Below are 115343 nucleotides of genomic sequence, written 5' to 3' on the forward strand. Positions count from 1 at the left end.
ACCTCGGCGATCAAGCCTGCCCGTTCCACCTCACGTTGCGTCATCCCCACCTCCACGGTCACCCCCTCGACGGAAAAGGGGACACTTGTAACTTGCAGGAAGGGGACACTACTAACTGGCAGCTACACCGCCCTGCCACGTGTTTGCCGTCACACCGCAATGCGGTTACCTTCTGCACATCCGCGCCGCGGCTGACCTGGGGAAGGCGTCGCTCCTGGATTCACGGGGGGAAAAGCGCGGGTATCTGATGCCACTCAGCGAGAGATCATGGATACCCGAATCACACTCGAGGCGCGCGCGCGCGCGGGGGGGGCCGTCCGGCCCGTTACGCTGGTTGCGGTCGCCGTCATCGTCGTGCTGGCCATCGCCTCATGGTTTCTGATCATCCGGCCGCATGAGGAACTGGTGCTGTCGGACGCCGGCGGCCACCCCTCGACGCCGGTGACGCCCGGCACGGTCGCCGCACCGCCGCCTGCCAACGTCGAGGCTATGGGCACCGACCAGCTGCTGAGCGAAGCGCGCAAGGCGATGAACGAGCAGCGCTACCTGGCCCCGGCCGGCAACAACGCCTTCGAGTTCTATCTGAAGGCGCTCGAGCGCCAGCCCGGCAACGCGGTGGCGACCGACGCCCTGCGCGAGACGTTCCCGTTCGCCGCCGATGCGGCCGAACAGGCGATCAATGCGCGCAACTTCAACGAGGCGCAGCGCGAGATCGACCTGCTGGCGAAAGCCGATCCGACCAACTTCACGCTGACCATCCTGCGCTCCAAACTCGACGCGCAGCGCAAGCTGCAGGACAAGGAGCAGCAGCAGGCGACGGAGCAGGAGCGCCAGCAGCAGCTCGCGGCGCAGAAAGCCGCCGAAGAGAAGGCGGCCGCGGAGAAGGCGGCCGAGGCGCAGCAGGCATCCACCACGACGCCCAGGAGTTCCGCTGCCGGTTCGACGCGCAACACGGCGTCCAGTCAGGGCGCGGAGACGCCGGTCGCGCCGGCTGCGGCTCCGGCCGCGCCGGTCCTCACTCCGGCCGTGCTGATCCGCAGCGTCAATCCGCGTTATCCGACCCAGGCGCAGCGCTCCCGCACCGAAGGTTATGTGGTGCTGAGTTTCACCGTCACGGCGGAGGGGCGCACCTCCAACATCAAGGTGACCAACTCGCAGCCCCGGCACGTGTTCGACCGGGCCGCCATCGACGCGGTGCAGCGCTGGGAGTTCAAGCCCGCCACCCGCAACGGTGAGCCGGTGGAGGTCACGCTCACCAACCGGATCAACTTCATCCTCGGCCAGTAGTCCTGAAACGGACCGGTCCGGCATCGGAGACGGCTGGCCCGACGGCCGGCCGTTTTTTCCGGGCGTCTGCGTCGCCGCGCGGAGTCACGCCGATCGACGGTTCACCGATGGCGGCGATGCCCTGTGCGCAGCCGCTGCTTGCGGATTGGCCGGACGGTACGCGGCGGGCTTTCCAGTCCGGCCCAGTCCACATGGGGCAGCGCGAGCAGGCGGTCGAACATCATCGGCATCAGGCCTGAAGGCGTGGCGCCGGCCGAGTTCCACATGGTCACGATGCCGGTGTGGTACTTCGGCAGGAAGCCGATCATGGTGCGATAACCCTCCACCGCGCCGGCGTGGAAGATCATCGTCTCGCCGCCGTAGGTGAACACGCGCCAGCCCAGTGCGTAGTGCGCCGCGGTGATTCGCGCGCGGCGCCAGGGCGTGGAATGCATCTCGACCGGCGTGGCGATGCCGGGGGCGTGCAGCACGGCGAGCAGTTCGGCGGGCAGCACGTCGGGTCGTCCACCCATCTGCGCGATCAGCCACTGCTCCATGTCACGCAGGCTGGCGTTGACGCCGGCGGCCGGAGCGACGCGGTAGTAGGCCTCGTTGGGTTCGAACGGCCGCCACTTGCCGTGGCCGATGGCGCGGTGCGGATGCGCCCAGCTCGGGCTTGCCTCCAGCGCTGCGCGGCCGTAGCTGGCGGTCTTCATGCCCAGCGGATAGAACAGCCGCTTGTCGACCAGACGGTAGAAGAAGTCCCCGGTCCTGGCATAGATCACGTCGCCGATCAGGCTGAAGGCCACGTTCTGGTAGCCGTAGCACTGGCCGACGTCGCAGGCCATGTCGATCGCGTCGAGCTTGCGCACCAGCTCTTCGTAGGGGACGTCGTCCTCGAGCATGTTGTCGTAGGTATTGCGGGGCAGGCCCACACGCTGGCCGAGAATGTCGCCGACGGTCACCTGCTCGGCCGCCTGCATGTCCTTGAGCTTGAAGAACGGCAGCACATCGACCAGGCGCGTGTCCCAGCCCAGCTTGCCGTCGCGCACCAGCAGCGCGGTGAGGCCGGTGGCGAAGGCCTTGGACAGCGACGCCAGCCGGAACACGGTCCCGGGCCGGATCGGCTCTCCGGTGGTGGCGTTGGCATAGCCCAGGGTGTATTCGAACGCCACCTTGTCGTTCACCACCACCGCGGTGGCCAGACCGGCGACCGAACGGCGGCGCGCGAGTTCGTCCAGCCAGTGGCGGTAGTCGGTCAGGGCCTGTTTCACCCGCGCGGGCGGCAATTGCGCCGAGGGCGTGTTCGAAACCACCTTGGTCGGTGTGGTCTGGTGGGGCATGGCGTGGCCGGGCGCGGCCGCGAAGACGAGGGCGCTGGCGAGCGCGAGGGACAGTGGACGGAACGGCATGCTGCTCTGGAATGCGCTCGGCGTGACGCGGCCGAAGAATGGGGGAATGCCGGCAGGCCGGTCATGCTTCTTGACGTTCGATTGTGGTCGACTTCGCCCGCCGCGACAACGAGCCGGTCATGCCGCGGCACCGCAACGTCCTGAACGTCCTGGTGCGATCGGACCGCGCGCGGCACGGCCGGTTCCGCGTCGCTTGCGGCTCAGTCCGGCAGGCCCTGCAGCAGCGCGCTGGCCCGCTCGGCGATCATGATCGTGGGCGCGTTGGTATTGCCGGTGGGCAGGCTGGGCATCACCGAGGCATCGATCACCCGCAGCCCCTCGATGCCGTGCACGCGCAGCTCGCCGTCCACCACCGCGCCGGCGTCCCGACCCATGCGGCAGGTGCCGACCGGGTGATAGATCGACTCGGCCTTGCGCCGGATGAAGGCCTCGAACTCGGCATCGCTGTGCAGCTCGCGCTCCGGGAACACCGGCTTGCCGCGATACGGGTCGAACGCGCCCTGCGCCAGGATTTCGCGCGACAGCCGGGCCGCCTCGACCATCCGCGCCATGTCGTGGCCCTCGCCGTCACCCAGGTAGTTGGCGTGGATGGCGATCGGCCGCGCCGGGTCGGCCGACTGCAGCCGCAGGCGCCCGCGGCTGTGTGGATGCAGGTAGCACGCGTGCAGGGTGTAGCCGTCGCCGGGCAGGCGGTGGCGGCCGTGGTCGTCGAGCAGGGCGGGCACGAAGTGGAACTGCAGGTCGCAGCGCTCGTCGGTGGCCAGCCGGCTGCGCACGAAGCCGCCGGCCTCGGCGATGTTCGAGGTGCCCGGCCCCTGCCGCCGGGTGAGGTAGCGCCAGCCGACGGCCAGCTCGTTGAGGTGGTCGTAGGTGATCTTCCGCGTGCTGCCGACCAGGGTGCAGATGTCCAGGTGATCCTGCAGGTTGGCGCCGACGCCGGGAAGGTCCTGCGCGACGGGGATGTCGTGCGCGCGCAGCTGTTCGGCCGGGCCGATGCCCGAAAGCATCAGCAGTTGCGGCGAGTTGATCGCGCCGGCGGCCAGCAGCACCCGGCTCGCCTCGATGCGTTCGCTGCCGTGCCCGCGACGCAGCTGCACGCCGACCGCGCGGTGGCCGTCGATCAGCACGCGCTCCACCAGCACGCCGGTGCGCACGTGCAGGTTGGGCCGATCGTGCACCGGCCGCAGGAAGCCCGTCGCGGTGGAGCAGCGCGCGCCGTCGCGCTGGGTCACCTGGTACAGGCCGAAGCCTTGCTGCGCGACGCCGTTGAAATCCTCGTTGCGCGCGAAACCGGCGCCGCTGGCGGCGTCGATCAGCGTGTCCGACAGCACGTTGTGGTAGCGCAGGTCGGACACGCCCAGCGGGCCGCCGGCGCCGTGCAGGGCGCTGGCGCCGCGGCTGTTGTCCTCGCTGTGCACGAACCAGGGCAGCACGTGCTCCCAGCGCCAGCGCTGGTCGCCGCACGCCTCGGCCCAGCGGTCGTAGTCGCCGGCCACGCCGCGGATGTAGCACATCGCATTGATCGAGCTGGAGCCACCCAGCGTCCTGCCGCGCGGCCACCACAGGCGCCGGCCGAGCAGCTGCGGTTCCGGCTCGGTGTCGTAGTTCCAGTTCACGCTGCGCAGCTTCACCAGCCGGGCCAGCCCGGCCGGCATGTGGATCAGCGGATGCCAGTCGCGCGGGCCGGCCTCCAGCAGCAGCACGCGCGTGTGCGGATTCGCGCTCAGCCGGTGGGCCAGTACGCAGCCGGCCGAGCCGGCACCCACGATGACGCAGTCGTAGTTCATCCCCATCCCCCGGCACCGGAAGGCACCCGCACGGTGCATGCTAGTCTTTGCCGGACCCACGCTGGAACATCCCGGTGACTGCATCCCCCAAGGCCACCGCGAGCGAGCGCCGCGCCGCGGCACTGTCGGCCGTCGCCTTTTTCTTCGTGCTGTCCTCGTACTACATCATGCGGCCGGTGCGCGACCAGTTGAGCGGGGCGGTCGGCTCGGCGCAGTTGCCGTTGTTCTACCTCGGCACGTTCGTCGCGATGCTGGTGCTGACCCCGGTGTTCGGCGCCATGGTGGCGCGCTTTCCCCGCCGCCGCCTGCTCGGCTGGAGCTACTGCTTCTTCATCGCCTGCCTGATCGCCTTCGTGCCGGCCTTCCTGGCGCAGGCGCGGATCGGCGTGCGCGAGCTGGGCGTGGTGTTCTTCATCTGGGTCAGCGTGTTCAACCTGTTCGTGGTGTCGCTGTTCTGGAGCTTCATGGCCGACATCTTCGACAGCGTGCAGGCGCGGCGCTCGTTTCCGCTGATCGCGCTGGGCGGCATGGCCGGTGCGGTGTTCGGCCCCGTGGTCACCAGCCTGTTGGTGGGATGGCTGGGCGTGGCGCCCTTGCTGGTGGTGTCGGCGCTGATGCTGGCCGTGGCGCTGGCCCTGCTGCTGCGCCTGTCCACCCACGATGCCGCGGGGCGTGCCTCGCGCGTCGATGCGGCCATCGGCGGGTCGCTGTGGGCCGGCGTGCGCGAGCTGTGGTCGCGACCGTTCCTGCGCTACATGGCGATCCTGATGCTGCTGGGCGACGGCATCGGCACGCTGGCCTATGCGCTGGTGGCCGACTACGCGAAGTCGCATTTCGTGGACAGCGCGGCGCGCACCGCGTTCTACGCGCATCAGGATCTGGCGGTGAACGGGCTCGGCGCCCTGCTGCAACTGACCGCGACGCGCTGGCTGCTCACGCGCTGGGGCGCCGGCTGGGGCCTGGTGCTGCCGGCGCTGGTGAACCTGGTGCTGCTGGTGATGGTGATGATCGGCGGCCACGGCAGTGTGGCGGTGCTCGGCGTGTCACTGCCGCTGGTGGCGGTGATGCAGGTGGTGACCCGCGGCGTCGGCTACGGCATGACCAAGCCGGCGGCGGACGCGCTGTACACCCGGGTGCCGCGCGAGACGCGCTACAAGGGCAAGAATTTCATCGAGACCACGGTGTGGCGCTTCGGCGATCTGGTGGTTACCAGCGGCGTCAGCGTGCTGGGCACCGCGGGCATCGGGGTGGGCGGCATGGCCTTCGTCGGGGTGGTGGTGTCGGCCGCCGCCACCTGGGTGGCGCGTCGCGTGGGCCGTTCGCCGGATCTGCTGCCGGAGTCGCCGGCTGTCGTGCCGGAACAACCGGCCGATGCGCCGCCGAGGTGAACCCGCGCGGCCGGCTCAGCTGGTGATGTACCGCTGCAGCTGCTCGATCTGCTCGGCCTGCTCGTCGATCACCGCCTTCACCAGGTCGCCGATCGAGATCACGCCTACCACGGTGTTGCCTTCGAGCACCGGCAGGTGGCGGATGCGGCTGTGCGTGCACAGGCGCATGCATTCGAGCACCTCGGTGTCCGGCCCCACAGTGACCGGCGGCGCGCTCATGATCTCGCTGACCGTGGTGTCCGCCGAGGATCGCCCCTGCAGGATCACCTTGCGCGCGTAGTCGCGCTCCGAAACGATGCCCACCAGCTGCTCGCCGCGCATCACCAGCAGCGCGCCGACGCGGCGTTCGGCCATCAGGCGGATGGCGTCCAGCACGGCGGCGTCGGGCGCCACCGCGTGCACCGTCCTGCCCTTGATCTCCAGCAGATGCTTGACCTGACTCATAGCGGCCTCCGGCACGTGGACTGGGCCAGAGTCTAGCAGCCTGTCGGACTTTGCTCGGCCGGGCTGCGAATCCGTCTGTGCGGTCCCTATTTCCGCCGCTTCTTGACCCATAGAACCACTATGGGCCGGCGAAGCGGCGAAAATCTGTCCTCGCACAGCCGAATTCTCGCCTCGACCAGCAAAGCCCGACAGGCTGCTAGCGCCGCGGCCTGCCCGTGGATGTTGCAGTGCCGTGAACCGCTGCGACTCAGATGAGACACTCAAATTCAGCACCATCCGTAACTGTAGGAGCGCACCCCGTGCGCGAATGCTCTTCGTGACGTCGCCAAGAGCAGTCGCGCACGGGTGCGCTCCTACATGTTTCGATAGTTCTGTGTCGCCGCACTAGCGATCAGCGCGGCGGCGTTCGGCCACGAAGTACAGCGGCCGCCGCTTGCTCTCGGCGTAGTTGCGGCCCAGGTACTCGCCGATCACGCCCAGCGCCAGCAGCTGCACGCCGCCGAGGAACAGGATCACCACCATCAGCGTCGGGTAGCCGCGCACCGGATCGCCCCACAGCAGCGCCTTGGCCAGCACCCACAGGCTGTAGACGAAGGCGAATGCCGCCGTGCCCAGGCCCACCCAGGTGGCCAGCCGCAGCGGTGCGGTGGAGAACGAGGTGATGCCTTCGATCGCCAGATGGGTCAGTCGCCAGTAGTTCCACTTGGTGTCGCCGGCGAGGCGCGGGTCGCGTTCGTAGCGGATCGCGGTCTGCCGGTAGCCGATCCAGGCGAACAGCCCCTTCATGAAGCGCTGGCGTTCGCGCAGCTGGCCGAGCGCGTCGAGCGCGCGGCGCGAGAGCAGGCGGAAGTCGCCGGTGTCGCGCGGCAGCGGCGTGTCGGACAGCCGCTCCATCACGCGGTAGAACGCCGCCGCGGTGAGGCGCTTGAGCGTGCTCTCGCCGGAGCGCGCGCTGCGCGTGGCGTAGACCACGTCGTAGCCGGCCCGCCACGGCTCGATCAGCGCGGGGATCAGCTCGGGCGGGTCCTGCAGGTCGGCATCGATCACCACCGCCGCGCCTTCGCCCACCGCGTCGAGCCCGGCGGTGAGCGCGGCCTCCTTGCCGAAGTTGCGCGACAGCCGCAGGCCGCCCACGCGCGCGTCGCTGCAGTAGCCGCCGATCCGTGTCCAGGTGTCGTCCTGGCTGCCGTCGTCGACGTAGAGCACGTCGGTGGCCACGGCCAGGCCGTCGACCACGACCATGAGCCGCGCATGGAAGGCATCGAGCACGCGCGATTCGTTGTAGGCGGGAACGACGATGGTCAGCTCGGGCATGGCGTTCGGCCGTGGTGTCGGGAGGGAAACTGCGTGGGGCAAGGATGCCGGATCTTGCTGACGGGGAACTTTCATCGCAGCCCGGTACTCGCCGGCGGCCTGTCGCTGTCGAGATAGGCCGGCCCGCCGAGCCGCGCCATCTGGCGCTGGATCCAGTCCGCGCGGCGCATCACGTAGGCGCTGGGCCGGTCGGCGTGCAGCCGCCGCGGGCTGGGCAGCACGGCGGCCAGTCGGGCCGCCTGCGCCGGACCGAGGCGGGCCGGTGGCGCGTGGAAGTAGGCATCGCTGGCCGCGCCCACGCCGTAGATGCCGTCGCCCAGCTCGGCGATGTTCATGTACACCTCCAGGATGCGCCGCTTCGGCCAGGTGATCTCCAGCAGCACGGTGAAATACGCCTCCAGCCCCTTGCGCACGAAGCTGCGGCCGTTCCACAGGAACAGGTTCTTCGCCGTCTGCTGGCTGATCGTGCTGGCGCCGCGCAGGCGCCTGCCCTCGTCGGCGGCGTCCAGCGCATCCTGGATCTGGTCGAAATCGAAGCCGTGGTGGAACGGGAATTTCTGGTCCTCGCCGGCTACCATCGCCAGCGGTACCCACGGCGACACCCGCGACCACGGCACCCAGCGGTGGCGCAGTTCGAAACCCTTCTCGCCGTGCACCCAGGCGCCGACCTGGCGCTCCATCATCACCGCCGAGGTCCACGGCGGCACGAAGCGCAGCACCAGCACGAGGAGCCAGCTCAGCGCGATCCAGCTCAGGGCGAGCAGTCCGGTCCAGCGCAGCAGGCGGCGGGCGAGTCGGGGGCGCAGGTGCATGGCCAGGCGGCGGCAGAATCCCAAGTATAGAGAACCTCGAAAAACTCGGAACAAGGAGCGGTTTTTCGAGGTTCCCTGCAGCGATGCGCGGCGGCGCCGTTGCGCGGCGTGTCCGCCGCCCCCACATCGCGTGGCTGTCCTGTTCGCGAGGTTGTCCGTGGAAACCACCCTGGTCGAAGACGTGTTGCACCGCTTCGTGCTCGAACGCGCCGGCGTGCGCGGCGTGCTGGTGCGCCTGGGCGCGGCGTGGCGCGAGGTGGCCGGTCGCGCCGGCTACCCGCCGCCGCTGCGCGACCTGCTCGGCCAGTCGCTGGCGGCCAGCGCGCTGCTGACCGGCAACATCAAGTTCGACGGCGCGCTGTCGATCGAACTCAAGAGCGCCGGTGCGCTGCGCCTGCTGTTCACCGAATGCACCGACCGCGGCCGCCTGCGCGGGCTGGCGCGCTGGAGCGATCCGCTGCCCGCGCCGCTGGCGCTGTCCGAGCTGCCTGGCGCGGTGATGGCGATCACCATCGGTCAGGCCGAACGCGGCCAGCGCTACCAGGGTCTGGTCGACCTGCGGCATGCCGGTCTCGCCGCGGCGCTGGAAAACTATTTCGCGCAGTCCGAGCAGCTGCCGGCGCGCATCCTGCTGGCGGCCGATGGCGGGCACGTGGTCGGCCTGATGCTGCAGCAGCTGCCCGGCGAGGGCGGCCACGACGCGGTGAAGGACGACGACGCGTGGACGCGCATCGAGCATCTCACCGCCACGCTCGGCGCGGCGGAAATGCTGGCCACCGCGCCCGAGCAGTTGCTGTTCCGGCTGTACCACGAGGAGCAGGTGCGGCTGTTCGAGCCGCGTCCGCTGGCGTTCGGCTGCAGCTGCACGCGCGAGCGGGTGTCGACCATGCTGCGCGCGCTGGGACGCGAGGAAGTGGAGGCCGCGCTGGTCGCCCGCGACGGCGAGATCGAGGTGATCTGCGAGTTCTGCGCGCAGCGCTATACCTTCGATCCGATCGATGCCGAGCATCTGCTGCGCGACACCGGCAGCACCGACGCGCCCACCACTGCGCAGTGATCGGGCGGGCCGCTCAGCCGATCGCCGGCAGCAGGTGCGTGGGCGCGTGCGGCCCCAGCCATTCGGCCGTCGGTCGCGCGGTGGAGAACAGGAAGCCCTGCGCGTAGCGCGTGCCGATGCGCAGCAGCGCCTGGCGCTGGTACTCCTCCTCGATGCCTTCGGCGATCACCTGCATGCGCAGCGAGTCGGCCAGCACCTGGATCCCGCGCACCACCGCCAGCCCCTGGTTGCTGTCCAGCTCGGCCAGGTCCGACGGCAGCTCGGTGATGAAGGAGCGGTCGATCTTCAGCGTCTGGATCGGGTACTGGTGCAGATAGCTGAGCGAGGAGTAGCCGGTGCCGAAATCGTCCAGCGAGATCAGGATGCCGCGCCGGCGCAGGTTCTCCAGCATGCGCTTCACCTGCGGCGGGTTCTCCAGCAGGGCGCGCTCGGTCACCTCGATGCGGATGCTTTGGGCGGCCACGCCGTGGCGCTCCATCGCGGCGAGCAGGCGCTCGTCCAGATCCGTCAGGCGGAAGTGGCGGCCGGACACGTTGATGCTGACGAAGCCCTCGCCGCGGGTCAGCGCGGTAGTCTGCGCGAACACCTGCTCGAAGATCTGCCAGTCGATGGATTCCGAGCAGCCGCTTTCCTCGGCCACGATTAGGAAATCGCCCGGCATCAGCACGCCGCGCTCGGGATGGTTCCAGCGCAGCAGCGCCTCGAAGCCGACGATGCGGCCGTCCTCGATCGCCACCACCGGCTGGTAGTACGGCACGAATTCGTTGCGCGACAGCGCGCGGCGCAGGTCGCCCTCCATCTCCAGCAGGGACAGCGCCTCGTGGCGCAGCCGGTCGTCGAACAGCGCGGCGCGGTGGCGGCCGTCGTCCTTGGCGCTGTACATCGCCGCGTCGGCGTCGCGCAGCAGTTCTTCGGGCTGCTGGTAGTGCATGGAGGGCAGCGCGATGCCGATCGAGGCGGAGGTGAAGATCTCCTTGATGCCGAGCCGGAACGGCACCTGCAGTTCAGCGATGATGCGCTCGGCGATCTGCAGCGGCATGTCGCTATCGGTGATGCCGTCCAGCAGCACGGCGAACTCGTCGCCGCCCAGGCGCGCCACCAGGTCGCGCGTCTTCAGGCAGGCGCGGATGCGCCCGCCCACCTGGAACAGCAGGTCGTCGCCGACCAGGTGGCCGACCGAGTCGTTGATCACCTTGAAGCGGTCCAGGTCGATGAACAGCACCGCGAACAGCCGCTGCGGATCGGCCTTGTACTGGTTCAGCGCGTGGTCCAGGCGCTGCAGCAGCAGGGTGCGGTTGGGCAGGCCGGTGAGCGAGTCGTGCAGGGTTTCGTACTTGAGCCGGCGTTCGACGCGCTCGCGCTCGGCGATCTGCTCGCGCAGGTCGCGGTTGGCCAGGGCCAGCGCGCGGGTGCGCTCGTCCACGCGCCGTTCCAGGCTGGCGTAGGCCTGTTTCAGCGACTCGTTGGTGTGCTTGCGCTGCAGCGCGTTGGCGATGTGGTAGCTGACGAAGGTGAGCAGTTCCTGGTCGCGCTCGGTGTAGGTGTGCTCGGGCGTGTAGCTCTGCACCGCCAGCACGCCCATCACCCGCTCGTTCCACACCAGCGGCACGCCGAGCCAGCACACCGAGCGCGCGCCGAACTGGTGGATCTCGCCCAGTGCCACCAGCCGGTCGATCTCGTCCGGATCGGCCAGCAGCGGCTTGCCGTGGCGCAGCACGTACTCGGTGGCGCCGCGGCCGTGGCTGCGCGGCGGGCGCACGCTGTCGACCTCGTCCACCGAGTAGGGAAAGGTGATCTGCTTGCCGTCGTCGTCGAGCAGCGCGATGTAGAAATTGCGGGCGTAGATCAGGCCGCTGATGATGCGGTGGACCGCCGCATAGAAACCCTCGAGGCTTTCCGGCGCGCTGGCCATTTCGGCGATGCGGAACAGCGCCGCCTGCAGGCGTTCGCCGCGCTGGCGCTGCAGCACCTGCTGGCGCAGCACGCGGTTGGCTTCGCGCAGCGCCGCGGTGCGGTCGGTGACGCGGCGTTCCAGCTCGGCGTGGGCCACGCGGCGCTCGATCGCGGTCTGTACGTGCTGCGCCACGTAGCTGAGCAGTTCGCGGTCGTTCTGCGTGTAGCGCGTGTCGTCGCGATAGCTCTGCATCACGATACCGCCGACCACGTGGCCGTCGCGCATCAGCGGCACGCCCAGCCAGTGCTCGCAGCGGGGACCGATCGGCACCAGCCGCTCCTGCAGGATCTTCGAGACCTCCTCGATCGAGCCCATGATCGGCTGGCCGGCCTTGAGCAGGTTCCACGTCAGGCTGTACTCCATGTCCTTCAGCGGCACGCTCTCGTCGGGCGAGGGCGGTTCGCGGTCCACCGTGTCGACGTAATAGGGGAAGCGCACGCTGTCGGTGGCCGCGTCGTAGAGCGCGATGTAGAAATTTTCGGCGTACATCAGGCTGCCGACGATGCCGTGCAGGGCGCGCATCATGTCCGGCATGTCGTGGTCGGTGCCGGCCTGTTCGGCGATCGCATACAGCGCGCGCTGCAGGCGCTCGGCCTGTGCCAGCCGCGAAATGGCTTCGTACAGTCGCGACGTCTCGGCGAGCTGGCGCAGGCGCGAGCCGATGATGCGCCCCAGCCATGCCAGCTCGGCTTCCGCCGTGGCCGACATCGGTGCGACCGGGCATTCCAGGGTTAGCGTGCGCAGCCCCTGCGGATCGTCGGCCAGATCGAGCTGGCGCAGGCCCGGATCGGGCGTCCAGACATCGCCGTGCAGGCGCCAGCGCAGGCGCCCCGGGATGCCCAGGCCGGTGACCAGCAGACGCTCGCCGATCTCCATCACGCTGGCGGCATCGGTGGCGGCGAACAAGTGCTCGATGGCGCCATGCAGCGCGATGGCCCGGGTGCCGCTTCGGTCGGTTCCGGACCCGCTCTGGGTGGACGCAAAGCTCATCGAGATGGGTGAATCCGGCATGAAGAAACTACGAGCGGCCTTTATATCGTGCCGGTAACGCTTTGTCGCTGGCTGTTGGCGGCATGCGGACCCGGAACCCGGCGCCCGCGGAATGGTCCAAGGCCGCGTCCCGCCCGCACGATTTTGTGCGCCAGGCCAGTTTTGCGGGCTGTTAGCAAAACGTAAAGCGGGCTATAATCCCGCCACGTTTCGACCTCCGGATCGCCTTTTCACCGCCATGCGTCGCCTGCTTGCCGTTGCCGTCACCATCCTCCTGCCGCTCTCCGCGGCCGCGCAGGCATGGCCGGGCGACGCCCATGACATGGCCATGCGCCTGCTCGCACAGCCGCCTGATCGGATGGCCGAAGTGCAGCCCGGGGTGGCGGTGCCGCTGTGGCGCGGGGCCGATGGACGCACGCTGATGCTGCGGACAGACGAGCGTCCTGCGGGCAGCCTTGCCGCCGATGCGCCGCTGACCTTCAGCGCGGTCGATGCGGGCAAGGTGCAGTCCAGCACACTGCAGTACACGCTCGCTCCTTCATTGCAGGCGCATGCCGGCGTGGTGGAGCATGCCTGGGGCAATACCCCCTACCGCGTGCTCGGCAGTGAGGTCGGCGCCACCTACAGCACCGGTCGCTACAGTCTGGACTTGAGTGTGGGCGCGGACACCGCCAACGGGGCGGTGCGCCTGCCCCGTGTGTTGCCGGGCGCACTACCTGGCGTGAACGGGCTGTCCTCGTTCGGCAGCAGCGCGCAGGTCAGCGCGCGCGGCCGCGTGGCGCTGGACGGTCGCAGCGGCATCGATCTGGGCGCCAGCATGGGCCGCATCCACCTGCTGCCGGGCAACCTGCTCGGCGTGGACATGCTCGACCAGAAGGCGCTGAGCTTCGGCGTGGACCGCGGTCCGCTGAGCGGCAGCCTGGTGGGCCGGGTGATGCGGCCGTCAGCCGGCCTTCCCGGTGCCTACGGCCCGGATCGCCGCTGGAGCAGCATCGATTTCGGCGTGACCTGGAAGCTGCCGTGGCAGGGCCAGCTGAGCGTGGGCGCGCAGAACCTATGGTCGTCGGGGGGCTCGACCAACACGCCCGCCGGTCCGGAGCCGGACCAGTCGCGCACGCCGTACGTGCAGTACCACCAGGATCTCTGATTCCCGCGTCGCGGCATGCGGCGGGCCGCCCAACGGAAAACGCCGTCGCCATCGCGACGGCGTTTTCGTATGCGCCAGGGTAGGACCTCAGTCGCCCTGGCGGCGGATCCGCACGTCGCCGCTGAAGCTCTCGATGCCGACGCGGGCGCTGCCGCCGCCCTGCCGCACGCGGAGCTCGCTGCCCGGACCGTGTTCCCTGTGCTCGGCCTTGCCGAAGGCGCTGCGCAGGTCGCCGCTGAAGCTGCTGGCGTGGATGGTGGCCGAGACATCGGCCGGCAGGGTCAGTTGCACGTCGCCGCTCATGCTGTCGATGTCCATGCGTCCGCTGGCGGCCACGCCCCCTGCGACATCCGCATCGCCGGATACCGTGCTCAGCGTGAAGCTGCGCCACGGACCGCCACGCGCCTGCACCCGGCCGGATACCGTTTGCAGCCTGGCCCGGTCGCCCAGCGCGGGCGCGAGGATGTCGCCGCTGACGGTCTGCAGTTCGGCGTGGTCGGCCCGTCCGGACTGCTCGATGCTGCCGCTCACGCTGTCGACCTGCAGCGTGGGCGTGCGGGCGTGGATGCGCACCCTGCCGCTGACCGAGTCGACCTCGATCGCGCCGCCGTCGATGCCATCGACGCTCAGCGGCGCACTGACCACCTGCACGTCCAGCGAGGCGCCGCGCGGCACCTGCACGGCGAGCGTGGTCGGACCCATGGCGTTGTCGCTGCCCCAGCTGAACAGGCCGCTCGTGCCACGTGCCCGCACCTTGATCTGCAGGTCGCTGTCCGACCCGCTGATCGCCAGCGGCTGGGCGCCGTCGCCCAGGCTGCCGCCGACGTGCACCTCGTTGCGGTCCCAGGCGGTGACGGTGACCTCGCCCTTGATGTTGCCGATAGTGACGTGGACCGTTGGCGTGGCCGGATGCGAGAGATCCAGCGGTGTGTCGGCGCAGGCGAGGCCGGCGTACAGCAGCGTGGCGAGGGGGAGGTGGCGCAGTGCGGTTCGCATGGTGTTCTCCATCGCGTCAGCCGGCGTCGCGGCCGAGCTGGCGCAGTCGTGATTCTTGCTGTTCGGTGCGCTCGAGCAGGCGCTGCAGCGCCGCCGAATCCGGGGATTGCTGCAGTGCCTGGCGCAGCTCGTATTGGGCGGCGGTGAGTTCGATCGCCGCGCCGGCCAGGCGCGGATCGTCGGGCTTCCATGCCGGCACGGCGGCCAGGTCGGCCCAGACCGGCGCGGTCGCCGGGGGCAGCCGGGTCAGGCCGACGGCCAGTACCGTGACGGCGGCCAGGCCCACCGCGAACAGCCAGGCCGTGCGCGACGATGCGGCGATGCGCGCGTGCGGGCCGGATGCCGGCACAGGGTGCTCAAGCGCGCGCTCGATGTCCGCCCACAGGTCGCGGCGCGGCGCCCGCGGCTGGCGCAGCTCGCGCAGCTGGCGGCGCCATTCGAAGTCGTTCATGCGGTTTCTCCCAGCAGCTTGCGCAGCAGCGCGCGGGCGCGGTGCAGTTGCGCCTTGGAGGTGCCGACGGCCATGTCCAGTTCCCGGCCGATGTCCTCGTGTTTCCAGCCTTCGATGTCGTGCAGTACCAGCACCGCCCGCGCGCGCGGCGGCAGCGTGGCGATGGCGCGTTCCAGCTCGTCGCGCGCGGCGGCGCAGAACGGCGTGTCGCCGGGTTCGGGCAGCGACTCGTCGCCCATGAGGCCGACCGGATCGGCGTGGCGCGCGCGGATGTCCATCAGTGCCACGTTCACCGCCAGCCGGTACAGCCAGGTGCCGAAGGCGCTGTCGTGGCGAAATCCGGCGAGCTTCTGCCAGGCCCGCACGAAGGCATCCTGGGTGAGGTCTTCGGCCCGCGCGTGGTCGTAGCCGGCCAGCCGCAGCACGGCGCCGTGGATGCGCCCGACATGGCGGCGATACAGCCGCTGGAACGCGGCGCGATCCCCCCCGGCGGCGGCGCGCGCGTCCTCCGTGTCGGCAGTCGCCGGTGCGGTCGACGCAGGCGTCATCGGGTATCCGGTGGCGAGGCAGGCGGTGGGCATCTTGCCAGCTCAGATGCGCCGCCGCGCGAAAAGGTTTGCAGCGGGCGTGCCGGCGGCGGCGCCGGCACGCCGGAGGATCAGGCCGAGACCACGTTGCGGCTCGGCGCGCGTGCGGCCAGCATCCGCGCCACGCGCTGCTGCTCGCGGGCCAGCGCCGCGGGCAGACGCGGCTCGAATTCGCCGAGGTAGGCGCCGATCGCGTCCAGCTCGTCCTGCCAGGCGGCCTCGTCGACGTGCAGCAGTTCGTCGAGGTGGGCGGCCGACAGGTTCAGGCCGTCCAGCCGCAGTTCCGTCGGCTGCGGCAGGATGCCCACCGGCGTGGTCGTGCCGCGGGCACGACCTTCGACGCGCTCGATCATCCATTCCAGCACGCGCAGGTTGTCGCCGAAGCCCGGCCACAGGAAGCGGCCGTCGGCACCCTTGCGGAACCAGTTGACGTGGAAGATCGCCGGCAGCCTCGCGCCGGGCCGGTCGAACGACAGCCAGTGCGCGAAGTAGTCGCCGTAGTGGTAGCCGCAGAATGGCTTCATCGCCATCGAGTCGCGGCGCAGCACGCCGACCGCGCCGGTGGCCGCGGCGGTGGTTTCCGAGCCCATCGCCGCGCCCATCAGCACGCCGTGGGTCCAGTCGCGCGCCTGCATCACCAGCGGCAGCAGCGACGGCCGGCGGCCGCCGAACACGATGGCGCTGATCGGCACGCCCCGGGCGTCCTCGGCCTTCTCCGACCAGGTGGGGCACTGCCGCGCGCCGACGGTGAAGCGCGCATTCGGATGCGCGGCCGGGCCGTTGGCCGGGTCGTACGGGCGGCCCTGCCAGTCGGTGGCGGGTTCGCCGGGCAGGCCCTCCCACCACGGCTGGTTGTCGGCGGTGACGGCGACATTGGTGAAGATGGTGTCGCGGGCGATGCTGGCCAGCGCGTTCGGGTTGCTGTTCGCGCTGGTGCCGGGGGCGACGCCGAAGAAGCCGGCTTCCGGGTTGATCGCGTAGAGGCGACCGTCCTCGCCCGGGCGCATCCAGCAGATGTCGTCGCCCACCGTCCACACCTTCCAGCCCTCGCGGCGATAGCCCGCGGGCGGGATCAGCATGGCGAGGTTGGTCTTGCCGCAGGCGGACGGGAAGGCGGCGGCGATGTAGTGGGTGTCGCCGGCCGGATTCTCGATGCCGACGATCAGCATGTGCTCGGCCAGCCAGCCCTCGCGGCGGGCCTGGTGGCTGGCGATGCGCAGCGCGTGGCACTTCTTGCCGAGCAGGGCGTTGCCGCCGTAGCCCGAGCCGTACGACTTGATCGTCAGCTCGTCGGGGAAATGCATGATGAAGCGCCGCTCCGGGTCCAGCTCGCCGGTGGAGTGCAGTCCCCTCACAAAGCTCCCTTCGCGCTCGATGCGCGCCTGCGCGGCGGCGCCCATGCGGGTCATCGTGCGCATGTTGATCACCACGTAGGGGCTGTCGGTGATCTCCACCCCGCAGCGCGACAGCGGCGAGTCGATCGGCCCCATGCAGTAGGGCACCACGTACATGGTGCGGCCTTCCATGCAGCCGTCGAACAGCGCATCCATCTTCGCGTGGGCCTCGGCCGGGTCCATCCAGTGGTTGTTCGGGCCGGCGTCCTCGCGCTCGGGCGTGCAGACGAAGGTGAGGTGCTCCACGCGCGCCACGTCCGAGGGGCTCGAACGGTGCAGGTAGCAGCCCGGATGGGTCTGCTGGTTCAGTTCGACCAGGTCGCCGCTGGCCAGCATCTGCCGCACGAGGGCGGCGTATTCGGCCTCGGAGCCGTCGCACCAGTGGATGCGCGCCGGGCGTGTGCGCGCTGCCGTGTGGTTGACCCAGCTCTCCAATGCCTGCAGTGAACCTGCCATGTGATCCTCATCGTGGTCTTGCCAGAAAAAGAAGCGCGCACGGTAGTTTGCGTGCACTGGCATTGCAAGGAAGTGCGCAACAAAAACGGCGCCCGCAGGCGCCATCGGGAGCCGTGCGGACGGGGAACTATGCCGGGATCAGCGTGGCGATCATGTGTTCGACGTAGGCGTCGAATTCCTCGTGGCTGATCCGCGGCAGGCCCAGCGTGAAGTTCAGCTGCAGAAAGCCGACGTAGGCGGCGTAGGTGAGGCGGGCACGGTTGATCGCCTCGGTCGGCGCCATGCCGGCCTCGCGGTAGGCGGTATGCAGGAACTCCATCCGGCGCTGCGACACCCGCGCCATCACCGGCACCACCTGCGGGTGGTCCAGCGCCTTGAGCAGGGCGGCGTAGACGCGGTGCGGCTGCAGTTCGTGCGCCACCCGACGGAACAGCTCGGGCAGGCGCACGCGCGGGTCGGGAATGGCCTCGATCTGGCTGATGATCTCGCGCTCGGCGTACAGCTCCCAGCGTTCCAGCGCCGCCTGCACCAGCGCCTCACGGGTGCGGAAGTGCCAGTAGAAGCTGCCCTTGGTCACGCCCAACTGGCGGGCCAGCGCCTCGACGGCGACCGCGTTGACGCCCTGTTCGGCGATCAGCTGCAGCGCAGCTTCTTCCCAGTCCTCGGCGCTGAGGCGGGTCCGTTCGGGTTTGGCGTTTGCATTCATCGGCGTATGGTAGCCGGCGGTTCCCTCATTGCAATGTGCAGCGCGCCACGCTGCAGCGCGCCACGCGCGGCATGCTGCGGCGCGGGTTGACGCCGGCCGCCGGATCAACCCATACTCGTGCGTATGGTCAATTACTCCCACGAGATTTCGCGCCTGCCCGGCGCCGACGGCCTTGCGCTGTCGGTGGAGACGCGTCATGCGGCGGGCGACCCGGTGCTGCTGTTCGCGCACGGCTTCGGCCAGACCCGGGGTGCCTGGGCCGGCAGCGCGCAGGCGCTTGCCGATATCGGCTGCCGCTGCGTGAGCTTCGACTGCCGTGGCCATGGCGAGAGCGATCGGCTGCCCGGCGGCGACTACCACATGGACCAGTTCGCCGCCGACCTGGCGCTCGTCGCGCGCGCGCAGCCACGGCCGCCGATACTCGTGGGCGCCTCGATGGGCGGCCTGCTCGGCCTGGTGGTGGCCGGCGAGATGCGTCCGTCGCCGTTTCGCGCGCTGGTGCTGGTCGACATCACGCCGCGCTGGGAGACGGCCGGGGTGGAGCGCATTCTCGCCTTCATGCAGGCGCATCCGGACGGCTTTGCCGATTACGCGCACGCCGCCGAGGCGATTGCCGCCTACCTGCCGCAGCGCCGCGAGCGCAAGACCGAGAACCAGCTGCGCCCGCTGCTGCGCGAAGGCGCCGACGGTCGCCTGCGCTGGCACTGGGACCCGGCGCTGCTGGCCGGCGTGGTCAGCGAGAGCGAGCGCTACCAGCCGCGCCTGATGGCGGCCGCGGCGAAGGTCGACGTGCCGGTACTGCTGCTGTCCGGTGGGCGCAGCGACGTGGTGTCGCGCGACACGGTGAACGAATTCCTGCAGCTGGTGCCGCACGCGCGGCATGTCGAGCTGCCGGCGGCCACGCACATGCTGGCGGGCGATGCGAACGACGCGTTCACGCGCGAGATCGCAGCGTTCGTCGGCGCACTGGATCGCCATGACGCCCGCACCGGCGCCGTGGCGGATTGAACCCCAACGTAAACCTGCAACGAGGGTGTCGAGATGTCCGTGATACTGACCCTGCTGGCGGCGCTGATCGCCTCCGGCGCCTGCGCCTACCATCGCACCGGCCTGCGCACCTGGGCGATCGCCACGGGTGTCGCCACCCTGGTGGTCGGCCTGCTGGCCGGCGCGCCCGTCACCACGGTGATCCTGTTGATCATCGAGACGGCGGTCGCCGTGCCGCTGCTGCTGCCGGCGTTCCGCCGCCACCAGATCAGCGCACCGCTGCTGAAGATCTTCGCCAAGGTCACGCCCAAGCTGTCCGACACCGAGCAGACCGCGCTGGAAGCGGGCACGGTCGGCTTCGAGGGCGAGCTGTTCTCGGGCAAGCCGGACTGGCACCAGTTGCTCAGCCAGCCCAGGCCGGAGCTGAGCGTGGAGGAGCAGGCCTTCCTCGACGGGCCGGTCGAGGAGTTGTGCAGCATGATCGACGACTGGCAGATCACCCACGAGCTGGGCGACCTGCCGCCGCCGGTGTGGGATTACCTGAAGAAGCACAAGTTCTTCGGCATGATCATTCCCAGGCAGTACGGCGGCCTGCAGTTCTCCGCGCTGGCGCACTCGGCGGTGCTGCAGAAGCTGGCGACGATGTCGGCGACGGTGGCCTCGACCGTGGCGGTACCCAACTCGCTCGGTCCGGCCGAGTTGCTGCTGCACTACGGCAGCGAGGAGCAGAAGAACCACTACCTGCCGCGCCTGGCCGTGGGCGAGGAGATTCCGTGCTTCGCGCTCACCGGCCCGTACGCCGGCTCGGACGCCACCTCGCTGACCGACTACGGCATTGTCTGCAAGCAGGTGGTCGACGGCGTCGAGACGCTGGGTGTGAAACTCACCTTCGACAAGCGCTACATCACGCTGGCGCCGATCGCCACCGTGGTCGGCCTGGCCTTCCGCATGTACGACCCGGAGCATCTGCTGGGCGACAAGGAAGACCTCGGCATCACGCTGGCGCTGCTGCCGCGCTCCACGCCGGGGCTGCAGATCGGTCGTCGCCACTTCCCGCTCAACATCCCGTTCCAGAACGGTCCGGTGCACGGCAAGGACGTGTTCGCGCCGCTCACCACGCTGATCGGCGGTCCGCACATGGCCGGCCACGGCTGGCGCATGCTGGTGGAATGCCTGTCGGTGGGCCGGGCGATCTCGCTGCCGTCCAACGCCACCGGCGGCGTGCGCATGGCGGTGGCCGCCACCGGCGCCTATGCCCGCATGCGCAAGCAGTTCGGCCTGTCGATCGCCCGCTTCGAGGGCGTGGAAGAAGCGCTGGCGCGCATCGGCGGCCTGACCTACGCCACCGCGGCGCTGTCGCGCGCCACGGCCGCGGCGGTGGATCGCGGCGAGAAGCCCGCGGTGCCCTCGGCAATCGCCAAGTACCACGCCACCGAGTGGGGCCGCATCGTGGCCGGCGACGCGATGGACGTGCACGGCGGCAAGGGCGTGCAGCTCGGCCCGAAGAACTACGCCGGCCGCGCCTGGCAGGGCGTGCCGATCGCCATCACGGTGGAAGGCGCGAACATCATGACGCGCAGCCTGATGATCTTCGGCCAGGGTGCGATCCGCTGCCATCCCTACGTGCTGAAGGAAATGCAGTCGCTGTCGATTCCCGACTACGGCGACCGCCTCAAGGCATTCGACCGCGCGCTGTTCGGGCATATCGGCTTCGGCCTCTCCAACGCCGTGCGCGCGTTCACGCTGGGCATCACCGGCTCGGCCATCGGCGAGGCCGCGGGCGATGCCTACACGCGCCGCTACTACCGCAAGCTCAACCGCTATTCGGCGGCGCTGGCGCTGTGCGCGGACGTGTTCATGGGCGTGCTCGGCGGCAAGCTGAAGTTCAAGGAAAAGCTCTCCGCGCGCCTGGGCGACGTGCTCAGCTACCTGTACATCGCCAGCGCCATGCTCAAGCGCTACGAGGACACCGGCCGGCCCGAAGCGGATCGTCCGCTGCTGGCCTGGGCCTTCCACGAGTGCGTGTGGCGCATGCAGATGGCGCTGGACGGCGCGATCCGCAACTTTCCGGTGCGCCCGGTCGGCTGGCTGCTGCGCGTGCTGGTGTTCCCGTTCGGCCGCCGCGAGGTGCCGCCGTCCGACCGGCTGGGCCGCCGCGTGGCGGCGCTCATCACCGCGCCGGGCGAGGCGCGCGATCGCCTCACCGAGTGGGCCTACCTCACGCCCACGGCCAACAACACGGTGGGCCGCCTGTGCGCGCTGCTGCCGGACGTGATTGCGGCCGAGCCGGTGGAGCGCAAGTTCCAGAAGGCGCAGAAGGCCGGCCAGTTCGTCTCGCACGAGTACGACGCGCAGCTGCTGGAAGCGGTGAAGGCCGGCGCCATCACCGAGGGCGAGGCGGCGCTGCTCAAGCGCGTGCGCGATGCCAGCCATGAGTTCATCTCGGTCGACGACTTCGATCCGAAGGAGCTGCGCGCCGCCGTGGTGCGCGGCGAGCCGGCCGCCAGGGGTCTGGCCGACGCGGCCTGAGCGTTGCCATTGCAGTGATCGAACAGCGGCCTTCCGGCCGCTGTTCCTTTATCCGGGGACCGCCATGTTCTCCCACGAGCTTGCGCGCGGTACCGCCGGATCGCCCGCTGACCGCTCGGCCGCTGGCTGTCTGCGCGGGCGGTGTGCCCGAAGGCGCCGTATTTCGCCACCATCGCACCGCGCTTGCGCGGCTGACGGCTCAGCTTTCGGCGTACCCCAGTACGCAGCGGTTCTTGCCGGCCGCCTTGGCCTGGTAGAGCGCGCGGTCGGCGACCTGGATCAGCTGCTCGTCGCGCTGTGCGTCGCCGGCGCGCAGCGCGATGCCGATGCTCGCGCTCACGTTCGCCACGAAGTCGCCGTCGCACCCCTGCAGCGGATACGGCTGCGCGAGCAGCCGGCCGACCTGGTCGCAGCGCTCGAGCAGGGTCGCGTCGTCGCCGATGTCCTCCAGGATCAGTGCGAACTCGTCGCCGCCCAGGCGGGCCACCGTGTCGTTCTGGCGCACCTCGCCGGCGAGGCGCGCGGCGATCGCCTTGAGCAGGGCATCGCCGGCCGGATGGCCATGGGTGTCGTTCACCGCCTTGAAGCCGTCGATGTCCAGCAGCGCCAGCGCGAAGCGTCCGTCGCTGGCGCGGGCGCCGCGCATCGCCGAATTCAGGCGCTCATGGAACAGCGCCCGGTTGGGCAGTCCGGTGAGCACGTCGTGGGTGGCCTGGTGGCGTACCAGCGCCTCGGCGCGCTGGCGCTCGGCCACTTCGACCTGCAGCTGGCGGTTGCGCTCGGACAGCTCGGCCAGCGCCGCGCGCAGTTCCATCCGTGCGTTGTACAGCTCCAGGAACACGCGCACCTTCGACTGCAGGATCACGTCGTTGATCGGCTTGGCGATGTAGTCGACGGCGCCGGAGCGGTAGCCCTTGAGCTTGTTGAGGTCGTCGGCGTAGGCGGCGGTGACGAAGATGATCGGCGTGTCGCGCATCTCCTCGGTCTCGCCGAGCAGCGCGGCGACCTCGAAGCCGTCCATGTCGGGCATGTTCACGTCGAGCAGGATCAGCGCGAACTCGTGGTCCAGGCACAGCGCCAGCGCCTCGTTGCCGTTGCGCGCCTCGTGCAGCTCGGCGCCGCAGCGGGCGAGCAGGTGGCGCATGGCCACGAGGTTGGCGTAGGTGTCGTCGACCACCAGGATTTTCGGCTGCATCGTGTTTCACCCAAGGCAAAGGCGGTTGAGCAGGGCGGGGATCGCGTCCAGCGCCAGACAGTGCTCGGCTCCGGCGCGATCCAGTGCTGCCTGCGGCATCTGCGCCGCCTCGGCCGTGGCCGGATCCTGCACGACCGCCGTGGCTCCACGCTGGCGCATCCGGCGCAGTCCCTCGGCGCCGTCGGCATTCGCTCCGGTGAGCACCACGCCGACCGCGTGCGCTCCGTAGACCTCGGCGGCGCAGTCGAACAGCACGTCGATCGAGGGGCGGGCGAAGCTCACCGGCGGATCGACGCTGAGCGCGAAATGGCGGTCGCGCTCCAGCAGCAGATGATAGCCGCCCGGCGCCACGTGCACCGTACCGCCGAGGATGGGCGCGCGCTCGCGCGCGGCGGTCACCGGCAGGGTGCAGTGCGTGCCCAGCAGCTGGGCGAACAAGGCGGCATCGCTGTCGGCGGCGATGTGGCAGCACACGATCACCGCCGCGGGCAGCCGCGCATCCAGCCCCTCCAGCAGCCGCTGCAGCGCGCTGAAGCCGCCGGCGGAGCCGCCGATCACGATGGCCTGCACGGCGCTCATGCGTCGGCGGTCGATTCGCCGCGCGCGCGGCGATACAGCCGCAGGGCCGGATCGACCGGCATGAAGTCCGCCGCGACGGGCGCGAAGTCGAGGTTCTCGCGCATGCCCAGGCAGAGAAAGCCGTCGCGCACCAGGCTGTCGCGGAACAGGGCCAGCGTGCGGTTCTGCAGCGCGTTGGAAAAATAGATCAGCACGTTGCGGCACAGCACCAGGTGCGCCTCGCAGAACACGCTGTCGGCCACCAGATTGTGCTGGGCGAAGGTGACGTTGCGGCGCAGCCGGTCGTCGAGCTTGATGTACTGGTAGCGCGCGCTGGTGTAGTCGGTGAGCGAGCGCAGGCCGCCGGCGGCCTGGTAGTTGCGCGACCACTGCGGCGCCTCGCTGGCCGCATAGATGCCATCGCGGGCCTGCTCCAGCGCCTGCTCGTTGAAATCGGTGGCGTAGATCTGGCAGCGGTCGTACAGGCCGGCCTCCTCCAGCAGGATCGCCAGCGAATACACCTCCTGCCCATGCGCGCAGCCGGCCTGCCAGATGTTGATGCGCGGGTAGGAGGCGAGCACCGGCAGCACGCGGTCGCGCAGCGCGCGGAACACCGGCGGGTCGCGGAACATCTCCGACACCGGCACCGACAGCCCCTGCAGCACCTGCGGCAGGAACTCCGGTTCGTGCAGCAGCCGGCCGGTGAGCGCGCTCACCGTGTCGGTGCGATGGTCGCGCACCAGCTGGCGCACGCGGCGCGCCAGCGAGGCCGGCGCGTAGCCGGCGAAGTCGTAGCCGTAGCGCTCGCGCAGGGCCTGCACGAACAGGCTCAGTTCGATGCGCTCGATGTCGTCGGCGGCAGCGGGGGTGTCGGCCATCGGTCAGTCGTGCAACCAGACGTGCAGCATCGAGGCGAGCCGGTCGATGTCGATGGGTTTGGAGAGGTAGTCGCTGGCGCCGGCGTCCAGGCACTTCTCGCGATCGCCGCGCATCGCCTTGGCGGTGAGCGCGATGATCGGCAGGTTGGCGAACGCCTGCCGGGCGCGGATCGCGCGCATGGTGTCGTAGCCGTCCATGCCCGGCATCATGATGTCCATCAGCACCAGCTCCAGCGCGGGGTCGTCCTCCAGCGCCTTGAGCGCCTTGTGGCCGTCCTGCGCCATCGTCACCGCCAGGCCCCAGCCGCGCAGCACCTTGGACAGTGCGAACAGGTTGCGCATGTCGTCGTCCACCAGCAGCACCTTGCGGCCCTTCAGCTCGCCGCCCCTGTCCGCCTCGCGCAGGGTGCGCCTGGGCGCGTGGCGGATCGAGTGCAGGAACAGGCTCACCTCGTCGAGCAGCCGCTCGGGCGAGCGCACGCCCTTCACCACGATGGCGTCGGTGTACTGGCGCAGCTTGAGGTTCTCCTCGCGGCTCAGGTCGCGCCCGGAATAGATCACCACCGGCGGCACGCCGCCCTCGGCGCCGGCCAGCTGTTCCAGCAGCTCCAGCCCGGACATGCCGGGCAGGCCCAGATCCAGCACGATGCAGTCGAAGCGCGTCTCGCGGGTGAGCGCGAACGCCTCCTCCGCCGAGCCGGCTTCGGCGATCTGCACGTTGTCGCCGCGCAGCATGCTGCGCACCGCGGCGCGCGAGGAGGCATCGTCGTCCACGATCAGCAGCTGGCGCGTGGCGCCTTCGGCAAAGTGCAGCAGCCGGTCGAACGCCGCGGTGATCGCCTCGCGGCTGACCGGCTTGGTGAGAAAGCCCACCGCGCCCAGCTCGCGTCCGCGCGAGGCCTCGTCGGTGGCCGAGATGAAGTGCACCGGGATCTGCCGCGTCGCCTCGTCGGCCTTCAGCCGCTCGATCACGCTCCAGCCGTCCATGCCCGGCAGGCCGACGTCGAGCAGGATGCCGGTGGGCCGGTACCGGCGTGCCAGCTGCAGGCCGGATTCGCCGTCGCCGGCGGCCAGCACGCGGTGGCCCTTGCGCCGGATCATCTCGGCCAGGATGCGCGCGAACGAGGCGTCGTCCTCGATCACCAGGATCACCGTGTCGCCGGCGACGATCGCGTCGCGGTCGTCCGGGATGCTCTGCGGCAGCAGCGCGGCACTGGCCGCTGCCGGTGCCTCGCGCGGCGCGGCGGCAGGTCGCGCGGACGCATCGTGGTCGACGCTCGCCCCGGCGGTCGCCGGGGCATGGATCGCCTCGGGCAGCCACAATGTGAAGGTGCTGCCTTCGCCGGCCACGCTGGCCAGGGTGAGGTCGCCGCCCAGCAGCTCGGCCATGCGCCGCGAGATCGCCAGGCCCAGCCCGGTGCCGCCGTACTGCCGGCTGGTGCCGGCGTCCACCTGCTCGAACGCGGCGAACACGCGGTGCAGCTTGTCCGCGGGAATGCCGATGCCCGTGTCGCGCACGGCGATGGCGATCGCCGGCCGGCCGCGCAACGCCTCGGGCACCGCGCCCGGATCGGTCGGCCGGCCGATCGCCACGCTCACGCCGCCCCTGGCAGTGAACTTGAACGCGTTGCTGAGCAGGTTGTTGATCACCTGCTCCAGCCGCGCGCCATCGGTGCGGATCGCCGGCGGCAGGTCGGGCGCCAGCGTGATCTCGAACGACAGCCCACGCTGCTGCGCCACGTGGTTGAAGGTGCGCTTGAGGATCTGCTCCAGCTTGGCCAGCGGCAGCTCGTCGACCATCAGCTCCATCTTGCCGGCCTCGATCTTGGACAGGTCGAGGATGTCGTTGATCAGCCGCAGCAGGTTGGAGCCGGCATCGTGGATGATCCGCGCCGATTCCACCTGCTCCTCGTCGAGGTTGCCGCTCTCGTTGTCGGCCAGGCTGCGCGAGAGGATCAGCAGGCTGTTCAGCGGCGTGCGCAGCTCGTGCGACATGTTGGCCAGGAAGTCGCTCTTGTACTGGCTGGCGCGGGCCAGATCCTCGGCCTTCTGCTCGGTGTCGCGCTGCAGGTCTTCCAGCACCTCGCGCTGGCGGTTGAGGTGCTCGGTTTTCTCGCGCAGCTCCTCGTTGCTGGCCTGCAGCTCCTCGGCCTGCACGCGCAGCTCCTCCTCCGAGGCGATGAGGCGCTGCGACTGCTCCTCCAGCTCCACGGTCTTGGCCTGCAGCGCCTCGTTGCTGTCGCGCAGGGCCTGCTTCTGGCGGCGCAGTTCCTCGGCGGAGGCGCGCAGTTCCTCGGCCTGCTGCTGCGTGTGCTCCAGCAGGTCCTGCGTGCCGATGGCGCGGTTGAGGTTTTCCAGCGTGAGCGCCACCAGCGGCAGCACCTCGTCCAGCAGTTGGGTCTGCAGCGCGTCGAGCGGCGCGAAGCTGGCCAGCTCCAGCACGCCGACCAGGGTGTGGCGGGCCATCACCGGGCGGATCACCACGTGCCGCGGCGGCGCCGCGCCGGTGGCCGAATCGATCTGCACATAGTCCTCGGGCACCTGGTCCATCACGATCGGCCGGCGCTCCAGCGCGCACTGGCCGGCCAGCCCCTCGCCCGGCACGAAACGGTCGCTGGGCCGCGCGCCCAGCCGCAGGCCGTAGCTGCCGAGCAGGTCGAGCCGCTGGCGGCCTTCGTCGAAGGCGTAGAACATCGCCACGCCCGCGCCCACCAGCGGCGCCAGCTGGCTGGTGAGCTGCGCGGCGAACGTGCGATGGTCGCCCGCCTCCTGCAGCCGCTGCGACAGCTCGGCAAGCTGGGACTTGAGCCGGGTCTGCGCGGCGGTGTCGATCGCCATCTGCTTGAACACGTGCAGCGCGTTGGCGATCTGGCCGATCTCGTCGCGGCGCTCGACCTGGCGCACCTCGATGGTGTGGTCGTGGTTGGCCAGCCGCGTCATCAGCTCGGTCATGCGGCGCAGTGGGCGGGTGACCATGCGCGAGGTGAGGTTGAGCACGGTCAGGCCCAGCAGCAGACCGAGCAGGGCCGAACCGACCTCGATCGCTCGCGTGGTCTGCAGCACGTGCTGCAGGGTCTGTTCGTGCTGCGACAACCGCTGCCGTTCGGTCTCGGCCATCTGCCCGATGGCGTCGATCAGATCCTCCATCCGCACCGTTTGGTGGCTCATGTAGTCGTTCTGCGCCTGCACGCGCGCCAGCGCGCGCTCGCCGGGGTCGCGGGACTTCAGCTTCTCAAGCGGCTGCAGCACCCAGGTATCGATCTGGGCCTGCCAGCGCTGCACCATGACCAGCAGCCGGTCCAGCCGGTTTTGCTGCAGTGCGCTATCCGCGGTGAGCTCACGCAGCGCGGCGAGGCTCCTGGCAGCATCACGTTCGGCATCGAGGTGCCTCTGCAGTTCGGCGGGGGTGCCGTTGATCAGGTAGCCGCTGGCGCCGATCTGGCTCTGCTGCAGCTCCTGCTGCGTCCGGTCGAGGGTGAGCAGCACGGCGTAGGAGTGCGCGGCCAATCCCCGCGTGGCGTCCTGCCGGCGCAGCGAGTAGAGGCCGGCCAGGTTGGCGATCACGAACAGGGCCAGCATCAGCGAGATGGCGAGCAGCATCTTGCGCTGGATCGGCTGGTGGGCCAGCCACGAATAGCGGCGGGGTTGCACTTGTGCGGTCATGACGGTCCGGGAGGTCGCCGGGCGCCGCGCGGGCACCCTGCCGTCGCCCGTCCGGACGATCCGGTGGGTCGGTGGCGATGCCCAGAGTAGCGGCGGCCCGCCTGCCGCGGTAGGCGGGTCGGGCCGGCTGCGGGTACCGCCGCCGGCCGGCGATCAGAGCTCGACCGAGGCCGCGTGCTCGCGCGTGGCCGAGAAGCGCACCTGCGGCCAGCGCTCCTGCGCCAGCTGCAGGTTGACCCGCGTCGGCGCGATGTAGACCAGCTCGCCGGCAGCGTCGAGCGCGAGGTTCATCGCGTTCTTCTCGCGGAACTCGGCCAGCTTCTTCTCGTCGTCGCAGTGCACCCAGCGCGCGGTGGCCACGCCCACCGGCTCGAAGCTGGCGTCGACGTTGTATTCGTCCTTGAGCCGGTAGGCCACCACGTCGAACTGCAGCACGCCGACCGCGCCCAGGATCAGGTCGTTGGACATCAGCGGGCGGAAGAACTGCGTGGCGCCCTCCTCGGACAGCTGCGCCAGACCCTTCTGCAGCGCCTTCATCTTCAGCGGGTCGCGCAGGCGCGCGCGGCGGAACAGCTCCGGGGCGAAGTTCGGGATGCCGGTGAAGCTCACCGGCTCGCCCTCGGTGAAGGTGTCGCCGATGGTGATGGTGCCGTGGTTGTGCAGGCCGATCACGTCGCCGGGCCAGGCGGTTTCCACGATCTCGCGGTCACTCGCCATGAAGGTCAGCGCGTTGGCGATGCGCACCTCCTTGCCGGTGCGCGTCTGCAGCATCTTCATGCCGGCGGTGTAGGTACCCGAGCACACGCGCATGAACGCCACGCGGTCGCGATGGGCCGGGTCCATGTTCGCCTGGATCTTGAACACGAAGCCGGTGAGCTTCTCCTCTTCCGGTTGCACCGTGCGGGTCAGCGTGCCGCGCGGGCGCGGCGAGGGCGCGTGCTCGACGAAGAAATCCAGCAGCAGCTGCACGCCGAAGTTGTTCACTGCCGAGCCGAAGAACACCGGGGTGAGCTTGCCGGCGAGGTAGTCGTCCAGATCGAACGACGGCGCGGCGCCCTGCACCAGTTCCAGTTCCTCGCGCAGTTCGGCCAGCGCCTCGGCGCCCACGGCCGCTTCCAGGCCCGGTGCATCCAGGCCCTTGAAGATGGTCGAGTCCTGCCGGGTGAAGTTCTTGCCCGGCTCGAACACGTGCACCTCGTCCAGCACCAGGTGGTACACGCCCTTCAGCCGCTTGCCCATGCCGATCGGCCAGGTCACCGGGGCGCAGCCGATGCCCAGCACCGACTCCACCTCGTCCATCAGCTCGATCGGCGAGCGGCCCTCGCGGTCGAGCTTGTTGATGAAGGTCATGATCGGCGTGTCGCGCAGGCGGCACACCTCCATCAGCTTGATCGTGCGCTCCTCCACGCCCTTGGCGCAGTCGATCACCATCAGCGCCGAGTCCACCGCGGTGAGCACGCGGTAGGTGTCCTCGGAGAAGTCCGCGTGGCCCGGGGTGTCGAGCAGGTTGATGATCTTGCCCTCGTACGGGAACTGCATCACCGACGAGGTCACCGAGATGCCGCGCTCCTTCTCCAGCGCCATCCAGTCGGACGTGGCATGCCGCGCCGCCTTGCGCCCCTTCACCGAGCCGGCCATCTGGATCGCGCCGCCGAACAGCAGCAGCTTCTCGGTCAGCGTGGTCTTGCCCGCGTCAGGATGGCTGACGATGGCGAACGTGCGGCGGCGGCGGGTTTCGTCGAGGTGGGTGGACATGGGGAGCGGGTCGGCTTGAGCGCGAACCGGTCATTGTAGCGTGGATGGGGATTTGGGCTCCGCCCCCGCTCTCGCTCCCTCTCCTCCCTTGCCTCTGCCCATCACTCTCCCTCAGCCTGCTTTTTCTCCCTCTCCCCCGGCAGCGCCGGGGGAGAGGGTCGGGGTGAGGGGGCTGCTCTTATGCTTGTTGCATCTTGCTTGAAGAGCGAAGAGCTTTCGTGCGCCTGGCGGCGCCCGAGTCACTTTTCTCTTGCGTGGCCAAGAGAAAAGTAACCAAAAGAGAAGGCCACCCCGCTTGGCGCTTGCCGCCCATCCATGGGCGGCAAGTCCGTGAGCCGGGGCCGGGCTTTTCGAACGGGCATCCTGCCCGTGCGAAAAGGAGTCGACGTCCTGTCGACTCCCGCTACGCGGCCTGTCGTCCCCGCCTCACCGCCGCACAGGGGCCCCTGGTAGAGCAGCGCTCCATCCTGGCGCGTCCTCGGTCCTCCACCGCTCCTCGGTGGCGGAAAAGCTGTATGCCAAACCGGTTCCCATGCTCCGATTATCCCGCGCTACAGCGTCCGATCATTCCCACATGAAAACGGGGGAGCCTCGTCTGCTGCCCACCGTGTTCCAGCTTTCTCGCTTCAGTTCTTTAAAACATGAGGCTCTCTCTCGATCCGTGTGGTTGACCTTCACCCCGCAGTCTGCTGAGCAGCATGTGTCCAAAGGGTTCTTCGGCAGGTGCTTGAGGTTGGCGCAGATCAGGTAGCTCATGGCGATGAGGTGTCGGTCGGTGCCATAACCTCGGGCGCGTGCCTTGGCCAGAGTCGCCCGATGGCTGTTTTCATGGACGATGTCGAGCCAACCCTTGATCTCGACATCGAGTGTTTCCCGCGGTTCGCGCAGTACGTCTGCAATGCGCCGATTGAAGCTGTCCTCGTCGGCCACTTCCGTCCCCCTGTTTGGCTATCTGACTAGAGATAGAGTTTCTTCGCCGGCCACAAGTATGGGGTCGGGCTCGGTTAATGAGGGATGGAAACCCGGGTCAGAATGAATTTTCGAGTGTTCGCTGCGATCGGGCGTAGGTGTTACGACAGCCCAGGCCGCACCTCACTTAGCCAACTGCATCAGCACCCGATGCCAGAACTCCAGCCCGGCACCCACTTCCGAGGCCGGCAGCTTTTGTTGAGGCCGCGGGCGAAGGTGTCGTCGGGTTTGGTGAAGGCGGCATCGACGCCGTAGCTGGGCACGCCGGCGTTGCGGAAGTACATGCTGTCGGACGTGCCGGCGGACATGCCTGGGGCGATCTCCACTCCGGGGAAGCACACCTGCTCGGCGCCGGTGAAGGCCGCGATGACGTCTTGGCACCAATTGAAGGATTCAAGTTCATTTGAATCGTCCGCCTCACGCCGCCTGAATCACGAATTCGCTGGCCGTGGCGACGGGCTGCACGTTGCGCACCGTGCGGCGCAGCTCGACCAGTCCGTAGCGCTCCATCGTCTTGAGCGTCCGCGAAAGATTGCTGGGCGCGCGTCCGGTGAGCTCCGCGAGCCGGCTCAGTGACTCGGGCTTCTGCTCCCTGATGACACGCAGCAAGGCGCGGTTGTCGTCGGACAGCACTTCGGCCAGCGAGCGCATGGAGGTAAACCAGATCTTCGGCTCGCTGGGGCGCGGCCGATGGTCACCGCGCGCAATGGCCAGCGCGCGGGCGCGGATGGCCTGCCGGGAGGCGATGCCGATGACCAACTTTTTCATGATCTGGTTTCCTCAAGTACGCGATCGACTTCGTTGAAGAAGTCTTCCAGCAATTGCTGTGGGCTGGTGAATTCGTACGGCACGCCCCTGTCGCTGACGTGACGATGGCGATGGTCGTAGGCCAGGCGCCGCCCTGCATGACGCTTGCGCTTCGGAGGCTTGGCGGCATGCGCATTGTCGAAACCGAGCAACCGCGTGCCGTAGCGATCATGCAAGGTCAGCGCGTAGCGTATGCCGTGTGGCACACGCTCGTTCGCCTCGACACGCCATGCCTCGATCTTGATCCAGTAGCCGTTGCCCTGGTCGTAGATCTCGCCGTTGAGCAACAGCAGCGTTTCCAGCCCCACGTCTTCCCTTGACATGAATGTATATCAACCGATGATAACTTGACTGAGGCCCGCGAAGGTTTCTGTCGGCTGATCGCCTCCGCACGGTGAAAAAGCGTGGGAATCGTCAGCCGACATTGCGGCAGCGGGACCCTAGCCCTCACTTCGCCAGCTGCATCAGCACCCGGTGCCAGAACTCCAGCCCCGCGCCCACTTCCGAGGCCGGCAGCTTTTCGTTGAGGCCGTGGGCGTAGGTGTCGTCGGGTTTGGTGAAGGCGGCATCGACGCCGTAGCTGGGTACGCCGGCGTTGCGGAAATACATGCTGTCCGAGGCGCCGGCGGACATGCCGGGGGCGATCTCCACGCCGGGGAAGCGTGCGTGCACGGCGGCGCTGACGGCGGCGATCACGTCCGGGCGCAGCGGCGAGGCGGGGCTTTCCACCGGCGGGGGCGGCAGCACGGTGATGCTGGCGCTGGGGTCGTCGATCACCTTGGTCAGGGTGTCGCGCACGCTGGCCACCGAGGTGCCGGGGAAGATGCGGCAGTTGACGTTGACGCTGGCGCTCTGCGGGAGGGCGTTGAGCGCGTGGCCGCCGTCGAGCATGGTTGCCACGCAGGTGGTGCGGATCTGCCCGACATAGGCCGGATCGGCGGAGATGGTGGCGGCCGCGGCGGTGTCGTCCGGATCGGCGGCGAAACGCGTCATCGCCGCGCCCAGCGCGCCGGGGGTGTGGGCGCCGGTGGCGTGCAGCGAGGCGCGGGTGATGTCGTTGATCATCGGCGGGAAGGCGTAGCCGGCCACGCGGTCGATCACCTTGGCGAGGCGGTAGATGGCGTTGTCGGCGGTCGGTTCGCTGGAGTGGCCGCCGGGCGAGGTGAGGGTGATGCGGAAGTCGGCATAGGTCTTTTCGGCGGCCTGGATCTGGTACACCACGGGCTTGCCGCTGGCCGGGTCCAGCGTGCCGCCGCCGGCGTCGGCGTTGAGCAGGAACTCGGCGTCGTGGTAACGCCTGGCCAGCTCGCGGGTGGTGGCCATGTCGGTTTCTTCGTCACCGGAGAGCAGCAGCACGATGTCGCGGCTCGGCTTGAAGCCCTCGCGCTTGAGGCGGATCAGGGTCTCCACCAGCACCACCGCGGCAGTCTTCATGTCGGCGGTGCCGCGGCCGTAGAGGTAGCCGTTTTCCTGCACCAGGGTGAACGGGTCGCGGGTCCAGTCCGCGCGTCTGGCGGCCACCACGTCCATGTGCCCGGACAGGTAGATCGGCTTGCCGTGTCCGGTGCCGCGGTAGCGGGCGACCAGCGCGGCGGTCTCGCCGACCGGGATGATCTGGATGTCGTTTGCGGCGAAGCCGCCTTGCCTGAGCTTGTCGGCGAAGTAGGCCGCCAGGGCCGGCACCTGGTGGTTGCCCTTGACCGTCGGCACGCTGATCGCGTGGCGCAGCATGGCCATCGTCTCGGCCAGCGCCCGGGGCGTGGCGGTGGCCGCCAGGGCGACTGCGGGAGCGGCGCAGCAGGCGAGGGCGACAAGGGCGTGGCGGACGGCGCGTGCGGTGTTCATGTGGATTCCCCGGCTTGGGTTGGCGTGAGCGCCGAGTATGCGTGGCTGACCGTCCGCGTGCACCGGTTGCGCCGACGCCATGCAGGAACAAGCACATGAGCGGCCCCCTCACCCCAGCCCTCTCCCCCGGCGCTGCCGGGGGAGAGGGAGAAGGCGATCGCCCGGGGATCGCTGCCCGGGCGTGTCGATCGGCCAAGGTGCCGTCGGGTCAGAGTTTGTAGTTCACCCCGAACATCACGGTGCGTCCCCAGGTGTCGTATTCCAGCGGCCGGCCGACTTTCACCCCGTTGGGCAGGCTGGCCGTCTGCCGGGTCTCATCGGGCGTGTTGGTGAGGTTGTTGACCTGCAGCAGGATCGACAGGCCGCTCCAGCGTCCCTCCGGAAAGGCGTAGCCCAGCTGCAGGTCGGTCTGCTTGTTCGCCAGATATTCGGTGTAGCCGAGCTGGTCGAACAGGGCCACGGCCTCGCCGGTGAACTTGGAACGGTAGCGTTCGGCGATGCGTGCGGAGAAGCCGTGCTTCTCGTAGTACAGCGCCAGGTTGGCGACCTTGCGCGACAGCCCGGGCAAGGTCTTGGGGCCGCCGGGGATGGCCGAGATCGAGCTCTTGGGAATGCTGCTGTTGGTCAGCGAGAAATTGGCCTGCATGCCGAAGCCGTCCAGCGCATCGGCCAGCAGACCGCCTTCCAGCGCACCGGACAACTCCAGGCCCTGCATCTTGCCGCCGGTGCCGTTCTCCGGCCGGGTAAACGAGCCGATATTGCTGGTGGGCGTGAGCGTGGGGTTGTCGTTGGTGTAGTGGGAGAAGTCGTAGTTGAGCGTGGTCTGCCTGTAGATGTAGTTCAGCAGGTTCTTGTTGAATACCGCCGCGGCGAAATAGCTGGACTTGCCGAAGTAGAACTCATACGACAGGTCGGTGCCGACCGCGATGTACGGGCGCAGCTGCGGGTTGCCGCCGCTGCCGGACCACAGCACCTGGCCTGCGGCCGGGCCGTTCTTCACTTCGGACACGCTGGCAGAGGTGGCGACCTTCTCGTCGTCGATGCGTCCGCGCGCCATCGTCTTGGCCAGGCCGAAGCGCAGGTACTGGCGGTCGGTGAGCTGCGCCACCAGGTTCAGGCTGGGCAGCACCTTGTTGTACTTCGCGCCGCCGGAAATCGTGCCGACCAGGGTGTCGCCGTTGGTCTGCAAGGCCTGCGAGGACTGGTCCGTGCGCACGAACTGCACGCCGACATTGCCGCGCAGCGGCACGTCGCCCAGATGGGTGTCGAGATTGAACTTGACGTAGGCCACCGGCACCTTCTCGCGCACGGTGTAGTTGCGGTTGTAGTCGGCCAGGCCGTTGCGCTGGGTGAGGTAGAACTGGCTGCCGAGCGCGCCCAGCACGTCGTAGTAGACGATGCCGGGAATGCCGCCGTAGCCGAGCGAGGTGGGCGAGCCGAGCAGGCCGGCGTCGATCGGCGTGCCGAAGTCGTGGTTGTAGGTGCCCCGGGTGGAGCCGTTGCCGTTGAGCCAGGCGAAATAGACGTCCGCGGACTTCACCTTGGTGCGTTCGGAGTAGTCCACGCCGAGCGTGAAGTCGGAGAAGATCCAGCCGGCCGGATGCGTCACTTCCAGCCGGATCGCCTTGATCGTGTCCTTCTGGTGGTCGAACTCCTCGCGGCCGTTGTAGCCGTAGTTGTCCGGGTCGGTGAACACCACGTTGGCCGGGTTGGACAGGTCCACGCCGGTGCGGAAGTCGGGATAGTCGCTGCCCACCGGCGTGTTGAAGTCGACGCTGGTGGTGCCGCCGTTGGGCAGGCCGGTGAACAGGTAGGCGTCGCGCAGTTTCTTCTTGGCGGAGGAGTAGGACAGGTCGGCCGTGGCCTGCCAGTCGTTGCCGAAGTCGTACTGGTTGTTCCAGCCCACCGAGAACAGCTTGTCGTGCTCGCGGTTGAACGCGTTCTGCATGATCGGCTTGATGCCGTCGATGGTGCCGGAGGTGACCAGCGGATAGGGCTGGTACGGCGTGACGCCGACGTTGCTGTAGGAGATGCCGTCCCACGGGCTGCTCGACCACTGCAGGCCGTTGGTGAACTGGCGCTGGTTGAAGGTGGAGAAGTACATGTCCAGCGTGGAGTGGTAGTGCTCGCCGGGCGCCCACTCGACCACCGCCATCAGGCCGTTGCGCTTCTGCCGCTCGGACTTGGCGCGCAGCTGCATGCCTTCCTGCGAGATCACGTTGTCAGGCATGCCCGGCGTGTGCGGGCCGCCCCAGTTCTGCTCGATGCTGCCCGGGCCGTTGTTCATGCTCCACCACCACGCCTGGTACTGCTTTTCCTGGATCGGCGAATCGAGCTGGGCGAAGCCCACCGCCACGCCCAGGGTGTGGTCGAAGAACTGGTCGATGTACGAGAAGCTTGCGCGGTGCCCCATGTCGCCCACGCCCGAGCCGGGGTTGAGCTTGCCGTTGGTGTTGTGCTCGCCGCGCAGGTTGAGCACCACGGCGCGATGGGGCAGGTCCAGCGGGCGGATCGTGCGCAGGTCGACGGTGCCGGAAAGGCCCTGGCCGATCAGGCTGGCATCGGGCGTCTTGTAGACCACCGCACTGCTGATCAGCTCGGAGGGGTACTGGTCGTACTCCACGCCGCGGTTCTCGCCGATGGTGGCCTGCTCGCGACCGTTCAGCGTGGTGCCGGCGAAGTCCGGCGACAGGCCGCGGATCGAGATCACGTTGGCGCGACCGTCCAGCCGCTGCGTGGCCAGGCCGGGCAGGCGGGCCAGGCTCTCGGCGATGCTGGCGTCGGGCAGCTTGCCGATGTCCTCGGCCGAGATCGCCTCGATGATTTCGTTGGAGTTCTGCTTGGCCCGGATCGAGTTCTCGATGCTGCCGCGGATGCCGGTGACCACCACCGTCTGCAGCGTGGTGGCGGCCGGCTTGGCGGGCTTCTTGGTCGATGGGGGCGGCGAGCTGGCTGCGTCCTGGCCCGCCGAAGCCGCGGGCGTCGGCGAGGGCGTGTCCTGCGCATGGACGGCGCCGATCCCGGCCAGTCCGAACAGGGCGATCTGGCAAGCCCGGGCGAGCCGTGGATGACAAGATTGCGGGCACGAGGTGCCCGACAGGCCGGATAGGCGGCGAATACGCATGCTGTTCTCCCTGACTGAGTTGGGTGGATCCCCTGCCGGCGCAGCATCGGCGAGGGTGCATCACATTGTCACCGTGCGACGCACCAAGTGGGCGGGCGCAAGGCGGGCGGGTTCCGCATGAAGGTTCCGCATGAACTTGCGGGCAACAAAAAAGCCCGGAGATCGCTCCCCGGGCTTTTCGGACACCGGCCGTGAGGCCGGTGTGCTTGCGAAAGCGAAGGCTTACTTCGCTTCCTTCTCCATCAGCTTGTCGACCAGGTTGGCCGGCACTTCCTCGTAGTGATCGAAGATCATCGTAAAGGTGCCGCGGCCGGAGGTGGCCGAACGCAGGAAGTTGATGTAGCCGAACATCTCCGCCAGCGGCACGAAGCCCTGCACGAAGGCCTGCGGACCCTTCTGGCCCTGGTCGCTGACCGAGCCGCGACGACGGTTGATGTCGCCGATGATGTCGCCGAGGTACTCCGCTTCGGTCACCACTTCCAGGCTCATGATCGGTTCGAGCAACTTGGGCCTGGACATGCGCTGCGCTTCGCGGAAGCACTGGCGCGCGGCGATTTCGAAGGCCAGCGCCGAGGAGTCGACGTCGTGGTACTTGCCGTCCACCAGGCGCGCCTTGAAGTCGAGCACTTCGTAGCCGGCCACCTGGCCCTGGCGCGATTCGACCTCGATCGCGTGCTGCACGGCCGGGATGTACTCGCGCGGCACGCGGCCGCCGACGATCTCGTCGGAGAACACCACGCCCGAACCCGGCTCGCCCGGCTCGAAGATCATCTTCACTTCGGCGAACTGGCCCGAGCCGCCGGACTGCTTCTTGTGGGTGTAGACGTGCTCGACGGTCTGGCCGAAGGCTTCGCGGAAGCTGACCTTGGGCTTGCCCATGTTCGCGTCCACGCCCAGCTCGGTGCGCATGCGGTCGATGGTGATTTCCAGGTGCAGCTCGCCCATGCCCTTGAGCACGGTCTGCCCGGTTTCCTTGTCCACTTCCAGCCTGAGCGACGGGTCGGCCTTCACCATCTTGTAGAGCGCGGTGGACATCTTGTCGACGTCGTTGCGGCTCTTCGGCTCCACCGACACGCTGATCACCGGATCGGGGAAGCGCATGCGCTCCAGCAGCACCGGATGGGCCGGGTCGGTGAGCGAGTCGCCGGTCTCGGTTTCCTTCATCGAGACGAAGGCGCAGATGTCGCCGGCGCGGACCTCGTCGATTTCCTTGGTGGCGTTCGCCTGCACCTCCACGATGCGACCCACGCGCTCCTTCTTGCCGCGGGTCACGTTCTGCAGGGTGTCGCCCTTCTTGATCACGCCCGAGTAGATGCGGGTGAAGGTGAGCGTGCCGAACTGGTCGTTGATCACCTTGAAGGCCAGCGCGCGCACCGGCGCGTCGTCGGACACTTCCTGCTCACCGATGACGTGGCCGTCTTCGTCCACCATCGAGATGCCGCCGTTCTCGCCCGGGTACGGCATGTAGTCGATCACGCCGTCCAGCAGCTGCTGCACGCCCTTGTTGCGGTACGAGGAGCCGCAGAACACCGGCACCAGCTTGCCCGCCACGCAGCCCTTGCGGATGCACTCCTTGAGCTTTTCCAGCGAGGGGATGTCGCCGTTGGTCAGGTAGGCGTCCATCGCCTCGTCGTCCATCTCGACGGCCGTCTCGATGCTCTGCTCGCGCAGCGCGGCGAGGTTGGCCACCCACTCCTTGTCGGCGGTGGCGCTGAGCGCTTGCACGCGTGGATGGTTGGCCACTTCCTCCAGCGGGATCGACTCCCACTTGCTGTCCTTGTCGTCGCCCTGCCAGATGTAGCCAACGCCGGCGATCAGGTCGACCATGCCCATGAAGTCGTCATGGCTGCCCAGCGGCACCTGGCACAGCACCACGTTCGCGCCGAGGCGGTTCTTGATGCCGTCGACGCAGTGCTTGAAGCTGGCGCCGATGCGGTCCATCTTGTTGATGTAGCACATGCGCGGCACGTTGTACTGGTCGGCCAGGCGCCAGTTGGTCTCGGTCTGCGGCTCCACGCCGGCCACGCCGTCGAACACCACCACGGCGCCATCGAGCACGCGCAGCGAGCGGTTCACCTCGATGGTGAAATCCACGTGCCCCGGGGTGTCGATCACGTTGATCTGGTGGCCCTTCCACTCGGTCGACACGGCGGCCGACTGGATGGTGATGCCGCGCTTGCGCTCCTGCTCCAGGTAGTCGGTGGTGGTCGACCCCTTGCCGTCCTTGGTGTCGTGCACGTCGACGATCTGGTGCTTCTTGCCGGTGTAGTACAGGACGCGCTCGGTGGTTGTCGTCTTGCCGGCGTCGATGTGCGCAATGATGCCGATATTGCGGTAGAGCTTGAGGGGTTTCTGTCGGGCCACTGTCGGAGTTCCGTAGGTGCGTTTCAAGGGAAGCGTGAGCAGGACAGCGCTCGTGCTGCCCCATGGAATGTCGTGCGCTTGCGGTTGGCGGTGCGGGCACCGCTCCCGTCTGGTCAGGGCGCAGGTGCGTCAAACCGCCGATTATAGCTGGCTTTCTTGGCAAATCAGAGCCCTGCGTTCAGCCGGGAGGTCCCCGGCAGGTGGCCGGCCAGGTGCGGAACGGCCTGGCCGCGGCGGCGCAGAGGACCCGACGGTACGCCGGAGGGCGGTTGCTTGGCGTGGACGCCAGCGCGGCCGCGACGATCGAGCGGCCTTGCGGCCCGGTCCGCCCGGCGCGCGATGGCGGTATATCCCGTTCAGCCGGCCACCTCCCCTGGGATTTCAGTTGCCCGGCAGGTCCCGGTAGAGCGCGTCGAACGACTCGGCGGGATGGGCGGCCAGGCGGAGTCCTGCAATGGGCTGGTGGGCGGCCGGTGGCTCGCCGGCAGGCACGGGCGCGGCGACCGGCGCCGCACCCAGCCGGCGCAGCCAGCGGTAGTGCGAGGCGATCCCGGCGAAGAACGTGCGGTGCGCGTGGTACGGCATGCTGAATTCGCGGCAGGTCGCTTCCACCACTTTCGCCACGGCCGGGTAGTGCACGTGGCTGATGCGCACGAACAGGTGGTGTTCCACCTGGAAGTTGAGTCCGCCGATCAGCCAGCCGAGCACGCGGTTGTCGCGCGCGAAATCCACCGTGGTCTGCAGCTGGTGGATCGCCCAGGGCGTCTGCATGCGGCCGCTGGCGTCGTCCGGCTCGGGAAAGTCCGCTTCCTCCACCACATGCGCCAGCTGGAACACGATCGCCAGCAGGAACCCCGCCACCGCCGATACCGCCGCGTAGAACAGCACCACCGTACCCAGCGGATGCAACGCCAGCGGCAGGCCGAACGCCAGCGTGAAGAACGCCAGCTTGCCCAGCACGAACAGGGTCAGATCCCAGCCGCGCGGGCGATCGAACGGCCGCTCGCCGATGCGGCCGGTGAGCATGTCGCGGAAATCGCCGTACAGGTGCCAGCGGATCGCGGTGACGGTGTACAGCAGCCACAGGTAGAGGTGCTGGAAGCGGTGCCACGGTCGCCGCGGCTGCTCGGGCGAGAGCCGGCCGAGCACGCCCAGGTCGATGTCGCTGTCGTGCTGGGCGATGTTGACGTAGGTGTGGTGGTAGCGCGCGTGCTTCCACTGCCAGATGTACGAGCTGCCGCCGACCAGGTCGAGCGTGAACGCCATCAGTTTGTTCACCCAGCGATGCCGCGAATACGCCTGGTGGCCGCCGTCGTGCATGATGTTGAAGCCGATCCCGGCCATCGCCGTGCCCAGCAGCAATGTCAGCGGCAGCGCCTGCCACCACGCCCGCGCGAAGCACACCAGCGCGACATACGCGGCGGCGAACACCGCCAGGATGATCGCGGTTTTCGCGTACATCGCCGCGCTGTCGCGCTGCGCGCAGCCGCGCTCGCGGAAGTCGGCTTCCACCCGCCGGCGCAGCTCGCGCTGAAACGTGTTGTCGCGATGGAAGGCGAGCCGCTCGCCGGGGTGGTGCGCAGAATGAAGGGCCTCGTCCCGAGGTTGGATGGAGCCGTGGGACATGCGCAGCCTTTGCGGTGGGTTGGGAAGGCGATGGTAGCCGCTCGCCTGACGACGGCGTGTGAGCGGACCGCGATTCATGCGTTCCCGGCGAGCAGCAGCGCCAGCCCCAGCGCCGCCGGCGCGGCCTGGATCCACAGCACCTTGCGAGTGGCGGTGAGCCCGCCGTAAAGACCGGCCACCAGCACGCAGCCGAGGAAGAACACCTTCACGTGCAGCCCCTCGCTGCCGCCCAGCCACAGTCCCCACACCAGTCCTGCGGCGAGGAAGCCGTTGTACAGCCCCTGGTTGGCGGCCAGCACCTTCGACTGTTCGGCGAACTCCGGCGTCAGGCCGAACGCGCGCCGCCCCGACGGCCGGTTCCACAGGAACATTTCCAGCACGAGGAACCACCCGTGCAGCAGGGCGATGATGGCGATGACGATGACGATGGCGGCGGCGGTGGTCATGGGCGGACGGTCGAGCCGAGAGATCAGGAGACGGTGCGGGTACGGCGGAAGGTCACCACCAGCACGTCGCGGTGGGCCGGCTGCGTCGGGTCGAGCGGTGTCACCGGGGTGACGCCGTGGAACACGCGGGCGTCGTCCACCAGCGCAGCGTCCAGCGGATCGACCAGGGTGAAGCTGCCCAGCTCGGTGCCGTCGGCGGTGTGGATGGTGGTGGTGCCGCTCTGGATGTTCCGGCGGTCCACCATCAGCACCAGCACGTAGTCCACGCCGTCGCGGTGCACGCCCTCGGGCGTGGGTTCGCCCGCTTTGCCGGGCTTCGCCTCGATGCGGAACTGGTGCACCTCGATGTGCCAGCCGCCCGCATGCGCGGCCAGCGCGCCGAACAGTGCATGGCTGAAGGCGAGGATGCGGCGCAGCGTGGCGCCGTCGGCGATCGCCGGCTCGATCGGTTCGAACCAGCGCTGGATGTCGCCCTGCAGCGGGTTGTACGCCAGGCTCTGGAAGTGCGGCTGGTGCGGCGCGCGCACCAGCCGGCCGTCGTCGCCCACGGCGAAGGTCGCGTGCCGGCGGCGGCGATGGCGGCCCTGCGCGGCGAGATAGGTATCTGGCGCCAGCTTTTCCCAGCTGGCGGCGAACGCCGGCCAGTCGGCGAGCGCGGCCGGCGCTTCGAGCAGGTCGCCCATCACGCGGGCGGTGAGAAAGGCGAAGCCGTCGCGCTGCAGGCGGTCGCCCAGCGCGGAGAAATCGGGGCAGGGAGGCATGCGCAAAGCGTAGCAGTTGGCCTGTCGCGGAATGGGCCGGTCAGGTGGATCGGTCAGGCGGGAAATGCCCGATCGAGCCAGTCCGGCACCGGAAGATCCTTCGAGCGCAGGAAGGCGGGATTGAACAGCTTGGCCTGGTAGCGCGTGCCCGCGTCGCACAGCACGGTGACGATGGTGTGGCCCGGCCCGAGCGCGCGCGCCAGCCGGATCGCCCCGGCCACGTTGACGCCGCTGGAGCCGCCTACGCACCAGCCCTCCTGATGCAGCAGGCGGTGCGCCAGCGGCACTGATTCGTCGTCCGGGATCGACCACGCCAGGTCGATCGGTGCGCCGTCGAAATTGGCCGTGATGCGGCTGGAGCCGATGCCCTCGCTGATCGAGTTGCCGCTGGCGACCAGCTCGCCGGTGTTGACGTAGCTGGCCAGCGCCGAGCCGGTCGGGTCGGCCAGCGCGATGGTGACGCCGCTCTTGCGCGCCTTCAGCGCCCGGCCCACGCCGGCCAGCGTGCCGCCGGTGCCGCAGGCGCAGACGAAGCCGTCCACCGCGCCGCCGGTTTCTTCCCAGATCTGCGGGCCGGTGGTGGCTTCGTGCCAGTCGCGGTTGGCGGTGTTGTCGAACTGGTCGGCGAACCAGGCGCTGCCGGGATCGGCCTCGTTCATCCGGGCGGCCAGTGTGCGCGCCTGGTGCGCGTAATGGCCGGGATCCTTGTACGGCACGGCGGGCACCAGTCGCACCTCGGCGCCGGTGATGCGCAGCGCGTCGATCTTCTCGCGGCTCTGCGTGGCCGGCATCACGATGATCGTGCGGTAGCCGCGGCTGGCGCCGAGCAGCCCCAAGCCGATGCCGGTGTTGCCGGCGGTGCCTTCCACGATGGTGCCGCCCGGGCGCAGCGCGCCGCGCCGTTCCGCGTCCAGCAGCAGGCCCAGCGCCGTGCGGTCCTTCACCGAGCCGCCGGGGTTCATGAATTCGGCGCGGGCGAGGATCTCGCAACCGGTGGCCGCGGAGGCGAAGCGCAGGCGCAGCAGCGGGGTCTGGCCGACGGCGGCGGCGAAATCGGGGCGGGTCGTCATGAGGTCGTTGCGTGACTGAGGGCGGGCCAGCATAGCGGCTGCGCCATGGTTTCAGTTGCATCCATCGGCACATGAATATTTTGCATATGGGCGTATAGACGTCTAGACGTCTGTTGACACGGATCGGATGGCACCCGTACAGTGCGCTTCACTCATCGAGACCGGCGGAGGGACAGGCCCTTTGAAGCCGGGGCAACCTGCAGGAGATCTTTCTGCGACGGTGCCAACTCCTGCGGAGCGCCGAAAGGCGCAACCGGTAGATGGGGTGTCGCTTCAGGCGCTTTTCGGCGTCCGCAGCGGGCCACTCCCTCGACTCTCCGCAGGTGCGATGCCACAGGAGAGTCCGATGTCCGCCCAGCTTGCCCACTTCCCCACCGCTTCCGCCCAACCGCAGTCCGCCGTCGCCGCGCCGTTGCCGCGCGCCGCGCTCACCGTGCAGCGCTGCAGCCGCCGCGTCACGATCGAACCCACCTATGGCGGCGGACGTTGCGGCGTGGAGGTGAGCTACCTGTGGTGCGGCGCGCCGGATGCGCCCACCGTGGTGGTGCAGGGCGGCATCTCGGCCAGTCGCGACGTGATCGCCGCCGAGGGCGCCGCCCAGCCGGGCTGGTGGCAGGCGCTGGTGGGCGAGGGCAAGGCGATCGACCTCAACCAGTACCGCGTGCTGGCGATCGACTGGCTCGGCCCGGCCGCGCTGGGCGACGCCGCCGCCGTCTCCAGCGCCGACCAGGCCAACGCGATCAGCGCCTTGATCGACGCGCTGGGCATCGGCCGCATCGCCGCCTTCGTCGGCTCCTCCTACGGCGCCATGGTGGGCCTGGCCTTCGCCAAGGCGCATCCGTGGCAGCTGGATCGACTGGTGCTGCTGGCCGGCGCGCATCGCGCGCACCCCATGTCCACCGCCCTGCGCAGCGTGCAGCGCGGTATCGTGCGGCTGGGCCAGTCCAGCGGGCAGCTCGACGAGGCGCTGAGCCTGGCGCGTCAGCTGGCCATGACCACCTACCGCGGCAGCGAGGAATTCGCCCGCCGTTTCTCGTCCGCCCCGGAATTTCGCGACGACCGCTTCCACTTCCCGGTGGAGGACTACCTCGACCAGGCCGGCCGCCGCTTCGTCGAGCGCTTCGATGCCGAGCGCTTCCTGGCGCTGTCCGAGTCGATCGACCTGCACGACGTGCAGCCCGAGTCGGTGCCCACGCCGGCCACGCTGATCGGCTTCCCCTCCGACCGGCTGGTGCCGCTGGCCGACCTGTGCGAGCTGCAGCGTCGGCTGGCCGGATCGTCCACGCTGGAGGTGGTTCAGTCGCCGTACGGCCACGACGGCTTCCTCAAGGAAACCGACCGGCTCGCCCCCCTGCTGCGCCAGGCGCTGCTGTCGTAGGAGCGCACCCTGTGCGCGAATGCTCTTGGCTTTGATGTCGATCAGGAGCAAGAGCATTCGCGCACAGGGTGCGCTCCTACAGCAAAGATGCGCGACGACAACAACGAATGCCCGACGATTGACCTGGAGACGCCGATGATGAGCGACACCACCCCCACCCCCAGCACCCGCGCCGTCCGCGCCGGCATCGAGTCGGACACCCAGCACGGCGCGGTCGTGCCGCCGCTGCACCTGTCGACCAACTACAGCTTCACCGGCCTGGGCGGCAAGCGCGCCTACGACTACTCGCGCAGCGGCAACCCCACCCGCGACCTGCTCGGCGAGGCCTTGGCCGACCTGGAGCAGGGTGCCGGGGCGGTGGTCACCGCCAGCGGCATGTCGGCCGTGGCGCTGGCGCTGGAGCTGGTGCCGGCCGGCGCCACGATTCTGGCCGCGCACGACTGCTACGGCGGCACCTGGCGCCTGCTCGATGCGTGGGCGAAGAAGGGACGCTTCACGGTGACCTTCGCCGACCTCACCGATCCCGCCGCGCTGGCCGCCGGCCTGGCGCAGAAGCCGGCGCTGGTGTGGGTGGAGACGCCGTCCAATCCGCTGCTGCGGATCACCGACATCCGCCACGTGGCGCACGCCGCGCACGCGGTGGGCGCACTGGTGGTGGTGGACAACACCTTCCTCTCGCCGGCGCTGCAGCAGCCGCTGGCGCTGGGCGCGGATCTGGTCGTGCACTCCACCACCAAGTACATCAACGGCCACAGCGACGTGGTCGGCGGCGCCGTGGTGGCGCGCACGCCGGAGCTGGCCGAGCAGATCAGGTGGTGGGGCAACTGCAACGGTCTCACCGGCGGCGCCTTCGACAGCTACCTCACCCTGCGCGGCCTGCGCACGCTGGGCGTGCGCCTGCGCCAGCACGAGGAGAACGCCGCGCGCGTGGCCGAGCACCTGGCCCGCCACGGTGCCGTGCGCAAGGTCTACTACCCGGGCCTGGCCGAGCATCCCGGCCACGCGCTGGCCGGGCGCCAGCAGCAGGGCTTCGGCGCCATGCTCAGTTTCGAGCTGGAGGGCGAGGTGGAGGAGATCGCCGCCTTCGTCGACGGCCTCGAATATTTCTCGCTGGCCGAATCGCTCGGCGGCGTGGAAAGCCTGATCGCCCACCCGGCCTCGATGACTCACGCCTCGATGGCGCCGGAAGCACGCCGCACCGCCGGCATCGCCGACACCCTGCTGCGCCTGTCGGTGGGCATCGAGGACGGCGACGACCTGCTGCGCGACCTCGACGCCGCGCTGCACCGCGCCGCTGCGGTCGGCGCCTCCAAACGCAAGGTGCGCGCATGAGCGCGGTGCAAACGGACGGAGCCACTGTAGGAGCGCACCCTGTGCGCGAACGCCTTTTCTCTGGTGGCGAAGAGCGTTCGCGCACAGGGTGCGCTCCTACAGCGGTAGATGCATCCGGCATCGCCATCGTGCTGCTGGGTACCGGCGTGGTCGGCGGTGCCCTGCTCAAGCTGTTGTGCACGCCAGCCGCGGCGCGCATCCGGCTGGTCGGCGCGGCCAATTCCAGGCGTCAGCAGACCGACCCGGCACGGCTCGCCAGCCGCGGGCTGCGCGAGCAGCTGAAGAGCCAGGGCGATCCGCGCGACAACGCCACCTTGCTGGCCGCGCTGGACGCCAGCGGCGTGGCGACGAAGGTGATCGTCGACGCCACCGCCAATGCCTCGCTGGCGGCGCGCCACGCCGAATGGCTGGAGCGCGGCTACCACGTGGTCACCGCCAACAAGGCGCTGGCCGGCGGCGAGCTCATCGGCTGGCGCGCGCTGCAGGCGGCCATGTCCGGCGCCGCGCGCTACGGCGACTCGGCCACGGTCGGCGCCGGTCTGCCGGTGCTGTCCACCCTGCGTCGTCTGCGCCAGTGCGGCGACGCACTGCTCACGCTCGAGGGCGTTTTCTCCGGTTCGCTCTCGTACCTGTTCAACCAGTACGACGGCAGCGTGCCGTTCTCCACCCTGCTCGGCGAGGCGCGCCGGCTCGGCTATACCGAGCCCGATCCGCGTTCGGACCTCTCCGGCGAGGACGTGGCGCGCAAGCTGCTGATCCTCGCCCGCCACGCCGGCTTCTCGCTCAACACTGACGAGGTGGACGTGGAAAGCCTGGTGCCCGAAGCGCTGCGTCCGCTGTCCACCGAAGCCTTCCTCGATCGCCTCGTCGAACTCGACGCGCCGCTCGCCGCCCGCGCCGCCGAGGCGCGGGCGCGCGGCCACGTGCTGCGCTACCTCGCCCGGCTCAACCAGCGTGGCCATGCCCGCGTCGGTCTGGTGGAGGTGCCGCCGACCCACCCGGCCGCGCGCCTGTACGGCACCGACAACCAGTTCGCGCTCACCACCACCCGCTACAACACCCAGCCGCTGGTGATCCAGGGTCCGGGCGCGGGGCCGGAGGTCACCGCGCAAGCCTTGCTGGGCGATGTGCTGGCGCTGGGCTGAGCCCGCTCAGCGTTCGGCCACCGCCGGTTCGGCGATCGCCTCCACCTGGATGCGCAGCGTCACCGTCATGTCGAAACCGTAATCCTTGCCGCCCGGCATGCCGAACGTGTCGCGCTCGAACGTGCCCAGCGCGTCCGCCCCGCACGCCTCGCGCTTGAACATCGGGTGCGGCATGCACTTGAAGCTGTTGATCGTCAGCGTGAGCGGATGGCTCACTCCGTGCAGCGCGAGCGTGCCGTCCACGCGGGTCGGCTTGCCGTCGCGAAAACCGGCCAGATGGCCCTTGTACGTGGCCTGCGGATAGCGACGGGTGTCGAACAGCTCGGCGCCCTGGGCATAGTCGTTGAGCTTGTCCTGGCCGAAGTCCGCGCTCGCCATGTCCACGGTGATATCCACCGTGCCGGCACGCTTGGCGCGATCCAGCGTCACCGTGCCGCTGCTGTGGTTGAACTTGCCGCGCCACACCGACAGGCCGCCCAGATGATCGGCCTCGAAGCTGGGGTAGGTGTGATCCGGGTCGATGCGATAGACCGTCGGCGCGGCCACCGCGCCAAGGCTGGCGAGGGTGAGTGCGAGGCCGGCGATGAGGCGGGTGGACATCCGGACGATCGGTTGGCGAGGGCACATGGAGACGATTCCTTGGTGACTGTCGGGAACGACGAGCGGCGCAGCGGCTTTTCGACAGCGCAAAAGAAAACGCGCGACCCAAGGGCCGCGCGTTTCTCATGGGTGCTGCATGCGGAGCCTCAGTGGCCGGTGACGCGCTCGGCGTCTTCCTCATCCGGCGGAATCTGCAGGTCATCCGGATGCTCGGCCGCTTCCATCCGCTCGGCCTCGATCGACGGTGTGCGCCAGCCGGACTTCACGCCCCACAGGAAGTACACCAGGCCGATCACCGCCACCACCGCCAGATCCCAGCCGTAGGGGATGTAGCCGAGGCCGCCGAACTTGGCACTGCCGATCTTCGACACCGCCGCCAGCGTGATCAGGTAGGCGATCAGCCACCACGCGCCCTTGAGGTGGCGGTCGAAATCCTTCCAGCCGTGCTTGGCCTGGTAATAGAAGTACACCGGCAGCGCCACGACCATCAGCAGGATGATCTCGCCGGTCAGCGGCCACTTGGCCCAGTACAGCAGCTCGGCGGACATGATGAAGGCGATGCCGGCGATGATCGGCAGGCCGCTCAGCCTGAACGGGCGATGCAGCTCCGGTGCGGTGCGGCGCAGCGTCATCACGCTGACCGGGCCGGTGAGGTAGGAGATGATCGTGGCCACCGAGATCACCGCCGCCAGCGAGTCCCAGCCGCGGAAGAAGAACAGGAACAGGAACGACACCACCAGGTTCAGCCACATCGCCGGGCGCGGCACGCCCCATTTCGGATCGATGCGCCCGAGGATCTTCGGCAGCGTGCCGTTGCGCTCCATGCCGTAGATCATGCGGGCGGTGGAGGCGGTGTAGGTCATGCCGGTGCCGCTGGGGCTGACGAAGGCGTCGGCGTACAGCAGGATCGCCAGCCAGTTGAGGTTGACCAGCACCGCCAGCTCGGCGAACGGCGAACTGAAGTCGATGCCCTTCCAGCCAGCCTGGGCCAGCAGGTCCGGCGGCACCGCGCCGAGGTAGGCGATCTGCAGCAGCACGTAGACCACGGTGGCCAGCGCGATGGCGCCGATGATCGCGAACGGGATGCTGCGACCCGGGTTGCGCGCCTCGCCGGCCAGATTCACCGGGCTCTGGAAGCCGTTGAAGCTGAACACGATGCCCGCCGTGGCCACCGCGGTGAGGATCGCCGCGAAGTCGTTCGCGTGGCTGCCGCCGCTGGCGCCCACCGACAGGTTCTCGCTGTGGAAGCCGCTGGCGATCAGCGCCACGCCGGTCGCCGCCGGGATGATCAGCTTGACGATGGTGATCAGGCTGTTGGAGCGGGCGAACAGCTTCACGCTCCAGAAGTTGAGCAGGAAGTACACGATGACCAGCGCCGCGGCGATGCCCAGGCCCAGATGGCTGAGCTCGCCGTGCCTGCCTGGCGCGGCGTGGTAGAGATCCTGCGCCCACTGCCACTTCCAGCCGGCCATGTACTGCACCGAGGCCTCGGCCTCCACCGGGATCACCGAGACGATCGCGATCCAGTTCGCCCACGCCGCGATGAAACCCACCAGCGAGCCGTGCGAGTAGTGGCCGTAGCGCACCATGCCGCCGGACTCGGGGAACATCGCGCCCAGCTCGGCGTAGGTCAGCGCGATCGACAGGATGATCGCCGCACCCAGCACCCACGCCCAGATCGCGCCGGGGCCGGCCAGCTTGGCGGCGTTCCACGCGCCGAACAGCCAGCCCGAGCCGATGATCGAGCCCAGGCCGGTGAACATCAGGGCGAAGGGTCCGACGTCACGTCGGAGCGAATTCTGGTTTGCCATCGAGGAACCCCTGCGCGGCCCGATCGCCGCGTTTCGAAACCGCGATAGTGGCAAAGTGGACCGGGGCTGTCACGCCGCGGCTTCGTCGCAGCGGGATCCTCGGGCACGGCGACAATCCTCGTGCGTCAGACGTCGAGCCTGCCCTGTTTGCCTCCGGTCATCGGGCGCGCTACCGAAAAGGCCAGAAGTTCAGCCAGGCGGGCTCCTTGCTGTTTCCAGTCGTGGAAAAGCGCTTCGCCCACCAATGCGTAGTGCCATGGGCGTTCACCGCGTATTGCGGGCTCCAGTGAATTGATGCGCTCGCACCACGTAGTAGCCGCTTTCAGCTTGCGCTGCACGTTCGGGTGGCTCACCTGCTGCTGCGCCTTGGTCTCGACCAGGTAGATGGCGTCCGCCGTGCGCACCAGGAAATCCGGGATGTAGAACGCCGGCATGCCGTCGTCCCTGACGTAGCGCAGCCGCACGAAGTCGTGACGGTTCTCGCTGATCTTGCAGAATGCTTCGACATCGGCGTCCAATTGCGCCCACTCGATGAATGCCCGCTCCAGCCCGCCGCTGCGGGTGGGGTAGGGCAGACGCGTGTAGATGCACTTGGACACTTCGAGCGAGGCGCTTTCGCGCACCATCAGTTTCGTCACTTCCGACAGCCGGCGATGGCGTACTTCGGTGGCGCCGCTGACGGTGTGTTCCTCGGCGCGCACCAGCGCCAGCCCGAAGATCTTCACGATGTGGTCGAGCACCGGCTGCAGCAGCAACAACCGCCAACCCTCGTCCTCGAATGGCTCAAAGAGTTCGTCGAACAGCCGCTCGCGGATGTAGTCGTCCAGTGCGGTGGCGAGCGCGGTGGTGTTCATCTGCAGGTAGGGGCGATCCAGGTGCGGAGAGACCTTGTTGCCCTTCGGCAGCGGATGGTTCAGCGCCTGGCTCACGCGTCGGGTCAGCCGCGACAGCCATTCGTTGTAGCCGCTGACGTTCATCGCCACGCCGTCGACGCGATAGTCACCGAACAACGTGCTGCTCTGCAGATCCTGCGAGGTGAAGGTGTCTCCCTTGCCCAGCAGCTCGGCCAGCTTGGCCCGGCTCATCTCGCGGAACGGGGGCAACGCGGCAACGTCGATCGGCATGTGTTCGACGTTTTCCTCGGCCTCGCGCAGGATGAACGGAATGGCGAAATCGTACTGCTCGTAATCCTCGCGCAGCTCGGCGGCGACCAGGTCGCCGGTGCTGCTGCCCTCGTCGTCGTCGCTGGTCTCGCCGACCAGGCCTTCGCGCATCAGCTCGTCGTAGAAACTCTGGAACGCCGGATGCTCGACGATCGACAGGATGTCGATCAGCGAACCCGGCTCTTCGCCTTGATTGATCCGCTCGCGGTTCTCGCGCTTGATGTCGGCGTATTCGGGATCGCGCCACATCAGGCGCAGGCCGCGGCCGATGGTCTGCTCCAGCAGAATCTGCGCCTGGCTCGAACGCAGCGGCACGATCACGCAGATGTTGTTGACGTCGAAGCCCTCGCGCAGCATCAGCACGCTCACGATCACCCGCGGCTGCGCATGCTTGTCCACGTTGAACAGGCGCTGGCGCAGCGGTGCCCACTCCTTCTCGCCCAGCTCGGCCTTCCTGCCGGAGTCGACGGTGAGTACGTCCTCCTCGTGCAGTCCCTCGTCGCGAAGGAACTCGGCCACCAGCGGCGACACTTTGGTGTCCTCGCACACCACCAGCATCTTCGGGTGGCGCGCGGTATCGATGCGGGCGAAGTCCGCCTCCAGCTTGCGCAGCTTCTGCAGGCCGGCACGCAGCATCACCCGCTGGCCTTCGGATAGCGTGACGTTGCCGTCGGCATCGCGTTCGGCCTTGAATTCCAGCGGCAGCGCGCCGAGCTCCTTGCGCTTGTCCAGCACCAGCGACTTCACCAGGCCCAGCCGCATCGCTGCCTTCAGGTCGAAGTCGATCACGATGTGCGGAAAGTAGACCTTGCGCTTGTGCTTGCCGCCGCCGACGTCGTTGTACGGCGTGGCGGAGAAATCCATCTGCACGAAACGGCGACCCTTGCCTTCAGCGATGATCGACAGGCTCTTCTGCCATTCCACCTCGGTGGTCTCGCCGCCCGATTTCAACTCGTGGATGTGGTGTGCCTCGTCGTTGAACACCATCAGGTCGGGCAGGTCGGCGAGATAGCTCAGAATGCTGCCGCGCGCCCAGCGCCGGTCCAGCACGTCGAGGCTGTTGCCGGCGGCGCGGCCGGGTACCAGCGGCAGCACGTCGTAGGCCACGCGGGCGGCGTCGGCGACCATGCCGGGCGTATCGACCCACTCGGTTTCGTCCTGCTCCACCTCCTCCTCCTCGGCCTCGCTGAGCAGGTGCCAGTTGGTGATCGCGATCATGCCGTTGCCGGTGGCCTTCAGCCCGATCTCCTGCTTCTGGCAGACGTTGCCGCGCACGAACTGCGCAATGCGTTCGCGCCGTGCCGGCGGGGTGAACAGCTCGGCGTAGCTGGCGATGTCGGAGCTGGAAAAGTCGCGGCTCTTGTCTTCCTTTTCCTTGCCGAGGAACGCATCCAGCAAGCGCTCGTACACGATCAGCCCCGGTGCCACGATCAGGAAGCGGCGAGTGAAACGCGGATCGTCGCGGCCTTCATCGAGCGCCGCCGTCTTGTTCAGCAGCTGCCACACCAGCAGCGCCTGCAGTACCCAGGTCTTGCCGGTGCCGGTGGCCATCTTCAGGCAGTACTTCGGGTGCCCGTGCTTGCCCTGCGCCACGTCGGTGAGTCGTGTTCCTTCGAGCAGGGCATCGGCACAGACCTGCGTGTACAGATCCTTCAGGTTCGGACTGTCCAGCACCTCGTGCGCCACGATCACGTTGAGGATCGCCTGGCGCTGGCCCGGATGAAAATTGAAGCTGCGCGCCTGGCAGGCGTCGTCGCCGAACCACCAGCGCAGCAACTCGGCGGTCACCGGCGTGACCAGCTCGTAGATATCGGCAATGCCGTGCTCCAGGCCGATGCACAGTTGTTCGGTGCGGCGGGTGAGGGCGTTGGCCAGTGGCAACGGCTGATCGACGGCGTGGCTCATGCCCGCGGCTCCGCAGCCATCTGCACCACCTCGGCCTCGAAGCCGAACACGTCCACCACGCGCACACAGACCCGGCGCTCGCCGACTTTGGTTGGCACGCTGAATTCGGCGGCCGTCACCACGCGCAGTGGGTCGTCATCGTTGGCGGTATTGCCGCGGTAGTCCTGCCATACCGAGCGGAACACCGCGCCGTCGTAATCCGGATCCACCGCCCAGTACTCGATCAGCGCCAGCGGTTCGGCGTTGGCCACCTTGAGCAGCTTCCTGCGGTTCTCTTCATCGAGGTTGATCGCCTCGGGCGAGAGCAGCACGTAGTTGTCCAGCGTGACCTTGAGCTGTTCTTCATCACCGCTGCGAGTGCGTTCCACCGGCTTGATCGTGAGGTACTGCAGGCTGGAGAAGCGCACCTGTCCGCGCAGCTTCTCGATGCCGCCCTTCTTGCGCAGGCGGTCGAGCAGGTCCGGCGGAATCACCAGCACTTCCAGCCTCGCATCGTTCAGCGCGGTGATGCTCTGGCCGATCGACGGCTCGAAGTTCCAGCCCAGCACCACCACCCGGTCCCAGCCGCCCAGCAGGTTGTCGCGCTGGGCGATCGCCTTGCGCAAGGTGGCATCGCCGGTGAGCTTGTTCGGCGAATCGACCAGCACCAGCGTCTTCTTGCCGCCGTACAGCACCGCGCCGAGATTGCGCAGCGGGTTGTCCTCCGGCGGCAGCGGCAGTGCGCCGTACAGCGACAGCACGATCCCCGACAGGTCGCCGACGCGGAAGCTGCGACCCATCGCGCTCTTTGCCGCCTCGACCTGGTAGTCGCCGATCGCCTGGTACAGGAACGGCTTCGCGCCCTGGTCGATCAGCCGCTTGCGCATGATCATGCAGGCGGGTTTGCCGAGATCGGTGGTGATCCAGCGGCGGCCGAGCTTTTCGGCGACGGCGGCGGTAGTGCCGGAGCCGCCGTTGAAATCAGCTACGAGGCCGTTTTCTGCACAGGATGCCTGGACAATTCTGTCGAGAAGCTTCTCGGGCTTTTGCGTTGCGTAGTCGATGCGTTCGACAGACGTGTTGCCGATTCGCCCGAGATCATTCCAGATGGTTGTAAGCGGCTTGCCCTTGGTTTCATCCAGATAAACCTTTAGCCCGTCGAGGCGCGGGGTCCCATCCTGTTTCAGGAGAATGCGACCCTCGAGGTAGAGCCTTTCGAGATCGTCAATCGAGTAACCCCAGGAGCGATGAGCAGGCGGTTGCGTACCTCGCCACTCAAATTGACGCTTTTTGTTGGCGGTAGAAAACGTCAAGTCACGACCGGTAAACAGTCGCCCGTCTTCATCTTTCTTGTATCGCGAAAGCTGTGCCTCGCCATACTCCGTGTATTGTTTGGTGAAGTGAAACGATTCTGTTTTGCTGTAAAAAAGAATGACGTCCTGCGCTCGGATGAACGTCTTTGTTGGCATGTTATGGGCGTTTGTGCGCTCCCAAATTATTTCGTTTTGGAAGTTGTCTTTGCCAAATACTTCATCCATTACCAGCTTGACGTAGTGACTGACATGCCAATCCAGGTGCACATAGATCGAGCCGGCTTCGTTCAATAGCTCCCGCATCAGAATCAGCCGCGGCGTGATCATCGCCAGATACGACGCCGTCCCATCCGACCAGGTATCCGAATACGCGAACTGCTCGATCACCGTCGGTCTTTGCTCCAGCTCCACGCCGGGCAACGACACCTTGGTGCGGTAGTCGGCCTTCGAATCGAACGGTGGATCGATGTAGATCAGGTCGACCTTGCCGCGCAGGCTGGGCGTGTGTTCGTCCCCGGCCAGCAGTGCGGCCATTGCCAGCAGGTTGTCGCCGTAGATCAGCCGATTGGTCCAGTCGGCGCTGCCTGCGTCGCCCAGGTGTGCCTGCCGGTTCGCTGCGGTGATCCAGTCGCGGTCGCGGGTGTCCTTCGACGGCAGCACCCACTCGCGCGTCTGCAGGCTGACCCGGTGCCGCCCTTCCAGGCTTTCCAGGATCTTCTCCGCCTGCTGGCGCCCGCGGGCGACGATCTCGGGGAGCTGTTCGAGCAGGGACTTGGGCATGGCGACGGCTTGGCGGGAGCGACCGTCAATGAAAGCAAAACTTTCACACAAGCGAAAGCAAAAGTTTCCTGCCTGACGCAGGCGGCCGCCTATGGTCGCCCGCATGACGAGCGAACCGACCGCTTTTGCCAAACGCCTCACGGCTGCCTTGAAAGCCGCCGATATCGAGGCGAGCCCGGCGGTGCTGGAGAAGCTGTTGCCGCGTTACGGCGGCGGCACGGTAACGCCGCAGGCGGTCTCGGGCTGGTTGACCGGCAAGCACATACCGAAAAGGGCCAACATGCGTGCGCTGGCGAAAATCGTCGGTCTTCCGGTACATGAACTGGAGAACGGCTCGCCAGCGCGTGGTGTGCGCGAGACGCACGCGGCGTGGCCGGATCACGTGCGTGGGCACGACCGCCTGGCGTTCGAGGAATTCCTGTTGTTGCCCGAGGCGCAACGCAAGCTGGTGCGGGAGCTGATTGAGGCGCTGGCGCAGGGGTGGCGCGAGAAAAGGCGCTAGGTCCTGCGTCAGCCAGAGCTTCGCGAGCACCCGCCCCTCACCCCGACTCCCGATCAAGTCGAGGGCAGGCTCTCTCCCCGGAGGGAACCTCGAAAAACCGCTCTTTGTTCGTCATTCCCGCGAAAGCGGGAATCCAGTGTCTTTGTTCTTCAGGGCGTTGGAGTCACTGGATCCCCGCTTTCGCGGGGATGACGAGCCTGATCTCGAGTTTTTCGAGGTTCTCCGGAGGGGAGGGGGAGCCGATTGTCAGCACTCGATCACGTTCACCGCCAAGCCGCCGCGCGAGGTTTCCTTGTACTTGTCCTTCATGTCGCGACCGGTGGCGCGCATGGTGGCGATCACCTTGTCCAGCGAGACGCGGTGCTTGCCGTCGCTCTTGAGCGCCATGCGGCTGGCGTTGATCGCCTTGACCGAACCCATCGCGTTGCGCTCGATGCAGGGGATCTGCACCAGCCCGCCGATCGGGTCGCAGGTGAGGCCCAGGTTGTGTTCCATGCCGATCTCGGCGGCGTTTTCCACCTGCCAGATGCTGCCGCCCAGCGCGGCGGTGAGGCCGGCCGCGGCCATCGAGCAGGCCACGCCCACTTCGCCCTGGCAGCCCACCTCGGCGCCGGAGATCGAGGCGTTTTCCTTGTAGAGGATGCCGATCGCGCCCGCGGTGAGCAGGAAGTCGACCACGCCCTGGTCGTCGAAGCGGGCGCAGAAGTGCTTGAAGTACATCAGCACCGCTGGCACGATGCCGGCCGCGCCGTTGGTCGGTGCGGTCACCACGCGGCCGCCGGCGGCGTTCTCCTCGTTCACCGCCAGCGCATAGAGGTTGACCCAATCGAGGATGGTGAGCGGGTCCTTCAGCGCGGCTTCGGGCTGGTTGCGCAGCTCGGCCGCCATCGCCGGCGCGCGGCGCGCCACCTTCAACCCGCCCGGCAGCACGCCGGGCGAGCGCAGGCCGCGGGCCACGCAGTCCTGCATCGCCTGCCAGAGGGTGAGCAGGCCGGCGCGCGTTTCCGCCTCGGGGCGCCACACGCTCTCGTTGGCCAGCATCAACTGCGCGATGGTGAGGCCGTGCTTCTCGCACAGCGCCAGCAGCTCGTCGCCGCTGGAGAACGGGTACGGCTGCTCGGTGGTGTCGGCCACGATGCGGTCTTCGGCCGCCTCGTCGTGGTTCACCACGAAGCCGCCGCCCACCGAGTAGTAGTCGCGCGTGGCCAGCTCGTTGCCGGCCGCGTCGTAGGCCGAGAAGCGCATGCCATTGGTGTGGAACGGCAGCTTCTGGCGCTTGTTGAACACCAGGTCGGCCTTCTCGTCGAACACGATGGCGTGGCGGCCGAGCAGGGCGATGCGGTGCTCCTTGCGGATGCGCGCCAGCGTGGCGGGAATGCCGTCCGGGTCCACCGTGTCCGGATGCGCGCCTTCCAGGCCCAGCAGCACCGCCTTGTCGGTGCCGTGGCCGCGACCGGTCATCGCCAGCGAGCCGAACAGCTCCGCGCGCACGCGCGTCACCCGGTCCAGCACGCCCTTCTCGTCCAGCCAGCGCTCGCAGAAGCGCGCCGCCGCGCGCATCGGCCCCACCGTGTGCGATGAGGACGGCCCGATGCCGATCTTGAAGAGGTCGAAGACGCTGACGGCCATGGATACACTGCGGGGGAGTGGAGGAGGCCCGCTATTCTAGGCGCTCCCGCCGGCCCGGCGTCCGTACGCCCGCGTGTGTCGATGAGCCACCTGATCCTCTACCAGCGCGACTACTGCCACCTGTGCGACGCCGCCCTCGCCGTGATGGCCGAGGCGCGCGCGCCGGATTTCGACAGCGAGTGGGTGGACGACAGCGCCGAACTGGAAGCGCGCTACGGCACGCGGGTGCCGGTGCTGCGCGATGTGCGCGACGGGCGGGAGCTGGATTGGCCGTTCGATGCGGCGGCGGTGCGCGGCTTTCTCAGCTTGCCGATGGCCTAGGCTCATCGCTCCGTGCCGACCGGATCCGCCGCCTCGCCATGCGCCAGCACGCAGGTGGCCACGCCACCGACCAGCAGCACGAAAGCCAGCGTTTCGAGCGGGGTTGGCAGGCGCTGCTCCCAGGCGAAGCCGTAGACCAGTGCGAACAGCGTCTCGAACAGGATCATCTGCCCGACCAGGGTGAGCGGCAGCAGCCGGCTCATGCGGTTCCACATTGCGTTGCCGGTAATCGAGGCGAGCAGGGCCAGCGCCGCCGACACGCCGCCGAAGCGCAGCCAGTCGGCGGAAGCGTGCTGCGCCGTGTCGCCGAGCAGGGCGAACGGCACCAGAGCCAGCGCGAGCGCGCCGGTCACCACGCCGGTGAGCAGGCTCCAGTCGTGCGCAGACACGTCGTGCAGGCGCGCCAGCCAGCGGCTGTTCGATACCGCGTACCAGGTCCACGCGGCGAGCGCGCCAACTGCGCACAGCAGGCCCAGCAGGGCGCGGACCCCCGTCGCATAGCCGCTCGGCAGCAGCGCCTGCCAGCCGATGCAGAACGCGCCGGCGACGCACAACGCGATCGATGGCAGCAGGCGCCGCAGCGGCACCGCGCCATGATCCCGGCTGCCGATCACGGTGACCGTCACCGGCAGGAAGCCAACCACCAGCGAGGTGATCGCGATGCCGCCGAGCTGTACCGCGCTGGACAACAGCACGAAATACACGATATTGCCGACCAGCCCCAGCCCGGCCAGCCCCAGCCATTCGCGCCGCCCGAGCGCCGCGGTGACCACGCGCCAGCGCGGGGCCAGCAGCGCCAGCGCGAGCACGCCGTAGCATGTGTAGCGCCCGGTGCTCAGTTGCAGTGGCGAGAATCCGTGCAGCAGCGCCGGTGTGAGGAACACCAGGCCCCAGATCGCGCCCGCGCCCATCCCGTAGAGGATGCCGGCGGTGGTACGCGAGGAGGTGGAGAGCGGCAGGCGATTCATGGCGGGCAGCATGGCGCGCGGTCGGCGCCCGGTCTTGTTCAGGACTCGCGGATACCTTGCCGGGACGCCTGCGCCCGCCGTCGGTAGGCCGCGGGCGGTAGCCCGACGACGCGGGCGAAAGCGCGGGTGAACGCACTCTGATCCGCGTACCCGCAGCCCAGTGCGATCTCGGCCAGCGGCAGTCGCGAGTCGATCAGCCACTGACGTGCCCGCTCCATCCGGCGCTCGGACAGCCAGGCTTGCGGCGTGCTGCCGAGTTCTTCGCGGAACACCGCATGCAGCCGGCTCACACTCAGGCCCACGCGGGCAGCCATGTCGGCGGCGGTCCAGTCGCGTTCCGGCTGGGTTGCCAGCGTCGCCAGCAGGGCCGCCAGCCGGGATGCCGGTCCCGGCGTGGCGCGTTCGACCGCATCCAGCAGCAGCGGCAGCCACAGCGCGGCACGCTGCGGCACGCCATCGTCGTCGAGGCTGGCCGCCATGTAGTCGATCAGTTGCGCGGCCGCCGGTCCAATCGGCAGGAAGCGTCGCGCGGCGAGCCGTTCGAGCACTCGCCCTTCCATTGCCTCGGCGCCCACGTCGACCACCAGGAACTGGTTCGCGCTGCCGCTGGACTGTGCATGCCGCGCCGTCGGCGCGACGAACGCCGCCCGCGTCCGGTCCAGCCACGCGCCGTGGCCTTCCAGGTCCACCTCCATCGATCCGCCCAGCGGCAGCACCAGCTGCGCGAACGCGTGCGTGTCCACCGCTCCGTCCCGGCCGTAGCTGCGGATGGCGAGTGAAAGGGGCGATGCGGGAGGCATGTCGGGCGGCAGGATGGGAGGGCTGCCAGAGCATAGCCCGGCGGCGGGCCGGGCCGTGGGGATTTCGCCGGGCCAGACGCCCTGATGGGGCGCGACCGAGGCTTCTACTAAAACTATAGTTGACAACTCCGATGACTGACCTAGTATCTACTACAACTCTAGTAGACGAGGGTGGGTGGACGTCATGAAGATCTCTCTCACCGACCGCGAGGCCGACGTGATGCAGGCGCTGTGGGAGCGCGGCGCATCGACCGTGGCCGAGGTACGCGAACACCTCGCCGATCCGCTGGCCTACACCACCGTGCTGACCGTGCTGCGCACGCTGGAGGCCAAGGACTACGTCGGTCACGAGGAAGCCGGTCGCGGCCATCGCTTCTTCGCCACCGTCAAACAGCAGGCGGCGCGCAAGAACGCCGTGCAGCACCTCACCGACAAACTGTTCAAGGGTTCCACCGAGCTGTTGTTCTCGCACCTGGTCTCCGAGCAGAAGCTCGGCGCCGACCAGCTCGCCCGCATGCGTCAACTGCTGGCCGACCACGCGGACAAGGAGAAGCCGGAATGATCGCCTGGATGATCTACGCCACGCTGCTGGCGCTGGCGCTGAGCGCGGCTGCGTTCACCGCCGAACGCGCGGTACCCGGGCAGCATCAAGGCGCTGAAGCTCCTGCTGCGCGATCCCGTCGACGGTGCCGGCATGAGCAAGGACCTGGCGGAGGTTCAGATGCGCGGCCACGATCACCTCGTCGGCGATCACCGAGGTGTCGGCGTAATCCCCGCCGCCCACGCCGAAGTCCAGCCGCTTCACCGTGCCCTTCACGTCGAGGGTGGCGTGGTTGCCGTTGGGTTCGAAGTCGACGGTGAGGCTGACCGGCCTGGTCACGCCGTGCAGGGTGAGGTTGCCGTCGGCGATCACCTTGCCGCCGTCCTGGTGGAACGCGGTGGTGACGAAGTGCGCCTTGGGAAACTTGGCGACATCGAAGAAATCGCTGCCGGGCAGGGCGCTGTCGCGGTCGCTGTCGCCGGTCCTGGCGCTGGCGAGGTCTACCGTGACGTCGAACTTCGACGCGTCGAGGTGCGCGGCGTCGTAGGCGATGGCGGCATCGAACTTCTCGAAGTGGCCGTCGAAGCCGGAGCCCTGGAAGTAGCCGTGGAAGGCGAGCGTGCTGCCGGTGGGCTGCACGGTGTAGTCGGTAGCGGCGACCAGGCCCGGCAGGGTCAGTGCGAGGGCGATCAGGGCGAGACGTTTCATGGGAAGGTTCCTTGGGTTCTCAGTCGCGCGGCCGGCCGAACGGCAGCATCCGGCGCAGCACGTTGTCGTGGTCGAACACGTGGTGCTTGAGCGCGGCGCCGACATGCGCCACCAGCACCAGCAGCAGCGCCCAGAACAAGAGCTCGTGCACCTCGTGCGCGACCTTGGCCAGCTCCTCGTTCCTGGCGGCGATGGCCGGCAGGTTGAACAGCTTGAAGTACTGCAGCGGAAAGCCGCGCAGCGAATTGAACCACCAGCCGGTGAGCGGCAGCGCCGCGATCATCAGGTACAGCACGCCGTGCACGGCGTGCGCCGCGAGCTGCTGCCAGCGCGGGCCGGGCTCGTCCCTGGGGCGGCGGTCGAACGCGCGCCAGACAAGGCGCAGCGCGAACAGCGCCAGCACGGTGAGGCCGATCGACTTGTGCCAGGCGTACACGCTGATCTTGCTCATCGACGGCGTCATGCCGGTCATCAGCAGACCCCACACGCCGTTGACCAGGATCGCCAGCGCCATGATCCAGTGGAAGAACTTGGCGACGCTGCCCCACTGGCGGTCGGTGCTGCGAAGGCTCATGGCTTGTCCTGCGAGGTGGAGGAAGCGCCGGGGGCGGCGCCGTCGTCGCGGATCGCCTCGATCTCCAGCCGCACCAGCACCTGGTCGCCGATGGAGTTGGCGAAGGCGGTGATGCCGAAGTCGCGCCGGTCCAGCGCGGCGGTGGCGGAGAAGCCGGCGACGGTGTGCAGGCCGAAGATGGTGCGGGCGAGCCGGTTGAACTGGAACGGCACGTCCACGGCCTTCGTCACGCCGCGCAGAGTGAGCTGGCCGTGGATCACGCCGTGGCTGGCGTCGGTGCGTTCCACCGAGGTGCTGGCGAAGTGCGCGTAGCGGTGGCCGGCGGCATCGAGCAGGGACGGCTTGAGCACCGCCTTGGTCCAGTCGGCGTCGCCCATGTCCAGGCTGTCGAGGTCGATGTCCAGCGCGGTGGCCGAGTTCTCCCAGTGCTCCGGATCGAAGCGCAGCCAGCCCCTGGCGATGTGGAGGCGGCCCCACGGCCGCGAGTAGCCGTCGTGGGTGATGTTGAAGAGCACCTGGCTGTGCACGGTGTCGAAGCGGTAGCTCTCGCTGCCGGCGCGGACCGGAGCGGCGGCACCGAGCGCAAGGGCGGCGAGGGCGATCCATGCGGGAAGGCGCGACGTCATGGCGAAAGTCTGGCCGAAGATCGATGTGGGTTCCAGCGCGGCGGGTGGAACAGATTGTCTCGCCGGCACCCCCCCCGGCGGCCGCTGCTGCACGGACTGAGAGCGTGTCGACAAAATAAACAAATCTGTAGAATCTGCCGTAGATCTCACGAGCGGACGGTTCTCATGGAGCAAAAGAAGCGCGGTGACGTAAAGCGCGGGCGCAAGCCGGCGTTGAACGAAGATCATGTGAAGGCCTTGCGTGCCATCGTGCGCGAGCATCCGCACTCGCCCCTGGACGAGGTGACTCGCGAACTGGCGCGACGCACCGGAACGCATGTCTGCGCGGCGACCGTGCGAACGACCCTGCGAAAAGCGGGTATCCGCAAGAAGGTCAAAGGGCGCAAGCGCCACCTCGTGGTGGACACGCTGGGCTTGCTGCTGGCGGTGACCGTCACCGCGGCCAGCGTGCAGGACGCTGGGTGGTCGAGCGTACCCATGCGTGGAACGAGCGCGCCCGCCGCCTGATGGCGCACCACGACCGTTCGTCATGGGCACCGGTGGCTTGGGTTTGGCTGGTCGAGGCGCGTATCCTTGCTACCAGACTCGCAAGCTGATTATTTTGTCAACACCCTCTGAACCCGGCGGCCCGTTCTCCGTCACGTCCGTTCTCCCCACGAAAAAGGCCACGCCCGTCGCCGGGCGTGGCCTTTGCCTTTACGGCTTGCGACAAGATCAGTGCACGCGGTGGCCGTGGCCGATCACGATCGACGGATCGAGCAGCTCCACCACGAACCCATCATGGTCGGAGGCGCCGATCGCCTTGGTCGCATCGGTGGCCGAGGCGGCATCGTCCAGCGTCTGCGCCGGCGCATCGAGGTTGCCGCGGCCGTACTGCATGCGCATGAAGCGCAGGCGCGCCGGCCAGTTCAGCAGGGCGTGGTCGAGTACCTGGAAGGTCGGTACCGAGCGGCCGGAGTTGCCCGAGCCGGCCCTGGTGTAACCCTGGATCTCGCCGAAGTTCTGCGTGAACTGGAACGAGTAGCGGTCGTTGTACGGCACCGAATCGACGGCGTTCCACAGTGCCGGATGCACGATGTTCGGGCCACCGAGCTTGAGCAGGTTCTCGCTGTCCCGGTAGCGGCCGCAGATCAGCCCGACCATGTCGACGAAGCCGTCGCTGAACTGGTACGCGTTGAAGTCGCCCACCACCATCAGCGGGGTCAGCGGCGAGGCCTGCTGCAGCGCCTGCACCTGGCGGGCGATCGACCTGGCCTGCTCGAAGCGCTTGGCGCGGTCGCGGTCGGCGGAGCTGCCGGTCTTGTCCACGTTCTGGCGCGCCTTGGTGTGCACCGCGATCACCTGGAACCGCATCAGGCCGGCCTGGGCGGTCAGCAGCAGCGGCGGGTGGTCGTGGATGTACGCGGTCTGGCCGTTGTCGTCCCAGGTTTCGTCGGCTGCCAGCTGGCGTACCGACAGCACCTTCACCCGATCGGTGCGCACCAGGAAGCCGACGTCGATGCCGCTGGGGTCGTGGCCTTCCATCAGGTAGGCGTCGTAGCTGGCGTGGTAGTCGTCGCCGAGCTGCTTGGCCAGGCCCTGAAGCAGGGCAAGGTTCTTCACTTCCTCCAGCGAGACCACGTCGGGCAGGCGCAGCACCGAGCCGATGTACGCGGCGAGCCGCTGCGTCTTGAGTTGCACCTCGGCGGCGGTCGGCTCCGTGCTGCCGCCGCTGCAGGTATAGGTGGTGTCGAACGTGGTGTCGCAGAAGCGCTCGGTGTTGAGCGCGCCCACGCTCAAGGCCACCGGCGGCGCCTTGTCCACCGCGCGTGGCAGCTCCACCGCATGCTTCAGCTTGAACTTCGTCGGGATCAGCGTGTACGCGCCGAAGTCGTAGGAGATCACGCCCTCGGCCTCGAACGTCGAGCCGGCATTGAACGGGGTATTCAGCGGCACCGCGCCGAAATCGGCGGTGTTCATCTTGAACACCTCGGGGTTGCCGTCCCAGTTGGGCAGGCTCACGCTGTCGGGCACCGGCACGCCGTAGACCACGCCCGGCTCGCGCAGCGAGCGCAGGCCGCTGGCGGTGATGCTGACTTCCGCGAACGGCTCGCCGCTGAAGCGCTTGTTGCCGGTGTTGATCATGCCGTGGGACACCTTCACCCGCATGCTGATGAAGCACTGGAAGTTGGTGGCGCCGCACGAGAGGTGCTGCGGGTCGGAGGAGGGCGTGCTGGCGTCGAACCTGACCGCTTTCGGCAGTTCCGCGTCGTGCGAGACGACGTTGACCACCGGGTTCTTCAGTTCGGTCAGGTGGTAGTAGTTGTCCACCACCGCATCCACGTCCACCACGTCACCGATGGCGACGGTGGGCGCGCTGCCGGTGAACACGTAGACGCCGTTGGAGGTCAGCGGATCGGCGTCGGCGCGGCGGTCCGGCGTCTGCATGGTGAAGCCGGCCGGACCCACCGCGGTGACGATGTTGCCGTGGGTGAGCACGGTCTTGCCCAGCAGCGGCGAGGTCTGCTCGCGGCCCTGGATCTGCCAGATCTCGGCGTCGACCGGAATGTCGTACAGGATCGCGCCGATCGCGCTGTCGCGCGCCAGCGTGTAGCCGCCCGAGGGGTTGCTCAGGGTCACGTGGAAGGCGCGGTCGGTCTTGCCGACGGTGCTGCCGTGCACGGTGACGTTGAAGCTGGTGCTGCTCTGGCCCGGGGCGACGGTGAGGTCGGTGTCGAGCGCGTCGTAGTCGCCGGCGCTGGCCGAGGCGGTGTCGTCGGCGGTGGCCACGTGCACCGTGATGCCGCTGCCGGCCGGTGCCGGCTGGGACAGCGTGACGGTGAACGGCATCGCCACGTCGGTCGCGCCGCGCACGGTGGCGCTGGCATCGGCGATCGACACGCTGGCCCCCATCGCCACGCACGGGCTGGCGCTGTTGCTGGGGGCGCTGGGGCTGAGCAGCACGAAGTCGGCGCTGTTGTCGCCGCTGTCGTCGGGCAGCCCGGCGGCGTTCGTGCTGCGCACGTAGGACTGGTCGGCGTTGCTGCTGCCCAGCGAGGCCAGCGGCGTGCCTTCCTGGTAGGCCGAGCCGGAGCTCAGGCCGACCTGGTCGACGATCGTGCCGGCGCTGTCGAGGATCGCCAGGCCGCCGGTATCGGTGATGCCGGTGCTGTAGGTGAGGTCGCCCGCCACGCTGCCGGAGTAGCCGCCGCTGGACTTGTTGGTCAGCAGCAGGTGGCAGCCCGGCGCGATGCTGGTGCCGGCCGGCAGCGTCAGTCGCGTGCCGGTGGTGCCGCTGGCGTTGGAGCCGTTGAGCCGGTAGCCCGATATGTCCAGCGTGGTGGAGCCGGCGTTGATCAGCTCGACGAATTCGTCGTTGCCGCCGGCCGGCCCGCGGACGCGGAACTGGTTGATTTCAAGGTCGCTGGCGTAGGCCGAAAACGACAATGCCACGCCGGTCAGCGTCGCCAGCACGGCGCGCCGCATGTTGATTCTCTGCATGAAAAGTCACTCCCCTCTGGCGGGATCCCTGCTGGATCCGTGGCACGCCGCACGCTAGCAAGCTTTTGCGACAGTTCTGCGAACGCTCCCCCCGGAGCTGCTCTGTCGGCGATGTCGACCCGTGTCGACATCGCATTACTTTGCGTGATGTCGGGGTGGGATGAAACCCCCGTGCGCTCAGCCCGCGCCGGGCAGTTGCTTGGTGCCGAAGATCTTGTCGCCGGCATCGCCGAGGCCGGGCAGGATGTAGCCGTGCTCGTTGAGCCGCTGGTCGATCGCGGCGGTGTAGATATCCACATCCGGATGCGCCGCCTCGATGCGCTTGAGCCCCTCCGGCGCGGCGACCAGGAACAGCCCCTTGATGCGCCGGCAACCGGCCGCCTTGAGCATGTCCACGGTGGCCAGCAGGGTGCCGGCGGTGGCCAGCATCGGATCGACGATCAGCGCGATGCGCTCGTCCATGCGGCCGGTGAGCTTCTCGTAGTAGGTCACCGGCTTGAGCGTCTCCTCGTCGCGCTGCAGGCCGACCACGCTGACCTTGGCGGCCGGGATCAGGTCGAGCACGCCGGGCAGCATGCCCAGGCCGGCACGCAGGATCGGCACGATGGTGATCTTCTTGCCCTTGATCTGCTGCACGGTGAGCGGGCCGGCCCAGCCGTCGATCGCCTGCTCGATCGTCTCCAGGTCCTTGGTTGCCTCGTAGGTCAGCAGCGCGGCGACTTCCGAGGCCAGCTCGCGGAAATCCTTGGTGCTGATGCCGGCGCGGCGCATCAGGCCGAGCTTGTGCTGGATGAGCGGGTGGCGGACTTCGACGATCGGCATGCGCTGGCGGCCTGGCGGGGAGCGACGCGTGTCGCGGTGGCCGCCAAGCTTATCGGCCCGGGGCCGGTAAGCGCACCCGTGGCGTGCCGGTCGACCCGCGTTGCCAGCGGCCGGTGCATCGCCGATGCTTGCCCGGTACCGGCCGCCGTGCGGTCGAAGGGGGGGAGTACATGACCAAGGATGCGGCGCACGCCGTGGACGCCCGCCCGCTGCGCAGGCGCCAGGTCGCGGCGGTGGCGGTGGGCAACGCCATCGAGTTCTACGACTTCGTCACCTACGCGTTCTTCGCCACGCAGATCGGCCGCACGTTCTTCCCATCCGACGAACCGGGCGCCAGCCTGCTGGCCTCGCTGGCCACTTTCGGCGCCGGCTTCCTGACCCGGCCGCTGGGCGCGTGGGTGATCGGCCGCATGGGCGACCGGCGCGGGCGCAAGCCGGCGATGCTGCTGTCCTTCGGCCTGATCGGCGTGGCGGTGATCGGCCTGCCGCTGGTGCCGTCGTACGCGGCCATCGGCGTGGCGGCGCCGGTGCTGGTGGTGCTGTTCCGGCTGCTGCAGGGCTTCGCGCTGGGCGGCGAGGTGGGGCCGAGCACGGCGTTCCTGATGGAAGCCGCGCCGCCGCATCGCCGCGGCCTGTACATCTCGCTGCAGGCGATGAGCGCGGATGCGGCGGTGCTGGCCGCCGGGCTGGTCGGGGTGGCGCTGGCGCATGCGTTGACGCCGGCCCAGCTCGACGTCTGGGGCTGGCGCGTGGCGCTGGGCCTGGGCGCGGTGATCGTGCCGTTCGGGCTGGTGCTGCGCCGCACCCTGGTGGAGACCTTCGAGCCGCGCCGGCCTCCGCAACCAGCGGCTGGGTCGGGCTACCTGCGGGTGGGCCTGCTCGGCCTGGCGATGCTGGCCGCGGCGACCACCAGCAACTACGTGCTCGAATACATGACCACCTACGCCAATGCCACGCTGGGTCTGCCCGAACGCGTGGCGCTGGGCGCCACCGCGCTGATCGGCCTGTGCGGGCTGGTGTGCGATCCGCTGAGCGGCTGGCTGTCCGACCGCCTCGGCCGCAAGCCGGTGATGCTGGTACCGTGGCTGGCGCTGCTGCTGGCGATCCTGCCCGCGTTCTGGCTGCTCGACCGTGAGCGCAGCGGCGCGGTGCTGTACGGAGCGACCATCGTGCTGACGGTGGCCTCCACGCTGTCCACCGGCACCGTGCTGGTGGCGGTGACCGAGTCGCTGCCGGCGCACGTGCGCTCCGGCGCGCTGGCGATGGTCTACGCGCTGGCCATCTCGGTGTTCGGCGGCTCCACCCAGTTCGCGGTGGCGTGGCTCACGCGGCTTAGCGGCAATGCGCTGGCGCCGGCGTGGTACATGATCGGCAGCGTGCTGGTGGGCCTGCTGGCGGTGTCGTTCCTGCCCGAGTCGGCGCCGGTGCGGCTGCGGCGCCGGTTGGCCGATCCGGCGCCGCTGCCGATTCCCGAATAGACGAAGGGCGCGCCGGTGAGGACGCGCCCTTCGTGTTGCGGCTTGCCGAGCAGCCCGGTGGTTTACGCGGCCTCGGCCTGCGCGCGCCTGGGACCGTGCAGCAGCGCGCTCTTCACGTGGGCCACGATCAGGTCGACCTCGGCGCTGGTCACGTTGAAGTGCGGGGTGAAGCGCAGCGAGTTGACGCCGCCGTGGATCACGCCGATGCCGCGCTCGCGCATGTACTCCTCGGTGGAGCCGGCGCCGTAGCACTTGTACTGCGGGGCCAGTTCGCAGGAGAACAGCAGGCCGGTGCCCTGCACCTTGGTGATCAGGCCGCCGAGCTCGTCCTTCAGCGCGTTGAGCTTGGTCACGAATTCCCTGCCGCGCTCGCGGATGTTCTCGCGCACCGCATCGGTGAGCAGTTCCATCGTGGCGCAGGCCACGTCCAGCGCGCGCGGGTTGGCGGTCATGGTGTTGCCGTAGATGCCCTTGCGGTACAGCGCGGCGGTGCGCTCGTTCACGGCGAGCACCGACATCGGGTACTGGCCGGCGTTGAGCGCCTTGGAGTAGGTCTCCATGTCCGGCGCTTCGAGCTTCTCGAAGCCGGGGTAGTCGACGATCGACAGCACGCCGTGGGCGCGCAGGCCGGCCTGGATCGAGTCCACCAGCAGCAGCGTGCCGTGCGCCTTGGTCAGCTCGCGCGCGGCGGCGTAGAACTCCGGCGTCACCGCGCGACCGGGGTCGCCTTCGCCCATCACCGGCTCCAGGAACATCGCCTCGATGTGCCAGCCCTGCCGGTCGGCTTCGTCGAAGGCGGCCTTGAGCTGTTCGACGTCGTACGGGGCGACGGTGATCAGGCTGTCCTCGTGGCGGTAGCTGGCCAGGTACTGGCTGTAGGTCTTGCGCGACGAATCCGAGTACAGCGCCGGCTTGTCGGTGCGGCCGTGGAAGGCACCCTTGACCGCCAGGCGCTTGATCGCGCGGCCCTCGTGACGGCCGCCGGCGTCGGTCATCGCCCTGGCGTTGACGTCGGCGATGCGGCAGGCCAGGCCCACGGCCTCGGAGCCGGAGTTCAGGCACAGGAAGCGGGCGAACGGGAAGCCGCCGCGGCGATGGCCGATCTCGCGGCGCAGCGCCTCGTTCATGCGCAGCTGGGCGACGCTCGGCGTCATCACGTTGGCCATCACCTGCGGACGGGCCAGCGCTTCGAGGATCGCCGGCTCGTTGTGGCCGAAGCCCAGCATGCCGTAGCCGCCGTTGTCGTGGACCACCGCGCCCTTCAGCGTCACCACCCACGGGCCGCGCGCGGCAGCCGGCAGGTAGGGGTTGATCGCGTCGTCCGGGTAAAAGTTGACGTAGCCGGCCTGCGCGCGATCGAGCTGTTCGCTCTCGTCGAGCTTCAGGAAGTCGGCCAGCTCCGCGCGCAGCTCGCGATGGCGCGCCACCGCCTCGGCCACCGCCTGCCCGAGCATCGGATCGATCGCCGCCATGCGCTCGATGCTGGCGTCGTCCAGGCCGGTGGTCCGCGGCTGGCCGCCGAATTCGCGCAGTTCGCGCAGCTGTTCAATGACGTGCATAACGCTCCTCCTCAACCTCCGTCGGCGCCTCGCTCCCAACGCAAAGCAGGCCGGCGGATTGGTGATATGGGCGGGAACGCCGCACCGCACCCGGAGCGCTTTCCCGCAGGCCCTTCGGGCCGTCTGATGCACCGCCGCACAAGGGCCGGCGGGCTTCACGCATCCGTCGAGGATACCGCGCGGGCGGGTTTCCCGGTACCCCGCATGACGCCTGTCAGGCGCGATACGTGATGCCCGCGAGTGGCCGCAAACCCTTGTGCCGCTTACGGTTGCGCCATGCCGAGGAGACCTGCATGAATACCCTGGACACCCCCGTCGCCGCGCTTGCCGGCGTCACCCTGCGCTACGGCGCGGTTACCGCACTGGACCGGCTCGACCTGGCCGTGCGTCCCGGCGAACTGCTGGCCCTGCTCGGCCCCAACGGTGCCGGCAAGAGCACCAGCGTGGCCACCCTGCTCGGCCTGGTGCGGCCGCAGGCCGGCCAGGCCACGCTGTTCGGTGCCGACCCGCAGCGGGTCGAGGCGCGCCGGCGCATCGGGGTGATGCTGCAGTCGGCAGTGTTGCCGGCCACGCTCACCGTGGCCGAGCTGCTGCGCCTGACCGCCAGCTACTATCCCGATCCGCGGCCGCTGGACGAAAGCGCTGCCCTGGCGGGCCTGGCCGACCTGCTGAAGCGGCCCTACGGCAAGCTTTCCGGCGGGCAGCAGCGCCGGGTGCAGTTTGCCCTGGCGCTGTGCGGTCGACCCGAGCTGCTGTTTCTGGACGAGCCCACCGTCGGCATGGATATCGACGCGCGCGAACGGCTATGGGCCACGATGCGCACGGTGGTGGCGCAGGGATGCGCCGTGGTGCTCACCACGCACTACCTGGAAGAGGCCGAGGCGCTGGCCCAGCGCGTGGTGGTGATCGACCGCGGCCGCGTGCTTACCGAGGGCAGCGTCGACGACCTGCGTGCCCGTGTGGCGCTTACCCGCATCCGTTGCATCAGCGATCTGGACGAGACGGCCATCGCCCGCTGGAACGGCGTGGCCGGGGCGTCCCGCGAAGGCGATCGACTGATCGTCACCACTGCTGCCGCCGAGCCGGTGCTGCGCCGCCTGCTCGACGCCGACAGCGCGCTGTCCGAACTCGAGGTGCGCCGCGCCGGCCTGGCCGAGGCGTTCAGCGCACTCACCCGCACCGACACCGTCACCCAGGAAGCTGCCTGATGAACACCGTTGCCGCCGCTTTGCCGATGCCGCCGCGCCGCGTGCTCGGCGCCTACCTCGCCGAGATCCGCAGCGAATGCCTGCGTTACCTGCGGGCGCCCTCGTTCATCCTGCCGGTGACGCTGTTCTCCACCGTGTTCTACCTGATGTTCGGCGCGCTGCTGAACCATCCCGGCTCCGACGCCTCGCGCTACCTGCTGGCCAGCTACACCACGTTCGGGGTGATCGGGCCGGGCCTGTTCGGCTTTGGCGTGTCGCTGGCGATCGAACGCGATGGCGGCCTGCTGACCCTCAAGCGTGCGCTGCCGATGCCGCCCGGTGCCTACCTCTTGGGCAAGATGGTGATGGCCATGATCGTGGCCGGCCTGGTGGTGGTGCTGCTGCTCACGCTCGGACTCACGCTGGGAGGCGTGAGCCTGACCCCGCTGCGCATTCTCGCTATGCTGGCCGCCGGCGCGTTCGGCGTGCTGCCGTTCTGCGCGCTGGGCATGTTCGTCGGCACGCTGATCAAGGGGCAGGGCGCGCCGGGCCTGCTCAACCTGGTCTATCTGCCGATGGCGTTCCTGTCGGGCCTGTGGCTGCCGCTGTCGATGCTGCCGAAGTTCCTGCAGTCGCTGGCGCCGCTGTGGCCCAGCTACCACCTCAACCAGCTCACCCTGGCGGCGGTCGGCCTGGGTTCCGGTCCGCTGCTCGGCCACGTGCTGGCCCTGGCGGCGTTCGCGGTGGTGTTCCTCGCGTTGGCGACGCGGCGGCTGCGGCGGTTAGGCTGATGGCTGGCCCAGGTCGGTCGGACGGAACGGTCGGGATTCGTGCATGAGCTTTCTGAGCTGTCCCCGTTGGATGCAGCCGGCGCCGGACTCGGTCGTAGCCGAGAACATCCGTCGCGACAAGGTGCCGTACAGCGACGCGATCCACCTGCTGTGGTCGGCCTGGATCTTCGTGACGCCGCTGTTCGGCGGCGGTTACACGCTGACCTGGTTGTACTTCACCGTGGTCTCGTACCCGGTGTTCCTTGTGCTGTACACGATGACCCTGCTGTCGCCGCGGCGCACCGCCTACCGCTATCCGCTGGGCATGGCGGCGCTGTGCCTGGTGATGCTGGCGCGCTATCCCAGCGGGATCAGCTACTTCGTCTATGCCTGCGTGATGCTGCGCCCGTGCAACATGCGCTTCAGCCTCTCGCTGCTTTGCCTGCTCGGTCTCAACCTGGCCTTCGTGGCGGCGGTGTGGCTGGTCGGCTACCCGTGGCAGATGATGGTCTACATCCCGGCGACCACGCTGATCATCAGCGTCATCGTCAACGTGGAGCACCTGGCGCAGGAGAAGGATGCCGCGCTGAAGCTCTCCCATGACGAGGTGCGCCGCCTCGCCGCCACTGCCGAGCGCGAGCGGATCGGCCGCGACCTGCATGACCTGCTCGGTCACACGCTGTCGCTGATCACGCTGAAGCTGGAGCTGTCGCGCAAGCTGTTCGACCGCGATGGCGAGGCGGCCCGGCGCGAGATGAGCGAGGCCGAAAGCGTGGCGCGCCATGCGCTGGCCGAGGTGCGCGCGGCGGTCACCGGCATTCGTGCCACCGACCTGGCCGCGGAGCTTGCCTCGGCGCGCCTGCTGCTGGGCGCCTCGGGCGTGCATCTGGATTACCGGCTGCCGGCGCTGCAGTTGCCCGAGCACATCGAGCGCGGCCTGGCGCTGGTGATCCGCGAGGCGTCCACCAACATCGTGCGCCACGCCCGCGCCACCGAGGCGAAGATCGCCTTGTCGGCCGAGGGCGCCGAGGTGCTGCTGCAGGTCGGCGACAACGGTCGCGGCGGCCTGCTGCTCGAAGGCAACGGCCTGGCCGGCATGCGCGAGCGCGTGGACGGCATCGGCGGCGTGCTGCGGATCGAGTCGCCGGCCGGGCGCGGCACCTGCCTGCGCGTGCGCGTGCCGGTGCCATCGGCCATGCCGGTGGCGCACGCGGCGCTGCGCGAGGGCATGCGTGCGGACGCGCCGCGCGACGATGCCGACCGGAGCGCCGCGTGAGCGGCACCGATTGCCGGCCGGGCCGCCTGGAGGCGCGCTTCCACGCGCTGTTCCGGCCGCATCCGGAATCGCTGCTCGGCCAGCTGCGCTCGCCCACCTACCTGCGCTGGCAGGCCGGCCTGCAGTGGTTCTCGTTCATCGCGGTGATCATGCTGCCGCTGCAGAAAGGCTTCAGCTGGCACTGGATGGGGCCGACCCTGCTCTCGCTGGTGCTCTACCTGTTTTTCTACATCCGCATGTACATCATGCCGGTGCGGCAGATGGTGGCGAACGCCGCCGGGCTGATCGCCATCGGCCTGCTGCTGTGGCCGCTCAACAGCGCTGCGTACATCTTCCTGATGATCGCCAGCATCAACCTGGCGCTGCATCCGTCCTGGCGGGTCTGGCTGCGCACCGTGGCGGTGGCGTCGTTGCTTGCCGTGCCGGTGGTGCTGCTGATCCACGCGCCGAAAAACCTGCTGCTCGTGGTGCCGCTGGCCTCGCTGTTCGGCGGCTTCAGCAACCTCATCTACATGCGCGGCGTGCGTCGCGACGCCGAGCTGCGGCTGTCGCAGGAGGAAGTGCGCCGGCTCGCCACGCTGGCCGAGCGCGAGCGCATCGGCCGCGACCTGCACGACCTGCTCGGCCACACGCTGTCGCTGGTGGCGCTCAAGTCCGAGCTGGCGCGCAAGCTGGCCCTGCGCGATCCGGGCCTGGCCCAGCGCGAAATGGAAGAGGTGGAGCGCGTGGCGCGTCATGCGCTGGCCGAGGTGCGCGCCGCGGTCACCGGCATGCGCCGCAGCGACCTGGCCGCCGAACTGCTCTCGGCGCGGCTGATGCTGGAGGCCTCCGGCATCGTGTTCGCCTGCGACGGCTGCGAGTCGCTGGACCTGCCGCACGCCATCGAGGCGCCGCTGGCGCTGGTGCTGCGCGAGGCGGTCACCAATATCCACCGGCATGCGCGCGCCACCGAGGCGCGCATCGACATTTCCAGCGAGCAGGGCGAACTCAGGATGCGGATCAGCGACAACGGATGCGGCGGACTGGCCGCGCACGGCAACGGCGTCAGCGGCATGCGCGAACGCGTGCGTGCGCTGGGCGGCACGCTCGCCATCGATTCGCCGCCGCGCAAGGGCACCACGATCACCATCGCCGTGCCGGTGGCTGCGCCCATGCCGGCGGCGGTCGGTCGTGACGCGCGCCCGCAACCGATCGGGAGCGCCGCATGATCCGCGTGCTGCTGGCCGAGGACCAGGCGATGGTGCGCGGCGCGCTCTCGGCGCTGCTCAACCTGGAGAGCGACATCGAGGTGCTGGGCAGCGCGGCCGACGGCGAGGCGGCCTGGCGCGAGATCCAGCGCCTGAAGCCCGACGTGCTGGTCACCGACATCGAGATGCCCGGCCTCACCGGGCTGGAGCTGGCCCAGCGCATCCAGCGGCAGGCGCTGCCGATCAAGGTGATCATCGTCACCACCTTCGCGCGTCCCGGCTTTCTGCGCCGTGCGCTGGAGGCGGGCGTCTCCGGCTACCTGCTCAAGGATGCGCCGGCGGAGAACCTGGCCGAGGCGCTGCGCATGGTCCATCGCGGCGGCCGCTCGATCGATCCGCAGCTGGCGCTGGATGCGTGGTCCGAGGCCGATCCGCTCAACGACCGCGAACGCCAGGTGCTGCGCCTGGCCGGCGAAGGGCAGAGCGCCAGCGACATCGCCACCCAGCTCAACCTGTCGCACGGCACGGTGCGCAACTACCTGTCCGAGGCGATCGGCAAGCTCGGCGTGGCCAACCGCATCGAGGCGTATCGGCTGGCCCGGCAGAAAGGCTGGCTCTAACCGCATCCTGTAATCGCCTCGTGTAACCGCCTCGTGTAACCGCCTCGTGTAACCGCCTCGTGTAGGAGCGCACCCTGTGCGCGAAGGCTTTTGCTCCTGATCGGCATCAAAGCAAAAGCATTCGCGCACAGGGTGCGCTCCTACAGGTCTGCGGCGAATCGAGGCTGGGCCATGCCCCCATTCCCCGCGACGTGCGTCCCTCGTGTCCCGCACGGCGTGCTGCGGGATAATGCGCGCCTGCCCGTAGCCGCGGGCGCTTGCCGGGCCCGCCCTTGAAGAAGACCGACTTCGACTTCGACCTCCCCAATGAGCTGATCGCCCAGGTGCCGCTGCCGGAGCGTTCGGCCAGCCGGCTGCTGCATCTGGACGCGACCGCGTGCACGCTCGACGACCGCATGTTCCGCGAGCTGCCGGACTTCCTGCGCCCGGGCGACCTGCTGGTGTTCAACGACACCCGCGTGCTGCCGGCGCGGCTGTACGGGCGCAAGGACACCGGCGGCGCGGTGGAGATCCTGATCGAGCGCGTCACCGGCGCGCACGAGGCGGTGGTGCAGCTGGGCGTGAGCAAGAAGCCGAAGGAAGGCGGGCGGATCGAGCTGGCCGACGGCAGCCACGCGGTGGTGCTGGGGCGTGAGGACGCGTTCTTCCGCCTGCGCTTCGAGTCGCACGAGCCGCTGGAAAAGCTGCTGCACAAGCTGGGCGAGATGCCGCTGCCGCCGTACATCGAGCGCGGCAGCGAGGCCAGCGACCTGGAGCGCTACCAGACCGTCTACGCGCGCGAACCCGGCGCGGTGGCCGCGCCCACCGCCGGCCTGCACTTCGACGAGCCGCTGCTCGAGCGCCTGCGCGCGATGGGCGTGCAGTTCGGCTACGTCACGTTGCACGTGGGCGCCGGCACCTTCCAGCCGGTGCGCGCGGACAACATCGCCGACCACCACATGCACCGCGAGTGGCTCAACGTCGGTGCGCACCTGGTGGAGCAGATCCGCCACACCCGCGCCGCCGGCGGCCGGGTGATCGCGGTGGGCACCACCGTGGTGCGCGCGCTGGAGAGCGCCACCGTGGACGGCGTGCTGCGCCCGTTTGCCGGCGAGACGCAGATCTTCATCTTCCCCGGCTACCGCTTCACCAGCATCGACGGCCTGGTGACCAACTTCCACTTGCCGCAGTCGACGCTGCTGATGCTGGTATCGGCGCTGGCCGGGCGCGAGTTCATGCTCGACGCCTACCGCCACGCGATCGCCCGGCGCTACCGGTTCTTCTCCTACGGCGACGCCATGCTGATCCTGCCGCCGGCGTCCTGATCGGCCCAGCGCCCGTAGGAGCGCACCCTGTGCGCGAATGCTTTTGGCTTTGATGCCGATCAGGAGCAAAAGCATTCGCGCACAGGGTGCGCTCCTACAGCGGCTCGCACCTCATGACGAGAGCGGGGGCCCCGACTCCCTGCGCGATCAACACCCCGCCACCCGCTCCGGTGGTCCGCACGACTGCCCGTCGCCGGGTTCCTGCCCCTGCCGCGAAATCGACGCGCGGCGCTTCCGCCACGCGTCAAGAAACTGCCGCCACCGCCGTCGGGCCGCGTCCGCGCAGGCTTTGCCGGTCGTGGCATGGCGCTTGCTATCGACCCATCAGTCCACTCCGCAATGGCGGGGGCGGTTCACGCCTGCACACTGATCGAGGGTTCCATGGAAAACGCCGAAGAACAGGATCCGATTGCCGTCGCCCCGCCCAGGCCCAAGCGCGGCCGGCTGATCGCGATCATCGCCGTGATCGTGCTGCTGGGCGGCGGCGCCGGGCTCTACGCCATGCTGGGCTCGCGCCACGCGGCGGGCGGCAAGGCCGCCGTGGCCGCGCCGGAGCACCGGCCCGAGCTCTACCTGCCGCTCGATCCGGCCTTCGTGGTGAATTTCCGCGACGACCAGGCGGTGCGCTACCTGCAGGTGGGCGTGAGCCTGATGAGCCACGAGCAGGGCGCGCTGGACGCCGCCAGGGAGGCGCAGCCGGTGATCCGCAACGAGCTGCTGATGCTGTTCAGCGGACAGAACTACGAAAACCTGATCGACGCCGCCGGCAAGCAGAAGCTGCAGGCGCAGGCGCTGGCCGCGGTGCAGAAGATCATCGCCGCGCGCACCGGCAAGCCCGGCATCGACGCGCTGTATTTCACCAGCTTCGTGATGCAGTGATCTGAAGGAGAACGGCGATGAGCGACCTGCTTTCCCAGGACGAGATCGACGCGCTGCTGGACGGCGTCGAGGGCGGCGCGGTCGAGACCGGCGGCGACGAGCCGCTCGATCCCGATGCCGTCGTCCAGTACGACTTCACCCAGCAGGACCGCATCGTGCGCGGCCGCCTGCCGACGCTGGAGATGGTCAACGACCGCTTCGCGCGTTACTTCCGCACCGGCGTATTCAGCGTGCTGCGCAAGACCTGCGAGGTCTCGGTGCTGGGCGTGCGCATGGTCAAGTTCGCCGAGTACGTGCATGGTCTGGCGGTGCCCAGCAACCTCAACCTGGTACGCATCAAGCCGCTGCGCGGCACCGCGCTGGTGGTGCTGGAGCCGCGGCTGGTGTTCACCGTGATCGACAACTTCTTCGGCGGCGACGGCCGTTATCACGCGCGCATCGAGGGCCGCGACTTCACCGCCACCGAGAACCGGGTGATCCAGATCATGCTGGTGGAGCTGTTCGCCGCCATGGTCGAGGCGTGGGCGCCGGTGCTGCCGCTGGAGTTCGAGTACCTCAACTCCGAGATCAACCCGCAGTTCGCCAACATCGTCAGCCCCACCGAGACGGTGGTGGTGTCGCGCTTCCACGTGGAGCTGGACGGCGGTGGCGGCGAGATCCACCTGACCCTGCCGTACGCCATGGTCGAGCCGATCCGCAGCCTGCTCGACGCCGGCGTGCAGAGCGACCGCGTGGATCGCGACGACCGCTGGAGCGAAACCCTGCACGAGGAAATCCTCGACGCCGAGGTGGGCCTGAGCACGCTGCTGCTGGAAGCCGAGATCAGCATCGGCGACTTCCTGCAACTGCGTCCCGGCGACGTGATCCCGGTGCAACTGCCCGAGTTCGCCACCGTGTTCGCCGAGGACGTACCGATCTTCCGCGGCCGCTACGGCCAGGCCAACGGCCACAAGGCCGTGCGATTCCAAGCCCAGGCGGGTCGCCGCGAGGTGCGCCTGCACAGCGATTTTTCCATGGAGCAGATCCCGTCATGAGCAGCACATCCGAAGCCGCGCAGGCCGCCGCCGAGCGCGCCCCGCAGGACAACCTCGACGGCCAGGACGTCAACCTGGACATGATCCTCGACGTGCCGGTCACGCTGGCGATGGAGGTCGGCCGCACCCGCATCAGCATCCGCAACCTGCTGCAGCTCAACCAGGGCTCGGTGGTGGAGCTGGACCGCGCCGCCGGCGAACCGCTGGACGTGTTCGTCAACGGCACGCTGGTCGCCCACGGCGAGGTGGTGGTGATCAACGAGAAGTTCGGCATCCGCCTGACCGACGTGATCAGCCCCGCCGAGCGCGTGCGCAAGCTGCGCTGAGCGTGTCGACCGTGCTCGCCTTGCTCGCGCCCGCCGCCCAGGCCGCCGCGACCGCTGCGCCCGAGATCGACGCCGCTGCCGAACTGCTGCGCGTGGTGCTGAGCCTGGCCGGCATCATCGCGCTGATCTTCGCCGCCGGCTGGCTCAGCCGCCGGCTGGCCGGCCGCACCGCGCCGGGTGGGCGCCGCATCCGCTGCGTGGAGACGCTGGCGGTGGGCGCGCGCGATCGCGTGCTGCTGCTGGAAGCCAACGGCAAGCGCCTGCTGGTGGGCGCCGGCCCCGGCGGCCTGCGCACGCTGCACGTCTACGATGGCGACATCGCATCCTCCGACGACAGCGCGCCGCCGGCTGCCCCCGCGCCCGGCTTCGCCGAGCTGCTGGCCCGCTGGAAGCGCACGCCATGAGCCGCCTGTCCCGTTTCGCCGCCCGCCTCGCGCTGGCGCTGGCGTGCGCGCTGCTGCCGCTGATCGCCGCCGCGGTGCCGCAGTCCGCCACTGTGCCGGCCGCCGCGCCGGCGATCGGCATGCCCGCCTCGCTGCCCAGCTCCGGTGCGGGCATTCCCGTGCTCACGGTGAAGAGCGCGCCGGGCGGCGGCCAGAGCTGGACGCTGTCGCTGCAGGTGCTGGCACTGATGACCGTGCTCACGCTGCTGCCGGCGGCGCTGCTGCTGATGACCTCGTTCACCCGCATCATCATCGTGCTCGGTTTCCTGCGCCAGGCGTTGGGCACGCAGTCCACGCCGCCGAACCAGGTGCTGCTGGGGCTGGCACTGTTCCTCACCCTGTTCGTGATGTCGCCGGTGCTCAATCACGCGTATGCCGACGGCGTGAAGCCGTACATGGACGGCAAACTGACTGCCGAGCAGGCGCTGCCTGCGGCCACCGCCCCGTTCAAGCGTTTCATGCTCGACCAGACCCGCGATGCGGACCTGCAGATGTTCACCCAGCTCGCCAAGGAGCCGCCCTACGCCAGCAAGGCCGACGTGCCGCTGCGCGTGGCGATGCCGGCGTTCGTCACCTCGGAGCTCAAGACCGCGTTCCAGATGGGTTTCCTGCTGTTCATCCCGTTCCTGATCATCGATCTGGTGGTGGCCAGCGTGCTGATGTCGATGGGCATGATGATGGTCTCGCCGATGATCATCTCGCTGCCGTTCAAGATCATGCTGTTCGTGCTGGTCGACGGCTGGACGCTGCTGATCGGCACGCTGGCGGGGAGCTTCTACACATGACCCCCGCACGCCATCGATGCCCTGTAGGAGCCCACCCTGTGGGCGACAGTGGGTGCGTAGCCAAGGCGGTCGCCCACAGGGTGGGCTCCTACGGGGGCATCGCGACCGTGGATGCACTGCCATGACTCCCGAATCCGTCATCGAATTCGGCCAGCACGCGCTGTACATCGCCATGCTGGTCGCCGCGCCGCTGCTGCTCACCGCGCTGGCGGTGGGCCTGCTGATCGGCGTGATCCAGGCGGCCACGCAGATCAACGAGATGACGCTCAGCTTCATCCCCAAGCTGATCGCCATGGCCGCGGTGGCGCTGGTCACCGGGCCGTGGATGCTGCGCACGCTGGTGCGCTTCACGCACGACCTGATCATCGGCCTGCCGGGGGCGATCAAATGATCGAGGTGGACCTGGCCCAGTTGCAGGCCTGGGTCGGTTCGCTGCTGTGGGCGATGGGGCGCGTGGGCGGGCTGGTGATGGTGGCGCCGGTGTTCGGCAACACCACCATCCCGGCACGCATCCGGGTGGCGATCGTCATGCTGCTCACGGTCGTGCTGGCGCCGCTGTCGCCGACCACGGTCGATCCGGTGAGCGCGCAGGGCGTGGCCACCATGGTCGGCCAGGTGCTGATCGGCGCGGCGATCGGCTTCGTGCTCAGGCTGGTGTTCGAGGCGGTGGCGTTCGGTGGCCAGTTGGTGTCGCAGAGCATGAGCCTGGGCTTTTCCGAGGTGGTAAATCCCGAGGGCGGCGGCAGCACGCCGGTGCTCAGCCAGCTGTACCTGGTGCTGGTCACGCTGATTTTCCTGGCGATGAACGGCCACCTGCAGCTGGTGGCCTTGCTGGCCGAGAGCTTCCGCACGCTGCCGCCGGGCGGCGGCGTGATCGGTGCCAACGGCATGCACGCGATCGTGCTGTTCGGCGCGCAGCTGTTTTCCGGCGCCGTGCGCGTGGCGCTGCCGGCGGTGACCTCGCTGCTGGTGGTAAACATCGGCTTTGCCGCGATCAGCCGCGCGGCGCCGTCGATGAACCTGTTCGCGGTGGGCTTTCCGATCACCGTGTCGTTGGGCATCGTGGTGCTGTGGCTGTCGCTGCGCAGCCTGCCCGGTGCGTTCCAATCGCTCACCGACAGCGCCTGGTCGCTGATGCATGAGCTCGCCGGCACGCGAGGCGCGCCATGAGCGAGGAGAGCAGCGCCGAGGACCGCACCGAACAACCTTCCGAAAAACGCCTCAGGGAAGCGCGCGAGAAAGGCGACGTTCCGCGATCGCGCGACCTCTCCGGCGCACTGGTGGTGCTGGCCGGCGTCGCGGCGCTGATGTCCAGCGCGTCGGCGGCAATGGCGCACGTGCGCACCATCTACGGGCTGGGCCTGGGCTACAGCCGCGAGGCGCTGTTTTCCGAGGCATTGCCCGGCCGCGCCCTGCACATGGCGATGAGCGAGGCGATGGCGCTGTTCGCGCCGGTGGCGATCGCCACCGTGCTGGCCACATTGGCGGCGCCGATCCTGCTGGGTGGGCTCAACTTCAGTGCGCAGGCGCTGCAGCCGAAGTTCGAGCGGCTCGACCCGATCGCCGGCTTCGGCAAGATCTTCGCCATGCGCGGCCTGGTGGAGCTGGGCAAGGCACTGCTCAAGCTGGTGCTGATCGGTTTTGCGCTGGTGCTGCTTTTACGTCACTGGCAAGGCGAATTATTGACGACCGGTCGTGGATCCGTCGCGTTCGGCATCGCCGATTCGATCAGCCTGCTCGGCCGCGCCGCGCTCACCTTCGGCTGCATGCTGGGACTGATCGGCGGCGTGGACGCGCTGTACCAGAAGTTCGATCACAACAAGAAACAGCGCATGACCAAACAGGAGCACAAGGACGAGGCCAAGGAAACCGAAGGCAACCCCGAGCTCAAGGGCCGCATCCGCCAGGTGCAGCACCAGCTGGCGCGCCGCCGCATGATGCAGGACCTGCCCAGCGCCGACGTGGTGGTGACCAATCCCACCCACTTCGCGGTGGCGCTGAAGTACGACGAAAACCGCTTCGGCGCGCCGCGCGTGATCGCCAAGGGCGTGGACGTGATGGCCCAGCAGATCCGCACCGTGGCGGCCGGCCATCGCATCCCCCTGGTCGAGTCGCCGCCGTTGGCACGCGCCTTGTATGCAACGACCGAGCTGGGTCGGGAAATCCCCGCGTCGCTGTATGTCGCGGTGGCGCAGATCCTGGCCTACGTGTTCCAGCTCAAGCAGGCCGGTGCCCGCGGCGACACGCCGCCGCCGTCCCCGCCGCAGCCGGACATCGATCCGGACCTGATGGGTCCGTACAAGTTGTAGCGGTGGTCGGAGCCATTTGTGCTCGTCATCCCGGCGAAAGCCGGGATCCAGCGTCTTGAAGTCGGCCAGGACAGGCACTGGATCCCGGCTTTCGCCGGGATGACGAACAAGGGGCCGGCCATTCTTCCACCCCAGGGAACACGCCATGGCCGCCGTCGGTGCACTGGAAAACCTCAAGCAGATCGGCCGCCGTGGCATAGGTGCGCCGGTGATCCTGCTGGCCGCGCTGGCGATGCTGATGCTGCCGCTGCCGCCGTTCCTGCTGGACATGCTGTTCAGCTTCAACATCGCGCTGTCGCTGGTGATCCTGCTGGCGGTGATCTACGTGATGCGGCCGCTGGAGTTCGCGGCCTTTCCCACCGTGGTGCTGATGGCCACGCTGCTGCGCCTCGCGCTCAACATCGCTTCCACCCGCGTGGTGCTGCTGCACGGCCATGACGGTCCCGGCGCGGCCGGCAAGGTGATCGAGGCGTTCGGCGAGTTCGTCATCGGCGGCAACTTCGCGGTGGGCCTGGTGGTGTTCGCGATCCTCACCATCATCAATTTCGTGGTGGTCACCAAGGGCGCCACCCGCGTGTCGGAAGTCACCGCGCGCTTCACCCTGGACGCGATGCCCGGCAAGCAGATGGCGATCGATGCCGACCTCAACGCCGGCCTGCTCACGCAAGAGCAGGCGCGCGAGCGCCGCCAGGAAGTGCGCGAGGAGGCGGACTTCTACGGCTCGATGGACGGTGCCTCCAAGTTCGTCCGCGGCGACGCCACCGCCGGTATCCTGATCCTCATCATCAACATCGTCGGCGGCTTCTTCGTCGGCGTGCTGCAGCACGGCCTGTCCGCCTCGGAGGCGGCCCGCACCTACACCCTGCTCACCATCGGCGACGGCCTGGTGGCGCAGGTGCCCTCGCTGATGCTCTCCATCGCCGCGGCGGTGATCGTCACCCGCGTGTCCAAGGCGCAGGACATGGGCAAGCAGCTGGTGGCGCAGATCTTCGGCCAGCCGCGCGCGCTCGCCGTGGCCGGCGCGGTGCTGGGCGTGATGGGGATGATCCCGGGCATGCCGAACATCGCCTTCCTGCTGCTCGGTTCCACCTGCGGCGCCGCCGCCTGGCTGATGATCAGGCGCGAGCGCGACACCGCCGCGCGCGTGGCGCAGCAGGCCGCCGAAGTGCCGCCGCCGGCGGCGCCGGCCGAGCGGCTGGAGCTGGGCTGGGAGGACGTCGCCAGCGTCGATCCGCTGGGGCTGGAAGTGGGCTACCGGCTGATCCCGCTGGTGGACACCCACCAGGGCGGCGAGCTGATGGGGCGGATCAAGTCGGTGCGCCGCAAGCTGTCGCAGGAGCTGGGCTTCCTGGTGCCGGCGGTGCACATCCGCGACAACCTCGATCTCGGCCCCAACACCTATCGCATCACCCTGATGGGCGTGCCGATGGGCGAGGCCGAGGTGCACACCGAGCGCCTGCTGGCGATCAATCCCGGCCACGTGCACGGCCCGGTGCCGGGCATCCCCACGCGCGATCCGGCGTTCGGGCTGGAGGCGGTGTGGATCGAGCAGGGCCAGCGCGACAATGCGCAGTCGCTCGGCTACACGGTGGTCGATCCGGCCACGGTGATCGCCACCCACTTGTCGCACATCCTGGGCAGCCACGCGCACGAGCTGCTCAGCCACCAGGACGTGCAGCAGCTGCTGGACCGCCTCGCGCAGAGCGCGCCCAAGCTGGTCGAGGACCTGGTGCCCAAGCGCCTGGCGCTGGGCACGGTGGTCAAGGTGCTGCAGAACCTGCTGGCCGAGCGGGTGCCGATCCGCAACATGCGCTCCATCGTCGAATCGTTGGCGGAGCACGCCAGCCAGAGTCAGGATCCCGGCGTGCTCACCGCCGCCGTGCGCGTCACGCTGGGCCGGCAGATCGTGCAGGAGATCATCGGGCTGGGCACCGAGGTGCCCGTCATCACGCTGGCGCCGGAGCTGGAGCAGATCCTGATGAGCTCGCTTACCGGCAACGGCGGTACCGGCGCGGCAGTGGAGCCGGGCCTGGCCGACCGCCTGCAGCAGGGCGTGGCCGAAGCCGCGCGCAAGCAGGAAATGAGCGGCGAACCGGCGGTATTGCTGGTCGCGCCGCAGCTGCGCACCTGGCTCGCGCGCTTCACCCGCCACGTGGCACAGAACCTGCACGTACTCGCTTACAACGAGGTGCCCGACAACCGCCGGGTGCGGCTGGTGCAGGCGCTGGGACGGTAAGAGCTGGGAGTCGGCATTTGGGATTCGGGATTCGGAAAAGCCGCAGTAGTCAGATGGTCGGCTTCTCCGCTTCTCCGCTTCTCCGCTTTGACGAATCCCGAATCCCGAATCCCGAATCCCGAATCCCGAATCCCGCGAGCGAAGCGACCCATGAAAATCAAACGATTCGTAGCATCGGACATGCGCCAGGCCATGAAGCTGGTGCGCGAGGAGCAGGGCCCGGATGCGGTGATTCTGTCCACCCGCCGCCTGCCCGAGGGCATCGAGATCATCGCCGCGCTCGACTACGACGAGGCGCTGGTGCGCGAGGCCGCCCGTCATGGCGTGCCGGCCGGTGACGAGTCGCCGGCGCCGGCCGTCAAGGCGTCGACGCCGCCTTTTGAGGAGACGCCATCGCCGCGCCTGTGGCGTCGCCAGACCGCCAACGCTGCAGTCGCGCCCTCCGTGTCGGAAGCGCCGGCGGCCGCCGCACGGATCGAGTCCGCCGCGCCGCCGGCCGTCGCCCGCTCCGCGCCGACGCGTGCTTCGGCCGCCCCGACCGCACCGATGGTTCGCGCCGAGGCGCCGGTTGCCTCGCGCGCCACGCCGTCGGCTGCTGCGGCGCGCCCCGCGCCGGCCGCCCCGAACACGCCCCACACCACGAGCACCGCCGCGATCGCGCCGGCCCCCGTCGCCCGTCTCGCCGCCGCCGCCGCCGAGGAACCGGTGCCGATGCACCCGGCGGTGGAGCGCGCCATGCAGGACACCGCCCGTATGCGCGCCGAACTCGGCAGCCTGCGCGAGATGCTGGAGATGCAGCTGTCCAGCCTGGCCTGGAACGACATGGAGCGCCGCCATCCGCTGCGCGCCCGCGTGCTGCGCGAATTCACCCGGCTGGGCATCGACGCCGACGTCGCCCGCAAGTTGGCCGACGACCTGCCCGAGCAGATCAGTGCCGAGCAGGCGCGCTACCTGCCGCTGGGCCTGCTCAGCCGCAATGTGGCCATCAGCGGCCGCGGCGACAGCGACGGCGGCATGATCGCCCTGGTCGGCCCCACCGGCGTGGGCAAGACCACCACGATCGCCAAACTCGCTGCCAGGGCCGTGGTGCGCCACGGCGCCGCCAACGTGGCGCTGGTGTCCACCGACCACTACCGCATCGGCGCCGCCGCGCAGCTGGAGCACTACGGCCGCCTGCTCGGCGTGCGCGTGTACCCCGCCGACGACGCGGCGAGCCTGCGCCAGATGCTGGAGATGCTCAAGGGCAGGCACACCGTGCTGATCGACACCGCCGGCGTGTCCGGCACCGATCCGCGGCTGGAACAGCAGATGGATGTGCTCAACGAGGTCGCCCACAGTGACGGCATCGCGCTGCGCATCAGCCTGGTGCTGGCCGCCAACGCGCAGGCGCAGTCGCTGGAAGAGGCGGTGCGCGCCTACATGCCGCTGACGCCGGCCAGCGTGCTGTTCACCAAGCTCGACGAGGCGCCCAGCCTGGGCGGTGCGCTGTCGGTGCTGATCCGCCACAAGCTGCCGCTGGACTACACCACCGACGGCCAGCGCGTGCCCGAAGACCTCGCCGTGGCCGATGCCCGTGTGCTGGTGCTGCGCGCCGCCCACGTACTCAAGACCTCCGCCGCCACGGCCACCGCGCTGGACGACAGCGCGCTGGCCGAGCGCTTCGGCTTCGCGGTGGCCAGCGCATGAGCGCCGCCGCGTCGGCCGCATTGTTTTCCATAGACGCGCTGGAAGAGCGCGCCTTCATCAAGAATCAGGCCTGGGGACTCAAGCAGATGGTTTCGTCGCTCACCGACATGGTCGCGCCCGCCGCGCCCCGCGCGCCGACGCAGGCGGCCAACCTCGATCGGCGCAGCCCGCGCCAGCGCTGCCGCACCATCGCGGTTTGCGGCGGCAAGGGCGGCGTGGGCAAGACCACGGTGGCAGTGAACCTGGGCATGACGCTGGCGATGATGGGCCACGAGACGATGCTGCTGGATGCCGACATGGGCCTGGCCAACGTCGACGTGCTGCTCGGCCTGGCGCCCTCGCGCCATCTCGGCCACATGCTCGACGGCCAGTGCGGTCTGGCCGACCTGATCCTGCAGGCGCCGCACGGGCTGAAGGTGATTCCCGCCGGCTCAGGCGCGCGCCGGCTGGCGCAGCTGGGTTCGGGCGAGCAGGCGGCGGTGATCCGTGCCTTCGACGAGCTGCCGCAGGTGCCGGACTTCCTGCTGGTGGACACCGCTGCCGGCATCTCCGATTCGGTGGCGATGTTCGCCGCCGCGGCCGACGACGTGGTGCTGGTGGTGTGCGACGAGCCCGCCTCCATCACCGACGCCTACGCCATGGCCAAGGTGCTCAGTCGGGATTTCGGCGTGAAGCGCCTGCACATGGTGGCGAACATGGTGCGCAACCTCGGCGAGGCCAAGGCGCTGCACCAGAAGCTGGCGCGGGTCACCGACCGCTTCCTCGACGTGATGCTCGATTTCATGGGCTGGGTGCCGCAGGACGAGCGTCTGCGCCAGGCCATCCGCCGCCAGAACGCGGTGGTGGACGTGGCGCCGGGCAGCCGTTCGGCACAGGCATTCAAGCAATTGGCTGGTGCGGCCGTTACATGGGCAGAACCCGATCGCCCGGGTCTCGACCGCATCGCATTTTTCAGTGGTCAGGCTGCACCGGCGACGGGGTGGTGAGATGAGCGTGGCAACCGAATACCTGCAACTGCAACGGCAAAGCGCCGACGAACTGGTGAAGACGCACGCGCCGCTGGTGCGGCGCATCGCCTATCACCTGATGGGGCGCTTGCCGCCCAGCGTCGACGTGGGCGATCTGATCCAGTCGGGGATGATCGGCCTGCTGGAGGCGGCGCGTAACTACGCCACCGATCGTTCGGCCAGCTTCGAGACGTATGCGGGTATCCGCATCCGCGGCGCCATGCTCGACGAGCTGCGCAAGACCGATTGGACGCCGCGCTCGGTGCATCGCAAGGCGCGCGAAGTGGCCGAGGTGGTGCGCCAGATCGAGGTGGAAACCGGTGCGGACGCCGACGACGCGGAGGTGATGAAACGGCTGGGGCTGACTGCCGACGAATACCACCAGGTGCTGGCCGACGCGGCCAGTTCCCGACTGCTGAGCCTCACGGCGCCGGACGACGGCGACGGCAGCCCGGCGATGGACGTGGCCGATGCCGGCACCCTCACTCCCGCCGAGGACATCGAGCAGGCCGGCATGCGCCAGGCGCTGATCGATGCGATCACCACGCTGCCCGAGCGCGAGCAGCTGGTGATGTCGCTGTACTACGAGCAGGAACTGAACCTCAAGGAGATCGGCGCGGTGCTCGGCGTCACCGAGTCGCGGGTCTGCCAGATCCACGGCCAGGCGATCATCCGGCTGCGCGCGCGCATGAGCGACTGGCGCGACGACGACTGAGCAACGCGGACAACACAACTTACCTACGGGCTGGCGCACGGCAACCCATCGTGCAAGTGGAGACGGGCTTGAACAAGAACATGAAGATCCTGGTGGTGGACGATTTTTCCACCATGCGACGCATCGTGCGCAACCTGCTCGTGGAGCTGGGTTTCTCCGGCCCGCTGATCCAGGAGGCCGACGACGGCGAGAGCGCGCTGGTGATGCTGAAGAGCCAGCCCTTCGACATGGTCGTGACCGACTGGAACATGCCCAACATGACCGGCATCGACCTGCTGCGCGCGATCCGCGCCGAGGCCTCGCTGAAGGGCCTGCCGGTGCTGATGGTCACCGCCGAAAACAACCGTGACCAGATCATCGCCGCCGCCCAGGCCGGCGTGAACGGCTACATCGTCAAGCCGTTCACCGCCGCCACGCTGCAGGAAAAACTCACCAAGATCTTCGAGCGGCTCGCCGCGGCAGGAGCTTCCGCATGAGCGCCCAGCTCACCCTCGGCGCCGATGCGCTGCCCAACGAGCTGCACGAGCTGCTCAACAGCCCCGATGGCCCGGCCTTCGAGCAGGCGCTCGATTCCATCGTGCGCCAGCGCGAGCAGAAGCTGTTCCGCGCGCTCGGCCTGCTGGCCCGTGACCTGCACGATGCCGTGCGCCGCCTCGGCGGCGAACTGGTGCAGGAGGGCTATCCCGACAGCGTCACCGATGCGCGCAAGCACCTGCAGGACGTGCTGGAGATGAGCTCGCAGGCCGCACACCGCACGCTGGACTTTGCCGAGCGCACCCGTCCGGAGGCCGAGGCGCTGGCGTGCAACGCGGCATCCATCCTTGCCGCCGCGCCCGCCGGCAGCGACGCCGTGGCCGCCCTGGCGCAGCAGGCCAGCACCTTCGCGCAGAGCTGCAACGCCGGCCTCAACGACATGGTGATGGCGCAGTCCTGGCAGGATCTTTCCGGTCAGCGCATCAAGAAGGTGGTCGCCTTCATCGGTTCGGTGGAGTCGTCCATGCTCGAACTGGTGCGCCTCACCGGCGCGCTGTCCGGTCGCGAACCGGCCGAGGCGGTGGAGAAGATCAGCAGCCAGGACGAGGCCGACCGCCTGCTGAGCGAGTTCGGATTCTGAGCCCGCGCATGACGGTGATCGCGCCGCCGCGTTGCCCCTCCCGCGCCTGCCGCCGTGATGCGGCGGGCGCCGTGCCGCCTGCAGGAAGCCGCTAGATGGATCCCTCGCTCGACGCCGAACTGCGTGACGATTTCCTGGTCGAGGCCGGCGAGCTGGTCGAGCGCCTGGGCGAGCAGCTGGTAGGCCTGGAGGCCGCGCCGCAGGACACCGAGCTGCTCAACGCGGTGTTCCGCGCCTTCCACACGGTAAAGGGCGGCGCCGGCTTTCTCAACGTGGAGCCGATGGTGCAGCTGTGCCATCACGCCGAGGACCTGCTCAACGAGGCGCGCAACGGCAGCCTGCTGATCGACGCGGCGCGGATGGACGCGCTGCTCGAGGCGCTCGACCTGCTGCAGTCGATGATGGCCGCGCTGGTCGCCAACGACGCCCTGGCGATGCCGCCGCCGGCGCTGCTGGTGCGCCTCATGCCGCCGAAAAAGGGTGCGCCGCCCGCACCGGCCCCGGTCGCGGCACTGCCGCCGGCAGCGGCCGGCGGCGCCATCGACGACAGCGAGTTCGAGGCCTTGCTCGATTCGCTCTACGGCACTGCAGCCCCCGGCACGGTGGAGCCGGTGCCTGTGGCCACGCCCGCTGCATCCAGCACCATCGACGACGACGAATTCGAGGCGCTGCTCGACCAGTTGCACGGCAGCGGCACGCCCGCGCCGGTGGCTGCGGCGGCTGCGCCCGCCGGCGGCGGCATCGACGACGACGAGTTCGAGGCGCTGCTGGACAACCTGCACGGCAAGGGCGGCATGCCCGGCCACGTCGCGGCGCCAGCGCCTGCGCCCGCCGCCGTGCCCGCTCCGGCCCGCGCTGCCGCGGCACCCACCGAGACCAGCGTGCGCGTGGACACCGCGCGGCTCGATACGCTGGTCAACCAGGCCGGCGAACTGCTGCTGCTGCGCAACCGCCTGCTCACGCTGGTCGCGCGCCACGGCGACAGCAGCCTGTCGTCCACCGTGGACGAGCTCGACCGCGTCGCCGATGGCCTGCAGAACGCCGTGCTCGGCATGCGCATGCAGCCAGTCGGGCGATTGTTCCAGCGCTTTCCGCGCATCGTGCGCGACCTCGCGCGCCAGCTCGGCAAGGACGTGGACCTGGTCACCGAAGGTGAGGGCACCGATCTCGACCGCAGCCTGGTCGAGGCGCTGGCCGATCCGATGGTGCACCTGATCCGCAACGCGCTCGACCATGGCCTGGAAGGGCCGGAGGACCGCGAGCGCGCCGGCAAGTCGCGCCGTGGCACCGTGACGCTCACGGCGAGCCAGCGCGGCGAGCGCATCGTCATCACGGTGAGCGACGACGGCCGCGGCATGAACCCCGAGGTGCTCAGGCGCAAGGCGGTGGAGAAGGGTGTGATCGACGAGGCGCAGGCCGCGCGCCTCAGCGAGAACGAGTGCTACGAGCTGATCTTCCGCGCCGGCTTCAGCACCGCCGCCACCGTGTCGGACATCTCCGGCCGCGGTGTCGGCATGGACGTGGTGAAAACCCGCATCACCGAGCTGGGCGGCACGCTGCGCGTGCACTCGCGACTCGGCCACGGCAGCACGCTGGAACTCACCGTGCCGCTTACGCTGGCGATCCTGCGCGTGCTGATGGTGCGCGTGGGCGACCGCCTGCTGGCGCTGCCGTTGAGCAACGTCGACGAAGTGTTCGAGCTGCACCCGGGGCAGGACAGCCTGCTCGACGGCCGCATGGTCGCCGCCCATCGCGGCCGCGCGCTGGTGCTGGGTGATCTGGCCGGCTGGGCCGGCGTGGCCGACGGCGCCGCGCGTCACGTGGTGGTGCTGCACATCGGCCACCTGCGCCTGGGCTGCCTGGTGCACGAGGTGATCGGGCGCGAGGACGTGATGGTCAAGCCGCTCGGCCACCTGTTCGCCGGCACCACCGGCGTGGCCGGCGCCACCGTCACCGGCGACGGCCGCCTCGCGCTGGTGCTGGATCTGGCCGGCCTGGCCGACGACAGTGGCGAGCTGCTGCCCGCGTTGCGGATGACTGCCTGATGGATCTGGTCAGCCTCATCGGCACGCTGCTGGCCTTCGCGGTCATCGCGATCGGCACCGTGCTCAAGGGCTCCAGCCTGGAGTCGCTGTGGAATCCGGCGGCGTTCCTCATAGTGTTCGTGGGCACCTTAGCCGCGCTGATGGTGCAGACGCCCGGCAAGGTGCTCAAGCGCGCCGGACAGCTGCTGCCGCTGGTCTACAGGCCGCCGCTGCATGACCCGCAGAACCTGATCAGGCAGATCATCGGCTGGAGCGAGGTCTCGCGCCGACAGGGCCTGCTGGGCCTGGAGCCGCAGCTGGACGAACTGCGCGACGGCTTCTCGCGCAAGGGCCTGCAACTGCTGATCGACGGCGGCGAGCCGGAGGCCATCCGCAGCGTGCTGGAGGTGGAGCTGGGCACGCGCGAGCAGGCCGACATCGACGCGGCCAGGGTGTTCGAGAACGCCGGCACCTACTCGCCCACCATGGGCATCATCGGCGCCGTGATGGGCCTGATGGCGGTGATGCAGAACCTGGCCGACCCGAGCAAGCTCGGTCACGGCATCGCCGCGGCGTTCGTCGCCACCATCTACGGCATCGGCCTGGCCAACCTGCTGATGCTGCCGATCGCCGCGCGGCTGAAAGGGCTGATCCACAAGCAGACCGAGATGCGCGAGATCCTCATCGAGGGCCTCGTGTCGATCGCCCAGGGCGACAACCCGCGGCAGATCGAGAGCAAGCTGCAGGGCTTCCTGCCATGAGGCGCAAGCGCCACGAGGAGCACGTGAACCACGAACGCTGGGCGATCCCCTACGGCGACCTGATCACCCTGCTGCTGGCCTTCTTCGTGGTGATGTACGCGATGTCCGCGGTGAACGAGGGCAAGTACCGCGTGCTGTCGCGGTCGATGACGGAGGCGTTTCACGGCACCCGCCGCGTGATCGCGCCGGCCAGCGCCGCGCCGGCGATCAACCCGCAGGCCAGCGGCCACGGCTCGGCGCTCACCCCGATCAGCCTGCCCGGCTCGGCCGCGCAGCCGGCGCCCACGAAGGAGCAGCAGAACCTTGCCGCCATCCAGCGCAGTGTCGAGCAGGCGCTGCAGCCGCTGATCGACAGGAAGCTGGTGATGATCCGCCGCACGCCGAGCTGGCTGGAGATCGAGATCCGCACCGACATCCTGTTTCCCAGCGGCGTCGCCCGCATCGCGCCGCAGGCGCAGAGCGTGCTCGACAGCCTGGCCGGCATCCTGGCGCCGTTCCCCAACCCGCTCAGGATCGAGGGCTACACCGACAACAAGCCGATCAATACGGCCGTCTATCCATCCAACTGGGAGCTGTCCGCCGCGCGCGCCGCCAGCGTGGCGCGGCTGTTTTCCGACCACGGCGTCGCGCCGGGCCGGCTTGGCATCATGGGCTGGGGCGAAGTGCGGCCCATCGCCGACAACGCCACCGAGGCGGGCCGCAACCGCAACCGCCGCGTGATGGTGGTGGTGCTGAGCGATCGCGACGGCCCCAGCCGCTTCACCATGGACGCCGGCAAGCCGGCCGCGGCCGACGTCAACCCGCCGGCCGCGGCACTCCCGACCGCCGCGCAGGACGCTGCAACCATGGGCACGGTGGGAACGCTTGCCGTCGCCGCGCCGGCACTGCCGGCACTGCCGGCGCTGGCCGATGCCCGCGCTTCGGCCGCGCCGTCGGGCAGGGCGGCGGCGTCCGATCGATCTTCCGCCGCCACCGAGTCCTCCCCATGAGCGCAGCCAGCCCGTCCCGCAGCCGTTCGCACGCGCCGGTGGTCGAGGCCACCGCGCAGTCCTGGCTCGCCTTCCGGCTCGCCGGCCAGCACTACGCCGCGCCGCTGGCCCAGGTGGGCGAAGTGCTGCGCGACAGCGAGATCACCGCCGTGCCCGGCGCCGCGCCGGACCTGCTCGGCATCCGCCACCTGCGCGGGCGGATCGTGCCGGTGATGGACGGCCGCCGTCGCCTCGGCCTGCCCGCGCAGCCCGCCGCCGAGCCGGCCGGTGTGCGCGTGGTGATCCTGCACGCCGACGGCCAGCTCATCGGCCTGCGCGTGGATGCCATCGGCGATCTCATTCATCCCGACGCACAGGCCATCGAGCCGCCACCCGCCGGTCGCGCCGCACGCGCCGACGAGCCGGTCAGCGGCATCGTGCCGGTGGCCGGCGGCTTTGTCGCCCTGCTGGATATCGCGCGGCTGTGCCGGTTGCCCGAAGCCGGCTGATCCGCGCGCTGGTCCGCTTACTGCGCCGGATGCCCGCGCTCCTCCATCAGCCGGGTCAGCTCGGCGACCAGGTCCGGCCGCGTCGCCGGGGCATCGAGCAGGTAGACCTGCACGTCGTGCGCGGCCACGGTGGTCTTGAGCGTGCCGCCGTCCGCGACGGCGATCGCGTCGCCGCCGAACGCCGGTTTCCACGCGCCGGCCTGCAGCCTGTCGCTCACCTCGAACGCGGCCGGCCGGTCGCCCTTGTTGAGCAGCACCAGGGCGATCTGGTGCGTGTCGCCCTGCTGGTAGACGCGGTAGAACGCGGCCTGCTGACCGGCGAAGCGGATGGGAAGCATCAGGCCGCGCTGCAGCGCGGGCGTGCTTTCGCGCAGCGTGGCGATGCGCTTGAGGTGTTGGTAGATCGGGCTCTTCGGTGCCGCGTCGATGCGCGCCTGGCCGAAGTAGTTGCGGTTGCCCTCGTGCTCGGCCTTGCCGCGCTCGAAGCCGGTTTCCGAGCCGTAGTAGATGGCCGGGATGCCTCGGGCGGTGAACAGGAAGTTGTTGGCGTCGATGAAGCCGTTGTCGCTGGCGTTGAGTCGCGCCATGTCGTGGTTGTCGTAGAAGGTCACCAGCTCGTACGGGTTCTGGTACGGGCCGTTGGTGAGGTAGAGGCGGTCGAGGATCTGCGCGTAGTTGCTGTCCGGATGCTCGAACACGTCACCCATGCGGCCGCGCAGCGGGAAGTCGAGCACGCTGATGCCGCCGCTCGAAGGCCAGGTGAACTTGCCGATGTTGTCCGGGCTGTAGTCGAACGCTTCGCCATACATGAAGAAGCCCGGGTGCTTGGCGCGAATGCGGTCGCTGAACTGCTTCCAGAATGCGGTCGACATGTGGCTGATGGTGTCGATGCGGAACGCGTCGCTGCCCTCGTCGATCCACTGCTCGTAGGCGCCAACCATGTAATCGAGCACGGCAGGGTTCTGGTCGTCGTTGTTGGACAGCTGCACCAGGTCGTCGTACGCGTGATAGAAGCGGTGCAGCGGGTTGCGCACCGGATCGAGCTGGTAGGGCGGCAGGTTCTGCTCGTCGGCAATGAGCTTGCCGTTCTTATCGAAGATCTGCCCGAACTGCGGTTGCTTCACCGGCATGGTGAAGGCGGGCGAGCCGTGGTTGACCACGATGTCCTGCACCACTTTGAGGCCGGCCTTGTGCATGCCGGCGGTGAATTGGCGATAGTCCAGATGCTTGCTCGGCAGGTGCTCGTCGAGCTTGTAGAAGTTCACGCCCCAGTAGCCGTGGTAGCCGGTCTTGCCGCGGTCGGTGAACTTCGAGCCCCAGCTCACCGAGTCGCCGCCGGTGAAGGCCTCGTCCGGGTTGTCGACGATGGGCGTGATCCACACCGCTCCGAAGCCCATGCCCTTGATGTAGCCGGCGTTCTCCAGCACGCCCTGGAAGTCGCCGCCGAGGTAGCCGATGTTGGCGCTCTCGCCCTTGGGCGCGCCGGGTACCGGGATGTCCCAGGTGGGATGCGCGCCGCCCTGGTCGCGGTGGTCGTTGGACGGGTCACCGTTGACGAAGCGGTCGGTGAGCACGAAGTAGATCGCGTTGGACGCCATCGGGGCGTCGGTGCCGACGAACACCGGCGCCTGCGGCGTGGCGGCGTGCGCGAGGCCGCAGGCGAGCGTGGCGATGAGGGCGGGGAGCAGGCGTTTGGTCGTCATGAGTGCGATTCCGTAATGATGCCGTTGTAGGAGCGCACCCTGTGCGCGATCGCCTCTGAACACAGACCAGAGCAGGAGCGATCGCGCACAGGGTGCGCTCCTACGGGCGCGGCACGCGCAACGTGCACAGGCCGGCCACCAGCAGGCTGGCGCCGCCCAGACCCAGCGCCCAGATCGGCTGGTTGTGGAAGAACAGTTTCAACAGCACGCCGAGCACGCTGGCGGCCATCAGCTGCGGGATCACGATGAAGAAATTGAAGATGCCTATGTAGATGCCCATCTTCGCGGCGGGCAGGTTGTCCGAGAGCATCGCGTAGGGCAGCGACAGGATCGACGCCCACGCAAAGCCCACGCCCACCATCGAGGCGATCAGCCAGTGCGGGTCGCGGATCACCAGGAACGACAGCAGGCCGATGCCGCCCAGCCACAGGTTCACCAGGTGGCTCATGCGCAGTCCGCAGGCGCGCACCAGCAGCGGAATCAGGACGGCCGCGAGCACGCCCACGCCGTTGTAGGTGCCCATCAGCACGCCGGCCCAGTTGGCGCCCTCGTTGTAGGCGGCCGAGGTGGTGTCGCTGCTGCCGTAGAAGTGTTCGGCCACCGTGGGCGTGGTGTAGATCCACATCGCGAACATGGCGAACCACGAGAAGAACTGCACCCAGTTGAGCCGGCGCATCGGCCGCGGCATGCCGTACAGGTCGCCCATGATCTGGCGCAGCGCGCCGTCGCTGCGGGTGCGGCTGAGCCACACGAACAGCGTGCCGAAGCCGACCAGTCCACCGGCCAGCAGGTAGAGCTCCTTCTCCAGCGCGAACTGGCCGATCACGCCGAGCATGATCGCGCCCAGCACGAGGAACAGCGCGCCGATCTTCCACGCGCCGGCCACGCTGCCGGGCGCCGCCTCGATGCGGTTGTCGGAGAACGACTCCAACTGCTCGGGCGGGTATTCGCGGGTGCGAAGGATGGTCCACAGCACCGCGCCCAGCAGCACCGCCGCACCGGCATAGAACGAGTACATCACCGAGTGCGGCACCTCGCCGGCGGGCGCGGTGTTGGCCACGCCAAAGTAGGTGAGCACGGAGGGCAGGATCGAGGCGACCACCGCGCCCACGCCGATGAAGATGCTCTGCATCGCGTAGCCCAAGGGTCGCTGCCTGGGCGGCAGCTGGTCGCCCACGAAGGCGCGGAACGGCTCCATCGACACGTTGAACGACGCATCCATGATCCACAGCAGGCCCGCCGCCACCCACAGCACGGGCGAGTTGGGCATGGCCAGCAGCGCGAGGGTGGCCAGCACCGCGCCGGCGAAGAAGTACGGCCGGCGACGTCCGAAGCGGTTCCACGTGCGGTCGGAGAAGTAGCCGATGATCGGCTGCACGATCAGCCCGGTGAACGGCGCGGCGATCCACAGCACCGCGATCTGGTCCACGTTGGCGCCCAGCGTCTGGAAGATGCGGCTGACGTTGGCGTTCTGCAGTGCGAAGCCGAACTGGATGCCCAGGAAACCGAAACACATGTTCCAGATCTGCCAGAACGAGAGCTGGGGTTTGGGTTGGCTCATGGGGTGCTCAGGCTCCGTGGGGTTTGTTGGGTGTTGCGGCGACTTTCAACAGTGGTGGTCAAGCGGGGTTTCAATGACGGGAAAGCAAGGGCAGAGACACTGGATCCCGGTTTTCGCCGGGATGACGGGTATGGAGGGATACGCGGGGGGAGGGTGCTGTCACTTCGTTGTTGCATCGCCACTGGACTGCTTGCGAAAGGAACAGCCGGTAGCGGGTGATTTCTGCATCGACGGTCAGTTCCCCGGAGCCCCCAGCGGCGCAATCACCAACCCGTGCACCTCGGCCTTGTTCAGCGGACCCTCCGCGCCGCCGACGCCGCCGGTGTAGTGGGCGAAGTGGGAGAGGTAGCTCATGTTGAAGCCGTCCTGCAGGGCGAAGGTGCAGCGGCTGCCGGCCCGGGCGGTGAACTCGCCCCAGGTGGAGCGTTGCTCGCGCACGCTGTGCGGCATCACGATCGGCACGCGCTGTTCGGCGCCGCCGTCGCAGCGGATGGCGAGCATCTTCACCGCGGCGGTGATGCCGGTGTTGATCGGGCCGTGGTCGTTCACGTAGTCGAGCGACACGCGATAGCGGCCACCGGTCGGCGCTGTCCACGTGCGCGGCCACGCACCGTCGAGCGGGGCGTATTCGCCGCCGCACACCGCCGGGCTGTGCAGCGATTCGAGGCCGTCGGCGGCGACGCGCGTGGCGCTGACGCAGGTCAGCGTGCCGGTGTTCGGCAGCGTGCCGCTGCCGTCGATCGCCTGCGCGCGCCGGCCATTGACGTAGAGCTGCACTTTGCCGGCGGCCTGCACTTTCCAGCTGTGGCCGGCTGCGGTGAGCGTGGGTGCCGGCGGCGCCTCGGGCGCGTACAGCGGGGCGTCGGTGCGCATCGGTGCGTCGTTCACCGTGATCGCCTTGAGGTGCACGGTGGTGATGCGACCGTTGGTCGACGTGCGATCGGCGACCAGCAGGTTGCCCTGATACGGCGCGGGCAGCTGCAGAGTGATGGTGCGGTCGGGCAGGGTGAGCGAGATGCTGCGCTGGTTGCCGAACAGCATGGGCACCAGCGAGGTGGGCAGCTTCGGCTGCACGTGGCCGTCCTCGTCGAGGCCGAACACGCCCTCGGTGACCACGGCGAAGTACGCCGCCACCGACCACAGCTGGCGCGGCGAGTTGACCACCGGTCCACTGAGCTTGCCCTCGTCCAGGTGCTGGCCCTGGGTGAGCAGCTCGTAGTTCTCCATGTTGGAGCCGTACAGCGCCGCGCCGCGCATCACCGATTCGATCTCGTGGGCGATGCGCGCGGGCTGGTTCACCTGGCGCGCGGCGCGCAGCGCGTAGGCGCTGACGAATGGCCAGATCGCGCGGTTGTGGTAGATCGGCTGGTCGCGGCGCTCGGGCCACATCACCGGGCTGCCGGCCGGCCAGGTGGGGTAGTTCGCCAGCGTTTGCGAGGCGCGCTCGCCCTCGGCCACGCCGCTGGTGATCGCCAGCGCGATGCCGAGCAGGTCGTAGGTGTCGTTGGGCGTGCCGTCGCCGCCGAGGAAGCTCATGTACATGCCGCGGTCGGCACGCCAGAAGTGCGCGTTGATCGCGGCCTTGAGCGCCTTCGCCTGGTCGGCGTAACCGGCGGCCGCCTTGGCGTCGCCGTGCCGGCGCGCCATCGCGGCGGCCATCTGCAGCGCCTGGTAGTGCAGCACGTTGGTGGACAGCGCGTAGGACTGGCCGATGAAGGTGACCTCGTCGAAGGTCCAGGCCGGATAGCTCTGCTCGCGCCAGTCCATGAAGGAGGTCTCGCCGCGGTACAGGCCGAACCTCGCGTCGAAGGCGTACTGGCGATCCTGCGCCAGCGTGTCGCCGAGTGCCCGGTACACGTCGGCGGCGAAAGCCTGGTCGCCCAGCAGGTGCCGCGCGCCGAGGAACCACACCACGCGGTCGGTGCTGATCGGCCAGCTGCCGCCGGAGCCGGTGTCCTGCATCACATACAAACCCTGCGGCGCGGAGGGCACGCGCACGTCGGAGAGCTTGAACTTCAGGCCGTTGCGCGCGCGCTCGGCGTCGAAGCGCCACAGGCCCAGGTCGATCGAGTAGGACAGGTCGCGCGTCCACACGTACGGCCACTTCAGGCCCGTCTCGAAGCAGTGGCAGGGGATCGGCTGGCCGTGGTCGAAGGCGCCGTCGCGGATCGCGGTGACCGAATCCTGCTTCAGGTCGTCCTGCGCCATCGCGAACAGGCCGTCGAACAGCGTGCTGGCGGTGTCGACCGCGAGGGGCTGTTTGCCGATCACGCGCTGGCCGTAGGGCCAGGCCAGCGTGTACGCGCCCTGCGCGTCGGCGTTGATGCTCACGTGCACGCCGTGCCAGTCCAGTCCGTCGTGCCAGGGTGGCAGCGCGGCCGGCGGCGTGGTCATCGAGGCGGCCATCGAGGCAGCCAGCAGCGCGCTCAACATGCGCTTGTCCCGCGCATGGCGTGGGGAAGGGTCAGGGTCATGCTGGGTCTCTCCTCGGACGATGCCGGCGTTCGTTATGTCACGCCGCGGCACCCCACGCATGCTGCGCTCGCAACATGCCTCCGCGCCGTCACCGGCCAAGCCCCCTGATGCTAGCAGCCTGTCGGGCTTTGGTCGGCCGGGCTGCGAATCCGTCTGTGCGGTCCCTATTTCCGCCGCTTCTTGGCCCATAGCACCACTATGGGCCGGCGAATTGTCGAAAATCTGTCCTCGCACAGCCGAATTCTCGCCTCGACCACCAAAGCCCGACAGGCTGCTAGGCAGCATCGCAGTGCAGCAACCAGCGGCTGCATACGTATTCATGCCCCATGGGCGGGGGCAATGCTCCGGACTTGAGCGGTTGCCACCTTTCGTCATTCCGGCGAAAGCCGGAATCCAGTACCGGAGCGGCACGAGATGCAGCTGCTGTGGCTGGCCCACACCGCGCAGGGACTGGTCGCCATGCTGCCGGGCATGAGCGCCCCGGCGCCGGACATGCTCTCGCTGCGCGAGCGCGAGGTGCTGCGCTGGAGCGCGGCCGGCAAGACCGCCGACGAGATCGGCATGATCCTGGCCATCACCCCGCGCACCGTGGCCTTCCATATCAACCGCTGCATCGCCAAGCTCGACGCCGCCAACAAGGCCGAGGCGGTGGCCAAGGCGCGGGTGCTGGGCCTGTTGTGAGCGAGTGGCCAGGACGGTCCTTCGACTTCGCCGCGCCTGGCCTGAGCCTGGCGAAGGGTTCGGGGGGAGCGGGCTTTTTTCGACGTGGCGGGTTCGGCCTGTGGATGTACAAGCTGCGCGGCTGGACCTGATATGGCCACGGGCGGCACCCTTCCACGCGATGCCGCCACCCTGACGAACAGGGCCGCATGTGCGGCCCTGTTCGTATCGCCTTGGAAGATGCCTACTGCGCCAGGATCACGCCGTAGTGCCCGTTGACGCTGACACTCACCACGCCGTTCTTCACGGTGTACTTCGTGCCGGAGAGCAGGTCAGTGACGGTGCTGCCGTTGGTCATGCTCAGCTGCCACACCGGCACGTTCACCGTGTGGCTGGTGCTGTCGTTGTTGAGCGCCACCGCGATGCGATTGCTGGCGTCGAAGCGGCCATAGGCATACAGCTTGTTGGTGTCGTCGGTCAGCAGGCTCATGAACGAGCCGGTGCGCAGCGCCGGATAGGCGTTGCGGATCGCGGTGAGCTTGCCGGTGAGCGCCACGGCGCTGTTGGTGGACGTGCCGGTGTTCCAGTCGAAGGTGCGGCGGTTGTCCGGATCGGCGCCGCCCTGCATGCCGTACTCGTCGCCGTAGTAGATCGTCGGCGTGCCGACGTAGGTCATCTGGAAGATCAGCGCGAGGTAGGTCTTCCAGATGTCGCCGCCGGCGCGGTTGCCGAAGCGGGTGATGTCGTGGCTGGAGAGGAAGTTGCTCATCGTCTGCTGCACGTTGGTCGGGTAGTTGGCCCGCGTGCCGTGCAGCCAGCTGTCGAACTGCGAGGCCGGGATCGAGGCGGCATTGCCGCTGTAGTCCTGGCCGGTGATCCACTCCGACACCGGTTGGGTGAAGCCGTCGTAGTTCATCGCGCCGTCCCACTCGGTGCCGTTGTCGGTCCATGGGCCGGCGTTGCCCCAGAACTCGCCGAGGATGTCGGCGTTGGGGTTGACCGATTTCACCGCGCTGCGCAGCTCGGCCATGATCTGGTGGTTGGTGGCATCGCTGCCGCCGTTGCCGCCGGCGTCGATGTATTGCGCCGCGTCCAGTCGCCAGCCGTCGATCGAGTAGGGCGACTTGAGGTAGGTCTGCACCACCGAGGTGGACGAACCGTAGATCGCGTTGCGCACGGCCGAGCCGCTGGCGCCATAGTCGAGTTTGGGCATCGAGGAGAAGCCGAAGAACGCCGAGTAGGTGTCGGGCCAGCTCTGGAACGTGTAGTAGCCGTAGGTCGGGCTGGACTGCGACTCATAGGCGCCGGTGATGCTGGGCCACCCGTTGTAGCGGTCGAACCACTTGTGGGTGTCGCCGGTGTGGTTGAACACGCCGTCGAGCACCAGGTAGCCCTTAGGCCCGTTGCCGGTGGAGTGGATGTCCGCGCTCAGCGTTTGCAGCGTGCTGTTGCTGCCGAACGCGGGGTCCACCGTCATGTAGTCCTCGGTGTCGTACTTGTGGTTGCTCGGCGAGAGGAAGATCGGGTTGAGGTAGAGGATGTTCGCGCCGACGGTGTTCTTGATGTAGCCGAGCTTCTGGTCGATGCCGGCCAGATCGCCGCCGAAGAACACCGCGGTGTTGCAGCCGCTGACGTTGGCGTAGACGCTGGTACCCCACGCGTGCTGCTCGGTGGCGCAGCCGGCATAGGTGTACTGGCCGTTGCTGACGTCGTTGGCGGTGCTCCCGTTGTAGAAGCGGTCGGGGAAGATCTGGTACATCACGCCGTTCTTCATCCACGCCGGGGTGGTGAAGTTCGGGATGACGAAGAAGTCGCCGGAGCTGGGTTCGGACGAGCTGATGCCCGCGGCGTTGTACCAGGCGGTGGCGCTGCCGTCGGTGATCTTGAAACGGTAGTACTTCTCCGCGGCGCTGGCCGGGATGGTGCCCTTCCAGTAGTCGAAGGTGCCGGTGGCGTCGTTGGACGACCAGCTCATCGCCACAGTGTGGAAGGCGCTGTCGGCGCTGTCGTAGTACTTGATGGTGGCGCTGGTGATGTCGCCTTTGAAGGTGCGGAAGGTGAGCGTCACCGCCTGGCTCGACGTGGGCTCCACGTGGTTGTCGAACAGCGGCCCCTGGTCGTGGAACAGGCCGTTCCACTCCACGTTGTTGTCGTTGCTGGCGGCGCGTGCCGTGACGGGCAGGGCGCCGGCCGCCAGCGTGGCGGCCAGGGCGAGCCAGAGTGCGCGGCGCGCGGTCGTGCGGTGCTGCAGTCCCTCCCGGGAAAACTTCCTGCTTGCGTACATCGACTTTCTCCTCCAGTGATGGCCGGTGCCGGCATGGCACGGGCAAATCGGGAGCAGACGAGGCCGCCGCACGGCCCCCCGACCGCACGTGTGGTGTATCGACAGCTCCCTGCGAAGGGGCGCGCGCGGGCTTACATGGCCGCGTGCCCCCAGACCAGCGCGAGGGTTCGCGCCTGCGCCGCGTTCACCCGGACACAGGTGACCGCGCCGAATCGATCGGTGCCGGTGGTCCAGCCCTCGCCGTTGCCGTCATCGAGCGCATCGACGCTGGCGGCATGCGGCAGCGCCTTGCCGTCGGCAGTCACCGTGGTGGCCGCGCCACCATGCACCTTGAACAGATAGAACTTCAGCGCGGGCGTGAAGCTGCCCTCGACGGCGCCGGTTTCCACCTGCACGCCATCGGCCGTGCGCTGCAGGCTGAGCGGCTGGCGAAAATACGCGCCGTGCTCGTAGGCGTAGGTGGTGCCGTCGTCGTCGTAATAGTCGAACGACGTGCGCTGGGCGGCGGGGAACATCTCCACGTCCACCTGCGTCACCGGATGCTGGCCCACGTAGTCCATCACCGGCTGGGTCGGCACGATGGCGCCGTCGCGCACGAACAGCGGGATGTCGCTCCACTGCTTGGCATCGATCGCCAGCGTCACGCTCCGGCCGCCGGCGTAGCGCTTGCCGGTGAACCAGTCGGTCCATTGGCCGGCGGGCAGATAGATGGTCTTGGACGTCTGGCCCTGCTCGACCACCGGCGACACCAGCAGGCTCTCGCCGAACATCCAGCTGGCCACGTCGTTGCGCACCTTCGGATCGTTCGGCCAGTCGAAGGTGAGCGGGCGCACCAGGCCGACGCCGGTGAGGCGGCGCTGGTCCTCGTAGCTGTAGATGTAGGGGATCAGGCGGTAGCGCAGGCGGATCGCAGCGGCGGCGGCCTTCTCGGCGGTGGGCCCGTATATCCACGGCTGGCGTTTCTGGCTGGAGTCGCCGTGCACGCGGAACACCGGCACGAAGGCGCCGAACTGCACCCAGCGCGCGTAGTTCTCGGGCGTCGGCGTGCCCCCGGTGAAACCACCGGTATCCATGCCCCACTGCATCGCACCCACGTCGATGGCGCTCAGCATGCGCGCGCGCTGGCCGGCCATGCTGGCGAAGCCGGTGTGGATGTCGCCCGACCACATGCCATAGGCGTAGCGCTGCGCGCCGAGGTAGAAGTTGCGGCTGATCGACCACACGCGCTGGTTGGAGATGGCGCGCTGGCCGTCGTAGATCGCGCGCTGCATGTCCAGGTGCTGGGTGTCGATGCCGACGTTGTCCGCCTCGTCGTTCCACCAGCCGACGATGCCGGACTTGAACGCGCTTTTCATGTGGTCGAAGAACCAGATGCGCGCCTTCGGGTTGGCGAAGTCGATCTCGCGCACCGGCTTGCCGGAGAAGTAATCCTTGGTCGGCTTGTTGCCCTTGAGGAAATAACCGCGCTCGGCCGCCTCGCGACCCTCGACGGTGTTCACGTGCACGCGCGGCTTCATGATGCCGGTGAGCTTGATGCCACGCGCGTCGAGCATCTGCTTGAGCTTGCCGCTGGGGCCGTCGGGGAACTTGGTGGTGTTCCAGGTGAACTCGCCCCAGTCGTTGCCCCAGTCCTTCCAGTCGAAGTCCAGCGTGAAGTTGTCGATCGGGATGTGCCTGGCGCGATAGGTGTCGACGATCTGCAGAAGCTCCTTCTCGTCGATGCCCCACTGGCTGTTGGTGAAGCCCATCGCCCACTTCGGAAATAGTGGTGTGTGGCCGCTGACCCTGGCCACGTCGGCGAAGATCTGCTTCGGCGCGCCGGCGATCAGGTAGTAGTCCAGGTCCTTGCGCGAGGTATCGCTGGCGGCGATGCGGGCACCGTCGAGATGGAAGGTGCCGCCCACGGTATCGATCAGTACGCCATAACCGGCGGTGCTCCACACCAGCGGCGCGCCGGCATGGCCCTGTTCGCCCGCGGTGATCTTCTGCGTGCCGCTGCGCAGCAGGCCGGCGCTGGCGTCCTCGGTGGCGTTGTAGCCGCCGATGCCGTAGAGCGGATCGCCCTTGGCGTGATCCAGCGACAGCTTGCCGTCGGCGAGCGCGCCCAGCCCATGCTGGGTCAGCAGCACGTGCCCGGACGCGTCGGAAAACTGCAGGCTACCGTCGCGCGCATCCCAGCGCAGTGTGGCTGCCGCGGTGGACAGCGTGGTGACGCCGCCCGCGGTGCGGGTTTTCACGTCGCTGAGCGTGGCCGGCATCGCCTTCGGGTCGATCACGATGGAGGCGGGACTGCTCTCGCCGTTCGGCAGCACGTGCACGCGCACGGTGTTGGGCGTGATGAAGCCGATCGCGATGCGGTCGCTGCCGTGGGCGAGGGTGAGGCTGCCGTGCGCCACCTGCGCGGTGAATGCGGTATCGGTCGTGGCGGCGGACGCCGGCAAGAGCGCCATGCCGAGGCAGAGACCGAGGGCGAGCGTCAGCTGGCGTGACGTGACGTGGGACATGCGGAAACCTTGCATCGGGGGACGGGAAAGCGGCATCACTGCAGGATCGCCGAGGTGTAGGGCGGCAGCGTGAGCAGGCGGCCATCGAGCGTGGCGCCGGTGCCGGCCTGGCGCGCGATCGTCGAGAACTCCTGCGCGTCGCCGCCGAGCGCCACGGTCTGCGCCTGGCCGGAGAGGTTGTGCAGCACCAGCGCGCGCGAGTCCGCATCTGCCAGCTGCCAGCCGACCACGTGCGCGTTGCCGCTGGCAAAGGCGGTGAGCGCGCCGTCGCGCAGTGCGGGGATCTGCTCGCGCCAGTGGATCAGCGTCTGGTAGCGGGCCAGCAGCGAATCGGGATCGGCCAGCTCGGCCTGCACCGAGACGTCCGCGCCATCGTGCGAGGTCGAGGGTTTCCAGCGGGTCTCGCCGCTGGCCCGTGCGCTGCGCTCCCAGCGCATCGGCTCGCGCAGGTCCGGGTCGGGCTTCACCCCGCGCATGCCCAGCTCCTCGCCGTAGTAGACGAACGGGTGGCCGGGCAGGGTGAGCAGCATTGCCGCGGCCGTGCGCATGTGCGCAGCATCGCCGTCGAGCTGGCTCATCACGCGGTTCTGGTCGTGGTTGGACAGGAACGGCGCATCGCTGCCCGGCCGGCCGGCCGCCGCCGCGAAACCCGCGTAGCGCTGCTGCAGGTGCTCGGCGAGGTCGCCGGCCCGTTCGCCGCGCGCCGCGTCGATCATCCGCGTGGCCAGTGGGAAGTCGAACACCGCGCTCAGCGCGCCGTACCACGGTGCGAGTTGCTGCCAGCGGCTTTCGGTGACCTCACCGACCACGTAGGCGTGCGGGTTCACCGCGCGCACGCCGCGCATGAACTGCCGCCACCACGCGAGGTTCTTCGCCAGCACCGCGGGGTCGCCTTCCTGCGACCTGAAGTCGAGGTAGATGTGACGCGCCGCGTCCAGCCGGAAACCGTCCACGCCCTTGCGCGACCAGAACTGGCCGACATCGACCATCGCCTGGCGCACGGCCGGGTTGTCGTAATTCAGATCCGGCATGCCCGGCGAAAAGATGCCCAGGTAGTGCCGGCCATCCGGCAGCGCCTGCCAGGCGCGGTCGCCCGCGGCGCTGTGCTGGGCCAGGTCGGTGTCGGGAGTGGCCCATTGATACCAGTCGTGGTGCGGGTCGCGCGGGTTTTGTGCGGCGAGGAACCACGGGTGCTGGTTGCTGGTGTGGTTGATCACCAGGTCGATGATCACCTTGATGCCGCGCTGGTGCGCCTCGCGCAGCAAGCGTTCGAAATCGGCCATGGTGCCGTACTGCGGGTTGATCGCCTCGTAGTCGGTGACGTCGTAGCCGTGGTAGCTGGGCGAGGGGTTGATCGGCATCAGCCAGATGCCGCTGACGCCCAGCGATTTGAGGTAGTCGAGCCTGGCGGTGACGCCGTTGAGGTCGCCGATACCGTCGCCATCGGTGTCGTACCAGCTGCGCACGAAGATCTCGTAGTACACGCCGGAACGGGCGGGGCCTGCGGTTGCCGCCACTGGCTGCGGCGGCGGAGCGGGCGCACTGGCGCAGGCAGCCAGGAGCAGGGCGGAGGCGAACAGCGACGCGAGCGCGGTATGGCGGATCAAGCGGTACTCCCCTGGCAGGCGGCGGACAGTGCGAAACGGAGGGCGACATGCACGCGGCGTTCGGACGTCCAAATCGGTCCCCATGGTAGGCCGACACCCGGGGCATGCGGCCGTGCTGCATACGTATTCATCGGCGGCGCCACGCGCTTTTCCGTGGTGCAGTGCGGAAGATTTTCGGGGCCGTCATCCTGCACGCGCCGCAGCGGTGGCGGTCCGTTGCCAGCGAGTGCTCGCGGTGCCGAAGGTCGGTCCGCGGCGGGAGCGTGCGCTGCGCGTCGACGCTCAACCCCCGGTGCGGCAATGCGCGGCCACGAACGACTCGTGTCCGGGAAAGGTCTGCACCGCGCGCTGGATCAGCGTGCGCATGTTTCCCAGGAACGTCTCCAGTTCGGCGGCGGGCAGCGCATCGGCCATCGGGTGGTAGTGCTGCGGCGCGATGCCCTGGCCGATCAGCACCTGCAGCCAGCCGACCTCAGTGAACAGTTCCTCGCCGTGGCGGAAGATCTGCCCGCTCTGGCGGAATAGTTCGACCCGCCGCGCCAGGTGCTCGGGCATGCCGATGGCGCGGCAGTGGCGCCAGAACGGCGTGTCCTCGCGCTCGGTGGCGCGGTAGTGCAATGTCAGGAAGTCGCGCACGCTCTCGTACTCGAGTCGGGTCTGGCGGTTGTACTCGTCGCTCAGCGCGCTGTCGCAGTGGCGGTCGGGAAACAGCGAGATCAGCCGGCTGATGGCGGACTGGATCATGTGGATGCTGGTCGATTCCAGCGGCTCCATGAAGCCGCTGGCCAGGCCCAGCGCCACGCAGTTGCGGCTCCAGCTCCTGCGCCGCATGCCGGTGGTGAAGCGCAGCATGCGCGGCTCGGCCAGCGCCTCGCCGTCCAGGTGCGCAAGCAGAGTGGCGGTGGCCTCGTCGTCGCTGATGTACTCGCTGCAGTACACGTGGCCGTTGCCGTTGCGATGCTGCAACGGAATGCGCCATTGCCAGCCGGCCGCGCGGGCGCTGGCCTGCGTGTACGGCCGCATCGGCGCCACCCTTGCGCTGGCCACGGCCACCGCGCGATCGCAGGGCAGCCACTGCTGCCAGTTGTCGTAGCCGCTCTTGAGGGCGCCCTCGATCAGCAGGCCGCGGAAGCCCGAGCAGTCGATGAACAGATCGCCGTCGACGATCTCGCCGCTGCCAAGCTGCAGCGATTCGATGAAGCCATCCTCGGCGCGCAGGCGCACGTCGACGATCTTCCCCTCGATCCGCTGCACATGACCCGGATCGCAGGTGGCGCGCAGGTACTGCCCGTACAGCCCGGCATCGAGGTGGTAGGCATAGCGCACGCCGGTGAGCGGGCTGCTGCCCACGCGCTCCATGCGGCCGAAGCGCATCTGGCGGCAGGCCTGCGCGTTGATCGAGTAGCTCCACAAATCGGGCGCGTCATTGCCGCGTTGCTGGCGGTCGCGAAGCCAGTAATGCTGGAACGGCACCAGCCCCAGCGGCAGGCCGAGGTCGCCGAAGGCGTGCAGGTAGGAGTCGCCGATGCGCCGCCAGTCGTTGAACTCGATGCCCAGCTTGAAGGTGCCGTGCACGGCGCGCAGCATGGTGTCTTCGTCGATGCCGAGGAACTGGTTGATGTGACGAATCTGCGGAATGGTGGCCTCGCCCACGCCGACCGTGCCGATCTCGTCAGACTCGATCAGGCGGATCGACAGCGTCGGTCCGAACGCCTTGGCAAGCAGCGCGGCGGCCATCCAGCCGGCGGTGCCGCCCCCGACGATGACCACGCGCTGGATCGGATGCGGCTGCATGGTGTTGTCCCGGTTGCGATGAAAGCTGCTGGTTAGCGGCTGACCGGCCGCCTGTCAAAAAAAAAGCCCCGTTGGATGCACTCAACGGGGCCGGTGGGGAGGTAAGCCCTGCGGCTTACTTGAACTTGTAGGAGACGCCCACCTCGTAACGGCGACCGTAGCGCTCCCAGGTCTGCACCTGGCGCGGATCGTTGTTCTGGTACGTGGTGAACACCTTGTTCGACAGATTGGAGCCCTGCGCGATGATCGTCAGGCCGTCCAGCGGGCCGTGGTCGAAGGTGTAGCTGACCTGTGCGTCATACGTGCTGCCGCCACCCACCGTCTGCAGGATGCGCGAGGCACTGATGCCCGACACCTCGCCCAGGAAGCTGGAGCGGTAGCTGTCGCTCACGCGCGCCTCGAAGCCGGCATGCTGGTAGTACAGCGTGCCGTTGGCAACCCACTTGGACAGGCCCGGCACCGTGATCGGTTCGGGATTGCCCGGATAGACCAGCGAGCTCTTGGTGCGGTTGCCGGTGACGATGACGCCGAAGCCGTCCAGTGCCGGCGTGATCAGGCCAGCCGGCAGGTTCAACGTGACCTGTGCACCCTTCACGTAGCCGCGGCCGTCGTTCTGCGGGCCGGACACCGTGCCGAGCGTCGTGCCGAGCTGCGCCAGCTGGGCCGGCGTCAGGCCGAACGGCAGGAACGAGCTGAAGTCGTACAGGAACGCCGAGTTCGGGTTGATGTAGTCGTGCAGGGCGATGAAGTAGCCCGACAGCGCGAAGTAGCCACCGCCGCCGGTACGGCACAGGTCCGAGTTCTTGTTGTCGGCCGAGTTGCAGGCAAAGCCCGACGAGCTGCCCGAGAAGTAGTGCTCGTAGCTGACGTTGTAGTTGTCGGCCATCGTCGGCTTCAGCTTCGGGTTGCCACCCGAGGCGCTGAAGTAGGCCTGGTTCGGATCGGTCGACGTCAGGTGGGTGATGTTGCCGCTCACCGCCAGGCTGGCGTTCATCTGGTCCATGCGCGCACGGGCCAGCGTGCGGGCCGCGCTGACGCGCACGTCGTCGTTGTCGGTGAGGCCGAAGATCAGGTTGGCGCTCGGCAGGTACTTGTTGTAGCTGGTGCTGCCGCTCACCGGGATCAGCGTGATCGCGTTGCCGGTGACCGAACTGCCCGGCGCCACGCGCTCGCCCGACGCACGCTGCGAGGTGTGCTGCATCTGCACGCCGAAGTTGCCGCGCAGCGAGACGTTGCCCAGGTAGGTGTCCAGGTTGAACTGGAAGTACGGCGTCAGCACTTTCTCGCGCACCTTCCAGTCCGGCGGCATCGACAGCGACGACCCGAAGGTCGGCACGCCGACCAGGGTGCCATTGGCGATCAGGTCCAGCGGGTTGTAGCAAAGCTGCTGGCTGATGCCCATCCAGGCCAGCGGGCTGCAATCGGTGCCGCTGTACGGTGCCGAGGTGACCGCATTGCCGCCACTGATGGTGCCGCCGCCCAGGGTCAGGAAGGTCTGGTCGATGTGGTAGGTCTTGTTGCGCGTGCTGTGCGCCACGCCGAACTCCAGGCTGGAGAACGGACCGCTGGCGAAGTCGCGCTGCACGCTCAGCTTGAGGTTGGCCAGGTAGTCGACGGTGTGCGGCGCGTTGATGAAGCCGGCCTGCACCACGTCGTTGCCGCCGCCCCAGCCCTGCGGATCGGTCAGCATCACGCCGTTGGTGTAATCCAGCGACGGGTTGAGGTAGAGCAGGCCGTTGCTGCGCTCGACGAAGCCGATGGTGTCGGTCGCGCCGTTGCTGGCGTAGCCGGTGCCAGAGTAGCTCTCCAGGTTGATGTCGTCGCGGGTAGCGCGGGAGTAGTTGCCCACCAGATCCGCCGACCAGTCATCGTTGAAGTGGAACTTGTTGTCCCAGTTGAAGTTGTACACGCGCGCCGAGGTGGCATTGTAGTCGTTGCGGATCACCGGCTTGACATTGCTGTAGGTGCCGCTGGTGATCAGGCCGTTCTCCACGGTACCGCCCGGCTGCAACTGGGCCGCGCTCCAGAGCAGCGGAAACTCCATGCCCTTGGCCTGCTGCACTTCCTTGAAGTTGGTGTACGTCATGTCGATCGTGCCGGTGTAGTGCTCGTTCGGCTGCCACTGGAACGTGGCGAGCAGACCGTTGCGCTTCATCGTGTCGGAGATGCCGTAGTTCTTCGCGCCGCCCACCACCGCATTGCCGTTGGCGTCGGTCGGATAACCCCAGGGAGCCTGGTGCTCGATCTGCGCCGGGTTCTTCTCGAAATCCACACCCAGCGTGACGCCCACGGTATGGTCGGCGAACTGGTTCACCCACACGCCGTTGAGGTTGTAGCCCCGGTCGCTGACGCCCGGGCCCTTGGACAGCTGCGACATGTCGTTCCAGATGTAGCGCGCGTTGACCGCGGCTTCCGGCTTGTTCTTCTCCAGCGGACGGATGGTCTGCATGTCGACCGTGCCGGCGAGACCCTGGCCGATCAGGTTGGCCTGCGGGCTCAGGTGCACCACCACCGTGTTGAACCAGCTCGACGGGTACTGGTCGAACTGCACGTCGCGGTTGTTGGAGGTGGACACCTGCTGGCCGCCGTTGACCAGCGCGGTGGAGAAGTCCGGACCGAGGCCGTGGATGGTCAGCACCTGCGGGCGACCGCTCACTTCCTGCACGGCCAGACCCGGCAGGCGGCCGAGCGTGTCGGCGATCGAGACGCCCGGCAGCTTGCCGATCTGCTCGGCGGAGACGGCCTCGACGATCGAGTCGGCATTGCGCTTGACCGCGGTGGAGTTTTCCAGGCTGCTGACGAAGCCGTGCACTTCCACGGCCTGCAACTGCTTGGTGGCGCCGCGCTTGGCGTCCGCCTTCTTGCCGTCCTTGCCCTGCGTGGACGAGTCGGTGTTCTTTGCGCTGTCGGTGGACTGCGGGCCGGCTGCCGCCGCGGCATCCGCCTGCGCGTGCGTTGCCACCATGAACATGGCCGATGCCAGCGCCGCGCTGAGCAGATTGCGCTTGAGATTCAACATGTACGCCTCCCCTTGGAAAATCGATTTTGATTTCGCCGGGAGTGCCGTTGGATTCGAATCCGGCCTGCCCGTTGCGAACGACGTTGTGAATGTGCCGTCGGGGCGGGATGTTAGCCCTGCGCCCGGGCATGCAGCGCAAACTTGCATACGTATTCATAACAATCCGTCATGCCGCTATCACATTGTTGCAATTGAAATTTTTTCTTGCGGCGACGCAATATTCATTTGGCGAAAACCGTCAACTTCCATTGCTATTGAAGGATTCCTGTCATTGATGCGTTGCCGCAAATCGGTCGCTGCGGTTGGGGTCCTGTCGACGTCGGTACGCGCTCCGGCGTGGCGACGCGCGACGGCCCGTGCCAGCCAGTTGGCGTGGAGTGGCGGGTTGTCGCGAGAGTGTTTCCCGGGCGGTCCGGGAGGTGTGGCATGGACGTCTGGACGTCCAACTGTCGTCATGTCCTCTCTCTGTCGATGGCGCCATGCCGCGCCGTGTGGATGGCCTGCCGAAACGGCCGGGCCGTTGGGTTGCGTGTCGTTTTCACTCTTGCCACGACGCCACGCGCACTGCTCGTTGAGTACTGCGGATGGGGCCTCCGCGCTGCGGCGCGGAACATGGGTGGGGCTGTCGCGTGCCGGGATCGATGCGGCGACGCACCATGCGCCGCAAGGGCTGCGGGGCATCGACCGTTTGCCATGAATACGTATGCAGGGTGGTCGGAAGCGGGGGGAGGGGCGATTAAGCTGCCCGCCACCGCTGCCTCGCGCAGCACGCGCGGCCCAACCGGGGGCGCCGCGCGGACGTCGGGATCAATGCATGCACAAGCAACCGTGGTGGCGCGGAGCCGTCATCTACCAGATCTACCCGCGCAGCTTCCTCGATACCAACGGTGACGGCGTCGGCGACCTGCCGGGGATCATCGAGCGGCTCGACTACGTGGCCGGGCTCGGGGTGGAGGCGATCTGGATCGCACCGTTCTTCAAGTCGCCGATGGCCGATTTCGGCTACGACATCGCCGACTACCGCGACGTCGATCCGCTGTTCGGCACGCTGGACGATTTCGACCGCCTGCTCGCCAAGGCGCACTCGCTCGGCCTGAAGGTGATGATCGACCAGGTGCTCAGCCACACCTCGATCGAGCACGCGTGGTTCCAGGAAAGCCGGGCCAGCCGCGACAACCCGAAGGCCGACTGGTACGTGTGGGCTGACGCCAGGGAAGACGGCACGCCGCCGAACAACTGGCTGTCGCTGTTCGGCGGTTGCGCCTGGCAGTGGGAGCCGCGGCGCGGCCAGTACTACCTGCACAACTTCCTCACCTCGCAGCCGGACCTCAACTTCCACAATCCGGCGGTGCGCACGGCGATCCTGGACAGCGTGAAGTTCTGGCTCGACCGCGGCGTCGACGGTCTGCGCCTGGACGCGATCAACTTCTGCTTCCACGACGCGCAGCTGCGCGACAACCCGCCCAAGCCGCCGTGCGAGCGGGTGGGCCGCGGCTTCAGCCCGGACAACCCGTACGCGTTCCAGCGCCACTGGTACAACAACACGCAGCCGGAGAACCTGGCGTTTCTGGAGGAGCTGCGCGCGCTGCTGGACCGCTACGATGACGTGGCCGCGTTGGGCGAGATTTCCTCGGAAGATTCGCTCGCCACGATGGCCGAGTACACCTCGGGCAGGCGCCTGCACATGGGCTACAGCTTCGAGCTGCTCACCGACGATTTCAGCGCCGCGTACATCCGCGGCACGGTCGAGCGGCTGGATGCGCAGATGACCGAAGGCTGGCCGTGCTGGGCGATCTCCAACCACGACGTGGAGCGCGTGCTGTCGCGCTGGGGCAACGGCGACGCCTCGCCGCGGCTGGCCAACCTGCTCACCGCGATGGTCTGCTCACTGCGCGGCTCGGTGTGCGTGTATCAGGGCGAGGAACTGGCGCTGACCGAGGCCGAGGTGCCGTACGAGGCGCTGCGCGATCCCTACGGCATCGCCTTCTGGCCCACCTTCAAGGGCCGCGACGGCTGCCGCACGCCGATGCCGTGGAACGATCGTCCGCATGCCGGTTTCAGCAGCGCGCCGCCGTGGCTGCCGGTGCCGGTGGACCACGCGTCGCGCTCGGTGCAGCATCAGGAGACCGACCCGGCCTCGGCACTGCACGGCTTCCGCACCTTCATGCACTGGCGTCACCGGCAGCCGGCGCTGTGCAGGGGCGACATCCGCTTCGTCGATGCGCCCGAGCCGGTGCTCGCGTTCACCCGCACGCTCGATGGCCAGACGGCGTTTGCCGCCTTCAACCTGGGCGCGCAGCCGGTGTCGCTGGACGTGTCGGCACTGGGGACGCTGGTGCCGCTGGAAGGCCATGGGCTGGCACAGGGCACGCTCTCTGGTGGCACGCTGCAGCTGCCCGCGCATGCGGTGATGTACGCCCGGGTCGACTGAGCGGCGCCGGATCCGCAGCGAGCCGCCTGTAGGAGGGGCCTTCGGCCCCGACGCTCCGGCCATGGCGCAGAGCGTCGCGACTGAAGTCGCTCCCACAGCTGAGGCGGGTTATCTGTGGGAGGGGCTTCAGCCCCGACGCTTTCCCGAGATCACTCAGATCCCCGCGTACCACTCGTAGCCGTAGTCTTCCCAGTAGCCGCCCTTGCCGCCGGCGATGTGCTCGAACGAATCCACCAGCTCGATGCGGGCGATGTACTTGGCCTGCTTGTAGCCGAGCTGGCGGCTCACCCGCAGGCGCAGCGGGGCGCCGTTCTTGATCGGCAGCGGCTGGTTGTTGAGGCCCCAGGCGAGCAGCGTCTGCGGGTGGCGGGCTTCGGGAAGGTCCACGCTCTCGTAGTACGGCTCGCCGGGGTCCATCTCGTCGTAGCAGTGGAATACCACGTAGCGCGCGCCGGCTTTCACGCCCACCCGGTCCAGCACGTGCGACAGCCGCGTGCCGTGCCACTTGCCGATCGCGCTCCAGCCTTCCACGCAGTCGTGGCGGGTGATCTGCGCCACCTGCTCGATCTGCCTGAGGTCGTCGATGGAGAACGACAGCGGACGATCCACCAGCCCGCCGACCTGCAGCCGGTAGTCGCGGAAGCCGTTGGCCAGCAGCGCCTGGTAGGCCTCGGTGGTGGGCATGGCGGTGCCGTTGGAGCGGAACACCGGCGAAAGGTCGGCCTCGGTGTACTCCTTCGCCATCGCGCTGGACGGCGCCAGCAACGTCTGCACGCGGCGGTTGAGGCCCTGTGCCTTGTTCAGCACCTTCGGGCCCCAGTCGCTCTGCGAGATGCGGTCGCAGCCAGCGACGATGACACCGGCGGTGCCCATGATGGCCATGCGAATGAAGGAGCGGCGATCAGTCATGGTCTTTCTCCGCGTCGGCGGCGACGGTGTCGGCGGGCGGCGTGAGGTCCACCTTGTACCAGCCGGTGATCATCCCGCGCAGCTGGTTGAACGCGCCGCTGATCAACACCTCGAACACGTGGATCAGCACGAAGGCGACGAAGCCCCACGCGATGATGAAGTGGATGGTGCGCGCACTCTGCCGCCCGCCCACCGCCTCCACCAGCGGCGACAGCACCGCGTCCAGGCGTGGCGACATCGCCAGCCCCATCAGCACCACGCCGATGCCGAACACGAAGATCACCACGAGGTAGGCCAGCCGCTGCAGGATGTTGTAGCGCAGGGCTTCCGCGCCGTGCGGATGCTTGAACTTGAGGTGGTCGACGATCGAGCGGCCGATGCCACGCCAGTCGGCGCGCGTGGGAATCAGGTCGCGCTGCAGGTGTTTCTTCGCAATCGAGTAGCCCAGGTAGCACAGGCCGTTGAGCACGAAGATCCACGCGAAGAAGAAGTGCCACTGCCGCCCCATCGCCAGCCAGCGCGAGCCGGGCACGGTGAGCCACGAGGGGAAGCCGCGCACCCGCGGCGTGCTGTCCGGCCCGTCGGACACGCCGAGCACGCCGGTGGTGATGAACTCGTGCCGGCCCAGCCGGGTGACTCCGACCAGCTGCCCGTTGGCATCCCGCCGCGCGTCCAGCGAGAGGATTTCCTTGCCCGGATCGGAGCGGTTGCCCCAGTACAGGCTCGGGTGCGCATTGAAGATCTGCAGGCCGCTGAAGAACATGATCGACAGCGCGACCACGTTGACCCAGTGCATGATGCGGATTGGCCAGGTGTGGCGGTAGACCAGCCGGCTGCATATCTTGCCGGCCGCCGCTGCGGTGGTCATGGAGGGCGACGCGGCATCGGTCGTGCTTTCCAGATGCACGTTCATGGTCTCCCCCAGTCGGAACGGCCGAATCGGCGGATGCGGCTTAGTGTAGCGCCGCGTGAAACTGCTCATGTGCCCCCTCGCGGACGCTGGTTGTCGTAAGCCGGGCCGCGCGGCCGACGCGGCGCGCCTCGCAGGTGCGCTGGCCAGTGCCAGGGCTTCCGGGCATGGTCTGTTGCAACCCATTCGGTGCAAGGCGGACGGCGGTTACACCGGCACGTCGAGTGCGCGTGGCAGGCCGGAACCCGGATTTCACGCACAGGAGCGTATTCATGCCGGGTTGGCCGGGCGATTTCGCTGGAGGTCGCCGCTGCGCCATGACTGCCAACGCCCGCGGCCGCCGTGTCGACGCCGACAGCATCTTCCACCGGAGCCGAGCGTCTTGAAGATCGAGCAAAGATCGACCTTTCACCCCCCGGTACGCACCACGTCGACCGCCACCCGCGACGGCTCGCTGGCCGGCCACGAAGGTGAAGAACCCACCCTGCGTGGCGAACTGTTCAGTGCCGAGCAGATGGAGCTGCACGGCGTGCTGCTGGCACGACGGCACCGGCTCAGCCCCCGCTCCACCTCCGATCGCCTGCTGCGCCGGCTGGACGAGAACGACCGCGTGCTCGCCGAGGCCTGCGAGGCACTCACGGCCGCCTCGCAGGCCAGTCGCCGCGTATCGCCGGCGGGCGAATGGCTGCTGGACAACTACTACTTGGTCGAGGAGCAGATCCGCACCGCCCAGCGACATCTGCCCAGAGGCTACAACCGCGAGCTGCCGCGGCTGGCCGACAGCGGTGACGAGGGCTGGCCGCGTGTGTACGAGCTGGCGCTGGAAATCATTTCGCACGGCGATGGCCGGGTGGACGACGACAGCCTAGGCCGATTCATCACTGCCTATCAGGGCATCCAGCCGCTCACGCTCGGCGAGCTGTGGGCAATCCCGATCATGTTGCGACTGGCGTTGATCGAGAACCTGCGCCGTGTGGCCGCACGGGTGATCGCCGATGGCAACTATCGCGAGATGGCCCGCCAATGGGCCGACACCATCACCGAGATCGCCGAGCACGATCCCAAGAGCGTGGTGCTAGGTGTGGCCGACATGGCGCGTTCGAACCCGCCGATGGCCAGCGCGTTCGTGGCCGAGCTGGCGCGCCGGCTGCAGGGACAGGGCCCGGGCCTGGCGATGCCGCTGAGCTGGCTGGAGCAGCGGCTCGCCGAGAGCGGCTCCAGCGTCGAGCACCAGGTGCAGATCGAGGCGCAGCAGCAGGCCGCCGACCAGGTGTCGATCGGCAACAGCATCGGCAGCCTGCGTCATCTGGCGGCGGTGGACTGGCACGCCTTCGTCGAGCGCCTGAGCGTGGTGGAGAATCTGCTGCGCAGCGACCCGGCCGGCATCCACGCGGCGATGGACTTCGCCACGCGCGATCACTATCGCCATGTGATCGAACGCCTGGCGCGGCGCAGCGGGCGCTCCGAGCCGGACGTGGCGCAGAGCGCGCTGGCGCTGGCGCATCGCGCCGCGGCGGTGGATGCGGCGCCGGGCATCGAGGCGCACGTGGGCTACTATCTCGTGGACGACGGACGCGCCGAGCTCGAACGGGTGGTGAAGCTGCGCTCCGGTCCGCTGGCGCGGTTCGGCCGGCGCGTGGCGCACGCGCCGCTGCCGGCCTATCTCGGCCTGATCGCGTTGCTGACCGTGCTGTTGGCCGAGCCGCTGCTGGAGGCCATGGTGCAGAACCATGCGCCGCTGTGGGCGCTGCTGCTGCTGGCGCTGCCCGCGCTGCTGGTGGTGAGCCAGCTGGCGACCGGGCTGGTGAACTGGCTGGTGACCGTGTTCGCGCCGCCGGCGCTGCTGCCGAAGATGGATTTCTCCGAAGGCCTGCCGGACCACGCGCGCACGCTGGTGGTGATCCCCAGCCTGTTCGCAAGCCTGGACGACGTCGACGAACTGGTCGATGCACTGGAAGTGCGTTACCTGGCCAATCGCGATCCCAACCTGCACTTCGGCCTGCTCAGCGATTTCACCGACGCAGTCACCGAAACCACGCCGCAGGACGCCGCGTTGCTGGCGCGGGCCAAGGCGCGCATCGAGACGCTCAACACGACCTACGCCGGCGGCACCGGCGAGCGGTTCTTTCTGTTCCACCGACCGCGCGTCTACCACGCACCCGATCGCCTGTGGATGGGCCGCGAGCGCAAGCGC

The 115343-nt window shown here is 68.7% G+C and carries 89 protein-coding genes, 2 pseudogenes and 1 riboswitch (1 of these 92 running past the window's edge); of the genes and pseudogenes, 41 read left to right on the forward strand and 50 right to left on the reverse strand.

What is annotated here, in order from left to right; all coding sequences use genetic code 11:
- The first annotated feature begins 267 nt into the window (after window positions 1–267).
- Window positions 268–1287: a TonB family protein gene (locus tag ACO2Q2_RS03930; RefSeq protein ID WP_423254471.1), complete on the forward strand. Its 1020-nt coding sequence runs from the start codon at window positions 268–270 to the stop codon at window positions 1285–1287.
- A gap of 101 nt (window positions 1288–1388) precedes the next feature.
- Here ACO2Q2_RS03930 and ACO2Q2_RS03935 read toward each other — a convergent pair whose 3' ends face one another.
- Both ACO2Q2_RS03935 and ACO2Q2_RS03940 read right to left on the reverse strand, forming a co-directional pair.
- Window positions 1389–2678, reverse strand: a complete 1290-nt coding sequence (locus tag ACO2Q2_RS03935) for a serine hydrolase domain-containing protein (protein ID WP_423254472.1) — start codon at window positions 2676–2678, stop codon at window positions 1389–1391.
- 200 nt (window positions 2679–2878) lie between these two features.
- Window positions 2879–4465: a GMC family oxidoreductase gene (locus tag ACO2Q2_RS03940; protein ID WP_423254473.1), complete on the reverse strand. Its 1587-nt coding sequence runs from the start codon at window positions 4463–4465 to the stop codon at window positions 2879–2881.
- 74 nt (window positions 4466–4539) lie between these two features.
- Here ACO2Q2_RS03940 and ACO2Q2_RS03945 point away from each other — a divergent pair, with 74 nt between their 5' ends.
- Window positions 4540–5853: an NTP/NDP exchange transporter gene (locus ACO2Q2_RS03945; protein ID WP_423254474.1), complete on the forward strand. Its 1314-nt coding sequence runs from the start codon at window positions 4540–4542 to the stop codon at window positions 5851–5853.
- 15 nt (window positions 5854–5868) lie between these two features.
- On the opposite strand, the gene ACO2Q2_RS03950 is transcribed toward ACO2Q2_RS03945, so the two are convergent.
- From ACO2Q2_RS03950 to mtgA, 3 genes are all read right to left on the reverse strand, one after another.
- Window positions 5869–6297, reverse strand: a complete 429-nt coding sequence (locus tag ACO2Q2_RS03950) for a CBS domain-containing protein (protein WP_423254475.1) — start codon at window positions 6295–6297, stop codon at window positions 5869–5871.
- A 384-nt stretch (window positions 6298–6681) separates the two neighbouring features.
- Window positions 6682–7611: a glycosyltransferase family 2 protein gene (locus ACO2Q2_RS03955; protein WP_423254476.1), complete on the reverse strand. Its 930-nt coding sequence runs from the start codon at window positions 7609–7611 to the stop codon at window positions 6682–6684.
- 71 nt (window positions 7612–7682) lie between these two features.
- Window positions 7683–8423 (reverse strand): monofunctional biosynthetic peptidoglycan transglycosylase, encoded by a 741-nt coding sequence (gene mtgA, locus ACO2Q2_RS03960; protein ID WP_423254477.1) that lies wholly within the window; start codon window positions 8421–8423, stop codon window positions 7683–7685.
- A gap of 157 nt (window positions 8424–8580) precedes the next feature.
- Here mtgA and ACO2Q2_RS03965 point away from each other — a divergent pair, with 157 nt between their 5' ends.
- Window positions 8581–9480, forward strand: a complete 900-nt coding sequence (locus tag ACO2Q2_RS03965) for an Hsp33 family molecular chaperone HslO (RefSeq protein ID WP_423254478.1) — start codon at window positions 8581–8583, stop codon at window positions 9478–9480.
- A 13-nt stretch (window positions 9481–9493) separates the two neighbouring features.
- Here ACO2Q2_RS03965 and ACO2Q2_RS03970 read toward each other — a convergent pair whose 3' ends face one another.
- On the reverse strand, window positions 9494–12424 hold the full coding sequence (locus ACO2Q2_RS03970; protein ID WP_423254479.1) for a bifunctional diguanylate cyclase/phosphodiesterase: 2931 nt from the start codon (window positions 12422–12424) through the stop codon (window positions 9494–9496).
- A gap of 238 nt (window positions 12425–12662) precedes the next feature.
- Between ACO2Q2_RS03970 and ACO2Q2_RS03975 the strand changes: the two genes are divergently transcribed.
- Window positions 12663–13571 (forward strand): hypothetical protein, encoded by a 909-nt coding sequence (locus ACO2Q2_RS03975; RefSeq protein WP_423254480.1) that lies wholly within the window; start codon window positions 12663–12665, stop codon window positions 13569–13571.
- 87 nt (window positions 13572–13658) lie between these two features.
- Here the strand turns inward: ACO2Q2_RS03975 and ACO2Q2_RS03980 are convergent, their stop codons facing one another.
- The 5 genes from ACO2Q2_RS03980 to ACO2Q2_RS04000 form a co-directional block, all read right to left on the reverse strand.
- Window positions 13659–14567: a DUF4097 family beta strand repeat-containing protein gene (locus tag ACO2Q2_RS03980; RefSeq protein WP_423254481.1), complete on the reverse strand. Its 909-nt coding sequence runs from the start codon at window positions 14565–14567 to the stop codon at window positions 13659–13661.
- 16 nt (window positions 14568–14583) lie between these two features.
- Window positions 14584–15018 carry a hypothetical protein gene (locus ACO2Q2_RS03985; protein WP_423254482.1) on the reverse strand — a complete coding sequence of 145 codons (435 nt, stop codon included), beginning with the start codon at window positions 15016–15018 and terminating at the stop codon, window positions 14584–14586.
- On the reverse strand, window positions 15015–15566 hold the full coding sequence (locus ACO2Q2_RS03990) for an RNA polymerase sigma factor (protein ID WP_423254483.1): 552 nt from the start codon (window positions 15564–15566) through the stop codon (window positions 15015–15017). Before ACO2Q2_RS03990 ends, ACO2Q2_RS03985 begins: the two co-directional genes overlap by 4 nt.
- 110 nt (window positions 15567–15676) lie before the next feature.
- A complete protein-coding gene (locus tag ACO2Q2_RS03995; protein ID WP_423254484.1) occupies window positions 15677–17455 on the reverse strand; it encodes a phosphoenolpyruvate carboxykinase (GTP) in 1779 nt (592 codons plus the stop codon).
- A 127-nt stretch (window positions 17456–17582) separates the two neighbouring features.
- Window positions 17583–18161, reverse strand: a complete 579-nt coding sequence (locus ACO2Q2_RS04000) for a TetR/AcrR family transcriptional regulator (protein ID WP_404632293.1) — start codon at window positions 18159–18161, stop codon at window positions 17583–17585.
- Window positions 18162–18284: 123 nt separating this feature from the next.
- On the opposite strand from ACO2Q2_RS04000, the gene ACO2Q2_RS04005 reads away from it, so the two are divergent.
- Both ACO2Q2_RS04005 and ACO2Q2_RS04010 read left to right on the forward strand, forming a co-directional pair.
- A complete protein-coding gene (locus ACO2Q2_RS04005) occupies window positions 18285–19169 on the forward strand; it encodes an alpha/beta fold hydrolase (protein WP_423254680.1) in 885 nt (294 codons plus the stop codon).
- A gap of 33 nt (window positions 19170–19202) precedes the next feature.
- The gene (locus tag ACO2Q2_RS04010) at window positions 19203–21677 is read left to right on the forward strand and encodes an acyl-CoA dehydrogenase (protein ID WP_423254485.1); all 2475 of its coding nucleotides are present in this window, start codon (window positions 19203–19205) and stop codon (window positions 21675–21677) included.
- A gap of 199 nt (window positions 21678–21876) precedes the next feature.
- On the opposite strand, the gene ACO2Q2_RS04015 is transcribed toward ACO2Q2_RS04010, so the two are convergent.
- The 16 genes from ACO2Q2_RS04015 to ACO2Q2_RS04090 form a co-directional block, all read right to left on the reverse strand.
- Window positions 21877–22872 carry a diguanylate cyclase domain-containing protein gene (locus ACO2Q2_RS04015; RefSeq protein ID WP_423254486.1) on the reverse strand — a complete coding sequence of 332 codons (996 nt, stop codon included), beginning with the start codon at window positions 22870–22872 and terminating at the stop codon, window positions 21877–21879.
- Between the two features lie 6 nt (window positions 22873–22878).
- The gene (locus ACO2Q2_RS04020; protein ID WP_423254487.1) at window positions 22879–23451 is read right to left on the reverse strand and encodes a chemotaxis protein CheB; all 573 of its coding nucleotides are present in this window, start codon (window positions 23449–23451) and stop codon (window positions 22879–22881) included.
- The gene (locus ACO2Q2_RS04025) at window positions 23448–24308 is read right to left on the reverse strand and encodes a CheR family methyltransferase (protein WP_423254488.1); all 861 of its coding nucleotides are present in this window, start codon (window positions 24306–24308) and stop codon (window positions 23448–23450) included. The genes ACO2Q2_RS04020 and ACO2Q2_RS04025 overlap by 4 nt, the downstream gene beginning before the upstream one ends.
- Window positions 24309–24311: 3 nt before the next feature.
- Window positions 24312–27971 (reverse strand): response regulator, encoded by a 3660-nt coding sequence (locus ACO2Q2_RS04030; RefSeq protein ID WP_423254489.1) that lies wholly within the window; start codon window positions 27969–27971, stop codon window positions 24312–24314.
- A gap of 153 nt (window positions 27972–28124) precedes the next feature.
- Complete coding sequence (locus ACO2Q2_RS04035; protein ID WP_423254490.1) at window positions 28125–29726, reverse strand: peptide chain release factor 3; 1602 nt, start codon at window positions 29724–29726, stop codon at window positions 28125–28127.
- A gap of 564 nt (window positions 29727–30290) precedes the next feature.
- A complete protein-coding gene (locus tag ACO2Q2_RS04040) occupies window positions 30291–30656 on the reverse strand; it encodes a hypothetical protein (protein ID WP_423254491.1) in 366 nt (121 codons plus the stop codon).
- Window positions 30657–30835: 179 nt separating this feature from the next.
- Window positions 30836–31003 (reverse strand): hypothetical protein, encoded by a 168-nt coding sequence (locus ACO2Q2_RS04045; protein ID WP_423254492.1) that lies wholly within the window; start codon window positions 31001–31003, stop codon window positions 30836–30838.
- A gap of 109 nt (window positions 31004–31112) precedes the next feature.
- Window positions 31113–31463 carry a helix-turn-helix domain-containing protein gene (locus ACO2Q2_RS04050; protein ID WP_423254493.1) on the reverse strand — a complete coding sequence of 117 codons (351 nt, stop codon included), beginning with the start codon at window positions 31461–31463 and terminating at the stop codon, window positions 31113–31115.
- Complete coding sequence (locus tag ACO2Q2_RS04055; protein WP_423254494.1) at window positions 31460–31825, reverse strand: hypothetical protein; 366 nt, start codon at window positions 31823–31825, stop codon at window positions 31460–31462. The genes ACO2Q2_RS04050 and ACO2Q2_RS04055 overlap by 4 nt, the downstream gene beginning before the upstream one ends.
- A gap of 124 nt (window positions 31826–31949) precedes the next feature.
- Window positions 31950–33347 carry a M20/M25/M40 family metallo-hydrolase gene (locus ACO2Q2_RS04060; RefSeq protein ID WP_423254495.1) on the reverse strand — a complete coding sequence of 466 codons (1398 nt, stop codon included), beginning with the start codon at window positions 33345–33347 and terminating at the stop codon, window positions 31950–31952.
- A 208-nt stretch (window positions 33348–33555) separates the two neighbouring features.
- Window positions 33556–36471 (reverse strand): TonB-dependent receptor, encoded by a 2916-nt coding sequence (locus ACO2Q2_RS04065; RefSeq protein ID WP_423254496.1) that lies wholly within the window; start codon window positions 36469–36471, stop codon window positions 33556–33558.
- Window positions 36472–36693: 222 nt separating this feature from the next.
- Window positions 36694–38835, reverse strand: coding sequence for an elongation factor G (gene fusA, locus ACO2Q2_RS04070; RefSeq protein ID WP_423254497.1), 2142 nt, complete (start codon window positions 38833–38835; stop codon window positions 36694–36696).
- Window positions 38836–39216: 381 nt separating this feature from the next.
- A complete protein-coding gene (locus ACO2Q2_RS04075; RefSeq protein WP_423254498.1) occupies window positions 39217–40461 on the reverse strand; it encodes a fatty acid desaturase family protein in 1245 nt (414 codons plus the stop codon).
- Between the two features lie 74 nt (window positions 40462–40535).
- Window positions 40536–40907, reverse strand: coding sequence for a DUF1304 domain-containing protein (locus tag ACO2Q2_RS04080; RefSeq protein WP_423254499.1), 372 nt, complete (start codon window positions 40905–40907; stop codon window positions 40536–40538).
- 23 nt (window positions 40908–40930) lie between these two features.
- A complete protein-coding gene (locus tag ACO2Q2_RS04085; RefSeq protein WP_423254500.1) occupies window positions 40931–41668 on the reverse strand; it encodes a 2OG-Fe dioxygenase family protein in 738 nt (245 codons plus the stop codon).
- 53 nt (window positions 41669–41721) lie between these two features.
- On the reverse strand, window positions 41722–42738 hold the full coding sequence (locus tag ACO2Q2_RS04090) for a cysteine synthase A (protein ID WP_423254501.1): 1017 nt from the start codon (window positions 42736–42738) through the stop codon (window positions 41722–41724).
- Between the two features lie 149 nt (window positions 42739–42887).
- A riboswitch (SAM riboswitch) is annotated at window positions 42888–43005 on the forward strand.
- A 79-nt stretch (window positions 43006–43084) separates the two neighbouring features.
- On the opposite strand from ACO2Q2_RS04090, the gene metX reads away from it, so the two are divergent.
- The 3 genes from metX to ACO2Q2_RS04105 all read left to right on the forward strand — a co-directional run bounded on the left by metX (window position 43085) and on the right by ACO2Q2_RS04105 (window position 46593).
- Window positions 43085–44116 carry a homoserine O-succinyltransferase MetX gene (gene metX / locus ACO2Q2_RS04095; protein ID WP_423254502.1) on the forward strand — a complete coding sequence of 344 codons (1032 nt, stop codon included), beginning with the start codon at window positions 43085–43087 and terminating at the stop codon, window positions 44114–44116.
- A 138-nt stretch (window positions 44117–44254) separates the two neighbouring features.
- The gene (metB, locus tag ACO2Q2_RS04100) at window positions 44255–45448 is read left to right on the forward strand and encodes a cystathionine gamma-synthase (protein WP_423254503.1); all 1194 of its coding nucleotides are present in this window, start codon (window positions 44255–44257) and stop codon (window positions 45446–45448) included.
- A gap of 128 nt (window positions 45449–45576) precedes the next feature.
- Window positions 45577–46593, forward strand: a complete 1017-nt coding sequence (locus ACO2Q2_RS04105) for a homoserine dehydrogenase (protein ID WP_423254504.1) — start codon at window positions 45577–45579, stop codon at window positions 46591–46593.
- A 6-nt stretch (window positions 46594–46599) separates the two neighbouring features.
- On the opposite strand, the gene ACO2Q2_RS04110 is transcribed toward ACO2Q2_RS04105, so the two are convergent.
- From ACO2Q2_RS04110 to ACO2Q2_RS04125, 4 genes are all read right to left on the reverse strand, one after another.
- Window positions 46600–47193 carry a YceI family protein gene (locus ACO2Q2_RS04110; protein WP_423254505.1) on the reverse strand — a complete coding sequence of 198 codons (594 nt, stop codon included), beginning with the start codon at window positions 47191–47193 and terminating at the stop codon, window positions 46600–46602.
- A 146-nt stretch (window positions 47194–47339) separates the two neighbouring features.
- The gene (locus ACO2Q2_RS04115; protein WP_423254506.1) at window positions 47340–49004 is read right to left on the reverse strand and encodes an APC family permease; all 1665 of its coding nucleotides are present in this window, start codon (window positions 49002–49004) and stop codon (window positions 47340–47342) included.
- A gap of 125 nt (window positions 49005–49129) precedes the next feature.
- On the reverse strand, window positions 49130–52072 hold the full coding sequence (locus tag ACO2Q2_RS04120) for a DEAD/DEAH box helicase family protein (protein WP_423254507.1): 2943 nt from the start codon (window positions 52070–52072) through the stop codon (window positions 49130–49132).
- On the reverse strand, window positions 52069–54144 hold the full coding sequence (locus tag ACO2Q2_RS04125) for a site-specific DNA-methyltransferase (protein WP_423254508.1): 2076 nt from the start codon (window positions 54142–54144) through the stop codon (window positions 52069–52071). The genes ACO2Q2_RS04120 and ACO2Q2_RS04125 overlap by 4 nt, the downstream gene beginning before the upstream one ends.
- Before the next feature lie 103 nt (window positions 54145–54247).
- Here ACO2Q2_RS04125 and ACO2Q2_RS04130 point away from each other — a divergent pair, with 103 nt between their 5' ends.
- Entirely contained in the window at window positions 54248–54646 is a 399-nt protein-coding gene (locus tag ACO2Q2_RS04130) for a hypothetical protein (protein ID WP_423254509.1), read from the forward strand.
- A gap of 246 nt (window positions 54647–54892) precedes the next feature.
- On the opposite strand, the gene ACO2Q2_RS04135 is transcribed toward ACO2Q2_RS04130, so the two are convergent.
- Window positions 54893–56275: an L-serine ammonia-lyase gene (locus ACO2Q2_RS04135; protein ID WP_423254510.1), complete on the reverse strand. Its 1383-nt coding sequence runs from the start codon at window positions 56273–56275 to the stop codon at window positions 54893–54895.
- A gap of 81 nt (window positions 56276–56356) precedes the next feature.
- Here ACO2Q2_RS04135 and ACO2Q2_RS04140 point away from each other — a divergent pair, with 81 nt between their 5' ends.
- Window positions 56357–56596, forward strand: coding sequence for a glutaredoxin family protein (locus ACO2Q2_RS04140; RefSeq protein WP_423254511.1), 240 nt, complete (start codon window positions 56357–56359; stop codon window positions 56594–56596).
- Between the two features lie 2 nt (window positions 56597–56598).
- Here the strand turns inward: ACO2Q2_RS04140 and ACO2Q2_RS04145 are convergent, their stop codons facing one another.
- Together ACO2Q2_RS04145 and ACO2Q2_RS04150 are read right to left on the reverse strand one after the other, a co-directional pair.
- Window positions 56599–57564, reverse strand: a complete 966-nt coding sequence (locus ACO2Q2_RS04145; protein WP_423254512.1) for a DMT family transporter — start codon at window positions 57562–57564, stop codon at window positions 56599–56601.
- Between the two features lie 38 nt (window positions 57565–57602).
- Window positions 57603–58307 (reverse strand): AraC family transcriptional regulator, encoded by a 705-nt coding sequence (locus ACO2Q2_RS04150; protein ID WP_423254513.1) that lies wholly within the window; start codon window positions 58305–58307, stop codon window positions 57603–57605.
- A 241-nt stretch (window positions 58308–58548) separates the two neighbouring features.
- Here ACO2Q2_RS04150 and ACO2Q2_RS04155 point away from each other — a divergent pair, with 241 nt between their 5' ends.
- Entirely contained in the window at window positions 58549–58926 is a 378-nt protein-coding gene (locus ACO2Q2_RS04155; protein WP_423254514.1) for a BlaI/MecI/CopY family transcriptional regulator, read from the forward strand.
- Between the two features lie 150 nt (window positions 58927–59076).
- On the opposite strand, the pseudogene ACO2Q2_RS04160 reads toward ACO2Q2_RS04155, so the two are convergent.
- The 3 genes and pseudogenes from ACO2Q2_RS04160 to ACO2Q2_RS04170 form a co-directional block, all read right to left on the reverse strand.
- Window positions 59077–59613 (reverse strand): annotated as a pseudogene (locus ACO2Q2_RS04160) (YceI family protein); the annotation flags it as partial.
- A 19-nt stretch (window positions 59614–59632) separates the two neighbouring features.
- A complete protein-coding gene (locus ACO2Q2_RS04165) occupies window positions 59633–60187 on the reverse strand; it encodes a cytochrome b (protein WP_423254515.1) in 555 nt (184 codons plus the stop codon).
- Entirely contained in the window at window positions 60184–60813 is a 630-nt protein-coding gene (locus ACO2Q2_RS04170) for a YceI family protein (protein WP_423254516.1), read from the reverse strand. Before ACO2Q2_RS04170 ends, ACO2Q2_RS04165 begins: the two co-directional genes overlap by 4 nt.
- 366 nt (window positions 60814–61179) lie before the next feature.
- Between ACO2Q2_RS04170 and ACO2Q2_RS04175 the strand changes: the two are divergent.
- Window positions 61180–61409 (forward strand): annotated as a pseudogene (locus ACO2Q2_RS04175) (IS5/IS1182 family transposase); the annotation flags it as partial.
- Window positions 61410–61527: 118 nt separating this feature from the next.
- Here the strand turns inward: ACO2Q2_RS04175 and ACO2Q2_RS04180 are convergent.
- A complete protein-coding gene (locus tag ACO2Q2_RS04180; protein ID WP_423254517.1) occupies window positions 61528–64293 on the reverse strand; it encodes a lamin tail domain-containing protein in 2766 nt (921 codons plus the stop codon).
- A 177-nt stretch (window positions 64294–64470) separates the two neighbouring features.
- Entirely contained in the window at window positions 64471–65115 is a 645-nt protein-coding gene (gene upp, locus ACO2Q2_RS04185; RefSeq protein ID WP_423254518.1) for a uracil phosphoribosyltransferase, read from the reverse strand.
- Window positions 65116–65285: 170 nt separating this feature from the next.
- Here upp and ACO2Q2_RS04190 point away from each other — a divergent pair, with 170 nt between their 5' ends.
- Window positions 65286–66593, forward strand: a complete 1308-nt coding sequence (locus tag ACO2Q2_RS04190; protein ID WP_423254519.1) for an MFS transporter — start codon at window positions 65286–65288, stop codon at window positions 66591–66593.
- Between the two features lie 62 nt (window positions 66594–66655).
- On the opposite strand, the gene ACO2Q2_RS04195 is transcribed toward ACO2Q2_RS04190, so the two are convergent.
- Complete coding sequence (locus tag ACO2Q2_RS04195; RefSeq protein WP_423254520.1) at window positions 66656–68152, reverse strand: aminotransferase class III-fold pyridoxal phosphate-dependent enzyme; 1497 nt, start codon at window positions 68150–68152, stop codon at window positions 66656–66658.
- Between the two features lie 293 nt (window positions 68153–68445).
- Here ACO2Q2_RS04195 and ACO2Q2_RS04200 point away from each other — a divergent pair, with 293 nt between their 5' ends.
- From ACO2Q2_RS04200 to ACO2Q2_RS04315, 24 genes are all read left to right on the forward strand, one after another.
- Window positions 68446–69360 carry an ATP-binding cassette domain-containing protein gene (locus ACO2Q2_RS04200; RefSeq protein ID WP_423254521.1) on the forward strand — a complete coding sequence of 305 codons (915 nt, stop codon included), beginning with the start codon at window positions 68446–68448 and terminating at the stop codon, window positions 69358–69360.
- On the forward strand, window positions 69360–70130 hold the full coding sequence (locus tag ACO2Q2_RS04205; protein WP_423254522.1) for an ABC transporter permease: 771 nt from the start codon (window positions 69360–69362) through the stop codon (window positions 70128–70130). The genes ACO2Q2_RS04200 and ACO2Q2_RS04205 overlap by 1 nt, the downstream gene beginning before the upstream one ends.
- Before the next feature lie 43 nt (window positions 70131–70173).
- Window positions 70174–71385: a sensor histidine kinase gene (locus tag ACO2Q2_RS04210; protein WP_423254523.1), complete on the forward strand. Its 1212-nt coding sequence runs from the start codon at window positions 70174–70176 to the stop codon at window positions 71383–71385.
- A complete protein-coding gene (locus ACO2Q2_RS04215) occupies window positions 71382–72593 on the forward strand; it encodes a sensor histidine kinase (protein ID WP_423254525.1) in 1212 nt (403 codons plus the stop codon). Before ACO2Q2_RS04210 ends, ACO2Q2_RS04215 begins: the two co-directional genes overlap by 4 nt.
- Window positions 72590–73192, forward strand: a complete 603-nt coding sequence (locus tag ACO2Q2_RS04220; protein WP_423254526.1) for a response regulator transcription factor — start codon at window positions 72590–72592, stop codon at window positions 73190–73192. Before ACO2Q2_RS04215 ends, ACO2Q2_RS04220 begins: the two co-directional genes overlap by 4 nt.
- A 272-nt stretch (window positions 73193–73464) precedes the next feature.
- Window positions 73465–74496: a tRNA preQ1(34) S-adenosylmethionine ribosyltransferase-isomerase QueA gene (gene queA, locus ACO2Q2_RS04225; RefSeq protein ID WP_423254527.1), complete on the forward strand. Its 1032-nt coding sequence runs from the start codon at window positions 73465–73467 to the stop codon at window positions 74494–74496.
- A 381-nt stretch (window positions 74497–74877) separates the two neighbouring features.
- Complete coding sequence (locus ACO2Q2_RS04230; RefSeq protein ID WP_423254528.1) at window positions 74878–75375, forward strand: flagellar basal body-associated FliL family protein; 498 nt, start codon at window positions 74878–74880, stop codon at window positions 75373–75375.
- A gap of 17 nt (window positions 75376–75392) precedes the next feature.
- Window positions 75393–76409 carry a flagellar motor switch protein FliM gene (gene fliM, locus ACO2Q2_RS04235; protein WP_423254530.1) on the forward strand — a complete coding sequence of 339 codons (1017 nt, stop codon included), beginning with the start codon at window positions 75393–75395 and terminating at the stop codon, window positions 76407–76409.
- Window positions 76406–76735: a flagellar motor switch protein FliN gene (fliN, locus tag ACO2Q2_RS04240; protein ID WP_423254531.1), complete on the forward strand. Its 330-nt coding sequence runs from the start codon at window positions 76406–76408 to the stop codon at window positions 76733–76735. Before fliM ends, fliN begins: the two co-directional genes overlap by 4 nt.
- A 2-nt stretch (window positions 76736–76737) precedes the next feature.
- Window positions 76738–77139: a FliO/MopB family protein gene (locus ACO2Q2_RS04245; protein ID WP_423254533.1), complete on the forward strand. Its 402-nt coding sequence runs from the start codon at window positions 76738–76740 to the stop codon at window positions 77137–77139.
- Window positions 77136–77963, forward strand: a complete 828-nt coding sequence (fliP, locus tag ACO2Q2_RS04250) for a flagellar type III secretion system pore protein FliP (RefSeq protein ID WP_423254534.1) — start codon at window positions 77136–77138, stop codon at window positions 77961–77963. The genes ACO2Q2_RS04245 and fliP overlap by 4 nt, the downstream gene beginning before the upstream one ends.
- Before the next feature lie 121 nt (window positions 77964–78084).
- Window positions 78085–78354 carry a flagellar biosynthesis protein FliQ gene (gene fliQ, locus ACO2Q2_RS04255; protein ID WP_423254535.1) on the forward strand — a complete coding sequence of 90 codons (270 nt, stop codon included), beginning with the start codon at window positions 78085–78087 and terminating at the stop codon, window positions 78352–78354.
- The gene (gene fliR / locus ACO2Q2_RS04260) at window positions 78351–79133 is read left to right on the forward strand and encodes a flagellar biosynthetic protein FliR (RefSeq protein WP_423254536.1); all 783 of its coding nucleotides are present in this window, start codon (window positions 78351–78353) and stop codon (window positions 79131–79133) included. Before fliQ ends, fliR begins: the two co-directional genes overlap by 4 nt.
- Window positions 79130–80272 (forward strand): flagellar biosynthesis protein FlhB, encoded by a 1143-nt coding sequence (gene flhB, locus ACO2Q2_RS04265; protein WP_423254537.1) that lies wholly within the window; start codon window positions 79130–79132, stop codon window positions 80270–80272. Before fliR ends, flhB begins: the two co-directional genes overlap by 4 nt.
- Before the next feature lie 145 nt (window positions 80273–80417).
- A complete protein-coding gene (flhA, locus tag ACO2Q2_RS04270) occupies window positions 80418–82508 on the forward strand; it encodes a flagellar biosynthesis protein FlhA (protein ID WP_423254538.1) in 2091 nt (696 codons plus the stop codon).
- Window positions 82509–82658: 150 nt separating this feature from the next.
- On the forward strand, window positions 82659–84194 hold the full coding sequence (gene flhF, locus ACO2Q2_RS04275) for a flagellar biosynthesis protein FlhF (RefSeq protein ID WP_423254539.1): 1536 nt from the start codon (window positions 82659–82661) through the stop codon (window positions 84192–84194).
- A 107-nt stretch (window positions 84195–84301) separates the two neighbouring features.
- A complete protein-coding gene (locus ACO2Q2_RS04280; RefSeq protein ID WP_423254681.1) occupies window positions 84302–85180 on the forward strand; it encodes a MinD/ParA family protein in 879 nt (292 codons plus the stop codon).
- Window position 85181: 1 nt separating this feature from the next.
- Window positions 85182–85916 carry an RNA polymerase sigma factor FliA gene (locus tag ACO2Q2_RS04285; RefSeq protein WP_423254540.1) on the forward strand — a complete coding sequence of 245 codons (735 nt, stop codon included), beginning with the start codon at window positions 85182–85184 and terminating at the stop codon, window positions 85914–85916.
- A 68-nt stretch (window positions 85917–85984) separates the two neighbouring features.
- Window positions 85985–86392, forward strand: a complete 408-nt coding sequence (locus ACO2Q2_RS04290) for a chemotaxis response regulator CheY (protein WP_423254541.1) — start codon at window positions 85985–85987, stop codon at window positions 86390–86392.
- Complete coding sequence (locus ACO2Q2_RS04295; RefSeq protein WP_423254542.1) at window positions 86389–87030, forward strand: protein phosphatase CheZ; 642 nt, start codon at window positions 86389–86391, stop codon at window positions 87028–87030. Before ACO2Q2_RS04290 ends, ACO2Q2_RS04295 begins: the two co-directional genes overlap by 4 nt.
- A 95-nt stretch (window positions 87031–87125) precedes the next feature.
- Window positions 87126–89075 carry a chemotaxis protein CheA gene (locus ACO2Q2_RS04300; RefSeq protein WP_423254543.1) on the forward strand — a complete coding sequence of 650 codons (1950 nt, stop codon included), beginning with the start codon at window positions 87126–87128 and terminating at the stop codon, window positions 89073–89075.
- Window positions 89075–89815, forward strand: coding sequence for a flagellar motor protein (locus ACO2Q2_RS04305; RefSeq protein WP_423254544.1), 741 nt, complete (start codon window positions 89075–89077; stop codon window positions 89813–89815). The genes ACO2Q2_RS04300 and ACO2Q2_RS04305 overlap by 1 nt, the downstream gene beginning before the upstream one ends.
- Complete coding sequence (gene motD, locus ACO2Q2_RS04310) at window positions 89812–90804, forward strand: flagellar motor protein MotD (protein WP_423254545.1); 993 nt, start codon at window positions 89812–89814, stop codon at window positions 90802–90804. Before ACO2Q2_RS04305 ends, motD begins: the two co-directional genes overlap by 4 nt.
- The gene (locus ACO2Q2_RS04315; protein ID WP_423254546.1) at window positions 90801–91292 is read left to right on the forward strand and encodes a chemotaxis protein CheW; all 492 of its coding nucleotides are present in this window, start codon (window positions 90801–90803) and stop codon (window positions 91290–91292) included. Before motD ends, ACO2Q2_RS04315 begins: the two co-directional genes overlap by 4 nt.
- A gap of 17 nt (window positions 91293–91309) precedes the next feature.
- On the opposite strand, the gene ACO2Q2_RS04320 is transcribed toward ACO2Q2_RS04315, so the two are convergent.
- The 3 genes from ACO2Q2_RS04320 to ACO2Q2_RS04330 all read right to left on the reverse strand — a co-directional run bounded on the left by ACO2Q2_RS04320 (window position 91310) and on the right by ACO2Q2_RS04330 (window position 96989).
- The gene (locus ACO2Q2_RS04320) at window positions 91310–92995 is read right to left on the reverse strand and encodes an alpha-amylase family glycosyl hydrolase (RefSeq protein WP_423254547.1); all 1686 of its coding nucleotides are present in this window, start codon (window positions 92993–92995) and stop codon (window positions 91310–91312) included.
- Between the two features lie 100 nt (window positions 92996–93095).
- Window positions 93096–94556, reverse strand: a complete 1461-nt coding sequence (locus tag ACO2Q2_RS04325) for an MFS transporter (RefSeq protein WP_423254548.1) — start codon at window positions 94554–94556, stop codon at window positions 93096–93098.
- A gap of 234 nt (window positions 94557–94790) precedes the next feature.
- Window positions 94791–96989: a Six-hairpin glycosidase-like protein gene (locus ACO2Q2_RS04330; RefSeq protein ID WP_423254549.1), complete on the reverse strand. Its 2199-nt coding sequence runs from the start codon at window positions 96987–96989 to the stop codon at window positions 94791–94793.
- Window positions 96990–97445: 456 nt separating this feature from the next.
- Between ACO2Q2_RS04330 and ACO2Q2_RS04335 the strand changes: the two genes are divergently transcribed.
- Window positions 97446–97712 (forward strand): LuxR C-terminal-related transcriptional regulator, encoded by a 267-nt coding sequence (locus ACO2Q2_RS04335; RefSeq protein WP_423254550.1) that lies wholly within the window; start codon window positions 97446–97448, stop codon window positions 97710–97712.
- Between the two features lie 223 nt (window positions 97713–97935).
- On the opposite strand, the gene ACO2Q2_RS04340 is transcribed toward ACO2Q2_RS04335, so the two are convergent.
- From ACO2Q2_RS04340 to ACO2Q2_RS04360, 5 genes are all read right to left on the reverse strand, one after another.
- Entirely contained in the window at window positions 97936–99975 is a 2040-nt protein-coding gene (locus tag ACO2Q2_RS04340; RefSeq protein WP_423254551.1) for an alpha amylase N-terminal ig-like domain-containing protein, read from the reverse strand.
- 131 nt (window positions 99976–100106) lie between these two features.
- Complete coding sequence (locus ACO2Q2_RS04345; protein WP_423254552.1) at window positions 100107–102479, reverse strand: TIM-barrel domain-containing protein; 2373 nt, start codon at window positions 102477–102479, stop codon at window positions 100107–100109.
- Window positions 102480–102514: 35 nt separating this feature from the next.
- Window positions 102515–104086 (reverse strand): alpha-amylase family glycosyl hydrolase, encoded by a 1572-nt coding sequence (locus ACO2Q2_RS04350; RefSeq protein ID WP_423254553.1) that lies wholly within the window; start codon window positions 104084–104086, stop codon window positions 102515–102517.
- Between the two features lie 282 nt (window positions 104087–104368).
- Window positions 104369–105880 (reverse strand): tryptophan halogenase family protein, encoded by a 1512-nt coding sequence (locus ACO2Q2_RS04355; RefSeq protein ID WP_423254554.1) that lies wholly within the window; start codon window positions 105878–105880, stop codon window positions 104369–104371.
- A gap of 115 nt (window positions 105881–105995) precedes the next feature.
- A complete protein-coding gene (locus tag ACO2Q2_RS04360) occupies window positions 105996–108899 on the reverse strand; it encodes a TonB-dependent receptor (RefSeq protein WP_423254555.1) in 2904 nt (967 codons plus the stop codon).
- A gap of 814 nt (window positions 108900–109713) precedes the next feature.
- Here ACO2Q2_RS04360 and ACO2Q2_RS04365 point away from each other — a divergent pair.
- Window positions 109714–111330: an alpha-glucosidase family protein gene (locus tag ACO2Q2_RS04365; protein WP_423254556.1), complete on the forward strand. Its 1617-nt coding sequence runs from the start codon at window positions 109714–109716 to the stop codon at window positions 111328–111330.
- Between the two features lie 153 nt (window positions 111331–111483).
- Here the strand turns inward: ACO2Q2_RS04365 and ACO2Q2_RS04370 are convergent, their stop codons facing one another.
- Together ACO2Q2_RS04370 and ACO2Q2_RS04375 are read right to left on the reverse strand one after the other, a co-directional pair.
- Window positions 111484–112239, reverse strand: coding sequence for a molybdopterin-binding protein (locus tag ACO2Q2_RS04370; RefSeq protein WP_423254557.1), 756 nt, complete (start codon window positions 112237–112239; stop codon window positions 111484–111486).
- Window positions 112232–113152: a cytochrome b/b6 domain-containing protein gene (locus ACO2Q2_RS04375; protein WP_423254558.1), complete on the reverse strand. Its 921-nt coding sequence runs from the start codon at window positions 113150–113152 to the stop codon at window positions 112232–112234. The genes ACO2Q2_RS04370 and ACO2Q2_RS04375 overlap by 8 nt, the downstream gene beginning before the upstream one ends.
- Before the next feature lie 511 nt (window positions 113153–113663).
- Here ACO2Q2_RS04375 and ACO2Q2_RS04380 point away from each other — a divergent pair.
- Window positions 113664–115343, forward strand: the 5' end (the start) of a protein-coding gene (locus ACO2Q2_RS04380) for a GH36-type glycosyl hydrolase domain-containing protein (RefSeq protein WP_423254682.1). It continues 6807 nt past the right edge of the window; only the first 1680 of its 8487 coding nucleotides appear in the window; it begins with the start codon at window positions 113664–113666; its stop codon lies beyond the right edge, outside the window.

The sequence above is a fragment of the Dyella sp. KRB-257 genome (assembly GCF_049445995.1).
GTDB lineage: Bacteria > Pseudomonadota > Gammaproteobacteria > Xanthomonadales > Rhodanobacteraceae > Dyella_A.

Bases quoted from the DNA above. Each gene is read 5' to 3' on its own strand.
- ACO2Q2_RS04090 (WP_423254501.1), bottom strand. From the start codon at position 42,738: ATGACGACCCGCCCCGATTTCGCCGCCGCCGTCGGCCAGACCCCGCTG.
- ACO2Q2_RS04370 (WP_423254557.1), bottom strand. From the start codon at position 112,239: ATGACTGATCGCCGCTCCTTCATTCGCATGGCCATCATGGGCACCGCC.
- ACO2Q2_RS04125 (WP_423254508.1), bottom strand. From the start codon at position 54,144: ATGCCCAAGTCCCTGCTCGAACAGCTCCCCGAGATCGTCGCCCGCGGG.
- ACO2Q2_RS04230 (WP_423254528.1), top strand. From the start codon at position 74,878: ATGGAAAACGCCGAAGAACAGGATCCGATTGCCGTCGCCCCGCCCAGG.
- ACO2Q2_RS03935 (WP_423254472.1), bottom strand. From the start codon at position 2,678: ATGCCGTTCCGTCCACTGTCCCTCGCGCTCGCCAGCGCCCTCGTCTTC.
- ACO2Q2_RS04280 (WP_423254681.1), top strand. From the start codon at position 84,302: ATGGTCGCGCCCGCCGCGCCCCGCGCGCCGACGCAGGCGGCCAACCTC.
- ACO2Q2_RS04210 (WP_423254523.1), top strand. From the start codon at position 70,174: ATGAGCTTTCTGAGCTGTCCCCGTTGGATGCAGCCGGCGCCGGACTCG.
- fliP (WP_423254534.1), top strand. From the start codon at position 77,136: ATGAGCCGCCTGTCCCGTTTCGCCGCCCGCCTCGCGCTGGCGCTGGCG.
- motD (WP_423254545.1), top strand. From the start codon at position 89,812: ATGAGGCGCAAGCGCCACGAGGAGCACGTGAACCACGAACGCTGGGCG.
- ACO2Q2_RS04165 (WP_423254515.1), bottom strand. From the start codon at position 60,187: ATGAGCCTTCGCAGCACCGACCGCCAGTGGGGCAGCGTCGCCAAGTTC.
- ACO2Q2_RS04365 (WP_423254556.1), top strand. From the start codon at position 109,714: ATGCACAAGCAACCGTGGTGGCGCGGAGCCGTCATCTACCAGATCTAC.
- ACO2Q2_RS04200 (WP_423254521.1), top strand. From the start codon at position 68,446: ATGAATACCCTGGACACCCCCGTCGCCGCGCTTGCCGGCGTCACCCTG.
- ACO2Q2_RS04120 (WP_423254507.1), bottom strand. From the start codon at position 52,072: ATGAGCCACGCCGTCGATCAGCCGTTGCCACTGGCCAACGCCCTCACC.
- fliQ (WP_423254535.1), top strand. From the start codon at position 78,085: ATGACTCCCGAATCCGTCATCGAATTCGGCCAGCACGCGCTGTACATC.
- ACO2Q2_RS04320 (WP_423254547.1), bottom strand. From the start codon at position 92,995: ATGACGACCAAACGCCTGCTCCCCGCCCTCATCGCCACGCTCGCCTGC.
- ACO2Q2_RS04375 (WP_423254558.1), bottom strand. From the start codon at position 113,152: ATGAACGTGCATCTGGAAAGCACGACCGATGCCGCGTCGCCCTCCATG.
- ACO2Q2_RS04305 (WP_423254544.1), top strand. From the start codon at position 89,075: ATGGATCTGGTCAGCCTCATCGGCACGCTGCTGGCCTTCGCGGTCATC.
- ACO2Q2_RS04180 (WP_423254517.1), bottom strand. From the start codon at position 64,293: ATGCAGAGAATCAACATGCGGCGCGCCGTGCTGGCGACGCTGACCGGC.
- flhB (WP_423254537.1), top strand. From the start codon at position 79,130: ATGAGCGAGGAGAGCAGCGCCGAGGACCGCACCGAACAACCTTCCGAA.
- ACO2Q2_RS04325 (WP_423254548.1), bottom strand. From the start codon at position 94,556: ATGAGCCAACCCAAACCCCAGCTCTCGTTCTGGCAGATCTGGAACATG.
- ACO2Q2_RS04045 (WP_423254492.1), bottom strand. From the start codon at position 31,003: ATGTCCGCCGGCACGTCCGACAGCATGTACTTCCGCAACGCCGGCGTG.
- ACO2Q2_RS04140 (WP_423254511.1), top strand. From the start codon at position 56,357: ATGAGCCACCTGATCCTCTACCAGCGCGACTACTGCCACCTGTGCGAC.
- ACO2Q2_RS04190 (WP_423254519.1), top strand. From the start codon at position 65,286: ATGACCAAGGATGCGGCGCACGCCGTGGACGCCCGCCCGCTGCGCAGG.
- ACO2Q2_RS04170 (WP_423254516.1), bottom strand. From the start codon at position 60,813: ATGACGTCGCGCCTTCCCGCATGGATCGCCCTCGCCGCCCTTGCGCTC.
- ACO2Q2_RS04015 (WP_423254486.1), bottom strand. From the start codon at position 22,872: ATGCAGCCGAAAATCCTGGTGGTCGACGACACCTACGCCAACCTCGTG.
- ACO2Q2_RS03975 (WP_423254480.1), top strand. From the start codon at position 12,663: ATGCGTCGCCTGCTTGCCGTTGCCGTCACCATCCTCCTGCCGCTCTCC.
- ACO2Q2_RS04110 (WP_423254505.1), bottom strand. From the start codon at position 47,193: ATGTCCACCCGCCTCATCGCCGGCCTCGCACTCACCCTCGCCAGCCTT.
- ACO2Q2_RS04145 (WP_423254512.1), bottom strand. From the start codon at position 57,564: ATGAATCGCCTGCCGCTCTCCACCTCCTCGCGTACCACCGCCGGCATC.
- ACO2Q2_RS03955 (WP_423254476.1), bottom strand. From the start codon at position 7,611: ATGCCCGAGCTGACCATCGTCGTTCCCGCCTACAACGAATCGCGCGTG.
- ACO2Q2_RS04330 (WP_423254549.1), bottom strand. From the start codon at position 96,989: ATGTTGAGCGCGCTGCTGGCTGCCTCGATGGCCGCCTCGATGACCACG.
- ACO2Q2_RS04205 (WP_423254522.1), top strand. From the start codon at position 69,360: ATGAACACCGTTGCCGCCGCTTTGCCGATGCCGCCGCGCCGCGTGCTC.
- ACO2Q2_RS04000 (WP_404632293.1), bottom strand. From the start codon at position 18,161: ATGAATGCAAACGCCAAACCCGAACGGACCCGCCTCAGCGCCGAGGAC.
- ACO2Q2_RS04355 (WP_423254554.1), bottom strand. From the start codon at position 105,880: ATGCAGCCGCATCCGATCCAGCGCGTGGTCATCGTCGGGGGCGGCACC.
- ACO2Q2_RS03995 (WP_423254484.1), bottom strand. From the start codon at position 17,455: ATGGCAGGTTCACTGCAGGCATTGGAGAGCTGGGTCAACCACACGGCA.
- ACO2Q2_RS04220 (WP_423254526.1), top strand. From the start codon at position 72,590: ATGATCCGCGTGCTGCTGGCCGAGGACCAGGCGATGGTGCGCGGCGCG.
- ACO2Q2_RS04195 (WP_423254520.1), bottom strand. From the start codon at position 68,152: ATGCACGTCATTGAACAGCTGCGCGAACTGCGCGAATTCGGCGGCCAG.
- ACO2Q2_RS03990 (WP_423254483.1), bottom strand. From the start codon at position 15,566: ATGACGCCTGCGTCGACCGCACCGGCGACTGCCGACACGGAGGACGCG.
- ACO2Q2_RS04080 (WP_423254499.1), bottom strand. From the start codon at position 40,907: ATGACCACCGCCGCCGCCATCGTCATCGTCATCGCCATCATCGCCCTG.
- ACO2Q2_RS04285 (WP_423254540.1), top strand. From the start codon at position 85,182: ATGAGCGTGGCAACCGAATACCTGCAACTGCAACGGCAAAGCGCCGAC.
- ACO2Q2_RS04030 (WP_423254489.1), bottom strand. From the start codon at position 27,971: ATGACCGCACAAGTGCAACCCCGCCGCTATTCGTGGCTGGCCCACCAG.
- fliM (WP_423254530.1), top strand. From the start codon at position 75,393: ATGAGCGACCTGCTTTCCCAGGACGAGATCGACGCGCTGCTGGACGGC.
- ACO2Q2_RS03980 (WP_423254481.1), bottom strand. From the start codon at position 14,567: ATGCGAACCGCACTGCGCCACCTCCCCCTCGCCACGCTGCTGTACGCC.
- metB (WP_423254503.1), top strand. From the start codon at position 44,255: ATGAGCGACACCACCCCCACCCCCAGCACCCGCGCCGTCCGCGCCGGC.
- ACO2Q2_RS04345 (WP_423254552.1), bottom strand. From the start codon at position 102,479: ATGTCCCACGTCACGTCACGCCAGCTGACGCTCGCCCTCGGTCTCTGC.
- upp (WP_423254518.1), bottom strand. From the start codon at position 65,115: ATGCCGATCGTCGAAGTCCGCCACCCGCTCATCCAGCACAAGCTCGGC.
- ACO2Q2_RS03985 (WP_423254482.1), bottom strand. From the start codon at position 15,018: ATGAACGACTTCGAATGGCGCCGCCAGCTGCGCGAGCTGCGCCAGCCG.
- ACO2Q2_RS03950 (WP_423254475.1), bottom strand. From the start codon at position 6,297: ATGAGTCAGGTCAAGCATCTGCTGGAGATCAAGGGCAGGACGGTGCAC.
- ACO2Q2_RS04085 (WP_423254500.1), bottom strand. From the start codon at position 41,668: ATGCCTCCCTGCCCCGATTTCTCCGCGCTGGGCGACCGCCTGCAGCGC.
- fliN (WP_423254531.1), top strand. From the start codon at position 76,406: ATGAGCAGCACATCCGAAGCCGCGCAGGCCGCCGCCGAGCGCGCCCCG.
- ACO2Q2_RS04360 (WP_423254555.1), bottom strand. From the start codon at position 108,899: ATGTTGAATCTCAAGCGCAATCTGCTCAGCGCGGCGCTGGCATCGGCC.
- ACO2Q2_RS04060 (WP_423254495.1), bottom strand. From the start codon at position 33,347: ATGAACACCGCACGCGCCGTCCGCCACGCCCTTGTCGCCCTCGCCTGC.
- ACO2Q2_RS04005 (WP_423254680.1), top strand. From the start codon at position 18,285: ATGGTCAATTACTCCCACGAGATTTCGCGCCTGCCCGGCGCCGACGGC.
- ACO2Q2_RS04035 (WP_423254490.1), bottom strand. From the start codon at position 29,726: ATGTCCACCCACCTCGACGAAACCCGCCGCCGCCGCACGTTCGCCATC.
- ACO2Q2_RS04295 (WP_423254542.1), top strand. From the start codon at position 86,389: ATGAGCGCCCAGCTCACCCTCGGCGCCGATGCGCTGCCCAACGAGCTG.
- ACO2Q2_RS04050 (WP_423254493.1), bottom strand. From the start codon at position 31,463: ATGAAAAAGTTGGTCATCGGCATCGCCTCCCGGCAGGCCATCCGCGCC.
- ACO2Q2_RS04075 (WP_423254498.1), bottom strand. From the start codon at position 40,461: ATGTCCCACGGCTCCATCCAACCTCGGGACGAGGCCCTTCATTCTGCG.
- ACO2Q2_RS04300 (WP_423254543.1), top strand. From the start codon at position 87,126: ATGGATCCCTCGCTCGACGCCGAACTGCGTGACGATTTCCTGGTCGAG.
- mtgA (WP_423254477.1), bottom strand. From the start codon at position 8,423: ATGCACCTGCGCCCCCGACTCGCCCGCCGCCTGCTGCGCTGGACCGGA.
- ACO2Q2_RS03930 (WP_423254471.1), top strand. From the start codon at position 268: ATGGATACCCGAATCACACTCGAGGCGCGCGCGCGCGCGGGGGGGGCC.
- ACO2Q2_RS04010 (WP_423254485.1), top strand. From the start codon at position 19,203: ATGTCCGTGATACTGACCCTGCTGGCGGCGCTGATCGCCTCCGGCGCC.
- fliR (WP_423254536.1), top strand. From the start codon at position 78,351: ATGATCGAGGTGGACCTGGCCCAGTTGCAGGCCTGGGTCGGTTCGCTG.
- ACO2Q2_RS03940 (WP_423254473.1), bottom strand. From the start codon at position 4,465: ATGAACTACGACTGCGTCATCGTGGGTGCCGGCTCGGCCGGCTGCGTA.
- ACO2Q2_RS04155 (WP_423254514.1), top strand. From the start codon at position 58,549: ATGAAGATCTCTCTCACCGACCGCGAGGCCGACGTGATGCAGGCGCTG.
- ACO2Q2_RS04135 (WP_423254510.1), bottom strand. From the start codon at position 56,275: ATGGCCGTCAGCGTCTTCGACCTCTTCAAGATCGGCATCGGGCCGTCC.
- ACO2Q2_RS04335 (WP_423254550.1), top strand. From the start codon at position 97,446: ATGCAGCTGCTGTGGCTGGCCCACACCGCGCAGGGACTGGTCGCCATG.
- flhA (WP_423254538.1), top strand. From the start codon at position 80,418: ATGGCCGCCGTCGGTGCACTGGAAAACCTCAAGCAGATCGGCCGCCGT.
- ACO2Q2_RS04025 (WP_423254488.1), bottom strand. From the start codon at position 24,308: ATGGCCGACACCCCCGCTGCCGCCGACGACATCGAGCGCATCGAACTG.
- ACO2Q2_RS04055 (WP_423254494.1), bottom strand. From the start codon at position 31,825: ATGTCAAGGGAAGACGTGGGGCTGGAAACGCTGCTGTTGCTCAACGGC.
- ACO2Q2_RS04020 (WP_423254487.1), bottom strand. From the start codon at position 23,451: ATGAGCGCCGTGCAGGCCATCGTGATCGGCGGCTCCGCCGGCGGCTTC.
- ACO2Q2_RS04065 (WP_423254496.1), bottom strand. From the start codon at position 36,471: ATGCGTATTCGCCGCCTATCCGGCCTGTCGGGCACCTCGTGCCCGCAA.
- metX (WP_423254502.1), top strand. From the start codon at position 43,085: ATGTCCGCCCAGCTTGCCCACTTCCCCACCGCTTCCGCCCAACCGCAG.
- ACO2Q2_RS04115 (WP_423254506.1), bottom strand. From the start codon at position 49,004: ATGGCAAACCAGAATTCGCTCCGACGTGACGTCGGACCCTTCGCCCTG.
- flhF (WP_423254539.1), top strand. From the start codon at position 82,659: ATGAAAATCAAACGATTCGTAGCATCGGACATGCGCCAGGCCATGAAG.
- ACO2Q2_RS03970 (WP_423254479.1), bottom strand. From the start codon at position 12,424: ATGAGCTTTGCGTCCACCCAGAGCGGGTCCGGAACCGACCGAAGCGGC.
- ACO2Q2_RS04315 (WP_423254546.1), top strand. From the start codon at position 90,801: ATGAGCGCAGCCAGCCCGTCCCGCAGCCGTTCGCACGCGCCGGTGGTC.
- ACO2Q2_RS04340 (WP_423254551.1), bottom strand. From the start codon at position 99,975: ATGTACGCAAGCAGGAAGTTTTCCCGGGAGGGACTGCAGCACCGCACG.
- ACO2Q2_RS04130 (WP_423254509.1), top strand. From the start codon at position 54,248: ATGACGAGCGAACCGACCGCTTTTGCCAAACGCCTCACGGCTGCCTTG.